The following is a 114,009-nucleotide window of genomic DNA, read 5'->3' as shown; positions in this document are numbered from 1 at the left end:
GCCGCCAGGCCTGCGACGGTGAGGGCAGCCGGGATGCCGAGGATCAAAAAGACGCTTTCGAAGGGCAGGTTGAGCGCCATCATCTCAGCGCCGGCAAAGGCGCTGAGGATCGCGCCGATCCGCCCGACGCCGTGCATCCAGCTGGAGCCGGTCGCCCGCGCCTGCGTGGGGTAGTAACGGGCGGAGAGGGCGTTCATGCCCGTATTGGCGCCGTTCAGGCAGGCGCCGCTGATAAACGCCAGCATACAGAGCAAGGCAAAGCTGCCCGCGGCGTAGCCCATCGCCATGGTAAACAGGCCGCCGACGGCGTAGATCATTCCCAGCGCGCGATGGGGATTGATGCGGTCCATCAGCCAGCCGGCAAACAGCGAGCCGAGTGTGCCTCCCGCCTGGTAGATCGCCGTCATCACGGCCGCCTGGCTGACGGTAAGCCCGACCTCCTTAACCAGCGTTGGCAGCCAGCTGCCGAGAATATAGACCAGGAACAGCCCCATAAAATAGACCAGCCATAGCATCAACGAGCCAAAGCAGTACTGGCGGGAGAGCACAATGCGCATCGCGTTGCCGGCCGCCGGCTGCGCTGGCAGGATAAACGTCACGTTGTCGCTGATTTGTCCGGGATAAAGACGATTAAGGATGGCGCGAATGCGCGCCGCTGGCGCTTGTTTGATCACCAGAAAACGAACTGATTCCGGCAGCCGCCAGATAAGCAGGGGGGCAAACAGCAGCGGCAGAATGCCGCCGAGCGCCATCAGCGAGTGCCAGCCAAACTGCGGGATCAGCCATGAGGCGGTGAATCCTCCGGCCGCCGCGCCGAAGGTGAAGCCGCAGAAGATGACGGTAATAATAAATGAGCGCTGGCGTTCCGGAGCGTATTCCGACACCAGCGTCCCGATGTTCGGCATCGCGGCGCCCAGTCCAAGGCCGGTCATAAAGCGGAAGAACATCATCTGCTCAATGTTGTGCGAGAAGGCGGTGGCGATGGTCCAGAAGCCGAAGAAGAAGACGCTGTTGATGATGATCTTTTTGCGTCCCAGCCAGTCGGCGAGCGGGCCAGAGAAAATAGCGCCCAGCGCGAGGCCGATCAGGGCGGCGCTGATCACCAGGCCCAGCTGGTGGTTGCTTACCCCCCACTCCAGCTTCAGCGTCGGGGCGATAAAGCCCATGATCGCGATATCAAACCCATCGAGAGCGATAACGCAAAAGCCGAGAAAAATAATCTGCTTTTGAAAGCGGCTCAGCGGGTTACGGTTAATAAACTCTCTGACATCCAGGCGTTGAGTCTGTGTCATAGCGGATTCCTTATGCGCAGGAGCGCAGGTAGGGCTGCGCGGCAGTGAACAGTAATTGCGCCCGCTGGAGGGGCGGCAGGGCGCCCTGCTCGCCGTCGAGCGGCACCTCGAGGGAGACCGGCAGCATCGCCGGCAGAGCCGACATCAGACCGTGCAGATCCAAACCGCCTTCCCCCGGCACGTTGCGCGCTGAGCGGGCCTGGCGGATGAGCTCCTGCTCGCTTTCCGGCCGCTGCGCCGCGCCATCGCAGAGCTGCATATAGTTCAGATGATGCGCGGACAGGCTGGAGAGGGCGGCGAGCGATTCTCCCGCGCGCCAGAAATGAAGGGCGTCCACCAGGATGCCAATATCCTCCCGCCCGCTGGCGGCGATCAGCGCCTGCGCATCGGCGATCGTGCGCAGCTGGGTCCAGGGCATTGGCTCAAGGTTCATGGTCAGGCCAAACGGGCGGCCGGCCGCGGCGAGAGTGGCCAGGTTGTCGGCGCTGCGCTGCAGGTTGTCGTCATTCCCGGCGACTAACACCTGCCCGGCGCCAAGCCGCGCGGCGGTCTCCATAAAGCGCTGCAGCCGATCGTCGAGGGTAAACCCCGGGCTCAGGCGGACGATCTCCACGTCCGAGACGCGGATGCCGGTTTCCATCAGCGCGGCCAGGGTCGCGCGGACGGCGGGGGTATCGCCCAGCATATCGTAGTCCGGGTCGGCGGGGGTGGCGGGCAGCAGCCGCAGACCCACGTGGGTAAAACCGGTTCTGGCCGCTATCCGCACCTGTTCGGGGGGAGAGACATCGAGCAGGCTCAGCGCGGCGAGCGATAGGGTACGCATGTTCATAAATGGCTCCGGTTCAGTTGCAGGTGAAGTTAGCCAGGGTTATTGCCGTCCCTGGTTGTTATTGCTCTGTTTTTATTGTGTTTTCAGCCAGTTTTTTGCCCACCAGGTAGCCGAAGGTCATCGCCGGCCCGAGGGTGATCCCTCCGCTGGGGTAATAGCCGCGCATCACGCTCGACATGTCGTTGCCGATGGCGAACAGGCCCGGTATCGGCTGCTGCTGCCCGTCCAGCACCCGAGCGTGTTCGTCGGTTTGCAATCCGCTGAAGGTGCCCAGCGAGCCGGGCAGAATGCGCACCGCGTAGAACGGCCCTTCGCGCAGCGGTCCGAGCGTCACCTGATGGTCACCCTGCGCGCGGTTATAGGCCGATGCGCCGCGGTGAAAATCGACGTCTTCACCGGTGCTGGCGAAGTGATTAAAGCGTTCAACGGTTTCCGCCAGCGCATCGGTATCGATGGCGCAAAGTTTCGCCAGCTCGGCCAGGGTGTTTCCTCGCAGCAGATAGCCGGTACGCAGCCAGGCGGTAGGGGTGAACGGAAAGGGCCTGGCGTGGCCCAGGCCATAGCGGCGCAGCGCGCGCCGATCGGCCAGCAGCCAGGCCTGCGGCGTGTCGCCCACGGGCGTCGCCGCCAGCAGGGCGGCGATAAAGTCGTGATAGGAGTCGGCCTCGTTAACAAAGCGTTGGCCGTTAGGCAGGACGGCGATCACCCCGGGCTTGGCTCGCTCCACCAGATGGGGAAACATCAGCTGCTGGCCGCTGGCGAGGGTGACGCGGGACACCGGCGCCCAGGCCAGCGGGTGGCGCAGGCGGGTATCGAACTGGCCGCCGACGGATTCGCCAAGGCGGATCCCCTCGCCCTGATTGTCAGGCGGCGCGGCGGAGAAATGGCCGTAGCCCTCCGCGGCGTGAGGCACCACCTGCGCCAGGCGCTGCCGATCGTGGGGAAAACCGCCGCAGGCCAGCACCACGGCACCCGCTTCGACGTGCATCTCCCCGTCATCGCTGCGCAGCACCGCGCCGGACACGCCCTGCGGCCCCTGCAGCAGCCGAACCGCAGGCGCATTGAGTTGAAAGCGCACTCCGGCGTCGAGGGCGGATCGCAGCAGACGGGCGACCAGCGCATTGCCATTGACCAGATGCTGCCCCCGTCCGGCGCGCAGCCGCTGCCAGCCGTGGCGCAGCAGGCGGCGGGCGGCATACAGCGCGGAGCGCGGCGAGCGGGTGGCGTTAAAAAAATGCGCCATGTCCGCGCCGCCGGCGATGCCCATCCCGGCCAGGCTGATGGTCTCCAGCGGCGGGCGCAGTCGGTGGAGCCAGTCGCCGAGCAGGCGGCCATCGTAGGGCTGAGCGGTCACCGACCGCCCACCGTTCGCCGCGCCCGGCGACGCGTGAAAGTCCGGCATGGCGCTGCCCGACAGAAACTTCACCGCCGTCCGCTGATGAAAAAAATCCACCATTTCCGGCCCGTGACGGAGGAAAGTCTGCAGCCGTTCGTCGGCGGCTTCGCCCCCCATCTCATGCTGCAGATAGGTCAGCGGAGCATCGGCCGCTTCGTCGATGCCCTCCGCCCGCGCCAGCGGGTTGCGGGGGATCCACAGCCAGCCGCCGGACCAGGCGCTGGTTCCGCCGAGCACTGACGCCTTCTCCGCCACCATGACGCTGGCGCCGTGCATTGCCGCGGTGACCGCGGCAGAGAGTCCCGCCGCGCCGGAGCCGACCACCAGCATATCCACCTTCACAGGCCCGCTCATGATGGACTCCTTACTGCAATGGTGAAAAAGCAGTGGGGCGCATCAGCACCGACTCGAGGCGCTCCACGGCGGCCAGTTCGCGATTTTTCCGCGAGAAGGTCTGCCAGCGCTCGTCCTGGGCCATCCGCGCGCGGCGTACCAGGCGATCGTCCAGGCTTTCGTAAGCCCAGATGTGCACTACCTGATTGACCACGCCGATCTCGGTAAAAAAGAAGCCGATCAGTTTGCCGAGATGGTCAGTTTGCACCGCCAGGGCATCGCTCTGGTACAGCGCCAGCCAGTCGGCCATTTTCAGCGGATTGATGGTGTAGGTGCGTTTTTCATAGATCATGATGTTTTCCTGATTAGTGGGTGGCGGGTTGCGCCAGATGGCAGGCGGCGAGGTAGCCAAACGTCAGCCCCGGGCCAAGGGTGATGCCGGGACCCGGGTAGGTGCCGGCCATCAGCGAATCCATGTCGTTTCCCACCGCGTACAGCCCCGCGATAGGCTTTCCTTCGGCGTTGACGACCTGGGCATCGGCGGTGGTGACCAGACCCCGGGAAGTCCCCAGATCGCCGGTATAGAGTTTGATGGCATAGAACGGCGCGCTGAGCAGGGGAGCGTTGCAGGCGTCAGGGTGATGGCCCGGATCGCCCATCGCCCGGTTATAGCTGTTGCCGCCTTTGGCAAACTCACGGTCCACGCCCTGCGCGGCGTCACGATTGTAGCGGGCGACCGTCTCGCTCAGGGTGTGGGCATCCAGCCCAAGCTGCTGCGCCAGCGCGGCCAGGGTGTCGGCTTTGTGCAGATAGCCGGCGGCGATCAGGGCGTCATTGTTCACCGGCGCCGGGCGCGCCAGCCCGAGGCCGTAACGCTTCATCGCCTGAGCGTCGCACAGTAAAAAGCAGGGGGCATTCTCCGCAGCATGCTGCATCGCGCTGGCAAAATGGTGATAGGAGCTGGACTCATTAACGAAGCGTACCGCCCGCTGATTGACGGCAATCACGCCCGGCTTGGCCCGGTCGGTCACCAGGTGGGGGAAGCGCTCCTCGCTGCCGTCGGCCCGGGTCAGCACCGATACCGGCGCCCAGAAAAAGTTGGATGCCCGATCGGCTCCCTCGCGAGCGTTAAGCGCCGCCGCGAGACGCAGCGCGGCGCCATCATTGGCCGGCGGCGACATGGTGAAGTGCTCTCGGGTGTCAGGCCGATAGCGCGCCGCCAGCGCGCCAGCGGCAAAACCGCCTGCGGCCAGCACCACCCCGCGCCGGGCGTGCAGCGTCTCTCTTTGCCCCTGACACTCAATCTCTACCCCGGTGACCGCGCCTTGCGCTTCGCACAGCGCCAGAACATTGACATTCAGCCGCAGGCTCATGCCTTTACGCAGCGCCGTGGTCGCCATGCGGGCAATCAGCGCATTACCCATCGCCAGGCGGGTGCCGCGAGGGTATGTCACCCGGTCGCGGGCGTAGCGCAGCAGCAGTCGGGTGCAATGGGCCAGGGAGCGCAGCGAGCGACGCATATCGAGAAAATGTTGAATGTCGACGCGGTTGACCATCATTCCGCCAAACAGCAGCATCCCCGGCGGCGGCGAGCGCAGGTCGCGAAACGCGTCACCCAGTTCACGGCCGTCATACTCCACCACCTCCAGCGCCCGACCGACGTCGACGGCGCCGGGCTCATCCGGATAGTAATCAGGTGAGAGTGGGCGCAGGCTATATTTCACCGCCCCCTCGCGCTCCAGAAAGGCGAGGGCCTCTCGCCCGGCGCTGACAAACGCCTCGGCGATATCTTCGCGGTAGTGGGCCTCGCCGATAATGGTTCGCAGATAGGTTTTGATCGCTTCGGCGCTACCGCTTTTGCCCTCGGCGCGCGCCTGGTCAGTATCATGCAGCCACACGGCGCCGCCAGAGATGGCCGAGGTGCCGCCGAACTGACCGGCTTTCTCCAGCATCAGCACCGACAGCCCTTTGCAGCTGGCGGTGACCGCGGCGGCAAAGCCAGCGGCGCCGCTGCCGATGACGATCACGTCCCAGCTCTTCATGCCGCCGCTCCCTGCGCCGGCGGGATGGCGCCGATAAACTGGCCCATCAGCGTCATCTGCGCCAGCGCCATTTCCGGCCCGGTCTGTACCCGGCAGCCGCGGGCGGCGGCGAAGGTGAGCAACGGCGTCATCACCGGGGCGGTGACAACGTCAGCCACGTGGGTGGCGCTGTCGAGGGTCTCCAGCAGCGCCTGCGGCAGGGGCAGCGCATCAAATCCGGCCATGCCGGCCGGCGAGCCGTTGACCAGCAGATCGACGCCGTGCAGGGTGTCCGGCAGCGCGCTCAGTCGCACCGCCGGAAAGGCTTCAGCCAGAAGATCGTGCAGGCGTTGCCGGGTGGCGGGGTTTTGATCGTGCAGAGCCAGCTGACGGAGCCCCGCCTCGCACAATCCCCAGGCGATGGCGCTGCCGACGCCGCCGCAACCGGAGAGCAACGCCTGCTTACCCGCCGGCTGAAAACCCTGTGCCTCGGCGGCGAGCAGAAAGCCGACGCCGTCCAGCATATCGCCCTGTAACCGGCCATCCGCCAGCTTGCGGATCACATTGATGGCGTTGAGTCGGCGGGCGCGCGGCGTAAGCTCGTCGACCAGCGCGGCGGCGCGTTGTTTATGCGGCACCGTCACCAGCACGCCGCTCATGTTCTGCCAGCCGCGCAGGGCGTTGAGGTAGGCGGCCACCGCGTCCGGGGCGATATCCACCGGGATCATGACGCTGTCCATGTGCTGTTCGGCAAAGTAGCGGTTGAAGTTATCCGGTGATTTCACCTGGGCAATCGGATGACCAATCACGGCGACAACCTGGGTAGTTCCACTGACCATTGCAAACCTCATTTGTTAAATGAATGTTGTGAAAGTATTTCAGTGGAAGCTGGGAGCGACAACGCAGAATTCGGACATGTCGGTTGTTAATCGCACGATCGCTGCGATAATCGCAGGAAATCGATAATGATGTTGCAAAAATGTGAGCGAATATGCAAAACACCATTCATCCTCGCGATCTGATCGTCGGTTTACAAAAAGGGTTGGCGCTCATCCAGCTTTTTTCTAAAACCTGCCCAAAGCTCACCGTCGCTCAGGCGGCGAAAATGAGCGGCCTGACGCAAAGCGCGGCACGACGTTTTCTGTTGACGCTGCTGCATGAGCGCTATTTGCAAACCGATGGGCGCTATTACTGGCTTACCCCGAAGACGCTGCGGCTTGGTCAGGCCTACGTCGATTCGGCGCAGTTTCCCCGCATGGTGCGGCCGATTGTCGAATACATCGCCAGCCGGACCGAGGAGCACGCCTCGGTGGGGGTGGTGGATGAAGATGAACTGGTCTATATCGCCCGCAGCCGTCATACGCCATTTAACTCCACGTCGGTTCGGCTTGGGGAGCGGGTGCCCATCTTTTGTACCGCCGGGGGGCGGTTATGGCTGGCTTCGTTGCCGGAAGCAGAGTGTGAAGCGGTTCTACAGCGCATTACCCGGGAACAACGCACGCCCTATACGGTGACCGACGTCGCGTCGTTGATGGAGAAGATTGCCCAGGTGCGGCGTCAGGGGTATGCCACTATCGAGCAGGAGTTTGAGATTGGTATGCTGGTGCTGGCGGTACCGTTAACCGACAGGGAAGGGACCTGGTGGGGAGCGTTAAGTCTGACCAGTCATCAATCACGGACTTCGCTGGACGCGTTATGCCGCGACCACCTTGATCTGCTCTATAGCGCGCAGGCGATGCTGGTGGGTTAAACAGGGCAGCCGATGCGCTGCCCTCGGCGAGACGTCGTTTAGGCTGACGCTTTGTTGAGGAAGCTGCTCCAGTCGCTGGCGGCGTTATCGACAAAGGTGTTCCAGCTGGTGCCGGCGGTATTGACGAAGCTACCCCAGTTTTCCTTACCGGTGGTCACAAAGGTTTCCCAGTTTGTCTGACCGGTCAGGAAGGAACCAAACGCCATCGCGCTGTCGCCAACGAATGAGGCGAAGGCGGTACCGGAGGTGAGGACAAACGAGGTGAAGCCGACGGCAGAGTTGGCGACAAAGCTGGCGAAGCCGTTGGCCGCGCCGAACAGGTTAAAGCCGCCGGAGATGTACTCCATTTCGTTCAGTGTTAATTCTTTCATTGCGATTCCTTGTAGTGAATATTTCCCAAACGGGTGTAAACCCGAGGCGAAAAGTAGCATCGCGGGCGCGTGCGGCGCGAGCGATACCCGGTTAGCACAAGCTCATTTTTTCCTCATTTTTTGGGCGTGAGATAGCGAAACCGGTGCGGGGGAGGGGAGGGGAAGTATGAAATGAGAAAGGAACCAATTTGAAACAGAAAAGAAAAAGCCCCGTAAAAACGGGGCTTTATATCGTACTGGAGAGCGAGATTATCTCACGTAAGCCAGCAGGCTATGTGAATCCGGCACCATAAAGTCAACGGACATCATCACGGACAGCGCAGTGATGGCGACGATGGAAAAGACGAACAGCTTGCGCGCCCAGACTTTGTCATCTGCCACTTTGTAGCCACGCAGCGCCATGCCCAGCCACCAGACGCTGACCGCTGCCGCCACGACCAGGTATTTATACCCGGCGTAGCCGCCCAGCGAGAGCATCAGGGTCGCAACGGCAAAGGCGACGATGTACAGCGTAATATGGTTTTTGGCGACCGAAATGCCTTTCACCACCGGCAGCACCGGAATATTCGCCGCCTGATAATCCTTAAAGCGGAAAATCGCGATGGCGTAGGAGTGAGGCATCTGCCACAGGCTAAAGATAGCCAGCAGGATCGCCGCACCGCTGTCGAAATCACCGGTGACCGCGCAGTAGCCAATCACCGGCGGCGCGGCGCCGGAGAGTGAGCCAATCAGCGTGCCGTAGACAGAGTGACGTTTCATGTACAGGCTGTAGACGCCGACATAAACCACGAACCCCATCACCCCCAGCCAGCAGGCCAGCGGATTTGCGCCGAACCACAGCAGCATAAAGCCAGCAATACCCAGCAAGGTGGCGTACACCAGCGAAGCTTCTGGCGAGATCAGCCCTTTGACCAGCACCCGGTTTTTCGTCCGTTCCATCTTACGATCGATGTCCCGGTCGATGTAGTTGTTGAATACACAACCCGAGGCGACCACCAGGGATACTCCAAGGAGCGTCCAGACGAACAGCGGATAGTCGATGTGGCCTTTGGAGGCCAGCAGGAAACCGCCGATCACGGAGATCAGGTTGCCAAAAATAATGCCTGGTTTCGTAACTTGCAGGTATTGCTTAAACATACTCGCCGCTCTTAGTGCATCATCATGTTGTAGTTCAGGTTCCACATAATCCAGATGGAGCCGACAACCACGATCGCAATGATGATTACGGTGAAGATAAATGCGGTCAGGTTCCAGCCTTCATCGGACTTGCTGTTCATATGCAGGAAGTACACGAGGTGTACCACGATCTGCACCACAGCGGTCACCAGAATGGTGCCAAGGATAACCGCATGCGAGGCGGAGCCACTCATCACCATGGCGAACGGAATGACCGTCAGGATGATGGACAGGATAAATCCTGTCATGTAGCTCTTCACGCTGCCGTGAGAAGCGCCGCTATGATCGGTAGAATGACTCATTACATCGCCCCCATCAGATAGACAACCGAGAACACGCAGATCCACACGACGTCCAGGAAGTGCCAGAACAGGCTCAGGCACAGGATACGCGTGCGGTTAGTGCTGGTCAGGCCACGACGTGAAACCTGGAACATCAGCACCGCCATCCAGATAAGGCCAGAGGTCACGTGCAGACCGTGGGTGCCGACCAGCGCGAAGAACGCGGACAGGAAGCCACTACGATCCGGACCAAAGCCTTCCATGATCAGGTGATGGAATTCATAGATTTCCATCCCGATAAATCCGGCGCCAAACAGCCAGGTCAACGCCAGCCAGGAAACCACCTGGCTCTTGTTGTTTTTGTACATGGCGATAGCCGCCATGCCGTAGGTGATGGAGCTGAACAGCAGCAGTGCGGTTTCAACCAGAACGAACGGCAGTTCGAAAATATCTTTGCCAGTCGGTCCGCCGGCCGTGCCGTTCACCAGAACGGCATAGGTAGCAAACAGCGTAGCGAAGATAATGCAGTCGCTCATCAGGTAGATCCAGAAACCGAATACCTTCATCGGTCCTGTATCATGGTGCCCGTGTTCATGCGCGTGGGCAGTATGCGCAAGAGTATCAGTTGCCATTTTTCAGCCCTGCTTTGTTAATCTCATCGAAATGCTGTTTTTCCAGTTTTTCGACTTCTGCAACCGGTACGTAGTAATCCACGTCCTCGTCAAAGCTCTTAATAATCCAGGTCGCTACGATGCCGATGAAGCTGGCGATCGCCATCCACCAGATATGCCAGATCATGGCGAAACCAAATACCGTCGCGAAGGCGGCAATGACGATGCCGGCGCCGCTGTTTTTCGGCATATGAATTTCTTCATAGTGAGCAGGCTGTTTGTACGCTTCACCTTTCTCTTTCATTTCCCAGAAGGCGTCACGCTCGTGAACCTGAGGAACGATAGCGAAGTTGTAGAACGGCGGTGGAGAAGAGGTTGCCCACTCCAGCGTACGGCCACCCCACGGGTCACCGGTCAGGTCACGGTTCTGATCGCGGTCGCGAATAGAGACGTAGAACTGAATCAGCTGGCACAGGATACCGCAGGCGATCAGCGCCGCACCGCAAGCTGCAACAACCAGCATCGGGTGGAACTGCGGATCGATCTGCTGGCTCAGACGACGGGTCATCCCCATGAAGCCCAGCACGTACAGCGGCATAAATGCTACGAAGAAGCCGATGATCCAGAACCAGAAAGCGCGTTTGCCCCAGGTTTCGTTCAGGGTGAAGCCAAAGGCTTTCGGCCACCAGTAGGTCAGACCTGCGAAGCAACCGAATACCACGCCGCCGATGATAACGTTATGGAAGTGCGCGATCAGGAACAGGCTGTTGTGCAGAACGAAGTCCGCGCCCGGTACCGCCAGCAGCACGCCGGTCATCCCACCTACGGAGAAGGTCACGATAAAGCCGATAGTCCACATCATCGCCGAGTTGAAGACGATGCGACCCTGATACATGGTGAACAGCCAGTTGAAGATCTTAACCCCGGTCGGGATCGCGATAATCATGGTGGTAATACCGAAGAAGGCGTTTACGTTCGCGCCGGCACCCATGGTGAAGAAGTGGTGCAGCCAAACGATGAACGACAGAACGGTAATACAGACGGTTGCCCACACCAAAGAGGTGTAACCGAACAGACGCTTACGCGAGAAGGTCGCGGCGATTTCGGAGAAGACCCCGAACACCGGCAGAACCAGGATGTACACTTCCGGGTGACCCCAGGCCCAAATCAGGTTGATGTACATCATCATGTTGCCACCCATATCGTTGGTAAAGAAATGGGTGCCCAGGTAACGATCCAGGGTCAGCAGCGCGATGGTGACGGTCAGAATTGGGAAAGAGGCGATAATCAGGATGTTAGCGCACAGAGATGCCCAGGAGAATACCGGCATCTTGAACATGGTCATGCCCGGGGCGCGCATCTTGATAATGGTCACGAAGAAGTTAATACCGGTCAGGGTAGTACCGATACCGGAGAGCTGCAGCGCCCAAATCCAGTAGTCGACCCCTACGCCAGGACTGTACTCAATTCCCGACAGCGGCGGATAGGCCAGCCAACCGGTCTGCGCGAACTCACCGACGCCCAGAGACAGGTTAACCAGAATCACGCCCACAACGGTGAACCAGAAGCTCAGGTTGTTGAGGAACGGGAAGGCTACGTCGCGTGCGCCGAGCTGAAGCGGAACCACCAGGTTCATCAGACCGATAACGAACGGCATCGCCACGAAGAAGATCATGATAACGCCGTGGGCGGTAAAGATCTGATCGTAGTGATGAGGCGGCAGGAAGCCTGCTTCCCCGGCCGAGGCCAGCACCTGCTGGCTACGCATCATGATGGCGTCAGCAAAGCCACGCAGCAGCATGACGATTGCCACGATAACGTACATGATACCGAGACGTTTGTGGTCGACAGAGGTCAGCCACTCGTTCCATAGGTAGGACCACTTACCGAAGTAAGTGATGGCCGCCAGAAGCGCCAGTCCCCCAATGATAATCGCAGCCACCGTTACCACGATAATAGGTTCGTGGTAGGGCACTGCATCCAGTGTAAGTTTTCCGAACATCGTTTTCTTCCTCGGCCCCTTAGTGAGCGGTTTCCGCGTGGCTCATGTCCATGCCTTCCATCCCGTCGTGAGCGGCATGCTCGCCTTCAGGTTTGGACATGTTCATGCTCTCGTGAGACATGAATTTGTTCACAACATCTTTGAACAGATCCGGCTTCACGTTAGAGAAGTATTCCACTTTGTTATATTCGCTAGGCACAGCCACTTTCTCGAACGCGGCCATAGAGTCCATAGCGTTCGGAGACTGTTTCGCTTTTTCAACCCACTGATCGAAAGTTGCACGATCCGGGGTAGCAATCGCTTTGAACTTCATACCAGAGAAGCCCGGGCCACTGTAGCTAGCGGAGATACCGTCATAAGTACCAGCTTCGTCAGCAATGAGGTGCAGCTGAGTCTGCATCCCGGCCATTGCGTAGATCTGGCTGCCTAAGCGCGGAATAAAGAACGAGTTCATCACCGAGTTAGAGGTCACTTTGAAGTGTACCGGTACGTTCGCCGGGAAGGCGATTTCGTTAACGGTAGCAATACCCTGTTCCGGATAGATAAAGAACCATTTCCAGTCCATCGATACGACTTCGATGGTGATTGGTTTCTCGTCATGGACAAGCGGTTTGCTTGGCTCCAGTGCGTGAGTGGTTTTCCAGGTCAGAACGGCCAGGAACAGGATGATCAGAATAGGTACCGTCCAGACCACAGCTTCCACTTTATTGGAGTGTGACCAGTTCGGGCTATACTTCGCATCTTTATTGCTCGCGCGATACTTCCAGGCAAATCCTACTGCCATCAAGACGGCGGGAATAACGACAATCATCATCAGGCCGAAGGCCGTCAGAATCAAAGAGCGTTGCTCCAGTCCAATCTGTCCTTTTGGGTCAAGGAGTGCAGAATCACAACCACTGAGTAATACAGTACCTGCGATTAATGACATCCATCCCAAACTTTTATTGTATTTCCTGAGTCTCATTGAACGACCTCAATTCCACGGGATCTGGTGGCGTTTAAAGTGTACGGGCATTTTACGGTAAGGTTGCATTACTGTAAACATGATTGGATCTCTGTCAGTTCTGTGTTAGCGGCTTCTGCTTGCTTTGTCACATATGTTACGTAGTGTTACGTAATCGCTTGCAAAGCCTGATTTTCGTGGGATCGATAACGAAAGGGATAAGAAAAGGAGTGCTTAGCGGCGAATGGGCATAACCACCCAAAAATTAGAACAATTGTTTAACATTTAATTATCAAATAAAAGACATTGTGGAAACGTAAAATAAAATCGGCTTAGCTGAATCGGTTAAATTATTTAAAGAATCGAATAAAAACTGTCAATAATTTCCAGAAAACAAAAACGCACAAAACAACAAATAGCGCGGCGGGCAATATAAAAGCGTTAATAAGCCGTTATAATTACGTTTCGTAATTACAACGGCTAATAATGATGCAGCGTCCTTAAATCAGGTGGGTTTTACGCAGCGCCAGGTAGTCGAGCAGGCCGCCGAGCAAAATACCGCCAACGGCCGTCAGCGCGGCAACCTCCAGCAGGCCGGACAGGAAGCTGAACGACGTATAATCCAGCGCGTTGAGGATCAGCAGACCCAGCCATACCGCCAGCAGCAGGCAGCCCAGCGTCAGGATCCCCAGCGCCAGCGCATAGGCCTGCGGATATTCGCTACGCGGTATAAAGCTTGCCGTGCGTTGGGTATGCTCGAGCGTTTGCCGGCACAGCAGCAGCAGCGCGATCCCCGGCACCGCCGCGACCACAGAGAAGAGATAGAAGGTGGACCAGCCGTGGGCCTCGACGAACCAGCCGGCGATCGGCCCGACGTACACGCGGCCAACCGCGGACAGCGCCGAGAGCAGCGCGAACTGGGTGGCGGAGAACGACTTGTTGCACAGCGTCATCAGCAGCGCCACAAACGCCGCCGTGCCCATTCCCCCGCACAGGTTCTCAAAGAATACCGCGGTCGCCATGGAATAGAGGTGCTTATCGGTAATCGACAGCAGCCAGTAGCCGGCGTTGGAGACCCCCTGCAGCAGACCGAAGATCAGCAGCGCCCGGAACAGCGTCAGCCGCTGCATCAGTACGCCGCCGTACAGGGCGCCGAGAATGGTGGCGAACAGGCCTAAGGTTTTGTTCACCATCCCCACTTCACCGGCGTCAAAACCGACGCCGCGGATGAGAAAGGTGGTGGTCAGGCTCATGGCAAACGCATCGCCAAGCTTATAAAGAACGATGAGCAACAGAATAAGCCAGGCGTTGTTACGGCCGAAAAAATCACGCAACGGCGCAACCACCGCCTGCTCCAGCGATCGGGGAACCGGGATGACGTCGCTCGGCTCGTGCGCCAGCAGCGTGGCGATGATGCAGGGCACCAGCAGCGCCGCCATCAGCCAGTACATCCCCTGCCAGCCGAGATAGCGGTCGGCGAGCCACAGGGCCAGACCGCCGGAGACCAGCATCCCGAGGCGATAGCCCAGCACGCTGATCGCGGCGCCGGCGCCGCGCTCTTCCGCCGGCAGAACGTCGGTTTTCCAGGCGTCAAAGACAATATCCTGCGACGCTGAACAAAAAGCGATCACTACCGCCAGCGCCGCCATCCAGCGCAGCTGGGAGACGGGTTCAAGAAAGCCCATCGCCGCGATGGCCAACAGGAGCAGGATCTGGGTGGTGACCAGCCAGCCGCGACGTCGGCCGAGAAACGGCGGCGTGTAGCGGTCCATCAGCGGGGACCAGAGAAATTTAAAGACATAGGCCTGGCCGACCAGCGAGAAAAAACCGATCGTTTTCAGATCGATATTTTCCACCGTCATCCAGGCCTGCAGGGTACCGGAGGTGAGGGCCAGCGGCAGACCGGAGGCGAAGCCGAGGATCAGCAAAATCGCTGATTTAGGCTGCTGAAAAATGCGTAAGTAGTGACTGGACATAGCATAAAGCACGAACCCGGCGGAGGCCGGGTTCGTGGTGGCATTAACGCGCGTTTTGCTTGATGAAATCGTGAATGCTGGTGTCCTGCGCCATATCGGCGATGGTATCGGTCAGGACGCTGTTAACGGCATCAGCGATGTTTTTGTTCGAGGCCTGGAAGGCGCCTTCAACCGAGTAGCTGGCGCGGTAGTTTTTGGTCATCTTCGTGCCGTTTGCCGCGGTGGCGATGATGGCGATATCGGCTTTGGTGGCGATGTTGTAGCGCACGTTGCCCTGGGAGACGTCAGCGTAAAGTTTGTTGACGATGATCTGCAGATCGACTGCGCCGTTCGGGCCAATCATATAGCCGCGCGCGGTCATTTGTTTCTCCAGCACTTCCTGCAGCAGGAAGCGCAGGTCGCGGGAGGCGGTGAGGGTGACCTGTTGGTTGTCGCGCGTCACTTTCGCCAGCGCCTGGTCCGGACGCTGGTCGGCGCCGTTGATGCTGACGGTCACGCCCATCAGGCTCGGATCCTGCTGCGGCAGCGTGATTTTCGGCGATACTTCAATGGTGGTCGGCGGCGTGGCGCATCCTGCCAGCATAAACATGGCGACCAACGGGAAAAGGATCTTCTTAAGCATGTTCAGGTCTCAACGCATGGTGTTGTTATAAGGAAAATTACCGCCATCATAGCATTGCCAACGGCAAGGGGAAGTGGCAACGCGTGTAAATCCATCGCCCTGGCGGTTTTCTGAGCGCCCCGCTACGGTTAATCGCTCTTTCCCCGGCGGATCTGGCGACCAGAGCCAGTAAACGTGATACTTTTGAATGAAAATATCAGAACAATGCTAATTTTTTGTTGTTTTCTCCTAATGGAAGCGGTAAAAGCGGCTAACATTTAAAAGGAGTGGCGGCATCTCAGCGTTGTCGGAGGAGAAAATTCATGATGATACGTGAACAGATCGAAGCAAAACTTAGAGCAGCGTTCGACCCGATGTATCTCGAAGTCGTGGATGAAAGTTATCGTCACAACGTCCCTGCGGGCTCTGAAAGTCATTTTAAAGTGGTGTTAGTGAGCGATCGCTTCACTGGCGAGCGTTTCCTTAATCGCCACCGTATGATCTACGGCACGCTAACCGAGGAGCTGTCGAATACGGTGCACGCCCTGGCGTTGCACACCTACACGATTAAAGAATGGGAAGCGCTACAGGATACGGTTTTCGCCTCGCCGCCGTGCCGCGGCGCGGGGAGCATCGCCTAGAAATCCCATTTGCAACCGCTGGCGCTTTTCCAGTATGTTGCTTGCAGATTTAGCAAAAACGGCCTACGGGCCGTTTTGTTTTGCCTGGAAAATGCGCAAAGTCAGCGCTTTTGCGGACAAAATTGAGCGGGAAATGTGAAAAATGCCGCAGCACCAGGCGACAACCGTTCTCGACTCACAAAAGTGATGCCGCTATAATGCCGCGTCTTATATATGAATGTCTTCGGGATGATTCTGACGACAGGGAATGTGTTTCTGATTTGAAGAGGGCATCCCGGTTCTGCGAAGCCACCTACACGCGCTTCCAGAGTTGACCGAGCACTGTGATTTTTTTGAGGTAACAAGATGCAAGTTTCAGTTGAAACCACTCAGGGCCTTGGGCGCCGTGTAACGATTACTATCGCCGCTGACAGCATCGAGAATGCTGTCAAAAGCGAGCTGGTCAACGTAGCGAAAAAAGTTCGCATTGACGGCTTCCGTAAAGGTAAAGTGCCGATGAATGTTGTTGCTCAGCGTTATGGCGCATCCGTTCGCCAGGACGTGCTGGGCGACCTGATGAGCCGTCATTTCGTTGACGCGATCATCAAAGAAAAAATCAATCCGGCCGGCGCGCCGAACTACGTTCCGGGCGAATACAAACTGGGCGAAGACTTCACCTACGCGGTAGAGTTCGAAGTGTACCCGGAAGTTGAACTGCAGGGTCTGGAAGCGATCGAAGTAGAAAAACCGGTTGTTGAAGTGACCGACGCTGACGTTGACACCATGCTGGAAACCCTGCGCAAGCAGCAGGCCACCTGGAAAGACAAAGAAGGCGCAGTTGACGCTGAAGATCGCGTAACCATCGACTTCACCGGTTCCGTAGACGGCGAAGAGTTCGAAGGCGGCAAAGCGTCTGACTTCGTACTGGCGATGGGTCAGGGTCGTATGATCCCGGGCTTCGAAGACGGTATCAAAGGCCACAAAGCGGGTGACGAGTTCACCATCGACGTGACCTTCCCGGAAGAGTACCACGCTGAAAACCTGAAAGGTAAAGCGGCTAAGTTCGTTATCAACCTGAAGAAAGTTGAAGAACGTGAACTGCCGGAGCTGACCGAAGAATTCATCAAACGTTTCGGCGTGGAAGATGGTTCCGTCGCTGGCCTGCGCGCTGAAGTGCGTAAAAACATGGAACGCGAGCTGAAAGGCGCTGTGCGTAACCGCGTGAAGTCTCAGGCTATCGAAGGTCTGGTTAAAGCTAACGAAATCGACGTTCCGGCGGCCCTGATCGACAGCGAAATCGACGTGCTGCGTCGCCAGGCTGCTCAGCGTTTCGGTGGCAACGAGAAACAGGCTCTGGAACTGCCGCGCGAGCTGTTCGAAGAGCAGGCTAAACGCCGCGTAGTGGTTGGCCTGCTGCTGGGCGAAGTGATTCGCACCAACGAGCTGAAAGCTGACGAAGAGCGCGTGAAAGGCCTGATCGAAGAGATGGCTTCTGCTTACGAAGATCCGTCAGAAGTGGTTGAGTTCTACAGCAAGAACAAAGAGCTGATGGACAACATGCGCAACGTGGCGCTGGAAGAGCAGGCTGTTGAAGCCGTGCTGGCGAAAGCCAAAGTGTCTGAAAAAGCCACTTCCTTCAACGAACTGATGAACCAGCAGGCGTAATTTCGCCGCGATGGTTTAAGGTTCGGGCAAAAACCCGTTGCCGAAAGGCGGCGGGTTTTTTTTTAGGATAATGCCAGCCTCAGGCACGGTGCTAAAACGCATTTACCATGATAGCGTTACAGCAAAAGCTTGTTATGCTTGAAATATGGCAACGCCATCCCCATTACCGGGGGAGGCAACTGCATCCGCAATTGCACGCGTGTTGAAGAGGCGGTGACGCGTTCAGCGGATAGAAACTGTGGCTGATAATCCGTCCGTAAGGTTACAATCAGTGCAGCAGGTATTTTAAAATTACTCCAGGAGACGGAAATGTCATACAGTGGCGAACGAGACAACTTTGCACCCCATATGGCCCTGGTGCCGATGGTCATTGAACAGACCTCACGCGGTGAACGTTCTTTTGATATCTACTCCCGTCTGCTTAAGGAACGCGTCATTTTTCTGACCGGCCAGGTCGAAGACCACATGGCAAACCTGATCGTGGCGCAGATGCTGTTTCTGGAAGCGGAAAACCCGGAAAAAGACATTTACCTGTACATTAACTCTCCGGGCGGGGTGATCACCGCCGGGATGTCGATCTATGACACCATGCAGTTCATCAAGCCGGACGTCAGCACCATCTGTATGGGACAGGCCGCGTCCATGGGCGCGTTCCTGTTGACCGCCGGGGCGAAGGGCAAGCGTTTCTGCCTGCCGAACTCCCGCGTGATGATCCACCAGCCGCTGGGCGGCTATCAGGGGCAGGCGACGGATATTGAGATCCACGCCCGTGAAATCCTGAAGGTGAAAGGACGCATGAATGAGCTGATGGCGCATCATACCGGCCAGTCTCTTGAGCAGATTGAGCGTGACACCGAGCGCGACCGCTTCCTCTCTGCTGCGGAAGCCGTGGAGTACGGACTGGTCGACTCTATTTTGACCCATCGTAATTGATGCCCGAGGCGCAAGGGTGCCGCTTTACGCTGCATCCTTCTCGCCACGTCTGCTAAGCGGTTGGCATTTTTCCGGAGGCTTGCCGGGCAGGCAGGCGGCCGGTAGCTTCGCTACCGCCTCGATGTAGCGCGAAGGATTTTGTGTATATACTAATGAAGGGCGGCACAACGCTATATGGCGGCTTGCGCCTGAGAATGGCATTTGCGTCGTCGTGTGCGGCACAAAGAACTTAAAAAGAGGTTTGGACTCATGACAGATAAACGCAAAGATGGATCGGGCAAATTGTTGTATTGCTCTTTTTGCGGCAAAAGCCAGCATGAAGTGCGTAAGCTGATCGCCGGGCCATCCGTGTATATCTGCGACGAATGCGTTGATTTATGTAACGACATCATTCGCGAAGAGATTAAAGAAGTTGCGCCGCACCGCGAGCGCAGCGCGCTGCCGACGCCGCACGAGATTCGCCACCACCTTGATGACTATGTCATCGGTCAGGAACAGGCGAAAAAAGTGTTGGCGGTCGCGGTATACAACCACTACAAACGTCTGCGCAATGGCGATACCAGCAATGGCGTAGAGCTGGGTAAAAGTAACATTCTGCTGATCGGGCCGACCGGCTCCGGTAAAACGCTGCTGGCGGAAACGCTGGCGCGCCTGCTGGATGTGCCGTTTACCATGGCGGACGCCACCACCCTGACCGAAGCCGGTTATGTGGGTGAGGACGTCGAAAATATCATTCAGAAACTGCTGCAGAAGTGCGACTACGACGTGCAGAAAGCGCAGCGCGGTATCGTCTATATCGACGAAATCGACAAAATTTCGCGTAAATCCGACAACCCGTCGATTACCCGCGACGTCTCCGGCGAAGGCGTGCAGCAGGCGCTGCTGAAGCTTATCGAAGGCACCGTCGCCGCCGTTCCGCCGCAGGGCGGGCGTAAACACCCGCAGCAGGAGTTCCTGCAGGTTGATACCTCCAAGATCCTGTTTATCTGCGGCGGCGCGTTTGCCGGTCTGGATAAAGTGATTTCCCACCGTGTGGAAACCGGCTCCGGCATTGGTTTTGGCGCGACGGTTAAAGCGAAGTCCGACAAAGCGAGCGAAGGCGAACTGCTGGCCCAGGTCGAGCCGGAAGATCTGATCAAGTTTGGTTTGATTCCGGAATTCATTGGCCGTCTGCCGGTAGTGGCAACCCTGAACGAGCTGAGCGAAGAAGCGCTGATCCAGATCCTGAAAGAGCCGAAAAACGCCCTGACCAAGCAGTATCAGGCGCTGTTTAGCCTGGAAGGCGCAGAGCTTGAATTCCGCGACGAAGCGCTGGATGCCATCGCCAAGAAAGCGATGGCGCGTAAAACCGGCGCCCGTGGCCTGCGTTCCATTGTGGAAGCGGCGCTGCTGGACACCATGTATGACCTGCCTTCGATGGAAGATGTCGAAAAAGTGGTCATTGATGAGTCGGTTATCGCCGGGCAGAGCAAACCGTTGCTGATCTACGGCAAACCGGAAGCTCAGCAGGCATCTGGCGAATAATTAGCCATTTCACTCAAGCAGTTAACAAAAAGGGGGGATTTTATCTCCCCTTTTATTTTTCCTGCATTCCCGCCGTTGAATGTGTGGAATACATCCCCATATACTGGATTACATATTAACGACGATGCAGTGGAGTGTGGCGTCGTCGGCTACCTGGCGGACTTTAAACTAAGAGAGAGCTCTATGAATCCTGAGCGTTCTGAACGCATTGAAATCCCCGTATTGCCGTTGCGCGATGTGGTGGTTTATCCGCACATGGTCATACCCCTGTTCGTAGGGCGGGAAAAATCTATCCGTTGCCTCGAAGCGGCCATGGACCATGATAAAAAAATCATGCTGGTTGCGCAGAAAGAAGCGTCGACGGATGAGCCGGGTGTAAACGATCTTTTCACCGTTGGAACCGTGGCGTCTATTTTGCAGATGCTGAAGCTGCCGGACGGCACCGTGAAGGTGCTGGTCGAAGGGCTACAGCGTGCACGCATTTCTGCGCTGTCTGATAATGGCGAACATTTCTCGGCGAAAGCGGAGTATCTCGACTCGCCGGCGATTGACGAACGTGAGCAGGAAGTGCTGGTTCGTACCGCTATCAGCCAGTTTGAAGGCTACATCAAGCTGAATAAAAAGATCCCACCGGAAGTGCTGACGTCGCTGAACAGCATCGACGATCCGGCGCGCCTGGCGGATACCATCGCGGCGCATATGCCGCTGAAGCTGGCGGACAAGCAGTCCGTGCTGGAGATGTCCGACGTCAACGAACGTCTGGAATATCTGATGGCGATGATGGAATCGGAAATCGATCTGCTGCAGGTTGAGAAGCGCATTCGCAACCGCGTCAAAAAGCAGATGGAGAAATCCCAGCGCGAGTACTATCTGAACGAGCAAATGAAAGCGATTCAGAAAGAACTCGGCGAGATGGACGACGCCCCGGACGAAAACGAAGCGCTGAAGCGCAAGATCGACGCGGCGAAAATGCCGAAAGAGGCGAAAGAGAAAACCGAAGCGGAACTGCAGAAGCTGAAGATGATGTCGCCGATGTCTGCGGAAGCGACCGTCGTGCGTGGCTACATCGACTGGATGGTGCAGGTGCCGTGGAATGCGCGCAGTAAGGTCAAAAAAGACCTGCGTCAGGCCCAGGAGATCCTCGATACCGATCACTATGGTCTGGAGCGCGTGAAGGACCGCATCCTTGAGTATCTCGCGGTGCAGAGCCGGGTGAACAAAATCAAGGGGCCGATCCTCTGCCTGGTGGGACCGCCGGGGGTAGGTAAAACCTCATTGGGTCAATCTATCGCCAAAGCGACCGGCCGGAAATACGTCCGCATGGCGCTGGGCGGCGTGCGCGATGAAGCGGAAATTCGCGGTCATCGTCGGACCTATATTGGCTCGATGCCGGGCAAACTGATCCAGAAAATGGCGAAAGTGGGGGTGAAAAACCCGCTGTTCCTGCTGGATGAGATCGACAAAATGTCTTCCGACATGCGCGGCGACCCGGCTTCCGCGTTGCTTGAGGTGCTGGATCCGGAACAGAACGTGGCCTTTAACGACCACTATCTGGAAGTGGATTACGATCTCAGCGACGTGATGTTCGTGGCGACGTCCAACTCCATGAACATTCCGGCGCCGCTGCTGGACCGTATGGAAGTAATTCGCCTCTCGGGTTACACCGAAGATGAAAAACTGAACATCGCCAAGCGTCACCTGCTGCCGAAGCAGATCGAACGCAACGCGCTGAAGAAAGGCGAACTGACCGTCGACGATAGCGCCATTATCGGCATTATTCGTTACTACACCCGTGAAGCGGGCGTTCGTAGCCTGGAGCGTGAAATCTCCAAGCTGTGCCGTAAGGCCGTTAAGCAGCTGTTGCTGGATAAAACGCTGAAACACATCGAAATTAACGGTGAGAATCTGCATGATTATCTCGGCGTGCAGCGCTTCGACTATGGCCGCGCCGATAGTGAGAACCGCGTCGGTCAGGTGACCGGTCTGGCGTGGACGGAAGTGGGCGGCGATCTGCTGACCATCGAAACCGCCTGCGTACCGGGTAAAGGCAAACTGACCTACACCGGCTCGCTGGGCGAGGTGATGCAGGAGTCGATTCAGGCTGCGCTGACCGTGGTACGTTCGCGGGCGGACAAGCTGGGCATTAACGCCGACTTCTACGAGAAGCGTGATATTCACGTCCACGTACCGGAAGGGGCGACGCCGAAGGATGGTCCGAGCGCGGGTATCGCCATGTGTACGGCGCTGGTCTCCTGCCTGACCGGCAACCCGGTTCGCGCCGATGTGGCGATGACCGGGGAGATTACGCTGCGTGGTCAGGTGCTGCCGATCGGCGGTCTGAAGGAAAAACTGCTGGCGGCGCATCGCGGCGGTATTAAGACTGTTCTGATTCCTGATGAGAACAAACGCGACCTTGAAGAAATTCCGGATAACGTTATCGCCGATTTGGATATCCATCCGGTGAAACGAATCGAGGAAGTTCTGACACTTGCGCTGCAGAACGAACCGTTCGGCATGCAGGTTGTGACCGCGAAATAGTGATTCTGCGCAAATTGCGCTAATAAAAATAGGGCTGGTAAGTCATTTCGGACTTGCCAGCCTTTTTTTGTGTAGCTAACTTAGATCGCTGGCAGGGGGGTCATCGACAACTGCTGTTGTAAGGGCATGACAGTCCTGATATAACTGCTGCGCGGTCGCACTATGAAGGACTCTGGTGCGATATAAATTATAAAGAGAGGAAGAGAACAGTGAATAAATCTCAACTGATTGACAAAATTGCTGCGGGTGCGGACATTTCTAAAGCTGCAGCTGGACGTGCGTTAGATGCTTTAATCGCTTCTGTTACTGAATCTCTGCAGGCTGGGGATGACGTTGCGCTGGTAGGTTTCGGTACCTTTGCTGTTAAAGAACGTGCCGCCCGTACTGGTCGCAACCCACAAACAGGTAAAGAAATTACTATCGCTGCCGCAAAAGTGCCGGGCTTCCGTGCTGGTAAAGCGCTGAAAGACGCGGTGAACTGATCGGCTTTCCCGTCAGGGAATGTGACGAAGTACAAGGGCGCATCGTGAGATGTGCCTTTTTTATTGCCTTTTCAGACCACTTTATGTGTGTTTATCGCCACTTGTGGGCTGACAATCACCCTGTTTTCTTGTCAAAATACGTCCTCACGCGCGGCGGCCATCACGTGCTATGCTGCGCGAGCTAAAGTCATCTACAGCGGAGCGTTGTTACACCATGATGGACAACCTACGCACGGCCGCCAACAGCGTCGTGCTCAAGATTATTTTCGGTATCATTATCGTCTCGTTCATTTTGACCGGGGTGAGTGGTTACCTGATTGGCGGTGGCAAAAACTATGCCGCAAAAGTGAATGGCCAGGAGATTGGCCGTGGGCAGTTTGAAAACGCCGTCGCCAGCGAACGTAACCGTATGCAGCAGCAGCTTGGCGACCAGTTCTCCGAGCTGGCGGCGAACGAAAACTACATGAAAACCATGCGCCAGCAGGTGCTGAACCGCCTGATCGATGAGTCGCTTCTGGATCAGTATGCCCGCGAGCTGGGCCTCAGCATCAGCGATGAGCAGGTGAAGCAGGCGATCTTCCAGACCCAGGCGTTCCAGACGAACGGTAAGTTCGACAACCAGCGTTTCAGCGGTATTGTCGCCCAGATGGGAATGACCACCGATCAGTACGCCCAGGCGCTGCGTAACCAGCTGACCACGCAGCAGCTGATTAACGCCATTGCGGGTACCGACTTCATGCTGCCGGGTGAGTCCGATCAGCTGGCGGCGCTGGTGTCTCAGCAGCGTGTCGTCCGCGAAGCGACCATCAACGTCAACGCCCTGGCGGCAAAACAGACCGCCAGCGATGAGGAAATCAACGCTTTCTGGCAGCAGAATCAGGCCCGTTTTATGGCGCCGGAGCAGTTCCGCGTGAGCTACATCAAGATGGATGCCGCCAGCATGCAGGAAAACGCCTCTGACGAAGAAATCCAGTCATGGTATGACCAGCATAAAGATCAGTTCACTCAGCCGCAGCGTAATCGCTACAGCGTGATTCAGACTAAAACTGAAGCCGACGCGAAAGCGGTGCTGGCCGAGCTGCAAAAAGGCGCTGATTTCGCCACGCTGGCAAAAGAAAAATCGACCGATATTATTTCTGCCCGCAACGGCGGCGATATGGGGTGGATGGAAGATGCCTCTACCGTGCCTGAGCTGAAAGAGGCCGGCCTGAAAGAGAAAGGCCAGCTCTCCGGGGTGATCAAATCCTCGGTTGGCTTCCTGGTGGCCCGTCTGGACGACGTCCAGCCGGCGCAGGTCAAACCGCTGGCTGACGTGCGCAATGACATTGCGGCGAAAGTGAAGCAGGAGAAAGCGCTGGATGCTTACTATGCGCTGCAGCAGAAGGTGAGCGATGCGGCCAGCAACGATAATGAATCGCTGGCGGGCGCGGCGCAGGTCGCCGGAGTGCAGGTGGTGGAAACCGGCTGGTTTGGCCGCGATAACCTGCCGGAAGAGCTGAACTTTAAACCGGTCGCTGACGCTATCTTCAACGGCGGTCTGGTCGGTGTGAACGGCGCGCCGGGCAGCAACTCTGACATCATTACCGTTGATGGCGATCGCGCCTTTGTTCTGCGTATCAGCGAGCACAAAGCCGAGGCGGTGAAACCGCTGGCCGAAGTGAAGGCGCAGGTCAGCGATATCGTTAAGCACAATAAAGCTGAACAGCAGGCGAAGCTGGATGCCGATAAGCTGCTGGCGGCGCTGAAAGACGGAAAAGGCGATGAGGCGATGAAGGCGGCTGGCCTGAGCTTTGGCGCGCCGCAGACGCTTTCCCGTACCGGCCAGGATCCGCTGAGCCAGCTGGCATTCACTCTGCCGCTGCCGCAGCAGGGCAAACCGGTCTATGGCGTTGGCAGCAACATGCAAGGCGATGTGGTGCTGGTGGCGCTGGATGAAGTGAAAGCAGGCAGCATGCCGGAAGAGCAGAAGAAGGCTATGGTTCAGGGGATTACCCAGAACAATGCCCAAATCGCTTTCGAAGCGCTGATGAGCAACCTGCGCAAGGCGGCGAAAATTAAGCTGGGCGACAGCATCGACCAGCAGCAGTAATTTCGCGTCGTTTCGCAAAAATACGCAACACCATGTAATCCTCAGGGGCCGCTTTCGCGGCCCTTTCCATTTCTGTGATTTGCCTTTTGTCGTCCATCCGCACTGACGCTATCGTAGCCTTGCTGTCTACACACAAGGAGATATCAGCATGAAATATGGAATAAAAGCACTGATGGCCGCGGGCGTTCTGGTTTTCGCGGTAGGCGCACAGGGTGCGCTGGCCGCCCCCGCCAGCGGCAAAGCGGTGGTAACCAAAGAGCATGTCCCGGCGTCCTCTTCGGCGAAAGCGAAAGCGGAACCCGGCGAGGCCGACAACGGGGCGACCAAAGTCAGCATTAACCACGCCAGCGCCGAGCAGCTGGCGCAGGCTCTGAATGGCGTGGGGTTGAAAAAAGCCCAGGCGATTGTCAGCTACCGTGAGGAGTACGGGCCGTTTAAAACCCTTGATGACCTGAAGCAGGTCCCGGGGATGGGCAGTGCGCTGGTGGAGCGGAATTTAGCCCATCTAACGCTGTAAATTTTATGCCAGCGCTTGCACAGCGGTGATTTTTTGCCAGGATAAAGAGGTTGCATTAAGTGGTGTGACCTCTTACCTCACAAACAACAATAACAGAAAGGCATTGATGCTATGCAAACACAAATTAAAGTTCGCGGCTATCATCTGGACGTCTACCAGCATGTGAATAACGCACGCTACCTGGAGTTCCTTGAGGAGGCCCGCTGGGATGGTCTGGAAAATAGCCCGGCGTTTCAGTGGATGACCGAGAAAAACATCGCCTTCGTGGTGGTGAATATTAATATCAACTACCGCCGTCCGGCGGTCCTGGGCGATGTGCTGACGGTGAGCAGCAAACTGGAGCAACTCAACGGCAAAAGCGGCACGCTCAGCCAGGTGGTCACCCTCAACCCCAATGGCGAGGTGGTGGCCGATGCGCTGATCACCTTCGTCTGTATTGATTTGAAAACCCAGAAGGCGCTGCCGCTGGAAGGGGAACTGCGAGAGAAACTCGACCAGATGAACTTGCGCTGACAACCGTCGCGTGCGTGCCGGGCGGTGGCGCGCCTCGACCTCCGGAAGGTGATCAACCCCTTGCCCCGGTATGCGTAGCGCCACCGGGGAATTTGGACTGAAGCTTCGGGCAGATACCTCTTCGGAGGCTATGCCTGTGTCAAGCCGGTTTTTTGCTTCATCACCGCCATTACCCCGGTCTTATCGGCCAGATACTGGTTGAGCCCGTTAGCGCGCAGGTTGCAGGCGGCGCACTGGCCGCAGCCATCGCCCTTAATGCCGTTGTAGCAGGTGAGGGTTTCCCGGCGCACCAGATCCAGCTGACCCCAGTAGTCGGCCAGCGCCCAGGTCTCGGCTTTGTTCAGCCACATCAGCGGGGTTTCAAAGCGAATGTCTTTCGCCATCCCAAGGCTGACGGCGTGGTGCAGCGCTTTGACAAACTCATCGCGGCAGTCCGGGTAGCCGGAGAAATCGGTCTCGCACACGCCGGTGATGATAGCGTCGGCTTTTACCTGATAGGCGTAGATTGCCGTCAGGGTTAAAAACAGAATATTGCGCCCCGGGACAAAAGTATTGGGAATGCCCTCGGCATCAGGCTGATAGTCCGGTACCGGAATGTTATCGCGGGTCAGGCTGCTGACCGCCAGTTCATTGAGCAGGGTAACGTCCAGCACTTTATGCGCGACGGCGCCAAGTTTCAGGGCGAGTTCGCGCGCAACGTCGATTTCCGCGCGGTGGCGTTGGCCATAATCAAAAGTGACGCAATGCACTTCATCATACTGTTGCAGAGCCTGCACCAGACAGGTGGTTGAATCTTGTCCTCCGCTGAAGACAACTACGGCGCGTTTCATGGCAATTCCTGACTTAATGAGTAAAGGCGATATGGTAGCGCCAGACGCCCGCCACCACCAGCTCTCTCACGTCGACGCCGGCAGCCAGGCGCTGGCGAAGTCGAACCAGCCGCGGGCGTTGAGGCGCAAGCCATTGACACCCGGCGGGGCGCTGATCCGATAGTTGTATTTAAACAGCGGCGTCATGATGGCGTCTTCCATGAGGTTGTTGAATACGTTGCGCAGCGCATCGTTGCGGCTGCGGGCTTCCGGCTGCGCCTGTACCGCGTCTAATGTCGCCTGCAGATGGGCATATTGCGCCCCGGTCAGCAAATTGGGCCACAGCATATCGCAGCGCAGCCACTGCTCCAGGGCATACTCTGGCGCTTCGCCGATCAGGCGGTCGCCCATCATCAGGTCGGCCTGCCCCAGATGCTGGCAGCCCTCCCAGTTTTTGGCGTCATGAAACAGAAGCGTCAGCTCGCAGCCCAGCACAGCCAGCCGCTGTCTCAGCTGTTCGGCCATGGCGTGGAGTTCGACCGGCAGATGGTAGAGCAGCGTGAGCCTGGCCGGCAGCGGCACCGCGCTGTTTTCCGGCCCCTGCGGGATGGACCATCCCGGCAACACCTCATGGCTTGGCGTAATCAGATCCTCGTCGAGCGGCAGCGTTTCCAGCAACGATGAGCGGTGAATTATCGATACCAGCCGCTGGGCCTGCGCTTTGCTAAGCCGAGGGCTGTGACGCAGGGTCAGATAGCAGAAGCCAAGACTGATGCTGTTGCTGACCTGACGCAGGTTATGGAGCTCTTCGCGATCGCCAATCGTGATCTGCACCGGGTGGCGGCAGCTGGTCCCGAGATCGCGATCGAAGAGCTGGGGGGTGATCCAGTACTCCACCGCCTGGATCAGCGGATGCCGCAGATGGTAGCGGGGATGGTTCTCCAGGCGGACGAGTTCCGGACTAAACCGCTTCAGGCGGAACGGTCCGCAGCCGATGGCCGGATCGTCAGGATGGGCCAGCACGCTGCAATAGCTGGCGAGGCGGAACGGCAGCCAGTAGTCAGGGCGATGCAGCGTGATGGTGAGGCACTGGGCGTGAGTGACATCGATGCGGCTGATACTGGCGAAGAGGGTCCGCAAGGCGGGCAGATCCAGCAGCAGCAGTAAGCGCTGCCGCAGCTGTGCGGTTTCCACCGCATCGCCGTTGTGCCAGCACAGCGTGGAGCGGATATAAAACTGCCAGCGCAGGCCGTCAGGGGAGACCTGCCAGTGGTGCGCCAGATCGCCGATCGGCATAGTGTCGCCTTCGTCGAAGCGCGTCAGCCCGGCATAGATCTGCCCGGCCAAATGCTGCTCGGCGCGTCCGGGCAGAAAGCCGGGGCGTAGCGGCTCCAGCGGGCGATAGTATGGAATACGCAGCGTCGGGGTATTATTTTGCCACTGACCGCCCAGAAAGGGGTGGAGCAGGGCTTTCAGCTCCACCGGGGCCAGCTGCGCCAGCTCCAGCGCGTTTTGCTGCTGACCTTTATGCAGCGCCAGCTCCATCATCTCATTGCGCAGACGTTCCGGCGTTTTATAAAAAGAGAGCAGTCCGCGCTTACCGCGCCCGGAGCGGGCCTGCCAGCTTAACCATCCGGCCTCTTGCGCCTGACGCAGCAGGGTACGGACATGGCGTTCGCTGCAAAAACAGCGTTCCGCCAGTTCGCCGACGGTGACCTGCTGCGGCGCCCCGGCTGAGGGTTGCCACAGCCGCTGGTACTGATTTAAACGGTGTAAGAGTCGCATAAGCGCTGTCGTCCACCGGGCCGTAATAAACCCGGAACAATTTATATTATCTATTCACTATTACTTCCGTATATCCCAGGTGATACTGCAGCACAAGCGAAGCCCATCACACATTGGGGAAAACACCATGGCAAAACTGGCAGCATTTGATATGGACGGCACCTTGCTGATGCCGGACCATCGTCTCGGAGAAAAGACGCTCACCGCGCTTAAACGGCTGCGGGAACGCGATATCACCCTGACGTTCGCCACCGGCCGCCATGCGCTGGAGATGCACCATGTGATGGGTGAGTTTTCCCTGGACGCCTTTCTGATCACGGGCAACGGGACGCGCATCCACTCGCTGGAAGGGGAGGAGCTGTACCGTCAGGATCTCAATCCCGAGGTAGCGGAAGAAGTGCTGCATAGTCGATGGGATACCCGGGCCAGCATGCACGTGTTTAATGACGGCGGTTGGTTCACCGGCCAGGCAAGGCCTGAGCTTCTGAAGGCGCATGTCTTTAGCGGGTTTCGCTATCAACTGTGCGATCCGAAACGTATGTCGGCGCATCATGTCACCAAGATCTGCTTCTGCGGCGATCATGACGATCTGCGCCGACTGCGGATCCAACTGAATGAGGCGCTGGGCCAGCGCGCGTTTCTCTGCTTCTCGGCGATGGACTGTCTGGAAGTGCTGCCGGTTGGCTGCAATAAAGGCGCGGCGCTGGCGAGGCTGAGCCAGCACCTGGGCCTCACCCTACAGGAGTGCATGGCCTTCGGCGATGCGATGAACGATCGCGAGATGCTTCGCAGCGTCGGGCGGGGGTTCATCATGGGCAACGCGATGCCGCAGCTGAAAGCCGAGCTGCCGCATCTCCCGGTTATCGGCGACTGCCGGCATCAGGCGGTCTCCCATTTTTTAACGCATTGGCTGGATAATCCTGATCTTCCTTATTCCCCCGAATAGAGAGACCCTTCCAGCAAGCCAGATAGCATTTTATCTGGCTTTTTTTATGTTCTGCCGACCAGCCGGGCGAGCTCCGCCTGCCAGGGGGCGATATCGCCGATGTTGGCCGCCACCCACTGTGGGTTGTAATAGCTTTCCAGATAACGCTCGCCGCTGTCGCACAGCAGGGTCACGAGAGAACCCGTGCGTCCTTCCTCGCGCATCCGCGCGGCCAGCTGCAGCACCCCCCACATATTGGTCCCGGTCGAGGCGCCGACTTTTCGTCCAAGCTGCGTTTCCAGCCACAAAGCAGTGGCCACGCTCGCCGCATCCGGCACGCGCAGCATCTCATCGACAACGTCGGGAATAAATGATGGCTCGACGCGCGGGCGGCCGATGCCTTCAATTTTGCTGCCGACCGGGCTGCGCAGGCTGGCGTCGCGAGTCTGCCAGTAATCGAGGAACACCGAATTTTGCGGGTCGACAACCATCAGCTGCGTCTCGTAGCCCTGGCTGCGAATATAGCGGCCAATGGTCGCTGAGGTGCCGCCGGTGCCGGCGCTCATTACGATCCACGATGGCTGCGGGTGCGGCTCATGGCTCATCTGGCGGAAAATACTGTCGGCGATATTGTTATTGCCGCGCCAGTCGGTGGCCCGCTCGGCGAAGGTAAACTGATCCATATAGTGACCGTTCAGCTCGTGCGCCAGCGTTTCGGAAGCCGCGTAAATTTCGCAGGCGTTCTGCACAAAATGGCAGCGTCCGCCGTAGAACTCGATCTGTTCGATTTTGCGTCTGGCGGTGCAGGAGGGCATCACGGCGATAAACGGCAGCCCCAGCAGGCGGGCGAAATAGGCTTCAGAAACCGCGGTCGAACCCGAAGACGATTCGATAATCGTGGTGCCTTCTTTGATCCAGCCGTTGCACAGGCCATAGAGAAACAGCGACCGCGCCAGACGGTGTTTGAGGCTACCGGTCGGATGCGTACTTTCATCCTTCAGATAAATCGGGATCCCGGGAAAACCAGGCAGCGCCAGGCGAATCAGGTGTGTATCGGCGGAACGCTGATAGTCGGCGTTAATTTCACTAATGGCGTGTTTTACCCAGGCGCTATTCATCTCGGATTCCTGTTTGTCATTTTGTGCCCAGCTTAGCGGATTGTGCGGGAAAAATTGTTGCTATTTAGCCTTTCAATTACAATTGCGGGAGTAAATTATTCTCTCTGGTGGCCTTATGTTAGATAAAATTGACCGTAAGCTGCTGGCGCTGCTGCAGGAAGATTGCACCCTCTCTTTGCAGGCGCTGGCTGATGCCGTTAATCTGACCACGACCCCTTGCTGGAAACGCCTGAAACGACTCGAGGATGAGGGTATTCTCCGCGGGCGCGTCGCCTTACTCGATGCGGAAAAGGTGGGGCTGGGGCTGACGGCGTTTGTCCTGATCAAGACCCAACATCACAGCAGCGACTGGTATTGCCATTTTGTGAGCGAAGTGACGCAGATGGCTGAAGTGCTCGGCTTCTGGCGGATGGCGGGGGAGTATGATTATCTGCTGCGGGTGCAGGTGGCCGATATGAAGCGCTATGACGACTTTTATAAACGTTTGGTGAACAGCGTGCCGGGGCTGTCGGATGTCACTTCGAGTTTTGCCATGGAACAGATAAAATACACCACCGCCTTGCCTGTCGAATAACGGTATTGCGCCGTAACCCATAACAAAATCAGGATCTTACTGCTTGCGATTATTTGCACAACTCAGCTGGTATTTCCGCCGGGAGTGGCGCCGCTATCTTGGCGCCATTGCCCTGCTGGCCATTATTGCCGTCCTGCAGCTTGTTCCGCCGAAGGTGGTGGGCATTGTGGTCGACGGCGTGACGCAACAACATTACACCGCGGAGAAGGTGTGGATGTGGATCGGCGCGCTGGTGCTGATCGCGGTGATGGTTTACCTGCTGCGCTATGTCTGGCGCGTGCTGCTGTTCGGCGCCTCTTACCAGCTGGCGGTTGAACTGCGGGAAGACTTTTACCGGCAGCTGAGCCGCCAGCATCCGGCGTTCTATTTGCGCCATCGCACCGGGGATCTGATCGCCCGCGCCACCAACGACGTGGACCGGGTGGTGTTTGCCGCCGGTGAAGGGGTGTTAACCCTGGTGGATTCCCTGGTGATGGGCTGTGCGGTGTTGATTGTGATGTCGACGCAGATTAGCTGGCAGCTCACTCTGCTGGCGCTGCTGCCGATGCCGCTGATGGCCCTGGCGATCAAACGCAACGGCGATGCCCTTCACGAACGTTTTCGCGTTGCCCAGGCGGCCTTTTCCAGCCTCAACGATCGCACGCAGGAGAGTCTGACCAGCATCCGCATGATTAAGGCGTTCGGGCTGGAGGATCGCCAGTCGGCGCAGTTTGCCGCCGATGCGGCCGATACCGGAGCGAAAAATATGCGCGTGGCGCGCATTGACGCTCGCTTCGACCCTACTATCTATATCGCCATCGGGGCGGCGAATCTGCTGGCCATCGGCGGCGGCAGCTGGATGGTGATCCACGGTAGCCTGACGCTGGGTCAGCTCACCAGCTTTGTGATGTACCTTGGTCTGATGATCTGGCCGATGCTGGCGCTGGCGTGGATGTTTAACATCGTGGAGCGCGGTAGCGCGGCCTATGGTCGTATTCGCACCATGCTCGAAGAGGCGCCGGCGGTGGACGACGGGACCGAGACGGTACCGGCTGGCCGCGGCGTCCTGCAGGTCGCTATCCGCGATTTCATCTATCCGCAGGCGAGCAAGCCTTCGCTGGAACAGGTTAATTTTACCCTGCAGCCGGGGCAAATGCTGGGCATCTGCGGGCCGACGGGCGCTGGCAAAAGCACCATTCTGGCCCTGCTGCAGCGCCATTTTGACGTCACCAGCGGCGAGATCCGCTTTCACGATCTGCCGCTACCGCGTCTGCAGCTCGACAGCTGGCGCGAGCGGCTGGCGGTGGTCAATCAGACGCCGTTTTTATTCTCCGATACCGTCGCCAATAATATCGCGCTGGGAAAACCGGACGCGACGCCGGAACAGATTGAGCGGGTGGCGCGGCTGGCCAGCGTGCATGACGACATTCTGCGTCTGCCCCAGGGGTACGATACCGAAGTGGGCGAGCGCGGCGTGATGCTCTCCGGCGGCCAGAAACAGCGCATCTCGATTGCCCGCGCCCTGCTGCTGGAGGCCGAAATTCTGATCCTTGATGATGCTTTATCCGCGGTGGATGGCCGCACCGAACACCAGATCCTGCATAACCTGCGCCAGTGGGGAGAGGGGCGGACGGTGATCATCAGCGCCCACCGCCTGTCGGCGCTGACTGAGGCCAGCGAAATCCTGGTGCTGCAGCATGGGCATGTCGCCCAGCGCGGCCGCCATGAGGCGCTGGCGGTGCAGCCCGGCTGGTACCGCGACATGTACCGGTATCAGCAGCTGGAAGCCGCGCTCGACGAGGTTCCCCTGGAGCAAGAGGAGGCCCTGGATGCGTAGCTTTACCGAACTCTGGCCGACGCTTAGACGCCTGCTGGCCTATGGTTCACCGTGGCGTAAGCCGCTGGCCATCGCGGTGGCGATGATGTGGATCGCGGCGGCGGCGGAGGTGAGCGGCCCGCTGCTTATCAGCTATTTCATCGACAATATGGTGGCGAAACAGACTCTGCCGCTGAAGCTGGTGGCAGGCCTGGCGGCAGCCTATATCGGTCTGCAGCTGCTGGCGGCGCTACTGCATTATAACCAGTCGCTGCTGTTTAACCGCGCCGCGGTCGGCGTGGTCCAGCAGTTACGCAGCGATGTGATGGATGCCGCCCTGCATCAGCCGCTCAGCGAGTTTGATACTCAGCCGGTCGGGCAGCTGATCTCACGCGTGACCAACGATACCGAAGTCATTCGTGACCTGTATGTGACGGTAGTGGCGACGGTGCTCCGCAGCGCGGCGCTGATTGGCGCGATGCTGGTGGCGATGTTTAGCCTCGACTGGCGGATGGCGCTGGTGGCGATCGCGATTTTCCCGGCGGTGCTGATCGTGATGATCATTTATCAGCGCTATAGCACGCCGATCGTGCGCCGGGTGCGCGCCTGGCTTGCCGACATCAACGATGGCTTTAACGAAGTGATCAACGGCATGGGGGTTATCCAGCAGTTCCGCCAGCAGGCGCGCTTTGGCGAACGGATGCGCGAGGCCAGCTACGCCCACTACCTGGCGCGGATGCAGACGCTGCGCCTGGACGGTTTTCTGCTGCGTCCGCTGCTGAGCCTCTTTTCCTCGCTGGTGCTGTGCGGGCTGCTGATGCTGTTCGGCTTTAGCGCGGCGGGCACGATTGAGGTCGGGGTGCTGTACGCGTTTATCAGCTATCTCGGACGCCTCAACGAGCCGCTCATTGAGCTGACCACCCAGCAGTCGATGCTGCAGCAGGCGGTGGTCGCCGGCGAACGCGTTTTCGAATTGATGGACCGTCCGCGCCAGGCGTGGGGCGCCGATGACGCGCCGCTGAGCAGCGGTCGGGTGGAAATCGACCATCTCTCCTTTGCCTACCGCGGGGATCGTCTGGTCCTCCAGGATATCACGCTGGATATACCTTCCCGCAGTTTTGTGGCGCTGGTCGGGCATACCGGCAGTGGGAAGAGTACCCTCGCCAGTCTGATGATGGGCTATTACCCGTTAACCCACGGGGAGATCCGCATCGATGGCCGGCCGCTCTCTTCTCTCAGCCACAGCGCGTTGCGTCGGGGCATCGCGATGGTGCAACAGGATCCGGTGGTGCTGGCGGATACCTTCTACGCCAACGTCGCGCTGGGCCGGGACATCAGCGAAACACAGGTCTGGGAAGCGCTGGAGGCGGTGCAGCTGGCGGCGGTGGCGCGCAGCATGCGCGACGGCCTGTACACCCAGCTGGGCGAGCAGGGCAATAATCTCTCCGTCGGACAGAAGCAGCTGCTGGCGCTGGCGCGCGTGCTGGTGGAGACCCCGCAGGTTCTGATTCTGGATGAGGCGACGGCGAACATCGACTCCGGCACCGAGCAGGCGATCCAGCAGGCGCTGGCGAAGGTTCGCCAGCATACCACTCTGGTGGTCATTGCCCATCGCCTGTCGACCATCGTTGAGGCGGATACCATTCTGGTCCTGCATCGCGGTCAGGCCGTCGAGCGGGGCAACCATCAGCAACTGCTGGCGGCGAAAGGCCGCTACTGGCAGATGTATCAGCTACAGCTGGCTGGTGAAGAGCTGGCGGCCAGCGCCAGAGAAGAGTCGCTCAGCGCCTGATGCACCACCAGCAGGCAGCGAAGGCGGGTCGGCCTGTCGTGGTGCAAAAACGTTACATCAAATGCACCGCCGTGGTGCATTTTTGCTCGTTAAACGCCTTTACGCAGGCTAATGCCTGACCTCTCGCCTGTTTTTTGCCATCAAAGGGCCGCTCAGCGGCCTTTTTTCATTTCTGGCATAGCCCTTGCTTTATATCCATCGTGTTAGCTGCGGCCATTACCGAATACTGACTGGAGGGGACTTATGAAGCTGGTTACCGTGGTAATCAAACCATTCAAACTGGAAGACGTGCGTGAAGCCTTGTCTTCCATCGGCATTCAGGGCCTGACGGTCACTGAAGTCAAAGGATTTGGCCGTCAGAAAGGTCATGCGGAGCTCTACCGCGGCGCCGAGTATAGCGTCAACTTTCTGCCAAAAGTGAAGATTGATGTGGCGATCGCCGACGATCAGCTGGATGAAGTTATCGATGTCATCAGCAAAGCGGCTTACACCGGAAAAATTGGCGACGGCAAAATTTTTGTCGCTGAATTGCAGCGCGTCATTCGCATCCGTACCGGCGAAGCTGACGAAGCGGCACTGTAATTTCCAGACCACACAGTGATGGGGAACGAAACAATGAAAATGGCAACAATGAAATCGGGTCTGGGGGCGTTAGCCCTTCTTCCGGGGCTGGCGATGGCCGCGCCTGCGGTGGCGGACAAAGCCGATAATGCGTTTATGATGATTTGCACCGCGCTGGTTCTGTTTATGACTATCCCGGGGATTGCGCTGTTTTACGGCGGGCTGATCCGCGGTAAGAACGTTCTTTCCATGCTAACGCAGGTGATTGTCACCTTTGGCCTCGTCTGCGTACTGTGGGTCATTTATGGCTATACCCTGGCCTTCGGCACCGGCGGCAGCTTCTTCGGCAGCTTTGACTGGGTAATGCTGAAAAATATTGAACTGAAAGCGCTGATGGGCACCTTCTATCAGTATATCCACGTCGCCTTCCAGGGCTCGTTCGCCTGCATCACCGTCGGGCTGATCGTCGGCGCGCTGGCTGAACGTATCCGTTTCTCCGCGGTGCTGATTTTCGTGGTGGTGTGGATGACGCTCTCCTACGTGCCGATTGCGCATATGGTCTGGGGCGGCGGTCTGCTGGCGACCCATGGCGCGCTGGATTTCGCCGGCGGCACTGTTGTGCACATCAACGCCGCGGTCGCCGGGCTGGTGGGCGCCTATATGATGGGCAAACGCGTGGGCTTCGGCAAAGAAGCGTTCAAACCGCATAACCTGCCGATGGTGTTCACCGGCACCGCTATCCTCTATGTGGGCTGGTTCGGCTTCAACGCCGGCTCTGCCAGCGCAGCGAATGAAATCGCGGCCCTGGCGTTCGTTAACACCGTCGTGGCGACCGCCGCGGCTATCCTGGCGTGGACCTTTGGCGAATGGGCTCTGCGCGGCAAACCTTCACTGCTGGGCGCCTGCTCCGGGGCAATTGCTGGTCTGGTTGGCGTTACGCCGGCGTGTGGTTATATCGGTGTCGGCGGCGCGCTGATCGTCGGTATCGCCTCTGGCCTGGCGGGCATCTGGGGCGTGACTGCGCTGAAACGCTGGCTGCGTGTGGATGACCCTTGCGACGTCTTCGGCGTCCACGGCGTCTGCGGCATCGTCGGCTGCATCCTGACCGGTATCTTCGCGGCGACGTCTCTGGGCGGCGTCGGTTATGCGGAAGGCGTCACCATGGGCCATCAGCTGCTGGTGCAGCTGGAAAGTATCGGCATTACCGTGGTCTGGTCCGGCGTCGTCGCTTTCATCGGCTACAAAGTGGCGGATATGACCGTAGGGCTGCGCGTACCGGAAGAGCAGGAGCGCGAAGGGCTGGACGTCAACAGCCATGGCGAAAACGCCTACAACGCCTGACAGAAAACCCTTCTCCATGTAGCAAAAAGCCTCCCGTCAGGGAGGCTTTTTTTATGCGTTGCGGTTGCGCATCACCCCTTCCTGGACCGTTGAGGCAACCAGCGTGCCATCCTGCGTGTAAAACTCGCCGCGAACGAAGCCGCGGGCGCTGGAGGCCGAGGTGCTTTCAACGCTGTACAGCAGCCACTCATTGATATTAAACGGCCGATGGAACCACATTGAGTGGTCGATGGTGGCGACCTGCATGCCGGGCTCAAGGAAACCAACGCCGTGCGGCTGCAGCGCCACCGGCAGGAAGTTAAAGTCCGAGGCATAGCCCAGCAGATACTGATGAATGCGCAGATCGTCGGGAACGGCGCCGTTGGCGCGCAGCCAGACCTGGCGCGCCGGCTCGGCGATATGGCCTTTCATCGGGTTATGAAATTCCACCGGTCGGATCTCCAGTGGCTTATCGCAGAGGAATTTGTCTTTCACCTGCGGCGGCAGGAGATGCGCCAGCTTGCGGGCGATGTCGGTTTCCGAAGGCAGTCCGTCAGGGGAGGGGGCGGCCGGCATCGCTTTCTGATGCTCATAGCCGTGCTCTGGCGCCTGGAAGGAGGCGGTCATATAGAAGATCGGCTTCCCGTTCTGGATGGCGGCGACCCGGCGGGCGCTAAAGCTGTTGCCGTCGCGCAGGACCTCCACATCGTAGACGATCGGTTTTTGACTGTCGCCGGGGCGCAGAAAGTAGCTGTGAAACGAATGCACCAGACGTTCAACGGGCACGGTCTCTTTTGCGGCATACAGCGCCTGGCCCACCACCTGGCCGCCAAAAACCTGGCGCAATCCCAGGTCTTCGCTCTGTCCACGGAACAACCCTTCCTCAATTTTTTCCAGATCTAATAATGCCAGCAGGTTAGAGAGTGCCTGACTCATACTTATCCTCAATTAACAATGGCGGCGCCGTGCGCGTAATGTGGCAAAGTATAACCTGGAATCGCAAGTGGTCCGATGGGTGTAATAATCTGAATAACAACCGGTCAACAGGAAGAAATCTGAGATCTGTGCCACACTTATTGACGACACGAAAGTTCCTGCCGGCGAAGCGGCGGAACATCCTCCTGGGTATAAAGGGATGATAAGGAGAACATCATGAAATTTGCCTATATGTTTAGTGCCTTAGCCGTCGCCGCGACGCTGACCGCCTGTGCTAATCACCACTCCACCAGTTCTTCCGCTCAGGCAGCCGCACCCGACCCTTACGGTATTGCGACGCTGAGCGTGGCGCAGCAGCAGCCGAGCGTCACGGGGACGATTAATATCCGCCAGAGAATCGCATTACCGCCGGATGCGGTGCTGACGGTGACCCTGTCGGATGCTTCTCTGGCAGATGCGCCAGCCCGCGTATTGTCGCAAAAAGCGGTGCGTACCGAAGGCAAGCAGGCGCCATTTAACTTTGCCCTGCCTTACAACCCGGCAGATATTCAACCGAACGCCCGCATTCTGTTGAGTGCAGCGATTACGGTTAATGGCCAGCTGATGTTCATTACCGATACCGTGCAGACGGTGATCAATCAGGGGGGCACCCATGCCGACCTGACGCTGGTTCCGGTTCAGCAGACCGCCGTACCTGTCGCACAGTAAGCTCGATGAGCCCCCGGATGGGGGCTTTTTTTGGTCTTCAGTAAACCCAGCGATAGTGCTGGAGATCGATATGGCCGCTGCCGGAGACCTGTACCCCTTCGGCCAGCAATGCCTGACGCTGCCGCTGCAGATCGGGGCCGGTGAGGGAGATATCGCCATGGCGATTGACCACCCGATGCCAGGGCAGAGTGGACCCTTCCGGCAGACGCTTCAGCACACCGCCCACCTGGCGCGCCGCGCGCGGAGAACCGGCCAGCCTGGCGACATCGCCATAGGTCGTGACATACCCTTCCGGTATTGACGCCACAATGTGCCAGACACGTTGGGGAAATGTATCGAGCGGATCCATATTTAGTCCTGTTACCCGAAAAACGCCAGCATAAGCGCTGATCTGCAGGCTGTACAGCCTGCAGATCAGGCGGGCTGTTCGACGGTGAACGTCAGGGCCAGGCCGAGGATCTGCATGCCATGGACATTGTCGGAAGGTGAACTGGCGATGAGGCTCTCCAGGAATTTTAACCGCTGCGAGGTGGCGTTGATGATCAGCTTCGCGCGCAGGCCCGGCATGGTCAGCGACGAGATGGGGTAGACCACCCGACCGCTGATGTAGACCGGTAGCTTGCGCAGTTCCACCTGACGCAGCACGCCGACGGTGGAATAGAGCAGCGCCAGCGGCGTGACCGCCCGCACCGGCGCCTGACTGATAGTCACGAAGTTGAGCATTTTTTCAGGGCGCAGATAATTCACCCCCTGAAAGGCGATGGTCATCCCTTCAATGGCGGGCAAAGGCAGAGTGATGGTCTGTGGTGATGAGTCAGTCATTCGATTACCGTAGAGACAATGCGCTGATGATAAAAGAGAACATAAGGTGGATAAGTATGGTGGATATCCCGGCAGTGTGCTGAGCGCACGCTCTCACTCTCACAGATTGAGCGTGAGTGACTGGTTTTATTCGCGTTATTGCGCAATAAACCAGCAGGCAGTCGGGGCGCGCTTGCAATTCACCAGGTCAGCAGGGATAATGCGCCAGCGCGTTGGGTAACAACGCTCTCAATGGGGGCTCTGTTGGTTCTCCCGCAACGCTACTCTGTTTACCAGGTCAGGTCCGGAAGGAAGCAGCCAGAGCAGACGACGTGTGTGCCGGGATGTAGCTGGCAGGGCCCCCACCCATTTCGCCCTCATGATATATCCCTTATATTTTCCCGGTCTTTATTCCTGCTATATTTAATACCTGATACAGATCACATATTATTTTTTGTTGCTAAAACAACCCGTTTTTATTCCATAATATTGACTTGTCATAAATCTGAAATGCTACTGCAATATTAATGTCATTTTCGTGTCATAAATAAAGCGCATCTTATTGCTGGGAATTTGTTGCCAGATCCATGCTATAAAATATATCTCTGGATCAGCATGTTAACTTCGTGTATTAATTATGATGATTTTATTGCACGGGAAGCGTAGCTATGACCACAGTGGTTTTGAATGTAAAAATTGACGCTGAGTTAAAAGAGAAGTTGCGTCATTATGCGGAAGTGAATAACGAGAACCTGGGTACGGCAACGGAAAAGCTGCTGCAGCTGGCTTTTCAGCTGGAGGCATCAGCAGGTGAGGCGGGGGTGACGGAAGAGGACATTGACAGCCAGCATACCGAAGAGGAAGCGACGCCATTAACCCCTAAAGAAATCAAAGCATTAAGAAAACTTCTGAAGAAGAAAAAATGAAACAACAATTCTCTACAGCCAGCAACTATAGCGAAGCCTGCGATATGTTGCGCTCAGGATACGTAAAACACGTTCGCCTGAACTGGAATATCGGTAGTGATGAGTTCTTTCGCATTGCCTCCGACTGGTGTGACACCGGCGCTAAAATTAAAAAAGATGAAGATGGCTTTATTATTTCCCTGAAAGGGTTTCCTATTCCGCGCCAGCATTAATGAAATTGCCTTATTTCCGTCACCGGGTTGCCATAACCAGATGGCAGGATACTCAGGCAATTTTATAAAAACATCTCATATACCTCATGGATGACGGACTTTTGACGGGCTGAAGCCAGCCCGTCGATATTTTCTTATATTATTTTCCGCAAACGCGTATTTTCCCGCTGTTCTGCAAGGCTATGCCACAATGGTTGTAGCGTGGAGAAGGCCTGGCGCAATGCTTCGTCCGGCAAGGTAAACGGCAGACGTAAATAGCGATCGAACGCGCCCTCCAGACCAAACCGCGTCCCGGTGCCGATATGGATCCCCTGGCTTTCCGCCCGCGCAGAGAACAGGGTGGCCAGCATGTCAGGGAGTTCCACCCAAAAAGAGAGTCCGCCTTCCGGTGGCGTAAAGCGCCAGCGGGGAAAATACTCTTTCATCAGCACTTCGCACATGTCCCGGCGCGCCTGCAGCATCTCCCGTCGCGGCGGTAGCAGCGTGGCGGCGTTTGCCAGCAGCCAGCTGCAGGCCAACTGCTCCAGCAGCGGCGTACCCAGGTCCAGAGAGTCGCGGGCCTGAATCAGCGAGGCGATCGTTCGCGCGCTGGCGCGGATCCAGCCGATGCGCAGTCCCCCCCAGAAACTTTTCCCGGCCGAACCGATAGTGATCACCGCGGCGTCGGGATTAAAGCAGGCCAGCGGCGGCGGGGGCGGGGCGTTATACCAGAGGTCGACCATGGTCTCATCGATCACCAGCGTTGTTCGCGTCCTGGCCGCGATGTCCGCGACCCGCTGGCGGGTAGGGGCATCCATACAGCGCCCGGTAGGGTTGTGAAAATCCGGCATCAGCCATGCCAGACGCGGCGCGGTCTGCGCAATGGTCGCCGCTAATCCATCGCAGTCCCATCCCTGCTGGGGGAGTGCGACCCCGACGGGCCGGCAGGAGGCGCCCTGAATGGCGCTGATGGCCATTGGATAGGTCGGGGCGTCAATGACCACCCGGTCACCGGGGCCGGTGAACAGACGCAGGATCAGCGCGAAGGCGCTGAGCGCGCCGTTGACCACCATCACTTCATCGGGCCGCGTCGGCAGGCCACGTTCGCTGTATCGCCGGGCAATCGCTTCCCGCAGCACCGGGAGCCCCTGCTGATCGTAGCCGGTCTGGGTGAGATAGGGCGGCAGCAGGGTCATGGCGTGCTGGAAGGCCTGATGGACCTCCGGACCGGCGCTGAGGGCAGCGGTAGAGAGATTGATCGTCGAGGGGGTCGCAGAGGGCGGCGGCAGATCGGCAGGGCGTTCCGGCAGGACAATGCGCGACCCGCTCCCCTGGCGGCTATGGAGAAACCCCTCCTCCCGCAGCTGGCCGAGGGCGCTGGCGATGGTCGTCCGGCTGACGTTGAGGGCTGCCGCCAGCTCGCGCTCGCCGGGCAGGCGCGTCTGTAGCGTCAGACGGCCATCGAGGATCAGCAGGCGGAGCGCTTCCGCCAGCTGGCGCCATAGCGGTGTGCGGGAACTGGACTCCTGCCAGTTGCCAAGCAGGCGTACCAGGGACTGTGTTCCAAAGCGTCGGGCTGACATAGCGATCCACTTTTCCAAAACTGGCCATTAATTATCAGTCCATTTTTGCTGATGATGAGGGCATTCGCAATGATGTTGAGGAAAAAATATGCTTCGTCGCCTGCTGCAGTTATATATCGGTCTGGTGCTCTACGGCGTGTCCACGGCGCTCTTCGTGCATGCTAATCTCGGCGCCGATCCGTGGGACGTTTTTCATCTTGGGGTGGCTAAACAGCTGGGGATCAGTTTCGGGACCGTGATTATCCTGACCGGCGCCGCGGTGCTGCTGCTATGGATCCCGATTCGGCAGATGCCGGGGCTCGGCACGGTGAGTAATGTTATCGTGCTGGGGCTGGCGGCGGACGCCACGCTGGCCGTCCTGCCTCCGCTGGAGTCGCTGGTGGCGCGCAGTGCGCTGCTGGTGGTGGCGATTGTGATGAACGCTATCGCCACCGGGATGTACATTGGCGCGGGCTTTGGCCCGGGTCCGCGCGATGGCCTGATGACCGGCCTGCACGCTCGCACCGGCTGGTCATTGCGCGGTATCCGTACGGCGATCGAGCTCTCCGTGCTGCTGATTGGCTGTCTGCTGGGGGGCAAGTTTGGCGTCGGAACCGTCATTTACGCGCTGTCGATTGGGCCGCTGATCCAGCTGTGCCTGCCGTGGTTCAGCCAGCCCGTCCGCCGCCGGGCAGTCAGCACTCCCCGGGAGAGCGTCTCCTGAAGGGAACCCGCGCCCTCGTCGTCAAGAAGAGGGCGCATTGTGGTTTACAGGCCGCTCAGGCCATGAAGCATCATGTAGATCCCTACCACAATAATCAGTAAGCCTGAGATCCAGGGCGCTTTGCGCGAGATGTCGTTAAGCCACGGCCAGCGGCGGGTGGCATGTTTCATGCTCAGGGCGGCGATAGCCCCGGAAGCCACCAGCGTCAGCGCCAGACCGACGCTAAAGCCCAGTACCAGCGTGGCGCCCAGCGAGAATTTCTTCAGCTGTAAACAGATAAGCAGTACGGTAATGGACGCCGGGCAGGGGATCAGCCCGCCGGTCAGGCCAAACATCACAATCTGCCCGGTCGTCACCTGGCGGCCATCGAAGCGCCGGTTAATCTCCTGAGCATGGGCCCGCTGATGCGCGTCCTGCCACTCCTCCGCCACCAGCGGCGCGCCAGGGGAGTGAGAATGATGGTGGTCATGATGTTCATGATGATGATGGTCATGGTCGTGCCCGTGCTGAGGATGATGGTGGTGGGCGTGGGGCCGCGATTCGCGCCAGGTGCGCCAGAGCATCCAGCAGGCAATCAACACAATGACAATCCCCGAGATCAGCTGAAACCAGGGCTCAGAAGTCTGGGCGTTCCAGCCGCGGCCAAACCACAGGCCGGCCATGGCGATCAGCCAGACCACCGCGGTATGCGAGACCGTCGCCGCCAGCCCTAACAGAACCGCCTGCTTTAAGGTTCCCCGTACCGCCACGATAAAGGCGGCCATCATCGTTTTTGAGTGGCCGGGTTCGAGGCCGTGCAGCGCGCCGAGCAGTATCGCGCTGGGAATAAACAGCCAGGCATTGCCCTGCTGCAGAAGGGAAGTGAAATCGTTCATATCGGGATCCTTGCCAAAAGTGGCTCTATGCTACTCCCCCCCAGTAGTAAAATACTACCCCCCAGTAGAAAAAGAGGCTGATAAAAGGGATCATGCTATGCTGGCAAGCGTTGCCGGCGTCGAAGGTCGGGCAATGACGGCAGAATAAAACGGTGGATCGCGCAATGTCACACACAGTGAGAGACAAAAAGAAGTTACTGACCCGGCTGAAGAAAATTCAGGGGCAGAGTACCGCATTAGAGAAAATGCTTAATCGCGAGCATGAGTGCGCTGAGGTGCTACAGCAGCTGGCGGCGATCCGCGGCGCGGTCAATGGCATGATGCTGCAGGTTATCCAGGGGCATTTGACCGACCATGTGGTGAAAGAGCCAGATGAGACGCAGCGTGAAGCGGATCTGGAGACGGTGATGCAGGTGATTAAATCCTATCTGAAGTAGCCTCCGGCAGAGGGCGGCGAAGAGGCTGCGCCCGCTGACCTTCTGCGCAGGCTGCCTGCCGCTTAATGCGCATGGAGATTATCTTCCGCCCACTGAATAAATGACTCTTTTGGCAGCGCTTTGCTGTACAGCCACCCCTGGGCGTACTGAACGCCATGCTGTCGCAGCCAGTCGCGCTGGCTTTCGGTTTCCACCCCTTCGGCGACGGTGGTCAGATTGAGCGCCTTGGCCATTTCAATAATGTGCGGCGTCAGCGGCCGGTACTCGAGGGTATCGACAAAGGATTTATCGATTTTCAGCGTGTCGACGTCCAGTTTTTGCAGATAGCTCAGACTGGAGTAGCCGGTACCGAAATCGTCAATCGAGATCCGATGGCCAGCCTGACGGTAGTGAGCGATCACCGGCATGGTGGTCTCCGGGTCGACAAACCCGCGCTCGGTGATCTCAAGGATGATCTGTTCGGCGGCGATCCCCCAGTGCTGCAGCTGATCGTGTAACAGCATGGGCAGGGTGGGAGAGCGTAAGTCATCCACCGACAGGTTGATGGAGATATGCACTTCCGGCCGCTGCCTCAGCCAGGGGCCCAGATCGGCGAAAATTTTCCTGACGATATCTTCCGTCAGCTGGGTGATCAGTCCGGTCTGCTCGGCCAGGGGAATAAAGATATCCGGCGATAAATAGGTACCGTCGGGTTGCTGCCAGCGCGCCAGCGCTTCGGCTCCGGCGATTTTCCCGTCCTGCAATGAAATAATCGGCTGATAGTGAACCTGAATCGCTTGGGAATGGAGGGCGTCCAGCATACTGTTACGCGGTGAACGCAGGTGTCTCAGCAGGCGCAGCAGCAGCCAGGTGGCAAGCAGGCTGGTGAAGATGCCGGCCGGGAGCCAGAAGATCAACTGCTGCCGTATGTGCTGCTGCAGGGGCAGGGTGGATGACCAGGTCACAATGCCGGATCCCAGCTCGGGAATGCGCTGGATCCGGTAGACCGTATTATCCAGGGTAAGCATATTCAGGTGCGGGTCTTTAATCCGTTGCCAGGCCTTCGCCGGCAGCGGCTGGCTGCTGATCACCATTTTCAGATGGTCCAAACCAAACAGCATGCTATGGATCTTCTCCTCGCTGACGGGCGCCACATCAATGAAGGAGATGGGATCGATCATTACCATATGCTGCTGGCTGGCCATGGCCGTCATCTGGTGATTGAGGCCAAGATCGTTAATCGAGGTCAGCCAGGTGCGATAGCCGTCGGAGGCAATGTGGTCCGGTGGCGGGAAAGTCACCGCGACGCTATGGTCTTCCAGGGAGGAGCATTGCGGCACGGAATCCTGCAGCCAGAGCACTTCCTGAACGTAGCGGTGGGTATAGGCGATCCGGCGGAGGGTGAGCAGATGTTCAGGGCTACAGGACGAGGCTGTATGTGCATCGGCCTCCCGCAGCGCTTCCCGGGCCTGATCGGCGACCTGCAGCGTGCGGACGACGATGCGGTTGGAATAATCATCCAGTTCACGATAGAACTGCATTTTGGCCTGCCGCGCCGCCTGCCAGATGCTGAGCGAGATGGGCAGGATGATGGCCAGTATCAGCACCCCTGTAAACAGCGCCATCAGATGCCGGGTCCTCATGCCTGTGTCCTTATCGTTCGCCGGGTGTCATCAGTATATGCGAAAGATAAACCGGGCGCAGTGGGAGAAATCGCGCTGTGCGGGGAAAAAAACCGGCATCACAATAGCCTGCGATGCCGGGAGAGAAGGATGATTCCGATGCAGCAGAATAAAAATGAGGGTGTGAATGCCGGGCAGGATGTATTCCGGCATTCAGTCGCAGCATACGCTGCGCAGATGACAGCAATATGTTGGCTTAGTGCGCGTCTGGCGCCGTGATATCGGCGCTGATGCGCAGATCGTTCTCATCAAACACCATGCAGAAGCGGTCATCGAAGGCCAGATTAATCTTCTGCCACGGGCGGAAATGGACGTCGCCGGGCAGCAGAACCTTGACGTTATCGTGACCATAGCACTGGCCGAACAGGTAGGTATTGTTGCCCAGACGTTCCACCACTTCACATTGAAACTCCACCACGGTACCGGTGGAGACTTCAGGCGTGAGGTGCTCTGGCCGGATCCCCAGCGTTACCGCGGCGCCGGGGTTAAGCGGTTGGGTGGCAACGTTCAGGGTGAGCTGATGGTCCTGGGCGAGGGTGACCGTTAAACGCTCTGGCTGCCAGTCGCTGACGGTGGCGGGTAAAAAGTTCATCTTTGGCGAGCCGATAAAACCGGCGACGAATTTGTTGACCGGATTGTAGTAAAGCGCCATCGGCGAACCCATTTGTTCAACCTTTCCGTAGTTCATGACCACGATTTTATCAGCGAGAGTCATCGCCTCCACCTGATCGTGCGTGACATACACCATGGTGGTCTTCAGCTCCTGGTGCAGGCGGGCAATATGCAGGCGCATATCGACGCGCAGTTCCGCGTCGAGGTTAGAAAGCGGCTCATCGAACATAAACACCCGGGGATTACGCACGATAGCGCGGCCAATGGCCACGCGCTGCCGCTGGCCGCCGGAGAGCTGCTTCGGTTTACGGTCCAGCAGGTGAGAGAGCTGCAGCGTTTTGGCCACCATTTCCACCTGGCGACGGATCTCCGCTTTCGGCACTTTATTCACCTTCAGCCCGTAGCCCATATTCTCCGCCACCGTCATGTGCGGGTAGAGCGCATAGGACTGAAAAACCATCGCCACGCCGCGGCGGGCGGGGACCACATCGTTCATCACCTCATCGCCGATCAGCACCTCCCCGTCGCTAACCTCTTCCAGCCCGGCAATCATACGTAACAGCGTCGATTTTCCACAGCCGGAAGGGCCGACGAAGACCGCAAACTCGCCATCTTCAATATCGAGATTGACCTGGTGCAGCGTCACCGTGCTGCCGAACCTTTTGGTGACATTCCTCAGTCGTATATTGGACATCCACATTCCCCGAAGTGAGTAGCCGTTGTTTGCCGTTGGCGTGTCGCTGAGTTGAGTGAAATTGTATTACGTGTAACAAAACAGCGTGACGATATTCAACAGCGCTAAAATCATGTCCTGACTATAACTTCCGCGGATTTTGCGCCATACAGCGGCGTTTCATTTCTGCAAGGATGATCACACAACTGGCAGCTTATGGTAGTTTTATCCCTAATCAAAGCGTAGCGTATAACAAAAGCGAATCAGCGTCTGTTTTCTATGTAACAACGCAGTTTGAAATGATTTTTTTTCTAGCTGACAGACGTAATTCAAATAAAAACCATTAAATTGTTATACCTTCACATGAGGTTGATAATGAAAAAGAACACGCTTGCTGCACTGATCCTTACCACCCTCGCGGCGGGGCAACTTACCAGCCTGCAGGCGCATGCCGCCGGGCAGCTCAACGTTTGGGAAGACATTAAAAAATCCACTGGCATCAAAACCGCGGTCAGCGATTTTGAGAAGCAGTACAACGTGAAGGTCAATCTGCAGGAGATGCCTTATGCCCAGCAGCTGGAAAAGCTGCGCCTCGACGGCCCGGCGGGCATTGGGCCGGACGTGCTGGTGATCCCGAATGACCAGCTCGGCGGCGCCGTCGTTCAGGGGCTTCTCTCGCCGCTCAACGTCGAGCAGGCGAAACAGGATGCCTTTACGCCAGCCTCTATCAATGCCTTCCGCATGGACAACGCGCTGTACGGCATCCCGAAAGCGGTGGAAACCCTGGTGCTTATCTACAACAAGGACCTGATCGACAAGCCGCTGGACAGCCTGCAGGCCTGGCTGGACTACTCGAAGACCCAGCGCGAGCAGAACAAATACGGCCTGCTGGCGAAGTTTGATCAGATCTACTACAGCTGGGGAGCCATTGGCCCGATGGGCGGCTATATCTTCGCGAAGAACGACGGCGGCGGTTTCAACCCGCAGCAGGTGGGGCTCAATACTCCCGGCGCTGTGGAAGCCGTGACCTTCCTGAAAAAATTCTATGCCGAGAAGGCTTTCCCTGCAGGGATCCTCGGCGATAACGGGCTGAACGCCATTGATTCGCTGTTTACCGAGAAAAAAGCGGCGGCGGTGATCAACGGCCCCTGGGCCTTCCAGCCGTATGAAGCCGCCGGTATCAACTATGGCGTGGTGCCGCTGCCGACCCTGCCGGACGGCAAGCCGATGAGCTCCTTCCTCGGCGTTAAGGGCTACGTGGTATCGACCTGGAGTAAAGACAAGGCGCTGGCGCAACAGTTTATCGAGTTCATCAACCAGCCGCAGTATGTAAAAGCCCGCTATGTCGCCACCGGCGAAATCCCGCCGCTGAAGGCGATGATTGACGACCCGGTGATTAAAAATGACGAAAAGGCCAGCGCCGTCGCCGTACAGTCGGCGCGGGCGATGGCCATGCCGGGCATTCCGGAGATGGGGGAAGTGTGGGGGCCGGCTAATGCCGCGCTTGAACTGAGCCTCACCGGCAAGCAGGCGCCGCAGGCCGCGCTCGATAACGCGGTGAAACAGATCAAGATGCAGATCGAAGCGATGCAGGCCAGCAATCAGTAATTTACCGTCACGTGAAGTCACCGAGCGGGAGGGGGACCTCCCGTTTGTAGAAGGAGTCGAGTGTGAGCATCCATTCCAGCGAAAATTATAGCGACGCGCGCGGGCCCGGGCGCCATGCGTGGTGCGGCCTGCTGCTGGCAATCGTGCCGGGTTTCGGTCAGTTTTATCATCGCCAGTGGCTGAAGGGGCTGGTCTTCCTGGTGTTGTTGAGCAGCTTTCTGGGTATTTTTTATGACTTCCTGCGCGAGGGGCTGTGGGGGCTCTATACCCTGGGTGAAGAGGTGCCCCGGGATAACTCTATCTTCCTGTTAGCGGAGGGGATTATCAGCGCGCTGATCGTCGCTTTTGGCGTGCTGATCTATTTTCTCTCGCTGCGGGACGCGTGGCTGAACGGCAAAAAACGCGATGAGGGGGTCGCGCTGAACAGCGTGCGTAAGCAGTACCAGATGCTGCTGAGCGATGGCTTCCCGTACCTGATGATCACGCCAGGCTTTATTCTGCTGGTCTTTGTGGTGATCTTTCCCATTCTGTTTGGTTTCGCCATCGCCTTCACCAACTATAACCTGTACCACACGCCGCCGGCGAAGCTGGTGGACTGGGTGGGCCTGAAAAACTTCGTCAATATTTTCACCCTCTCCATCTGGCGCTCCACCTTCCTGGATGTGCTGCAGTGGACCGTGGTGTGGACGCTGCTGGCGACCACCCTGCAGTGTACGGTGGGCGTGCTGTTGGCGATTCTGGTGAACCAAAAAGATCTGCGCTTTAAGCCGCTGATCCGCACTATCTTTATTTTGCCGTGGGCGGTGCCGGGGTTTGTCACCATCCTCGTCTTTGCCGGGATGTTCAATGACTCCTTCGGGGTGATTAACAACGCGATCCTGTCATTCTTCGGCATCAGTCCAAAGGCATGGCTGACCGACCCGTTCTGGACCAAAACCGCGCTGATCATGATGCAGACCTGGCTTGGCTTCCCGTTTGTCTTTGCCATGACCACCGGCGTGCTGCAGGCGATCCCGGACGATCTGTATGAAGCGGCGACGATGGACGGCGCCAGCGCCTTTACCCGCCTGCGCACCATCACCCTGCCGCTGGTGCTGTACGCGATCGCGCCGATCATCATCACCCAGTACACCTTCAACTTTAATAATTTCAACATCATTTATCTGTTTAACAACGGCGGCCCTGCAGTGGCGGGATCTAACGCCGGCGGGACGGATATTCTGGTGTCGTGGATCTATAAGCTGACGATGTCCTCGTCGCAGTACGCCATCGCGGCGACCATCACTATCCTGCTGTCGATCTTCGTCGTCGGCCTGGCGCTGTGGCAGTTCCGCGCCACCAAATCCTTCAAAAATGACGACATGGCGTAAGGGAAGCAACATGGCTCAATCACCCAGTATTAAACGCGAAAAGTGGATCCGACTCTCTCTCACCTGGCTGGTGGTTATCCTGGTCTCGGTGGTGATTATCTATCCGCTGGTCTGGACCGTCGGGGCGTCGCTGAACGCCGGCAATAGCCTGCTGAGTACCTCGATCATTCCGGAAAATCTGTCGTTCCAGCACTATGCCGATCTGTTCAATGGCAATGTGAATTACCTTACCTGGTACTGGAACTCGATGAAAATCAGCTTCCTGACCATGGTGCTGACCCTGATTAGCGTCAGCTTTACCGCCTACGCCTTCTCCCGCTTCCGCTTTAAAGGGCGGCAGAACGGGCTGATGCTGTTCCTGCTGCTGCAGATGATCCCGCAGTTTTCCGCGCTGATTGCCATCTTTGTGCTGTCGCAACTGCTTGGCCTGATTAACAGCCATCTGGCGCTGGTGCTGATCTACGTCGGGGGAATGATCCCGATGAACACCTGGCTGATGAAGGGGTATCTCGACGCGATCCCCAAAGATCTGGATGAGTCCGCCCGCATGGACGGCGCCAGCAGCTTTCGCATCTTTATCGAGATCATCATGCCGTTGTCGAGGCCGATCCTCGCGGTGGTGGCGCTGTTCTCCTTCACCGGCCCGCTGGGGGATTTCATCCTCTCCAGCACCATCCTGCGTACCCCGGATAAATACACCCTGCCTATCGGTCTGTATAACCTGGTGGCGCAAAAAATGGGGGCCAGCTACACCACCTACGCGGCGGGGGCGGTGCTGATTGCCGTGCCGGTCGCGATCCTCTATCTGGCGTTACAAAAATACTTCGTCTCCGGCCTGACCTCGGGCAGTACTAAAGGATAAGCACATGAAAAGATTTACACCCGCATGGCTTGCGGTTTGTCTGGCATGCAGTTTTTCCCCCCCTTCGCTGGCGGCGGACGCGCTTGAAACCCGCGCCTTTCAGGGCATGCCGGCGGACTTTATTAAAGGCGCGGATATCTCCACGCTGCTGGATGCTGAAAAGCACGGGGCGACCTTCTACGACCAGAATAACCGGCGTAAGGATCCGATCGCCATTCTGAAAGAGAACGGCGTCAACTATGTTCGCCTCCGCCTGTGGGTGGATCCGCAATCGGCAAGCGGCGAGGGCTATGGCGGCGGGAATAACGATCTGGCCACGACCCTGGCGCTGGCGAAACGCGCGAAAGCCCAGGGAATGAAGCTGCTGCTCGACTTTCATTACAGCGATTTCTGGACCGATCCCGGCAAGCAGTTCAAACCGAAGGCCTGGGAAAAGATGGATTACCCGCAGCTGAAAACGGCGATTCATGACTATACCCGGGATACCATCGCCCGCTTTAAGCAGGCGGGCGTCCTGCCGGATATGGTGCAGATCGGCAATGAGATCAATGGCGGTATGCTGTGGCCGGAAGGGAAAAGCTGGGGGCAGGGGGGCGGAGAGTTCGACCGGCTGGCTGGTCTGCTGAACGCGGCCATTGATGGCCTGAAGGCGAACCTGCACAACGGCGAGCAGGTGAAAATCATGCTGCATCTGGCTGAAGGGACCAAAAACGATACCTTCCGCTGGTGGTTTGACGAAATAGAGAAACGCCATGTGCCGTATGACGTGATCGGTTTGTCGATGTACACCTACTGGAACGGGCCGATCAGCGCCCTGAAGGCCAATATGGATGACATCAGCAAACGCTATAACAAAGACGTTATTGTCGTCGAGGCGGCCTATGCCTATACCCTGGCCAATTGCGATAACGCGGAAAATAGTTTCCAGGCCAAAGAGGAAAAGGACGGGGGATATCCCGCCAGCGTGCAGGGACAATATCGCTATATCCACGATCTGATGCAGGCGGTCATCGATGTTCCCGACCAGCGCGGCAAAGGGATTTTTTACTGGGAGCCCACGTGGATTGCCGTTCCGGGAAATACCTGGGCCACCCCGGCGGGGATGAAATATATCCATGACGAATGGAAAGAGGGCAATGCGCGTGAAAATCAGGCGCTATTTGATTGCCAGGGAAAAGTATTGCCGTCGGTAAAAGTATTTAATTAATTTTTTGTCGTTCTTTTCAGGAAGTTTATTATGAATAAATTTGCACCTTTACATCCAAAGGTTAATACGCTGCTGCATGGCGCAGATTATAACCCGGAACAATGGGAGAATGACCCCGATATTATTGATAAAGACATTGCCATGATGCAGCAGGCAAAATGTAATGTGATGTCGGTGGGAATATTTAGCTGGGCGAAACTTGAGCCGCGCGAAGGGGTATTTGATTTCGCCTGGCTGGATACTATCCTCGATAAACTGTATGCCGCCGGCATACATGTTTTTCTGGCCACGCCGAGCGGCGCGCGTCCGGCGTGGATGTCACAGCGCTATCCGCAGGTTCTGCGGGTGGGGCGCGATCGGGTGCCAGCCCTGCACGGCGGCCGTCACAACCACTGTATTTCATCGCCGGTGTATCGTGAGAAGACCCTTAAAATCAATACCCTGTTGGCGGAGCGCTATTCTGCGCACCCGGCGGTGCTGGGCTGGCATATTTCCAATGAATATGGCGGCGAATGTCATTGCGAGCGCTGCCAGACTCGCTTTCGCGACTGGCTGAAGGCGCGGTACCAGACCCTGGAGAATCTCAACCAGGCCTGGTGGAGCACTTTCTGGAGCCATACCTACAGCGACTGGTCGCAGATTGAATCGCCTGCGCCGCAGGGCGAGGTGTCGATCCACGGCCTGAATCTGGACTGGCATCGCTTTAATACCGCCCAGGTGACCGATTTCTGCCGCCATGAAATCGCCCCGCTGAAGGCGGCGAATGCCGCCCTGCCGGTGACCACCAACTTTATGGAGTATTTTTACGATTACGACTACTGGCAGCTGGCGGAGGTGCTGGACTTTATCTCCTGGGACAGCTATCCGATGTGGCACCGCGACAAAGACGAAACCGCGCTGGCCTGCTATACCGCGATGTATCACGACATGATGCGCAGCCTGAAGGGCGGCCAGCCGTTTGTGCTGATGGAGTCCACGCCGGGCGCCACCAACTGGCAGCCGACCAGCAAACTGAAGAAACCGGGGATGCATATTCTCTCTTCGCTGCAGGCGGTGGCGCATGGCGCCGACTCGGTGCAGTATTTCCAGTGGCGCAAGAGCCGTGGTTCGGTTGAGAAATTCCACGGCGCGGTGGTCGACCACGTTGGGCATATTGATACCCGCATTGGCCGTGAAGTCAGCCAGCTCGGCGAGATCCTCAGCAAGCTGCCGGCGGTGAGGGGGTGTCGCACCGAGGCGAAAGTGGCGATTATCTTCGACCAGCAGAACCGCTGGGCGCTTGATGACGCCCAGGGGCCGCGCAATCTGGGTATGGAGTATGAGAAGACGGTCAATGAGCACTACCGTCCGTTCTGGGAGCAGGGCATCGCCGTCGATGTGATTGACGCCGACGCTGATTTAACGCCGTACCGGCTGGTGATCGCCCCGATGTTATACATGGTGCGCGACGGCTTTGCCGGGCGGGCGGAGGCGTTCGTCGCCAGCGGCGGCCATCTGGTGACTACCTACTGGACCGGCATCGTCAACGAGTCCGATCTCTGTTATCTCGGCGGCTTCCCGGGCCCGCTGCGCAATCTTCTGGGCATCTGGGCGGAGGAGATCGATTGTCTGAATGACGGCGAGTTTAATCTGGTGCAGGGCCTGGCCGGGAATCAGTGCGGTCTTCAGGGCCCCTATCAGGTGCGCCATCTCTGTGAACTGATCCATACCGAAAGCGCGCAGACGCTGGCCACCTACCGGGATGATTTTTATGCCGGAAGGCCAGCGGTGACGGTGAACGGCTTCGGGAAAGGTAAAGCCTGGCATGTGGCCTCCCGCAACGATTTGGCCTTCCAGTGCGACTTTTTTGCCGCCCTGAGCAAGGAGCTGGCGCTGCCGCGGGCGATCGCGTCGGATTTACCGCCCGGAGTGGTGGCCACCGCGCGCACCGACGGTGAGAGTACGTTTGTCTTCCTGCAGAACTACAGCGCGCAAAGCCATACCCTGAGCCTGCCGCCAGGGTATCGGGATTGCCTGACCGACGCGGCGGTGGCGGACCCGCTGACCCTGTCAGCATGGGATTGCCGTATTCTCCGTCGCCACGCGTAATCCTTTTTCTCCACGCCTGCTCTGCCGAGCAGGCTTTTTTTTTATCTATTACCCTGGAGTTTATGATGGTGAGTTTAAAATCTTTCCTGCACTATTTCTCGCCTGCGCGTCCGGCACAGCCGTTAAGCGAAGCGGAAAAACAGCAAATCGAGGCGCTGATTCAGGCCTTCGGCGGTGAAGCGAATATTACCCAAGTGGACGCCTGTATTACCCGTCTGCGGGTAACGGTTCGTCATCTGGCGGCCGTGGACTCTGACGCATTACAGCAGCAGGGCGCGCTGGGCGTCATTATTCTTGGTCAGCAGGTTCATGCTATTTTCGGTAAGCAGTCCGATGCGCTACGTCAATTGCTGGATGACCATTTTGCCGCGCGGAAATAAATAAAACGGGATAACCTGAAAACAGGTTATCCCGAAAATAAGACAAAGACAGCAGTGGCAATAATGATTACCGGAGGGTAATTAATGACCTTAGCGTTGGAGATATCAATAACGTATTTTTCTTACCAGAGCGATATTACCACCAGGCCTCAACCTGCACGCCGAAATTCCAGGTATTATTCGCCGTCTGGTCTTCAAATGGTTTACCATCTTCGGAATCATTCAGATACGACGCGAAAATACGTAATTCCGGACGTGACATAAAGTCCGGCCCGTCCGCCAGACCCAGCGCAATGGTATATTTCTCACCGGCCTGTTTGTAACTGGTGCCATTGTTGTAGCTGTCTTTCTGATAGAAACCGCCGACTTCGCCAATCAGGCGCACGTAGTCGGTGAACTGATACTGCCCGCGGGCGACCAGCGACAGCATCCGCGTTTTGTCGGTGTAGTCGGTAATATCATCCGCCGAGCCCCAGGTCAGAACGTGGTTGATGGAGAACTTCTCGGTAATGGGGATCAGACCGGTGTTAATCACGCGATAGCCGGTGGCGTCATTCACGTAGTTCCACATATCGTACCAGCCGCCGCCCTGGGAGACCATATTCTGCGCCAGCCCTTTGTTGGCATACTGCAGCACGGTTTTGTTATAGCCGCCCAGCATATCCTGACTGATTTCACCGGTTAGCATCACGCCATTTTCGGCATCGTACAGCCCGCCGTAGCTGTCCTGTTTTTTGGTGGTGTTCGGCATGGCGTAGTCGATGCCGAATTCGGTCCACGACCCGGACCACGGCTTCCATCCCGCATAGCGTAAATCGATATAGTTGATATTGACGTTGCTGTCGCCATCGACGCGATAGTCAACGTCGTTGGCATCGCCGCGGATCCACGCCAGCGAGACGGCGCCCGGGCCAAGGGTGTAGTTTTCCACCCCGGCCCCGGAGCCGGAAATGTTCCAGTATTTGGTATCGATGATGTGCAGATCGTGACGCTGATAGTAACGTTTGCCGCCCCAGATCACCGCATTCGGATCGCCCGGGATCAGCCCTTTGATCTGCAGATTCAGCTGACGTAAGCCGAACTGCGCGTCATCGTTCAACGTGGTTTCATTATCGTTAGAGCCATCGGAGACCATGCTGACCATGCTGTCGAGATAGAAACTGACATCATCTTTTTTGTAGACCTCGGAGCCCAATTCCAGTTCGCCATAGGTATCCGATTCGTTCCCCAACCGGCCCAGCTTGTTCTTTTGCCATTCCGCTTCGCTACCGTCGCCGGAGACCCCAACCCCGGCGCGCAAATAGCCATGAAAATCAACGGTCGGGATCGCAGCGGTAGCCGCAAAGGCGGAAGGGGTGATTAGCGCAGCGGCTAATGCTGTGGAAAGGGCGCGCAGTGTCGTATTCATCTCTATCCTCTTATTGTTTTGTATTACGTTCACATAACTGATGTCATAAAATGCCTAAATGTAACTTCAGGCAAACGAGATATGATTATTGTGTGACTAAGTGCAAATAATAACGCTGTTTTTTGTTGTGATGAGTGAGGTGATTCACAATTGACCTGGTTGTGAACGTAATACTTTTTGTGGTCTAATTTTGCGGTGAGAAGTGGCGGTGAGCGTTTTTTCAAATGGCCCCTGTTACAATCATGGGATAACAACATAAGGAACCGGACCATGAAGTCTAAAAGCGCTACTCTGGAAGACGTCGCACGTCATGCGGGTGTCTCTTACCAGACCGTGTCCAGGGTACTCAACAAATCTGCCAATGTATCCGAAGCGACGCGCCGCAAGGTGGAGAAATCGATAGAGGCTCTACGCTATGTGCCCAACCGGCTGGCGCAGCAGCTGGTGGGGAAGGAGAGCCAGACGGTGGGGCTGGTGACGATTTCGCTGGCCTGGCATGCCCCCTCCCAGGTGGCGGCGGCGGTAAAACGCTATGCCAACCTGGAAGGTTACCAGGTCCTGATTTCGATGATCGATGAGAGCGTCAACCAAAGCATCCAGGATTCCATCAATGAGCTGAAGTCTCAGCGGGTGGATAAGGTCATTATCAACGTGCCGCTGGAGACCGAACAGGCGCAGAAAATCGCCGCTGACAACGATGATATCGTCTGCCTGTTTCTCGATGTTGATCCCTACAGCTCTGTGTTTAACGTTTCGTTTAACCCGGCGGACGGCACCCGGGCCAGCGTCAAATATCTCTACGAGATGGGGCATCGGGAGATCGCGCTGCTGGCGGGGCCGGACAGCTCCGTATCGGCCAAACTGCGGCTGAAAAGCTGGCTGGAGACCCTGGATGGCTACGGTCTGAAGCCGGTGACCGTCCTGCACGGCAACTGGGATGCGCAAAGCGGCTACGCCGGCGCGCTGCAGATGCTGCGTGAAACGCCGAACTTCAGCGCTGTGCTGGTGGGCAATGACCAGATGGCGCTGGGGGTGCTCAGCGCCTTCCATCAGCATCAGGTGGCGGTGCCGGGAGAGAAATCGGTGATTGGCTATGACGATACCTATGAAAGCTCCTTTTTCTATCCGGCATTGAGTACGGTATCGCTGGACCTCGACCTGCAGGGTAAAGAGGCGGTGCGGCGGATCCTCGCCAGTACCAGCGGCGCGGCGCATACCTCATCCATCCTGCCGGCGCGCCTGGTGATTCGCCACTCCAGCGGCGCCAGAGTCGAGCAGGGGAAAGATCTGCAGGCCATCGCGGAGCAACTTCGCGCAATCGCTCACCGTCTGGCGCCCTGAAGCCAAAGGCGAGGAAACTCGCCTCTTTGTTATTACCCCTGCTATAACCATGGTTGATCTTTGTCGTGGAACGGCGTAACTTCATTGTTATGTTATAACATAATGATGAGGTCATCATGAAAGCCCATATCCATCCTCCCTATCGCACGGTGGTGTTTCACGACACCAGCGCCAATGAATATTTTAAAGTTGGCTCAACCATCCGCACCGAACGCGTAATTGAGCTCGACGGTGAGACGTATCCGTATGTGACGATCGATGTCTCATCGAAATCGCATCCTTACTACACCGGCAAACAAAAAACGTTCGCCAGCGAGGGTAGCGCGGCCCGTTTCCGCCAGCGCTTCGGCGGCTTTATTGATGCAAAAAGGAAGGCATGATGCAGGTCGTTAACTCATTACGCAGCGCCAAACAGCGCCACCCGGATTGCCAGCTGGTCAAACGCAAAGGGCGGCTGTACGTGATCTGTAAGAGCAACCCCCGCTTTAAAGCGGTGCAGGGGCGCAAAAAACGTCGTTAACGGAAGCTTTCCAGGGGACGGCGCTGCTGGCCGTCGGCGGTAAAATTGTCGGCGGCCAGCCATTGGCGCATGGCGCTATCCAGCTCCGGCCATTCGCCATCAATCACAGAAAACCAGTCCGTGTCCCGGTTGTGTCCTTTGCTCACCAGCGCCTGACGAAAACGTCCTTCGTACTGAAATCCCAGTCGCCTTGCCGCCCGGCCTGACGGCGTATTGAGGCTATTGCATTTCCATTCATAGCGACGGTAGCCGAGCGTCCCGAAAACATACTGCATCAACAGCCAGTGCGCTTCGGTGGCCATAGCCGTTCGGCTCAGCAACGGAGAGAAATGGACATGCCCCACCTCGACCACGCCGTGGTTGGCATCGATGCGCATTAACGCCAGCGACCCGACCGCCGTCCCGCGCTGCTGGTCAACGACGGCGAAATGGATAGGATCGGTCAGCGTCGCAACCTGCGCCACCCAGGCGCTAAATTCAGCCAGACTGGTTTCCGGTTCGCGCAGCAGCCACGTCCAGCTGCGGGCGTCGGGCGCCAGCTGGTGGGCAGCAAACAGATCGCTGGCGTGGGCGAGGGTGAGCGGTTCGAGCCGACAGCGGCTGCCCTGAAGTACCTGCCGCGTTGGCCAGGGGCGGGGTTGCCAGTCGGGCAGCGCGGCGCCGAGCGCCTGTCCAAACTGATTGTATTCACACATTGCGGTTTCCTTATTGGGGATGTACAGGCAGCGTACGCGCTGGCTGGTTCCATAAAAAGTGCCACCAGAGTATGTTCTTATGGATCCACGAGGAGGTGACATGAACATACCGGACGATGCGTTTTATGGATTGGTGACGCAGGGGATGCGGCAGCGAACGGATGAAACCCTGCAGCGGGCCCTTTACCACACTTTGCGCCATGCCATCCTGCAGGGAACCCTGGCGGCCAGCTGCCGTTTGCCAGGATCGCGCGTGATTGCCGGTCGACTGCATCTGTCGCGCAATACGGTGAATGCCGCACTGGAGCAGCTGACGCTGGAAGGATACCTGACGCGAAGCCGTCAGGGGACGCAGGTTGTGCCGCTCGCCGCCAGCCGCCGGCAGGAGGTAAACGCGCCACCCGTTGTGCTGTCTGAGAGGCTGCAGGGGCTGCCAGCCGCTATGCGCCGTGACTCGCCGGCGCTGCCGTTTACGCCTGGCATGCCGGCGGTGAACTATTTCCCGCTGCCGCTGTGGCGGCGGTTAATGGATAAAGCATTGCGCGACGAGGGCAGCACGCTGCTGGGCTACGGTGAGGCCGCGGGCGATCCCCAACTGCGGGAGGCGATCGCTCGCCATCTGGCGCTCTCCCGGGGTATTCAGTGCGATATCCGGCAGATCGTCATCACCGAGGGGGCGCTGGAAGGGGTCAACTTATGCGCCTCGCTGTTGACCAACCCGGGCGACACCGTGTGGCAGGAAGAGCCGGGATACCTGGGCGCCAGGAGTGGTTTCCAGCGGGCGGGGCTGCAGGTCTGCGGGATGGCCGTCGATCATGAAGGGATGTGTATGGCCAACGGCGCGGCAGAGCCACCCCGGCTGATTTTCACCTCTCCCTCTCATCAGTATCCCCTTGGGAGCGTTATGAGCGCCGCGCGGCGTCTGGCGCTGGTGGAGTATGCCCATCGGCACGGCGCGTGGATTGTGGAGGATGACTACGACAGCGAGTTTCGCCACAGCGGAGAGCCGATCCCGGCGATGCTGGGAATGGTCCCGGATGCCCCGGTGGTCTATCTCGGCACCTTCAGCAAAACCCTTTTTCCGGCGCTGCGTATCGGTTTTATGGTAATGCCGCCCGCGCTGGCGGATGCCGCTCAGGAGGCCATTGGCGCGCTGCTGCGCGGGGGGCACCGCGCTGAACAGCGGGCGCTGGCCAGCTTTATCGAGAAGGGGCACTATGCGCGTCATCTGGCGGCGATGCGTCGTCTGTACCGCAAACGTCAGCAGCTGCTGCGCGAGGCGCTGGCGCAAAAGATCACCGTGCCGTGCGAAGTCCTTGGTGGGGAAGGGGGGCTCCATCTGACGCTGGCCATCGAGGGGATCGACGATCGCGCGATAGCGCAGCAGGCGCGTCAGTTTCAGCTGGCGCCCGCTGCGCTAAGTCATTTCTATCTCGACCCGCGGCGGGGGCGGAGCGGGCTGGTGCTGGGGTATGGCAATACTTCTGCTTCCCGCTATCCGCTGGCGCTGCGGACGCTGAATCGTCTTATTGCGCAGTACCGGCTCGGGTCAGCGTAAAGACATCGTAAAAGGAGAGATCGCCTTTGGTGTCGACCATTTTTTTAAGCTGCGCCTTCTGCTCGCTATCGACGTCCGGCGACTGCAGAATACGGTCGATCAGCTGTCGGGGGACAAAGCGGGTGTTGTACCATTCGCCGTTGTAACACACGCGAAAGTCGAGGACATCGATATCTTCGTAACGATAGCGTGGATAGACGTCAAAGAAGAAAAAAGCGTTGAACAGGATGAACAGCACCACCAACAACCAGACCGAATCCACCAGCGTTTCAGAGCGCAGCATCACCACCAGCGTCGCCAGAAACGCGGCATACATGGCAACAAACAGGCCCGGATGGTTACGGATAAAACTGATGCTAAAACGCGGGCGATTATCGCGTTTTTCCTGCACGTTCAGTTCGTCAATGGTGTGAGTAAGCAGGCGTTGTATTTCTGTCATCTTGGTCCCCGAATTCTGCAATAAGCCTGCCCCGTGCGCCCGGTGGCTCGGGCGTGGCAGGCTCAGCCTGAAGGCTATTTTATGTTGCAGTATTCTGCGGAGAAAGTAACAGATCAGTTACAGAAAAGCATAACAGTTACGCATTTGGCGGCGGAAGGCGCTTGATGATCTGCGCCGGGTTGCCGCCGACAACGGTACTGGCGGGGACGTCTTTAGTGACCACCGCTCCGGACGCGATGACCGCATTATCGCCAATGGTCACCCCGGGATTGATCACCGCCCGACCGCCAATCCACACATTGTGGCCAATGGTCACCGGTTTGCCATATTCCTGGCCGCTGTTTCGGGCCTCAGCATCCAGCGGATGGGTGGCGGTATAGATATGGACGCCCGGGGCCAGCATGCAGTTATCGCCAATATGGATAGGACAGACGTCCAGCATCACGCAGTCAAAATTGGCGTAAAAACCGGCGCCGAGAAAGATATTGTAGCCGTAGTCGCAGCGAAAGCTTGGCTCGATATACGCATCGCCAGCGCGACCGAGCAGCTCGGCGAGAATACGCTGACGTTCTTCCTGCGCATCCGGGGCGGAATGATTGTAACGGTGCAGCAGCTGTCTGGCGCGCAGACGATCGGCGCGTAGCGTTGGGTCGCCAGATAAATAGAGCTCACCGGCGATCATTTTGCGTTTTTCTTCACTCATTGGTCTTCCTTATACCTGACGTTCGATGGCCAAAGCAGTATAAAAAAGAAACCGGTTACAGGTTTGCTGTTGGCTAAATGATGTGATGACTATCACAAAGATACCCTGCTGAGGCTGGCGATTACCGTCCGGTCAGCAGACCGCGTCGGGCGCGGTAATTAGCGGATAAATTTCCAGACGGACGTCGGGATCTTATCGTACAGCTTATTCATGGTCAGTTCAGCCAGACGATGATCGGCGGCTGAGTAAAATACCGCCAGCTCATTATCAGAAAGTTCATATTTGTTTTTTTCAATGACGCGCTCCAGCGTGTCAATTGTCTGGCAACGGCGTAAGCGCATCAAATAGTCTGTTTTAGTTAATGGCTTATCAGACATAATTCCACCTTTTGATTGTAATAATCCTAACACGAAAGACTGGCCGGATTTTCCCGGCTGGCGTTGACAAAACAACGAAATAACCGATTACCGGATTTTTTCCACTTTTGCAAATCCGTAGAGTTAATGCCGTAGTTACTGAACAACGTAAATGTATCGTCCAGATATTCGTCAACCTGAGCGATCAGCTTATTATCCTCAGCGTACTTAATTTTATAATTAAGGGCGAACGTGGCAATGTGCTCGATCAGTTCATTTAACTGGAGATTGACAGCCGATGTCGGGTCGTTGACCCAGCCATGGTTGCTCTCTTCCAGGTTTGCAAGGCAGTCATGATACAGCGTTTCGCAGAGAAAGCGTAGTTGTGCGATATCATGTCTTTTTGGCGAGTATTCGTCCATAACGCATCCCCTTTTGAGTGGTTTAAACGACGACTAACAAACACCGTTGTGGGATGAACACGACTAACTGACCTGACACTAACTGAGTAATCCTGCTGATTTAACTATAATCCACTCTCCAACAGATTTCATCGTGCTATTACGAAAAATTACAATTATCAGAGAGAAATTATCTTAAAAATAGACGAATTAAATTCTCCGACCCGGGCGCGCAGCCTGAAAAATAGAGATGTCTTATCAATCATTGGCTTAAGGCAGGCAGTCGTCGCGTTCAGAAACCGCCGGCCGTGATGATGATATTAGGATTATTCCTGGTAAATGAGCGTAAGAAGATCCTAAGGGCTAAACAGCGTGATAGATATAACCGGGAACATATCAATATATATTAAATGCAGCGCGAAAAATAAACAATGGCAATATGTGCCCTGTGGGTAATGATCAAAAAAAGGGCCGCAGTAGCGGCCCTTTGTTCATCAGTGCAGATTAATGATGCTCAACCTGATGGCTGTGCTCAATATCTTCCGATTTCTTACTAAAGCGGCGTCGAACCACCACAAAGAACACCGGCACGAAGAAGATTGCCAGGATCGTCGCGGTCACCATCCCGCCCATTACGCCTGTACCTACGGCGTTCTGCGCACCGGAGCCCGCTCCGGAGCTGATAACCAGCGGCATAACCCCAAGGATAAACGCCAGGGAGGTCATCAGGATTGGACGCAGACGCATACGTACCGCTTCAAGCGTCGCCTCAATCAGCCCTTTGCCCTCTTTCTCCATCAGGTCTTTGGCGAATTCAACGATCAGTATCGCGTTCTTCGCCGACAGGCCGATGGTGGTCAACAGGCCAACCTGGAAGTAAACGTCATTGGTTAAACCGCGGAAGGTGGCGGCTAACAGCGCGCCGACCACACCTAACGGTACGACCAGCATGACCGAGAACGGAATCGACCAGCTCTCATACAGCGCTGCCAGACACAGGAAGACGACAATCAGCGAGATGGCATACAGGGCAGGGGCCTGGTTACCGGACAGCCGCTCCTGATAAGACATCCCGGTCCAGTCGTAGCCAATACCCGACGGCAGTTTACCCGCCAGCTCTTCCATCAGGCTCATCGCCTCACCGGTACTCTTGCCTGGCGCTGCCTGGCCAAGAATTTCCATTGATGGCAGACCGTTGTAGCGTTCCAGACGCGGCGAACCGTATTCCCAACGCGAGGTGGAGAAGGCGGAGAACGGCACCATCTGGCCATCACTGCCGCGAACATACCACTTGCCGATGTCTTCCGGCAGCATACGGTATTTCGCTTCGGACATGATGTACACTTTCTTCACGCGGCCGCGGTCGATAAAGTCGTTGACATAGCTTCCGCCCCAGGCGGCGCCCAGCGTGGTGTTAATGTCGCTGATGGAGACGCCCAGCGCCTGGGCTTTTTCCTGATCGATATCGACTTTGAACTGCGGTGTATCTTCCAGACCGTTAGGACGCACGCCGGTCAGCACGTCAGGATGCTGCGCCACCATGCCAAACAGCTGGTTACGTGCCTGGGTCAGTTTTTCGTGTCCCAGGCCGCCCTGGTCAATCAGCTGGAAGTCAAAGCCGGTCGCGGTACCCAGTTCAACGATAGCCGGCAGGTTAAAGGCGAAGACCATCGCGTCTTTAATCTGCGAGAAGTAGCCCATCGCCCGACCGGTGATCGCTTCAACTTTGTTTTCGTCGCCTGGACGCTGACTCCAGTCTTTCAGCGAGACGAACGCGATACCGGTGTTCTGGCCGCGGCCGGCGAAGCCGAAGCCGTTAACCGCAAACACGGATTCCACGTTGTCCTTCTCTTTGGTGAGATAGTAATTCGTCATCTCATCCAGCACTTTCTGCGTGCGCTCCTGGGTGGCGCCGGCAGGCAGCTGGGCCATACTCAGGAACACCCCCTGGTCTTCGTCCGGCAGGAACGAGCTCGGCAGACGAACGAACAGCCACGCCATACCCACCACGATGATCAGATACAGCACCAGATAACGACCGGTGCTGCGCAAAATGTTGCCTACGCTGTCGGTGTAATGGTGCGTGCTCTTATCGAACATGCGGTTAAACCAGCCGAAGAAACCCGTGGTCGCGCCATGGCTGCCTTTCTGAATAGGCTTCAGCATCGTGGCGCACAGCGCCGGCGTCAGGATCAGCGCGACCAGTACCGATAGCGCCATCGCGGAAACGATGGTGATGGAGAACTGGCGATAGATGGCCCCGGTTGAGCCGCCGAAGAACGCCATCGGGATAAATACCGCCGACAGCACCATGGCGATACCTACCAGCGCGCCCTGAATCTGACCCATCGATTTACGCGTCGCTTCTTTCGGCGGCAGGCCTTCTTCGGCCATGACGCGCTCGACGTTCTCGACCACCACGATGGCGTCATCCACCAGCAGGCCGATGGCGAGCACCATCCCGAACATCGTCAGGGTGTTTATCGAGAAGCCAAACGCCGCCAGCACCGCGAAGGTCCCTAACAGGACCACCGGCACCGCGATGGTCGGGATCAGGGTGGCGCGGAAGTTCTGCAGGAACAGATACATCACCAGGAAGACCAGGATGATCGCTTCCACCAGCGTTTTAACCACTTCGTGAATAGAGATTTTCACGAACGGGGTGGTGTCATACGGGTAAACGATTTTCATCCCCGACGGGAAAAACGGCTCCATCTTCGCCAGTTCAGCGCGGATCGCGTTGGCGGTATCCAGCGCGTTCGCGCCGGTAGCCAGTTTAATACCCAGACCGGACGCAGGCTGGCCGTTATACTTCGCCACCACGTCATAGCTTTCGCCACCCAGTTCAATTTTGGCGACATCACGCAGACGAACCTGGGAACCATCCTGGTTCACCTTCAACAGGATGTTGCCAAACTCTTCCGTATTGGTCAGACGCGTCTGTGCGACGATGGAGGCGTTGAGCTGCTGGCCTTTCACCGGCGGCGTACCGCCTAACTGACCAGCGGCTACCTGGGCGTTCTGCGCTTTCAGCGCGCTGATCACGTCCACCGGCGTGAGCTGGAAGTTATTCAGTTTATTCGGATCCATCCAGATACGCATCGCGTACTGGGAACCGAACAGCTGAACGTCGCCGACGCCGCTGGTACGGCTGATCGGGTCCTTCATGTTGGCCGCCACGTAGTCCGAAATGTCGTCCTGGTTCATGGTGCCGTTGGTGTTAATGACGCCGACAACCATCAGGAAGCTGCTGGACGCTTTCTCAACGCTGATCCCTTGCTGCTGTACTTCTTGCGGCAGCAGAGGGGTGGCCAGGGCCAGCTTGTTCTGAACCTGAACCTGGGCGATGTCCGGATCGGTACCGGATTCGAAGGTCAGGGTGATGGTCGCCGTACCGGTGGAGTCGCCATTCGAGGACATGTACATCAGGTGATCGATACCGTTCATATTCTGTTCGATAACCTGAGTCACGGTGTTCTGCACGGTTTCGGCGTCAGCACCGGGGTACATGGCGGTAATGGAAATTGCTGGCGGCGCAATCGTCGGATATTGCGCCACCGGCAATTTGAGGATCGATAATCCCCCAGCCAGCATGATGATGATGGCGATCACCCATGCAAATATGGGGCGATCGATAAAGAAATTAGGCATGTCTTAACGGCTCCTGTTTAAGTTAAGACTTGGTTTGTTCTGATGGCGCGTTGCCTGCGGCTTGCTGTTTATCATCAGAAGCTACTTCCTGCGCTTTTACCTGCACGCCTGGTTTGATTTTTTGCAGGCCGGTGACGATAACGCGATCGCCGGATTTCAGACCGTCAGTGACCAGCCATTTATCGCCAATCGCTTGAGAAGCAGTGACCTGGCGGACTTCGACCTTATCGCCTTCACCTACTACCATGACGCTGGCGTCACCGCGCGGCGTACGGGTCACGCCCTGTTGCGGCACCAGCAGGGCGTCAGGGTTAACCCCTTCTTCCAGACGCGCGCGGACAAACATCCCCGGTAACAAGGTGTGATCCGGGTTGGGGAAAATGGCGCGCAGCGTGATAGAGCCGGTGGTCTGGTCGACGGTCACATCCGAGAACTCCAGGGTGCCGGACTGCGGATACTTAAGACCGTCGTTAGTCACCAGCTCCACTTTCGCTTTACCGTTTTCCTGTTTCAGACGGCCATCGGCCAGCTCCTGTTTCAGGCGCAGGAAATCATTGCTCGACTGGGTGACGTCAACATAGATCGGATCCAGCTGCTGAACGGTTGCCAGAGCGGTTGACTGACCATTCTGCACCAGCGCCCCTTCGGTCACCGCGGATTTACCAATGCGGCCGCTGATCGGCGAGGTGACTTTGGTGTAGGCCAGATTGATGCGCGCGGTTTCCACGGCCGCTTTCGCCGCGACCACGGCCGCATTGCTCTGCTGCGCCGTCGCGACGGCGGTATCGTAGTCTTGTTGACTGATATACTTAGTGCCTAACAGTTTCTGATAACGCTTGACCGTCAGTTGATCCATGTTTGCCGCCGCCTGGGCTTTTGCCAGGTCGCCTTTGGCGCTGTCATAGCTGGCCTGATAGGTGGCTGGATCGATCTGATACAGGGAGACGCCGGCCTGGATATCGCTACCTTCGACGAAGTTACGTTTCAAAATAATGCCACTGACCTGAGGGCGGACTTCCGCAATGCGATAGGCGCTGGTGCGGCCTGGCAGTTCGGTGGTCATTTGTAGAGGTGCGGATTTGAGCGTCACAATACCGACTTCCGGCATGTGCTGGGCTCCCTGTTGAGCCGGTTTATCGTCACATCCTGTTAGCGCTAAGCTGCCTGAGAGCATCAGAACGACCGCCAGAGGCGTTAACCCTCTGTTTTTGTTCATATGTAAACCTCGAGTGTCCAATTTCAAAATGTTCAGTGGCTCAAACAACCACAAACCCACTACAGTCTTTCTATTATGGTCGTGCTATGGTACATACATTCACAAATGTATGTAAACGTAACCTCTGTAAAGTCATTAACCTATGGCACGAAAAACCAAACAACAGGCACGTGAAACCCGGCAACTGATTCTGGATGTTGCTCTGCGTCTGTTTTCGCAGCAAGGCGTATCATCTACCTCGTTGGCAACAATTGCAAAAGCTGCGGGTGTAACGAGGGGGGCTATCTACTGGCATTTCAAGAATAAATCAGATTTATTCAACGAAATTTGGGAGCTGTCAGACGCCAGTATTAGCGATCTCGAAATTGAGTATCGGGCAAAATTCCCTAACGATCCACTCTCAGTTATCAGGGAGATACTAGTCTATGTTCTTGAAGCGACGGTGACAGAGGAGCGCCGTCGGTTGATGATGGAGATTATCTTCCATAAGTGTGAATTCGTCGGTGAAATGACCGTGGTGCAGCAGGCCCAGCGGCAGTTATCCCTGGCGAGCTACGAGCGCATCGAGCAGACCTTGAAAGAGTGCATCGCCGCGAAGCTGTTGCCCGCCAATTTACTCACCCGGCGAGCGGCGATTTTAATGCGCAGCTATCTTTCCGGCCTGATGGAGAACTGGCTGTTTGCCCCCGACTCGTTCGACCTGCATGCGGAGGCGCGCGACTATGTCGCCATCCTGCTGGAGATGTATCAGTTCTGCCCCACGCTGCGCGGCCCGGAGAACCTGCCAGCGTAAACGTCGCGCGCGGAGGGACGTGAATTTTTAGCGCCGTCCGCCGCTATTCGCCAGCGATGAGAAGTGCTATTCTTCGCGCTTGCGACGACCCCCGGTATTCTCCGGCATTTGCATTCATTCATATTAACTATGCTGCACACGATCTCCAGGCAACGCGCCACGTTCATCTTTACCATTATGCTGCTCTGTTTTATTGGCCTTTTCAGTCCAGTTCAGGGCCGCGCCGCGGACCTCCCTGACCGGGCGGAGGTGCAGAGTCAGCTCAATACCTTAAACAAGCAAAAAGAACTGACTCCGCAGGACAAACTGGTCCAGCAGGATTTGACCCAGACCCTGGAAACGCTGGATAAAATCGATCGCATCAAGAGCGAGACGACGCAGCTCCGCCAGCAGGTCGAGCAAGCCCCGGCGAAGCTGCGCCAGGCGGTGGACAGCCTTAACAATCTGAGCGATGTCCCGAACGACGACGCGACGCGCAAAACGCTGAGCACGCTCTCCCTGCGTCAGCTGGAATCGCGCGTCACCCAAACGCTGGACGATCTGCAGAATGCGCAAAACGATCTGGCGACCTACAACAGCCAGTTGGTTTCCCTGCAAACGCAGCCGGAACGCGTGCAAAATGCGATGTACAAAGCCTCCCAGCAGCTGCAGCAGATCCGCAATCGTCTGAATGGCACCTCGGTGGGGGATGAGACTCTGCGTCCGACCCAGCAGGTGCTGCTGCAGGCCCAGCAGGCGTTGCTTAACGCGCAGATCGAGCAGCAGCGCAAGAGCCTCGAAGGCAATACGGTGCTGCAGGATACCCTGCAGAAGCAGCGTGACTACGTCACCGCCTGGAGCAACCGGCTGGAGCATCAGCTGCAGCTGTTGCAGGAGGCGGTGAACAGCAAGCGGCTGACGCTGACTGAGAAAACCGCCCAGGAGGCGGTCACGCCCGACGAAACGGCGCGTATTCAGGCCAACCCGCTGGTCAAGCAGGAGCTGGATATCAACCACCAGCTGAGCGAGAAACTGATTCAGGCGACGGAGAACGGCAACCAGCTGGTGCAGCGCAATATTCAGGTGAAGAACTGGCTCGACCGCGCCCTGCAGTCTGAGCGGGATATTAAAGAGCAAATTTCCGTGCTCAAGGGCAGCCTGCTGCTGTCGCGCATTCTCTACCAGCAGCAGCAGACGCTGCCGTCGGCGGATGAGCTGCAGGATATGACCAATCGCATTGCCGATCTGCGGCTCGAACAGTTCGAGGTGAATCAGAAACGCGACGCGCTGTTCCAGAGCGATGCCTATGTCGCTAAGCTGGAAGAGGGGCACAGCGCTGAAGTAAACGATGAAGTGCACGCCGCGCTGCTGGAAGTGATCGACATGCGCCGGGAGCTGCTCGACCAGTTCAATAAACAGCTGGGGAATCAGCTGATGATGGCCATCAACCTGCAGATCAACCAGCAGCAGCTGATGAGCGTCTCGAGCAGCCTGAAAGAAATTCTGACCCAGCAAATTTTCTGGGTGAACAGCAATAAACCGATGGACTGGGAGTGGATTAAGGCCTTCCCGGAAGCGCTGAAAGGTCAGTTTAAGGCGATGAAAATCACCGTGAACTGGGAAAAAGCGTGGCCAGCGGTGTTTGTCGCTTTTCTTGCCGGATTACCGCTGCTGCTGATTGCCGGCCTGATCCGCTGGCGTTTGCAGTGGCTCAAGGATTATCAGGCAAAGCTTGCCTCCCAGGTAGGCCAGCTGCGCAATGATACCCAACTGCATACGCCGAAGGCGATCCTTATCGACCTGATCCGCGCCTTACCGGTGGTGCTGGTGATTCTGGCGATTGGCCTGATCTTACTCACCATGCAGCTCAATATCAGTGCTCTACTGTGGGCATACAGTAAAAAGCTGGCGATGTTCTGGCTGGTGTTTGGCCTGTGCTGGAAAGTGCTGGAAAAGAACGGCGTAGCGGTCAGCCACTTTAATATGCCGGCGCAATTGACCAGCCACTGGCGGCGGCAGATTGTTCGCGTCAGCCTGGCGCTGCTGCCGCTGAATTTCTGGTCGGTGATTTCCGAGCTGTCGCCGCTGAACCTGATGGACGACGTGCTGGGGCAGCTGGTGATTTTCTTCAACTTACTGCTGATAGCGGTGCTGGTCTGGCCGATGTGCCGGGAAAGCTGGCGCGATAAAGAGTCGCACAGCCTGCGCCTGCTGACGATCACTGTGCTGTCTATCGTTCCGGTGGCCCTGATGGTGCTAACGGCGACCGGCTACTTCTACACCACGCTGCGCCTGGCGGGACGCTGGATCGAGACCGTCTATCTGGTCATGATCTGGAACCTGCTGTACCAGACTGTGCTGCGCGGCCTGAGCGTGGCGGCGCGGCGCATCGCCTGGCGCCGGGCGCTGGCGCGCCGTCAGCATCTGGTGAAGGAAGGCGCGGAAGGCGCCGAGCCGCAGGAGGAGCCGACTATCGCCCTCGAGCAGGTCAACCAGCAGACGTTACGCATCACCATGCTGGTGATGATCGCGCTGTTCGCGGTCATGTTCTGGGCGATTTGGTCGGATTTGATCACCGTTTTCGCCTATCTCGACAGCATTACCCTCTGGCATTACAACGGCACCGAGGCAGGGGCCAGCGTGGTGCGCAGCGTCACGATGGGCAGCCTGCTGTTTGCCATTGTGGCGTCGATGGTTGCCTGGGCGCTGATCCGCAACCTGCCGGGGCTGCTGGAGGTGCTGGTCCTGTCGCGGCTCAACATGCGCCAGGGGACTTCCTACGCCATCACCACCATTCTTAACTATGCGATTATCGCCATCGGGGCGATGACGGTATTCGGGTCGCTGGGCGTCTCATGGGATAAACTGCAGTGGCTGGCGGCCGCGCTGTCGGTTGGTTTAGGTTTTGGTCTGCAGGAGATCTTCGGTAACTTCGTATCCGGCCTGATTATTCTGTTCGAACGTCCGGTGCGCATTGGGGATACGGTGACTATCGGCACCTTCTCCGGTACGGTAAGCAAAATCCGTATTCGCGCCACCACCATCACCGACTTCGATCGCAAAGAGGTGATCATCCCGAACAAGGCGTTCGTTACCGAGCGCTTGATCAACTGGTCGCTCTCCGACACCGTGACCCGCGTGGTGATCCGCCTCGGCGTCGCCTACGGTTCCGATCTGGATAAGGTGAAGGAGGTGCTCCTGAAGGTCGCGCACGATCATCCGAAAGTGATGCAGGAGCCAGCGCCAGCGGTCTTCTTCACCACCTTCGGGGCCAGTACCCTGGATCATGAACTGCGTCTGTATGTCCGTGAACTGCGCGATCGCAGCTACACGGTGGATGAGCTCAACCGCGCCATCGACCGTCTGTGCCGGGAGAATGACATCAACATTGCCTTTAACCAGCTGGAAGTCCATCTGCGAAATGAAAAGGGCGACGAGGTCACGGAAGTGAAGCGGGACGGAAAGGGTGACGATTTAGCTCCCTCCGTCGCGTCTTAACTGAAAAGGGGCGGCGCAAAGCCGCCCCTGCTGCATCAGGGCGTCAGCGCGGCGAGCTCTTCGTCGCTAAGCCCGGTGAGTTCCCGCACGATTTGACGTTCGAGGCCGCGCGCCAGCATTCTGGCGGCGATGCTGCGAGTGGCGGCTTCTCGACCTTCCTGCTCGCCCTCCTGCTGCCCCTGTTTACGGCCTTTCTCTTCCAGCCATTCGGCAATGGTCATCATCAGCTCCTTATGTCTGGGCGACTGCGCCGCCAGCGCGCGGATCAGCGCCCCCGGATGTTCCGTGGTACCCGCCTGCAACATATAGCGCAGCAGCGTATTTAACTGCGCTTCTGTCAGATAGCCTTGCGTCATCAGCGCAATCAGCGGCACCTGCAGCTCGGCCAGATCGCGATGGCGGATATGCTTTTGCAACAGCTCCAGCATGGCCATACGCCGATGACGGACGATCTGATTATCTGGCATAACGGTGAGGTCCACCAGCGGAAAATCACCGCTATAGAGCGCCTTCGCCAGCGCCGGTTCGGCGAATAGCTGTTGCCAGTTGCGGGGCCAGGGCCAGGGGCTGACCTTGCCGTGATAAAACAGAATTGGCACCACCAGCGGCAGCGTGTCGTGGCCAGCGTCCAGATGACGCTGCATGGCGGCCAGCGCGTAGCGCAGCAGGCGAAACGCCATCAGCTTGTCCGGGGTACTCTGGTGCTCAATCAGCGCGTAAACATAGCCCGGTCCGTGGCGGGTGCGCAGTGAGTAAAGGATATCGGAATAGCTGGCGCGCAGGTCCTCTTCAACAAAGCTACCGGAGACCAGCTGCAGTGAATCCAGCTCGCAAATTGCCAGAAACGGCGCGGGCAGATACAGCTGCAGGAAATCCTTCGCCACCGCCTGATGCATCAGCATCTGGCGAAAAACCGCATCGTGCGGGGTTTGACTGACCTTTTCCATCAATATTGCCTCCATCGGCGTCATGCGCAGAGGACCACTCTGCCAGCACGTCGTCGTGGGCAACATCTTACTTCTGCGGCGTTTGCGAGGCGCTTTCCGCGTTTTTTAACTTGTTTGCATAATCCCGCCTGACAATTTCCAGCGCGTCCAGCACCGTTTGCGCCGGGATCTGATGCGACTCCAGCAACATGATTAAATCGACGGCCAGTTTGACCTCATCGGGGGCTTTTTCCAGCGACATCGGACTCTCCTGTTAGCGCGTCAGCCGCGCCAGTACGTTTTCAATCTTGTCCAGCGCCTGTCGACAGCGCGCCAGCCGTCCGCTGTAGACCTCGACTTCGCTGGCCAGCCGCTGCTGCTCGTCAAGGCTGGTAGCCTGCGTCAGCTGGCGCTGGCGTTGGTCGCGCATCGCCAGCAGGCGGCGCTCATACTCCTGATGCTGCAGGCGACGGCGCTGCCAGCGGCTCAGCGTTGGCGAGGCATGGTCCCAACTGCGCAGCGACCAGGTGGCGGTTTCGCGACGCAGCGCGGCGATTTGCGCCGCCAGCCGCTCGGCGATCCAGGCTACCTGCGGCAGCTGCTGGCGCTCGACGGCCTGGCGGAGCTGGTTAAAGTTGTGTTGGGCTTCCGCCAGATAGGCCTGCATCAGCGTGCTGCGGGTGTGGAAGAGCTGGCGGTCAAAGCGCGGGCTGAGGGTCGCGTGCTCCGCCAGCGGCGCCACCAGCGCGGCCAGCTCGCTGAGCTGATTGTTCAGCGTTTGTAAAAGTTGAGCTGTTTTCACCCGCCCCCTCCATTTTCCATCAGCCAACTGTGCTACAGTAGCCGTATCTGTTGATAACGATTCGCATTATGCCACCTGTTATTTTAACCATTATCGGCTGGCTGGCGGTAGCGCTGGGTACGCTGGGTGTTTTCTTACCGTTGCTGCCGACGACGCCGTTTATTCTGCTCGCCGCCTGGTGCTTTGCCCGCTCATCGCCACGCTTTCACCAGTGGCTGCTGTATCGCTCATGGTTCGGCGGCTATCTTCGCCACTGGCAGCAGTACCGCGCCATGCCCCGCGGCGCCAAACCGCGCGCCATTGCCATGATCGTGGCGACTTTTGCTATTTCACTGTGGCTGGTTAAGCTTACGTGGGTGCGCATTATGCTGTTGGTCATTTTGGCCTGTCTGCTGATCTTTATGTGGCGCATTCCGGTGGTTGACGCAAAGCAACAAAAGCACTGATGCGCAATAATGCCTGTTGCAATTGTTGCTGACAGCCAGTAAATTCTGGCGTTTTCGAGCGCGGGTAAGCCTGGTCAAAGGTTAAACAAATGTTTCTTTGGCCCCTTTTGCACGCCCGTGGGTAATACCGTTTCAATCAGGCATACACTTATGACCGCAACTGCACAGCAGCTTGAATATCTGAAGAACAGCATCCAGAGTATCGAGGATTATCCAAAACCTGGCATTCTTTTCCGCGATGTCACCAGTTTACTGGAAGACCCGAAAGCTTACGCGCTCAGCATTGAACTGCTGACCGAGCGCTACAAAGACGCGGGAATTACCAAAGTGGTAGGGACTGAGGCGCGTGGCTTCCTTTTCGGCGCACCGGTTGCGCTGGCGCTGGGCGTGGGCTTTGTTCCGGTACGCAAGCCGCGTAAGTTGCCGCGTGAAACCATCGCTGAGAGCTATGAGCTGGAGTACGGCACCGATCAGCTGGAGATCCACGTTGACGCCATCAAACCGGGCGACAAAGTGCTGGTGGTGGACGATCTGCTGGCGACCGGCGGAACCATCGACGCGACGGTCAAACTGATCCGCCGTCTCGGCGGCGAAGTACAGGATGCCGCTTTCATTATCAATCTCTTCGATCTGGGCGGCGAACAGCGCCTGGAGAAGCTGGGGGTCCACTGCTACAGTCTGGTGCCGTTCCCGGGCCACTAAGCAAATCCCTCCACATAGCCTCGCCGATCGGGCGGGGCTGTGATAGCATGACCCCTTCGTGATTTCACCTTCCAGCGTTTCAGAGCCAGCCCATGAGTTATCAGGTCTTAGCCCGTAAATGGCGCCCACAAACCTTTGCTGACGTCGTCGGCCAGGAACATGTGCTGACCGCACTGGCGAACGGCTTGTCGTTAGGGCGCATTCATCACGCTTATCTCTTTTCCGGTACCCGCGGGGTCGGTAAGACTTCCATCGCCCGCCTGCTGGCGAAAGGGTTAAACTGTGAAACCGGCATCACCGCCACCCCCTGCGGCGTGTGCGATAACTGCCGGGAAATAGAACAGGGGCGCTTTGTCGATCTGATTGAGATTGACGCCGCCTCGCGAACCAAAGTCGAAGATACTCGCGACCTGCTGGATAACGTCCAGTACGCGCCGGCCCGCGGCCGCTTTAAGGTCTATCTCATCGACGAAGTCCATATGCTGTCGCGCCACAGCTTCAACGCGTTATTAAAGACGCTGGAGGAGCCGCCGGCGCACGTCAAATTCCTGCTGGCGACGACGGATCCGCAGAAGCTGCCGGTGACGATCTTATCCCGCTGCCTGCAGTTCCACCTGAAGGCGCTGGACGTTGAACAGATCCGCCATCAGCTGGAGCATATTCTTGGCGAAGAGCAGATTGCCTTCGAGCCCCGCGCGCTGCAGCTTCTGTCGCGCGCCGCCGACGGCAGCCTGCGTGATGCCTTAAGTCTGACCGATCAGGCTATTGCCAGTGGAGAAGGGCAACTGACGGCGGCGTCGGTGAGCGCCATGCTCGGCACCCTCGATGACGATCAGGCGCTGTCGCTGATTGAAGCCCTGGTCGCCGCCGATGGCGAGCGGGTCATGGCGGGCGTCAATGACGCCGCCGCGCGCGGCGTTGAATGGGAGGCGCTGCTGGTGGAGATGCAGAGCCTGCTGCACCGCATCGCCATGGTTCAGCTGTCCCCTTCGGCGCTGGGCGCCGACATGGCCGCGGTCGAAGTGCGAATGCGCGAACTGGCGCGCACCGTACCGCCGGGCGACGTTCAGCTCTACTACCAAACGCTGCTGATTGGCCGCAAAGAGCTGCCCTATGCCCCGGACCGGCGGATGGGCGTCGAAATGACGCTGCTGCGCGCCCTGGCGTTTCATCCGCGTAAGCCGCTGCCCGAGCCGGAGGTGCAGCCGGCACTGGCCGCCGCGCCCGCGCCGCGCCAGCCGGTTTCCCCCGCAGCGCCGCCGCCGCAGCCGTCGCAGAGTTTGCCGCCGACCACCAGCCAGGTGCTGGCGGCCCGCAGCCACCTGCAGCGCAGCCAGGGAGCAACCACCCCAAAAAAGAGTGAACCGGCAGCCGCTTCCCGCGCGCGGCCGGTGAATAACGCTGCGCTGGAGCGACTGAGTTCGATTACCGAGCGCGTCCAGGCTCGTCCGGCCGCGGCGGCGCTGGAGCAGGCCCCGGCGAAGAAAGAGGCCTATCGCTGGAAGGCGACGACGGTGGTTGAAGAGACCAAAGTCGAAGTCGCCACGCCTAAAGCGCTGAAAAAAGCGCTGGAGCATGAAAAAACGCCGGAGCTGGCGGCTAAACTTGCCGTTGAAGCGGTCGAGCGCGACAGCTGGGCGGCGGAAGTGAGCCAGCTGGCGGTACCGAAGCTGGTCGAGCAGGTGGCGCTCAACGCGTGGAAAGAGCAGGAGGGCAATCGCGTCCGTCTGCATCTGCGCCCCAGTCAGCGCCACCTCAATTCCGCCGGCGCGCAGCAAAAGCTGGCTGAAGCGCTGGGGGTGTTGTACGGTACGCCGGTTGAATTGACCATCGTGGAAGACGATAATCCCGCGATGCGCACGCCGCTGGAGTGGCGGCAGGCTATTTATGAAGAGAAGCTCGCGCAGGCGCGCGACGCGATTATTGCGGATAATAACATTCAGACCCTGCGTCGTTTCTTCGACGCCGATCTGGATGAAGAGAGTATCCGCCCCATTTGACTGCAAGTTTGACTTGCAGTCAGTACCTTTAATGATGACTGACTGAGAGAGAAGCCTATGTTTGGTGGAAAAGGCGGCCTGGGTAACCTGATGAAGCAGGCCCAGCAGATGCAAGACAAAATGCAGAAGATGCAGGAAGAGATCGCTCAGCTGGAAGTGACCGGCGAGTCCGGCGCGGGTCTGGTGAAAGTGACCATCAACGGCGCGCACAACTGCCGCCGCGTGGAGATCGACCCAAGCCTGCTGGAAGATGACAAAGAGATGCTGGAAGATCTGGTGGCTGCCGCGTTCAACGACGCCGCGCGCCGTATCGAAGAGACCCAGAAAGAGAAGATGGCTTCCGTCTCTGCCGGTATGCAGCTGCCGCCAGGCTTCAAGATGCCGTTCTGATGCAAACCAGCCCGCTGTTAACTCAGCTTATGGAAGCGCTGCGCTGTCTGCCGGGCGTCGGCCCGAAGTCCGCGCAGCGCATGGCGTTTACCCTGCTGCAGCGCGATCGCAGCGGCGGGATGCGTCTGGCGCAGGCGCTGACGCGTGCGATGTCGGAGATCGGCCACTGCGCCGATTGCCGCACCTTCACCGAGCAGGAGGTGTGCAATATCTGCAGCAACCCGCGTCGCCAGGAAAACGGCCAAATCTGCGTGGTGGAGAGTCCGGCGGACATCTACGCCATTGAGCAGACCGGGCAGTATTCCGGCCGCTACTTCGTGCTGATGGGGCACCTGTCGCCGCTCGACGGCATCGGGCCTGACGACATCGGGCTCGATCGCCTGGAACAACGGCTGGAGGCGGAGTCGATCACCGAGGTGATCCTTGCCACCAACCCGACCGTTGAGGGCGAGGCGACGGCCAACTACATCGCAGAGCTGTGCGCGCAGTATGGCGTCGACGCCAGCCGAATCGCCCACGGCGTGCCGGTGGGCGGCGAGCTGGAGATGGTCGACGGCACTACGCTGTCCCACTCGCTGGCCGGTCGCCACAAGATTACTTTCTGAACAAACGGAGGCGGCCATCGCCGCCTCCGCTTGAAAAATTTCCCCGCTGTCCCCATCTCCCACTCAACGGTTTTTTACCCATTTAAAATGGCATTGTTGAGGTTGAATCAGATGAAAGGACAAGAAACTCGTGGTTTTCAGTCAGAAGTAAAACAGCTTCTGCACCTGATGATCCATTCCCTCTATTCCAACAAAGAGATCTTTCTGCGTGAGCTGATTTCCAACGCCTCTGATGCGGCCGATAAGCTGCGTTTCCGCGCGCTGTCGCAGCCGGATTTGTATGAGGGAGACGGCGAGCTGCGCGTGCGGGTTTCGTTTGATAAAGACAACCGTACCCTGACCATCGCCGATAACGGTATCGGCATGAACCGGGAAGAGGTTATCGACCATCTCGGCACCATCGCCAAATCTGGCACCAAAGCGTTCCTGGAATCCATGGGTTCCGACCAGGCAAAAGATAGCCAGCTGATTGGCCAGTTCGGCGTCGGCTTCTATTCGGCCTTCATCGTGGCGGACAAAGTGACCGTGCGCACCCGTGCGGCAGGCGATAAACCTGAAAACGGCGTGTTCTGGGAATCCGCCGGCGAAGGGGAATATACCGTGGCCGACATCACCAAAGCCGATCGCGGGACCGAAATCACCCTGCATCTGCGCGAAGGTGAGGACGATTTCCTCAACGACTGGCGCGTGCGCTCCATCATCAGCAAGTATTCCGATCATATCGCGCTGCCGGTTGAGATTGAAAAACAGGAAGAGAAAGACGGCGAAACCGTTATCAGCTGGGAAAAAATCAACAAGGCGCAGGCCCTGTGGACCCGCAGCAAGTCTGAAGTTAACGACGACGAGTACAAAGAGTTCTACAAGCACATTGCCCATGACTACAGCGACCCGCTGACCTGGAGCCACAACCGCGTGGAAGGTAAGCAGGAGTACACCAGCCTGCTGTATATCCCGTCGCAGGCGCCTTGGGATATGTGGAACCGCGATCATAAACACGGCCTGAAGCTGTACGTCCAGCGCGTGTTCATTATGGACGACGCCGAGCAGTTTATGCCGAACTACCTGCGCTTCGTACGCGGCCTGATAGACTCCAACGATCTGCCGCTGAACGTCTCCCGTGAAATCCTGCAGGACAGCAGCGTGACCCGTAACCTGCGCACCGCGCTGACCAAACGCGCGCTGCAGATGCTGGATAAGCTGGCGAAAGACGACGCCGAAAAATATCAGACTTTCTGGAAACAGTTCGGCCTGGTGTTGAAAGAGGGCCCGGCGGAAGATCCGAGCAACCAGGAGGCGATCGCCAAACTGCTGCGCTTCGCGACCACCCATACCGACTCCTCCGCGCAGACCGTGTCGCTGGAAGAGTACGTCTCGCGTATGAAAGACGGTCAGGAGAAGATCTACTACATCACTGCCGACAGCTATGCGGCGGCGAAAAGCAGCCCACACCTCGAACTGCTGCGTAAGAAAGGGATCGAAGTGCTGCTGCTCTCCGATCGCATCGACGAGTGGATGATGAGCTACCTGACCGAATTCGACGGCAAAGCGTTCCAGTCTGTCGCTAAAGCCGACGAGTCGCTGGACAAACTGGCGGACGAAGTGGACGAGTCCACCAAAGAAGCCGAAAAAGCGCTGGAGCCGTTCGTTGAGCGTGTGAAAAACCTGCTTGGCGACCGGGTCAAAGAGGTGCGTCTGACCCATCGTCTGACCGACACCCCGGCGATTGTCACCACCGATGCCGACGAGATGAGCACCCAGATGGCGAAGCTGTTCGCGGCTGCGGGCCAGGCGGCGCCGGAAGTGAAATACATCTTCGAACTGAACCCGGCTCATCAGCTGGTGAAACGCGCAGCCGATACCCAGGATGACGCGCAGTTCGGCGAATGGGTGGAACTGCTGCTGGATCAGGCGCTGCTGGCCGAGCGCGGCACGCTGGAAGATCCGAACCAGTTTATCCGCCGTATGAACCAGCTGCTGGCTTCCTGACGCGAACCTGAACGAGTAGCCCGGCCGAGCGACGCGACGCCGGGAACGGGATAAATGCCCCGTCTGAGCGATTTGCTCCGGCGGGGCATTTCACATTGGATGGCATAAAATATCTCACCATTAACCGTTTCAGCCGCACCGCCTTCCTTGAGCCATCGCCGTTCTGGTGGTATGGTTTAGCGTTTTTGAAAAATTGAATCGACTTTTGAGGGGATTTTCGTAATGCGTATTATTCTGCTTGGCGCTCCGGGCGCGGGTAAAGGAACTCAGGCTCAGTTCATCATGGAGAAATACGGTATTCCGCAAATCTCCACCGGCGATATGCTGCGCGCTGCGGTAAAATCCGGCTCCGAGCTCGGTAAGCAAGCGAAAGACATCATGGACGCCGGCAAGCTGGTGACCGATGAGCTGGTTATCGCGCTGGTTAAAGAGCGTATCGCCCAGGAAGATTGCCGTAACGGCTTCCTGCTGGACGGCTTCCCGCGCACTATTCCGCAGGCTGACGCCATGAAAGAAGCGGGCATTACCGTTGATTACGTGCTGGAATTCGATGTGCCGGACGAACTGATCGTCGACCGCATCGTTGGCCGTCGCGTTCACGCGGCATCCGGTCGCGTATACCACATCAAATTTAATCCGCCGAAGGTGGAAGGCAAAGACGACGTGACCGGCGAAGAGCTGACCACCCGTAAAGACGACCAGGAAGAGACCGTGCGTAAGCGTCTGGTGGAATATCATCAGATGACGGCGCCGCTGATCGGCTACTACACCAAAGAAGCGCAGGCGGGCAACACCAAATACGCCAAAGTCGACGGCACCAAAGCGGTGGCTGACGTGCGCGCCGAACTGGAAAAAATCCTCGGCTGATAAAGCCTTTTCTCATCCTGCTGCGGCAGGATGAGAACTTCTCTCATTCCTACCTTTTGCTATGATTGGTTCCGTTTAGCGCCATTTCAGCTACAATTGGCTGCGATTCAAATGGTTAAGAGGCGGTAATGCATCAGACGAAAACAGGTATCTTGCTGGCCAATTTAGGCACTCCCGATGCGCCCACCCCCGGTGCGGTGAAGCGCTATCTGCGACAATTCCTCAGCGACAAACGGGTGGTGGATACGTCTCGTCTGCTATGGTGGCCGCTGCTGCGCGGCGTCATACTGCCGATTCGCTCTCCCCGCGTGGCTAAACTCTATCAGTCCGTCTGGATGGAAGAGGGGTCGCCGCTGATGGTATACAGCCGTCGTCAGCAGCAGGCGCTGGCCGCCAGACTGCCGGATACCCCGGTGGCGCTGGGCATGAGCTATGGATCGCCGTCGCTGGCCAGCGCGGTGGATGATTTACTGGCGCAGGGGGTGGGGCACATCGTAGTGCTGCCGCTGTATCCGCAATATTCCTGCTCGACGGTGGCTGCCGTCTGGGATGAGCTGGCGCGGATCCTCGCGAAGAAACGCGCCATTCCCGGTATCTCGTTTATTCGCGATTACGCCGGGCACCCGGACTATATCCATGCCCTGGCGGCCAGCGTGCGCGCCTCGTTTGCCGTTCATGGGGAACCGGATCTGCTGCTGCTCTCCTATCATGGGATCCCGCAGCGCTATGCCAATCAAGGGGATGATTATCCTCAGCGCTGTCGCGATACCACGCGGGAACTGGTCTCCGCGCTGGGGCTCCCGCCGGAGCGGGTGATGATGACCTTCCAGTCGCGCTTTGGTCGGGAACCCTGGCTGACGCCGTACACCGATGAGACGCTGAAGATGCTCGGCGAGAAAGGGACGAAGCATATTCAGGTGCTGTGCCCGGGGTTTGCCGCCGACTGTCTCGAAACGCTGGAAGAGATCGCCGTCCAGAACCGGGAAATATTCCTCGAAGCGGGCGGAAAGCAATATGAATACATTCCGGCGCTTAACGCGGACGCTGCGCATATTGAGATGATGGTCAACCTGACGGCGCCTTATCGCTGATCGCGCGCAGGGCGGGGAATATGCTACTATTTCCCGCTTGTTCCCTGTTATTTAAGCGCCACTATGAAATTTCCCGGTAAACGCAAATCCAAACACTATTTTCCCGTTAACGCCCGCGACCCGCTGCTGCAGCAAATTCAGCCGGAGAATGAATCCAGCGTCTCCTGGGTGGTGGGTATCGACCAGACGCTGGTGGATATCGAAGCGAAAGTGGATGAGGCGTTTATCGTGCGCTACGGCCTGAGCGCGGGCCACTCGCTGGTGATTGAAGATGACGTCGCTGAGGCGCTGTACCAGGAGCTGGTGCGCAATAATCTTATTACCCATCAGTTTGCCGGCGGCACGATCGGCAATACCATGCACAACTACTCGGTGCTGGCGGACGATCGCTCGGTGTTGCTTGGCGTCATGTGCAGCAATATCGAAATCGGCGGCTATGCCTATCGCTACCTGTGCAATACCTCCAGCCGTACCGATCTGAACTATCTGCAGGGCGTCGACGGCGCCATTGGCCGTTGCTTCACCCTGATCAGCGACAGCGGCGAGCGCACCTTCGCCATCAGCCCGGGACATATGAACAAGCTGCGCCCGGAAAGCATTCCGGAAGCGGTGATCGCCGGCGCCTCGGCGCTGGTGCTGACCTCCTACCTGGTACGCTGCAAGCCGGGCGAGCCGATGCCGGACGCGACGATGAAAGCTATCGAGTATGCCAAAAAGCATGATGTGCCGGTGGTGTTGACTCTTGGAACCAAATACGTGATTGCCGATAACCCGGCGTGGTGGCAGCAGTTCCTGCAGGAGCATGTCTCGATTCTGGCGATGAATGAAGAGGAAGGGGAAGCGCTGACCGGCTTTGCCGATCCGCTGTCGGCGGCGGATAAAGCGCTGGACTGGGTCGACCTGGTGCTGTGCACCGCCGGACCGGCGGGGCTGTATATGGCGGGCTTCACTGAAGAAGAGACGAAGCGTAAGACCCAGCATCCGCTGCTGCCGGGGGCGATCCCGGAATTTAACCAGTTCGAATTCAGTCGCGCGATGCGTCACCAGGACTGCGTCAATCCGCTGCGGATTTATTCGCACATTGCGCCGTATATGGGCGGCCCGGAGAAGATCATGAACACCAACGGCGCAGGGGACGGCGCGCTGGCGGCGCTGCTGCATGACATCACCGCCAATAACTACCATCGCAATAACGTCCCCAACTCCAGCAAACACAAATGCAAATGGCTGACCTACTCCTCTCTGGCGCAGGTGTGTAAATATGCCAACCGCGTGAGCTATCAGGTGCTGAACCAGCACTCGCCGCGCTTAACCCGCGGCCTGCCGGAACGTGAGGACAGCCTGGAAGAGGCGTACTGGGATCGGTAAGCGAGTCCCTCTCCCGACGGGAGAGGGCAGAACATCAGCCGGTGACCACTTCACCGGCGGGTGGCGTTTCCAGAAGCTGCAGCATGGCGCGGGCAATTTCCCGCTCGCCCATCACCACCTGATTGGCCCCACGGTCGATAATGTAATCCACTTCGTCATCATAATGGGCGCGGGCGATAATCTCGATATGCGGACATTTTTCCCGTGCGGAAGCGACAATCTCGCCGGCCTCATAGCCGTTGGGAATGGTCAGCAGCAGCCAGCGGGCGCAGTCGAGATGCGCCAGCTCCATGATCTCTTCATTGGCGGCATTGCCCAGCACCGCGCTGATCCCGCGCTCGCGTAGCTCATCCACGCGGGTGCGCGAGGTTTCAACCACCACCAGCGGGATCCCCTGGGCCATCAGCTTCTCGCCCAGCAGGCTGCCGACGCGGCCGAAACCGACCAGCAGCGCGTGGTTGCAGATATCGACCGGCACCTGCTTCTCGTCTTCCAGCACCTCTTCCAGGGTCTGCTCGTCGAGGGTTTCGGTTTTATCGAGATATTTCTCCAGCAGAGTGAACAGTACCGGGTTGAGCATAATCGAGATGATCGCTCCGGCCAGCACCAGGTTTTGCCCGGCCTGCGGCAGCAGGTTAAGCGCCATCCCCAGGCCGGCGAGAATAAAGGCAAATTCACCAATCTGCGCCAGGCTGGCGGCAATGGTCAATGCGGTACGCGGCGAGTGGCCAAACATACGCACGAGGAAAAAGGCGGCTGCGGATTTACCAAAGATAATGATCGCCAGCGTCGCCAGCACCGCCAGCGGCTGCTGGACCAGCACCATCGGGTCAAACAGCATGCCGACGGAGACAAAGAACAGCACCGCGAAGGCGTCGCGCAGCGGCAGGGTGTCATGGGCGGCGCGGTGGCTCAGCTCGGATTCGTTAAGCACCATACCGGCAAAGAAGGCGCCGAGGGCGAAGGAGACATCAAACAGCTCCACGGCGCCGAAGGCGATGCCCAGCGCCAGGGCCAGCACCGACAGGGTGAACAGCTCGCGCGAGCCGGTGGCCGCGCTGCGCGACATGATCCACGGCACCAGCCGACGGCCGACCAGCATCATAATGGCGATAAAGGCCACCACTTTGCCAATGGTGATCCCGAGGTCGAGGGCCAGGGAAGCGAAGCCGAGGTTGCCTTTCTCCGCCATACCGGCCACCGCCGGCAGCAGGACCAGCGTCAGGACCATCACCAGGTCTTCCACAATCAGCCAGCCGATGGCGATCTGCCCGCGCTGACTGTCAATCAGCTGTCGTTCCTCCAGGGCGCGCAGCAGCACCACGGTACTGGCGGTGGAGAGGCACAGACCAAAGACGATGCCGGTCATCAGCGACCAGCCAAGGGCGGCGGAGAGCGCCATACCCAACAGCGTCGCCACGGCTATCTGGGCGATGGCCCCGGGAATGGCGATCGACTTTACCGCCATCAGATCCTTGAGGGAGAAATGCAGGCCGACGCCGAACATCAGCAGGATCACGCCGAGCTCCGCCAGTTCCGGAGCCAGTTTGGTGTCAGCAACAAAGCCAGGGGTGAAAGGTCCGGACAGCACGCCCGCTAAGAGATATCCCACCAGAGGAGAAATACGTAGCTTATTGGCAATCATGCCGAGAATAAAGGCGAGCACGAGGCCGCCGACAATGGTGGTGATTAGCGGTGTTGCGTGGTGCATTCCGTCTCCTTTCCAGTGGTGAATCGGTCCATTTTGCTACCCTGTCCGCGTAATAGTTTATGACAAAAACGTTCACTTTGTTTATGAATAATTCTTGAATTGTGCAAAAAAATGCAATTGGCCGCTGAAAAGGCACAGAAGGAAAAATCGAGAGAGGAATGCGCGCATCAGGCCGATGGCGCAAGGGGTAACGGCGGCCAGCGTTACACTTTGGCCGCCGGATAATCAGGCTTTTTGCCGGTTATCAGGAAGAAATATCGTCAGGAATCCCAGCAGCGGCAGGAAGGCGCAGATTTTATATACCAGGTCGATGCTGGTATGGTCCGCCAGCAGGCCCAGCACCGCGGCGCCAAGGCCGCCCATACCAAAGGCGAAGCCGAAAAACAGGCCTGAAACCATGCCGATACGTCCCGGCAGCAGCTCCTGGGCATAGACCAGAATAGCGGAGAAGGCCGAGGCGAGGATAAAACCAATGATCACCGTTAAAATTCCGGTCCATTCAAGGCTGGCATAGGGTAAAACAAGGGTGAAAGGCGCCACGCCGAGGATAGAGCCCCAAATAACATATTTTCGTCCAATCTTATCGCCAACGGGCCCGCCAATCACCGTCCCGGCGGCCACCGCGAACAGGAAGGCAAACAGATGCAGCTGGGCGTTTTGCACCGATAAGCCGAACTTATGCATCAGATAAAAGGTGTAATAGCTGCTGATGCTCGCCATATAGAAGTATTTCGAGAAAATCAGCATCAGCAGAATACCTACCGCCAGAATCACCTTATTGCGCGGCAGCGGATTGACGATCGCCGGCTTCGGTTTGCCCTTATTCATCCGGTGCTGCGCGGCGTACCAGCGGCTGATTTGCGACAGCACGACGATAGCCAGCAGGGCGGCCAGCACGAACCAGGCGACGTTGCCTTTACCATACGGGGCGATGATCACCGCCGCCAGCAGCGGGCCAAGCGAACTGCCGAAGTTGCCGCCGACCTGGAACAGCGACTGGGCCAGGCCGTGACGGCCGCCGGAGGCCATCCGCGCCACGCGGGATGATTCCGGATGGAAAACCGAGGAGCCGGTACCCACCAGCGCGGCGGCCAGCAGCACCATACCGAAGCTACCGGCCAGCGCCAGCAGGATCAAACCGCAGAGGGTAAAGCACATGCCCACCGGCAGCGACCACGGCATCGATCGTTTATCGGTGATGTAGCCAATCACCGGCTGGAACAGCGATGAGGTGAGCTGGAAGGTGAGGGTGATCATCCCAATCTGCACGAAGGTAAGGGAGAACTCGGCCTGCAGCAGCGGGTAGATAGCGAGTATGAGCGACTGGATCATATCGTTAAGCAAATGGGACAGGCTGATCGCGCCTAAGATGCCAAACGAGGTGCGCGCTTTTTGCGGCGGCGCGTCGGTACTGGGTAAGGTCTGAGCGGATTGGTTGGTTGTCATAGGTTCACTTCAGCGAGTTCGATTTGTTGTAGAGAATGCAGGTTGTTACCCTAAATAATTCGAGTTGCAGGCAGGCGGCGACGCAGCGAATCCCCAGGAGCTTACTCTCGTAAGTGACTGGGGTGAGCGAGGACAAATTCGTCAGGAACGAATTTGAACGCAGTTCACTGCGCCCGTAAGGGCGAGGCCCAGGGATGGGCCGAGTTATTGCCAACGCACATGCAACTTGAAGTATGACGGGTAGAATTATTATCCGACTAACATACCTGCAGATAAGGTTTGAAGGAAGTCGCAATTCTGAAAACATATTTGTCAACGCGGCTAACTCGCTATACTTTCGGCACTTGGGATTAAGTCAGGGAGTGAAGCATGCATTATTTCAAACACAGCGTGGCGCTGGCGTTATTCGCCGCTTTATCGCTGGGCAGCCTGTCCGCGCAGGCCTATGAGCAGGATAAAACCTATAAAATTACCATCCTGCACACCAACGATCACCACGGCCATTTCTGGCGCAATGACTACGGCGAATATGGCCTGGCGGCGCAGAAAACGCTGGTGGACGGTATTCGTAAAGAGGTGGCGGCCGAAGGCGGTAGCGTTCTGCTGCTGTCCGGCGGGGATATCAATACCGGGGTGCCGGAGTCTGATTTACAGGATGCAGAGCCCGATTTTCGCGGCATGAACTTGATCGGCTACGACGCGATGGCGGTGGGGAACCATGAGTTTGATAATCCGCTGAGCGTGCTGCGCCAGCAGGAAAAGTGGGCGAAGTTCCCGTTCCTGTCGGCCAATATTTATCAGAAAAGCACCGGCGAACGGCTGTTCAAACCCTGGGCGCTGTTTAAACGCGGCGGGTTAAAAATCGCGGTAATTGGCTTAACCACTGACGATACGGCCAAGATTGGCAATCCGGAATATTTCACCGATATCGAATTCCGCAAACCGGCGGAAGAGGCGAAGCTGGTGATCCAGGAGCTGCAGCAGAATGAAAAGCCGGACGTGATCCTGGCCACCACCCATATGGGCCACTATGACAACGGCAACCACGGGTCTAACGCGCCGGGGGATGTCGAGATGGCACGCAGTTTACCCGCGGGCTCGCTGGCGATGATCGTCGGCGGTCACTCGCAGGATCCGGTGTGCATGGCGTCGGAAAATAAAAAACAGGTCGACTATGTGCCAGGGACGCCGTGCGCCCCGGATCGTCAGAACGGTATCTGGATCGTCCAGGCGCATGAGTGGGGCAAATACGTCGGCCGCGCCGATTTTGAGTTCCGCAACGGTGAGATGAAGCTGGTGCACTATCAGCTGATCCCGGTCAACCTGAAGAAAAAAGTGACATACGATAACGGCCAAAGCGAGCGGGTGCTGTATACGCCGCAGATCGCGGAGAACCCGCAGATGATGTCGCTGCTGACGCCGTTCCAGAACAAAGGTAAGGCGCAACTGCAGGTCAAGATCGGCAGCGTGAATGGTCATCTGGAGGGCGATCGTAGTAAAGTGCGCTTCGTACAGACCAATATGGGCCACCTGCTGCTGGCGGCGCAGATGGCGCGCAGTAACGCGGATTTCGCGGTGATGAGCGGCGGCGGGATCCGCGACTCCATCGAGGCGGGCGATATCACCTACAAGGATGTGATGAAGGTCCAGCCGTTCGGCAATGTGCTGACCTATGTCGATATGAGCGGCAAAGAGGTGGTGGATTACCTGACCGCCGTCGCGCAGATGAAGCCGGATTCCGGCGCCTATCCGCAGTTTGCGAACGTCAGCTTTGTGGCCAAAGACGGCAAGTTGAACGATCTGAAAATCAAAGGCGAACCGGTGGATCCGGCGAAGACCTACCGGATGGCGACGCTGAGCTTTAACGCCACCGGCGGCGATGGCTATCCGAACATCGCCGATAAACCCGGGTATGTGAATACCGGCTTTATCGATGCCGAAGTGCTGAAAGAGTATATTGAGAAGAACTCGCCGCTGGATGCCGCCGCCTATGAGCCGAAAGGCGAGGTGAGCTGGCAGTAACCCTGAGGGGAAGCCCGGATAAAGCGCGCTGCGTCGCTATCCGGGCGCTTTCCCGGTGGCGCTGCGCTTACCGGGCACGGGGCGCGTCATCAATCGCGGCGGGCGATATCGGCGAACTTCGCATCCAGCAGCTGCGCCAGATCGCTGGCCGCCAGCTCAATATCCAGCCCGCGTTTGCCGCCGGAAATGTAAATGGTGGCAAATTCCTGCGCCGGGGCGTCAATCACCGTCGGCAGGCGCTTCTTCTGCCCCAGCGGACTGATACCGCCCACCAGATAGCCGGTGATACGCTGCGCCACCATCGGGTCGGCCATGTCGACTTTCTTGGCGCCCAGCGCTTTCGCCACTTTCTTCAAATCCAGCTGCCCGGCGACCGGGGTGACGGCGACCGCCAGATGCTTCATATCGCCATTTACGGCGACCAGCAGGGTCTTGTATACCTGGTCGGCATTGAGGCCGAGCTTGCGCACCACTTCATCACCGAAGTTGGTCTCATTGGGATCGTGATCGTAACTGTGGATCTGAAAGGGGATTTTGTTTTTTTCGAGTAATTTAACGGCGGGAGTCATAGCTATCCTTCTTACCAACCGGTTTTGCGTGACGTCAGAATACGCCCGCAGGTTGTCTAAAAAATAGTACCATCTTGCGCAATAGTGTTGGCAGTGATGGTCACTTTGAGCGACAATCAGACGATCCGGGATGCAAATCCCGGGATAATAATAATGATGAAATTCCTCTTTGACGGGCCAATAGCAATATTGGCCATTTTTTTATGTCAGCATATCCGGCAGATTCCCTTCGCCATACAGATGCAGCGCGCCGACGGCGACCACGTAGCGGCCCGGCGGCAGGGCCAGCAGCGTCTCGCGCCAGGCGAGATTGCGCTGGTGCATCAGCACATCATATAAAGACTGGCTGAAGGTCGTCGGCAGCGATACCGCGCCGCGCGACGGCGGTTGCTCCAGCCACCAGCCGATCATGACCTGCAGTAAACGGGCGTTGGTGCGCCAGTGGGTCAGCGTATCCTCCAGCAGCGCCATTCCGCCATCGGGCAGGTCGCGCAGCAGCGCGATCTGGCTGTCGGCGCCTTCCAGCTCCATCACCGCTATGTTGCTCTCGCGGGCGGCCATCAGCAACTGATAATCGATACCGTAATCCGGCCGCAGCCCCAGCTTCTGCGCCTGGGTGGCCTGCAGAACCATCGCCACCTGCCACAGCGGCTGGCTGTCGAATAGCGCGACCGACAGGCCGAGTTCACCGGCTCGCGTCTGTAGCTCGCTCAGCTGCGCGTCGCTCAGGCGCTCCGCCAGAGGCGGATAAGCGGGGAGATGGCTAAACGGGGTTTCATTGCCGCTGATATCGGCCTCAACGATTAACGCATCGGCCTGGCGTATTTTTTTCAGCAGCTTCGCTGGCGGCGGCGCCATATCGCGGGTGCCCATATGGATGCTGCCGACGAGGTGCAGATAGCGTTCGCCGGGCAGGACGATATCCATCGCAGGCCAGGAATAAGACGAGCCGACGGCGGCTCGCCACAGCATTTTTATCCGGTTTAACAGGCCCATACGCGCTCCGAAGTGTGAGGCATTCATGCTAGCGCATATGGTGATACACGTCACCCTTCCGGCGGGCTTTTCTTGTCCCGGTAAAAAAGCGGGCGCCGACCCTGTCAGCGCCCGCTTTCCTGGACAGCGCTTACGCTTTTGGTTTAAAGCGCAGCAGGCGGTTAGCGTTACTCACCACGGTAATCGACGACAGCGCCATCGCCGCGCCGGCGACCACCGGATTGAGCAACGTGCCGGTCAGCGGCCAGAGGATCCCGGCGGCAATCGGGATGCCCAGCGAGTTGTAGACAAAGGCCCCCAGCAGGTTCTGCTTCATATTGCGTAAGGTCGCCTTCGAAATCGCCAGCGCATCGGCCACGCCGTGAAGACTATGGCGCATCAGGGTGATCGCCGCCGTTTCAATGGCGACATCGCTGCCGCCGCCCATGGCGATCCCGACATCCGCCTGCGCCAGCGCCGGGGCGTCGTTAATCCCATCGCCCACCATCGCCACTTTGTGCCCCTGGCTCTGCAGACGCTTAATGGCGTCGGCTTTACCGTCCGGCAGCACGCCGGCAATCACTTCATCAATGCCGGCTTCTTTGGCGATAGCATTCGCGGTAGTGGGGTTATCCCCGGTGAGCATCACCAGGCGGTAGCCCTGACGATGCAGGCGCGCCAGAGCGTCGACGCTGTCTTCGCGTAGCGGGTCACGGATGGCGAACAGCGCGGCCGCCTGACCATCTACCGCCAGCAGCACCGGCGTAGCCCCGCGCGAGGCCTGCGCCATCATCTCGCTTTCTATATCGCCGGTGGCGATATGTTGCTCGTTGAGCAGCGCCTGGTTACCGAGCAGCAGGCGATGGCCTTCCGCTTCGCCGCTGACGCCCAGGCCGCGCAGAGTGCGGAAGCCGCTCACTTCCGGCAACGGGCTGTCTCCGGTTTTATCAAGGATCGCTCGCGCCAGTGGATGGCTTGAACCCTGCTCGAGCGCGGCGGCAAGACGCAGCGCGGTCATCTCATCAACGCCAGCGAAAGTTTTCACCGCCACCACCTGCGGCTTGCCTTCGGTCAGGGTGCCGGTTTTATCGAACACCAGGGTGTCGAGTTCACTGGCGCGCTGCAGAGCATCGGCGTCGCGCACCAGTACGCCGTACTCCGCCGCCCGGCCAACGCCGGAGATAATCGACATCGGCGTCGCCAGGCCTAAGGCGCATGGACAGGCGATAATCAGTACCGTGGTGGCGATCACCAGGGTATAGACGATCTGCGGCGCCGGGCCGAAAAAGTACCAGATCGCAGCGCTAATCAGCGCAATGGCGACCACCGCCGGGACAAACACCGCGGAGATTTTATCCGCCAGCTGGCCGATCTCCGGCTTGCTGCTCTGCGCCTGGCGCACCATGCGGATAATACGTGCCAGCGTGGTCTGGCTGCCGACGGCGCTGGCGGTGAACAGCACGCTGCCGTCCTGCACTACGGTGCCGGCGTGAATGGCGTCGCCATCGCCTTTTTGCTGCGGTACCGGTTCGCCGGTGAGCATCGCTTCATCAAACCAGGCTTCCCCCTGGCTTATCACGCCGTCGACCGGGACGCGGTCGCCGGTCGTCAGGCGCAGCGTCATGCCGGCCTGAACTTCAGCGAGCGGCAGATCTTTCTCGCCCTCGGGCGTAACGACCCGCGCCGAAGGCGGCGTCAGGTCGAGCAGTTTTTCCAGCGCTTTTGAGGAGCGCTGGCGGGCGCGGGCCTCCAGCATATGGCCGAGGTTAATCAGGCCGATAATCATTGCGCTGGCTTCGTAATAGAGATGGCGGGCTTCCATCGGGAACCACTGTGGCCACAGGTTGACGCTCATCGAGTACAGCCAGGCGACGCCGGTACCGAGCGCCACCAGCGTATCCATGGTGGCGGTGCCGTTTTTCAGGCTTTTCCACGCGCTGCGGTAGAAGTGGCCGCCGGCGAAGACCATCACCGCCAGGGTGACGAGGCCGATGACCAGCCACAGCGAACGGTTGTCGTCGCTGACCATCATGTTATCGCCGATCATGCCCCAGACCATCACCGGCACGCCGACCAGCAGGGCGACAATCGCCTGCCAGCGAAAACGTTTCATGGTGGCGATGGCGGTTTCCTGCTGCCGTTCGCGGCGTTCCAGATCGTCCTCGATCGCCTCCGCGCCGTAGCCCGCTTTCTCCACCGCCTGCACTAATTCTGCGGCGGACGCACTGCCCATCACCAGCGCCGTGCGTTCCGCCAGGTTAACCCGCGCCTGTGAGACGCCCGGCACCGCGGCAAGCGCGTTCTGTACCCGGGAGACGCAGCTGGCGCAGCTCATGCCGTTGATCAGCAGCTGTTGACTGTCATCTTCGTCATGGGCTGCCGGAAGCTCAGGAGTGGCCGCTGTCAGTGCTTCCGACGGGATTGATGATTCTGCCAGCGGTTTAGCCTTTGGGTGGCTGAGCTCCGCGCCGTATCCGGCTTGTTTAACGGTTTCAATCAGCGCTTGTGCGCTGGCGCTGCCCGTCACATGGGCTTCAGTGAGGGTGACTTCCGCTTGCTCAACGTCAGGACGCTGCTCCAGACTCTCTTTCACGCGTTTAACGCAGTGGCCGCAGGAGAGGCCATCCAGCGTCAGGTCGATAGTGTTAGACATAAATAACTCCTGAATAATTTTCCGGTCAACGATTGACCAGAACCACTCTTTCATCGAGTATTAAGAAGGTTAAACCTTCCAGCAAGGGGAAGGTCAAGGAGAAAAAATGAATATCAGCGATGTGGCGAAAAAAACCGGCTTAACCAGCAAAGCGATTCGTTTTTATGAAGAGAAGGGGCTGGTGACGCCGCCGTTGCGGAGCGAAAACGGCTACCGCACCTACGGTCAGCAGCATCTCGATGAGCTGACGCTGCTGCGCCAGGCGCGGCAGGTGGGGTTTAATCTGGAAGAGTGCCGCGAGCTGGTGGCGCTATTCAACGACCCGTCACGGCACAGCGCCGATGTGAAAAAACGCACGCTGGAGAAAGTGGCGGATATCGAGAACCATATCCGCGAGCTGCAAAATATGCGCGCGCACCTGCTGGCGCTGGCTGAATCCTGCCCCGGCGACGACAGCGCGGAGTGCCCGATTATCGATAATCTTTCCGGCTGTTGTCATCGCAAGGCGCAGGCTTAACGAACAACGGGTCTGATCCGCAGCGTAATCCCTTCCACGGCGACCACTTCGACCTTGCTGCCCGCGGCGAGGTCCTCGTCAGCCATCACCGGCCAGGAGCTGTCGCCCACGCGCACGTGGCCGCGGCCGTTTACCAGGGGGGCATCCAGCGTCAGACGGCGGCCAATCAGCTGTAGCCCGCGCTGGTTGAGTTGAGCATCGGCAGGACGCTGCAGTTTGACGCGCTTGCGCAGCCACTTCGACCACAGCCACGCCGCCAGCAGAGTGAGGACGGCAAACAGCGTGCCTTGCCATTCCCAGCTCAGCGGCAGGAGCCAGGTCAGGGCGCCGGTCACCACGCCGGCGACGCCGCTCCATAGCAGGTATCCGCTGCCGCCCAGCATCTCGGCCGCCAGCAGCAGCCCGCCGAGGCTAAGCCAGAACAGATGGGGGTAGGCGAGGATCATGTCGATCATGATTTTTTCCGATCGCCAGCGCCTTCTTTGATCAGCTCGCTGATCCCGGCGATCGATCCCATCAGGCTGCTGGCATCCAGCGGCATCAGCACCACTTTACTGTTGTTGGCGGCGCCAATCTGCTGCAGCGCATCGGTGTATTTCTGCGCCACGAAGTAGTTGATCGCCTGAATATCGCCTGAGGCGATCGCCGAGGAGACCATCTGGGTGGCGCGGGCTTCCGCTTCAGCGGAACGCTCGCGGGCCTCCGCCTGCAGGAACGCGGACTGCCGCTCGCCCTCCGCCTTGAGGATCTGCGACTGCTTTTCCCCTTCCGCTTTCAGTATTTCCGCCTGACGCACCCCTTCGGCCTCGAGAATATAAGCGCGCTTGGTTCGTTCGGCTTTCATCTGGGCGTTCATCGAGGCGATAAGCTCCGCCGGTGGGCGAACGTCGCGAATTTCGACGCGGGTGATTTTCACCCCCCACGGGTTGGTGGCGTCGTCAACGATATGCAGCAGACGGGTGTTAATGCTGTCGCGCTGGGAGAGCATTTCGTCCAGCTCCATCGAGCCGAGCACGGTACGGATGTTGGTCATCGTCAGGTTGACGATCGCCTGCTCAAGATTGCTGACCTCGTAGGCGGCCTTTGGCGCGTCAACCACCTGAATAAAGCAAACGGCGTCGATAGTGACGTTGGCGTTATCCCGGGAGATCACCTCCTGTGACGGGATGTCGAGCACCTGCTCCATCATGTTCACTTTGCGGCCGATGCGGTCCATAAACGGCACGACTAAGCTTAATCCCGGCTGCAGCGTCTGGGTAAAACGCCCGAAGCGCTCCACCGTCCACTGGTAGCCCTGCGGGACGATTTTCACCGCCGCGGCCACAATGACCAGCGCGACGAAAATAAGGATAGGAATAAAAATCAGCATCAAAAACCTCCTGTCTTGTTGCCTGGTGGGGCGCTACAAGGAAATAGCGCATGTTTAAATTGAGTATATCTTTCTCCTCATCCTGGAGAAAGGAAAGTGGGGTAAACTAGCGGTGTTTCAGAAAATAATCAGGAAGACTCATGAAGGAAAATAACGCGCTTTTGCGTCTCGAGGATGTGGGATTTAAGACCGACGACGCAGTTATTTTACATAATATCAACCTTCAGCTCAGACCCGGGGAATTCAAGTTGATTACCGGGCCTTCCGGCTGCGGGAAAAGCACCTTGCTGAAAATTATCGCCTCGCTGCTCAGCCCGACCTCCGGACGTCTGTTTTTCGATGATGCCGATGTCGCGACGCTGTCGCCGGAAAGGTATCGCCAGCAGGTCTCTTATTGTGCGCAGACGCCGGCGCTGTTCGGGGATTCGGTTTACGATAACCTGATTTTTCCGTGGCAGATCCGTAATAAACAACCGGATCCGCAGGCGCTGGTGGCCGATCTGCAGCGCTTTGGTCTTGGCGAAAATATGCTGGAAAAATCGATTAACGAACTGTCGGGCGGTGAAAAGCAGCGCGTATCGCTGATTCGCAATTTACAATTTCTGCCGCGCGTGCTGCTGCTGGACGAAATTACCAGCGCGCTGGATGACAGTAATAAACAGAATGTGAATGACATTATTCATGGCTACGCGACGGAAAAACAGGTCGCTGTTCTATGGGTCACCCACGATCGCAATGAAATTTCGCATGCCGATGAAGTAATTACGCTGCAACCTGCCGGCGGAAACATGCAGGAGGCACAGCATGAACGGGCATAACATTACGAACGAATCGCTGGCGCTGTCGATGGTGCTGGTGCTGATCGCTATTCTGGTGAGCTATCGGGAAAAGCTGGCGCTGGAAAAAGATATTCTCTGGAGCATCTGCCGGGCGATCGTGCAGCTGATTATCGTCGGCTATGTGCTGAAATATATCTTTAACGTCAACCATGCGGTTCTGACGCTGTTGATGGTGCTGTTTATCTGCTTTAACGCGGCGTGGAATGCCAAAAAGCGCAGTAAATATATCGATAAGGCGTTTGTCTCGTCATTTATCGCCATCACCACCGGCGCCGGGCTGACGCTGGCGGTGCTGGTGTTCTCCGGCTCGATAGCCTTCGTGCCGATGCAGGTGATCCCGATTGCCGGGATGGTGGCCGGGAACGCCATGGTGGCGGTGGGGCTGTGCTACAACAATATGGGCCAGCGCTTCAGCAGCGAGCAGCAGCAGATTCAGGAGAAGCTCAGCCTCGGCGCGACGCCGAAGATGGCCTCGGCGCGGCTGATCCGCGACAGCATCCGCGCGTCATTGATTCCCACCGTCGATTCAGCGAAAACGGTCGGCCTGGTGAGTTTGCCAGGGATGATGTCGGGACTAATTTTTGCCGGTATTGACCCGGTGAAGGCGATTAAGTACCAGATCATGGTAACTTTTATGCTGCTGTCGACCGCCAGCCTGTCGACGATTATCGCCGGCTATCTGACCTACCGGAAGTTCTTCAACGCCCGCCATCAGCTGGTGGTGACGCAGCTGAAAAAACGCCCGTGAACGATCCCGGGTTGCTAAGGCTACGTTGCGCCTCGTTCGCATAGCCCGGATAAGCGCAGCGCTATCCGGGGCAGACAACGAATTAGTACAGCAGCGAATAGAGCTGACGGCGGTATTTGGCGGCCAGCGCATCGCCGGTACCGAGGGCGGCGAGGATCTCCTGCAGCATCTTGCGCGCCTGGCCGTCGCCGGCGCCTAAATCCTTCTGCAGATGGCTGAACAGCAGCGCCAGCGCTTCTTCGTTACGCCCGACCTGATGCAGCTGTAGCGCCAGCTGGGAGGCCAGCAGCGCATCCTCCGGATTCTGTTCCACCTGCTGCTGCAGCTGCTGGATTTCCGGCGTGTCGGCGGCCTGTTTGAGCAGCTCAATCTGCGCCACCAGACCCTGATAGTGGGTATCCTGATCCTGCAGCGGGATGGTTTTCAGCACGCTTTCCGCTTCATCGGAACGGTGCAGGGCAATCAGCGTTTCCGCCAGCAGCAGGCCAATCTGGCTCTCCTGATTCGACAGCTGCCAGGCTTCCTTCAGCAGCGGCAGGGCATCGGCGTATTTTTCTTCCTGCATCAGGGCCAGCGCCTGCTGAGCTTTCAGCTCCTCTTCGCGGGGCAGGACTTTATCCAGCAGGGCGCGGATCGCTTCTTCCGGCTGCGGGCCTTCAAAACCGTCCACCGGCTGGCCGTTCTGGAACAGATAAACCGTAGGGATGGCGCGCAGACCAAACTGTGAAGCGAGCATCTGCTCAGCGTCGCAATCGACCTTCGCCAGCGTAAACTGGCCATTGTATTGCGCGGCCAGACGCTCAAGAACCGGGGTCAGCTGTTCGCAGTGCTGGCTGCGGGCAGACCAGAAGTAAAACAGCACCGGGACGTTCATAGACTGCTGTAGCGTCTGCTGCAGGTTCGCTTCGCTAATGTTGACAATATTCTGTTCGGACATGGGCATTTCTCGTTAGTCGATTTCTGTTTTACATGGGGGCGGCATTCCGCGCTTCAACTCAGCCGTGGATAATTTTGTCCATCGCGCGAGCTGGCAGCAGGCGTTTGAGCAGCGCCACCGCGTGGGTGACCAGGGTGACCGGGTAGCGCAGCTTTGGCTTATCGCTGGTAAAAGCGTGGCGCACTTTTTCCACCACCGCTTCCGGCCCGAGGGTAAAACGGGCGGCGATGCCCGGGTTTTCAACGGGCTTGTCGCTTTGCGTCTGGTTGACGTTATCGGTAAAGCGGGTGCGGATCGGGCCCGGTTCAATCAGGCTGACCTGAATACCGCTGTGGCGCAGCTCCATGCGCAGCGCATCGGACCATGCCTCAAGGGCATATTTGCTGGCGGCGTAGGCCCCGCGGCCGGGGCTGGCGATAAGCCCCATCACCGAGGAGGTCATCACGATGCGCCCTTCGCCATGCGGGGTCATCGCCGGCAGCAGCAGCATGGTGAGCTGATGGGCGCCAAAAAAGTTGGCGGAAAACTGCTGTTCCATCTGCTGGCGGCTGATGGTGTTCAGCGGGCCATAGACGCCGTAACCGGCGTTATTGAACAAGCCGTAGAGACGATTATCGGTCAGCGCAATCACCTCCGCCGCCGCGCGCTCCACGCTCTGCGGGTCGTCCAGATCGAGCAAAATACCGGTTAGCCCCAGCTCCTGCATCCGCGCCACATCCTCCGCTTTGCGGCAGGCCGCCAGCACGCGAAAGCCCTGGCGGGTTAAATCCAGCGCGCTTTCCAGACCAATTCCGCTGGAACAGCCTGTCACTAAAACCGTTTTTTGCATAACTTTACCTGTCAGCGACCCCTGGCGTTCAGGAGTCATGATTAACTAAGGGAGCCAGCCGGTTCGCCATCCAGTCGGCGATAAACGGCTGCGCGTCGCGATTCGGGTGAATGCCGTCGTCCTGCATCCACTGGGGTTTCAGATACACCTCCTCCATAAAAAAGGGCAGGAGAGGAATAGCGAACTCTTTGGCCAGGGCCGGGTAAATCGCGCCGAAGGCTTCATTATAGCGGCGGCCATAGTTCGCCGGCAGGTGAATTTGCATCAGCAGCGGTTCGGCGTTGGCCGCTTTGATCGTCTGAATGATGGTGCGCAGCGTCTGCTCGGTCTGCTGCGGCGCAAAGCCGCGCAGCCCGTCGTTGCCGCCGAGCTCAACCAGCACCCAGCGCGGCTGATGCTGCTGAAGCAGCGCTGGCAGACGGGCCAGTCCCTGCTGAGAGGTATCGCCGCTGATGCTGGCGTTCACCACCGGCGTTTTCGCCTGCCACTTCTCATTGAGCAGCGCAGGCCACGCGGCGTTGGCCGCCATCCGATAGCCAGCGCTCAGGCTGTCGCCGAGGATCAGCAGCGTGTCCGCCGCCATCGCGCGGCAGGTAAACAGGAACAAAAACAGGAAAGGCACATGCCAGCGGAAAACATACTTGAAGTTCATCATCTTAAGAAGTCCGTCGGTCAGGGGGAGCATCAGCTCACCATCCTTACCGGAGTTGAGCTGGTTGTCAAACCGCGGCAGACCATCGCCCTGATCGGCGAGTCGGGCTCTGGTAAATCGACCCTGTTGGCGATCCTCGCCGGCCTGGACGATGGCAGCAGCGGGGAAGTATCGATGCTGGGCAAACCGCTGCATCGAATGGATGAGGAGGCGCGGGCGGCGCTGCGGGCGCAGCACGTCGGTTTTGTATTTCAGTCGTTTATGCTGATCCCAACGCTCAACGCCCTGGAGAACGTCGAGCTGCCGGCGCTGCTGCGCGGCGCCAGCGATAGCCAGAGCCGGGGCGATGCCCGGGCGCTGCTTGAGCAGCTGGGGCTTGGCAAACGCCTGCACCACCTGCCGGCGCAGCTCTCCGGCGGCGAACAGCAGCGGGTGGCGCTGGCCCGGGCCTTCAATGGGCGTCCGGCCATTCTGTTCGCCGATGAGCCCACCGGCAACCTCGATCGCCAGACCGGGGACAAAATTGCCGATCTGCTGTTCTCGCTTAATCGCGAACACGGCACCACCCTGATCCTCGTCACTCACGATCCGCTGCTGGCGGCGCGCTGCGACCGCCGTCTGCGCCTGGTGGATGGCCAGCTGCGGGAGGAAGCATGATTGCCCGCTGGTTCTGGCGCGAATGGCGCTCGCCGTCACTGCTGATCGTCTGGCTGGCGTTAAGCCTCGCCGTGGCCTGCGTGCTGGCCCTGGGGTCGATAAGCGATCGAATGGAGAAAGGTCTCAGCCAGCAAAGCCGTGAGTTTATGGCGGGCGACCGGACGCTGCGCAGTTCGCGCGAGGTGCCCGCTGAGTGGATCGCGCAAGCGCTGAAGTCAGGGCTGAGCGTCGGCGAACAGCTGAACTTCGCCACCATGACCTTTGCGGGCGATACGCCGCAGCTGGCGGACGTCAAGGCAGTGGATGACCGCTATCCGCTGTATGGCACTCTCGAGACGCAGCCGCCGGGGCTGAAGCCCCGGGCGGGCAGCGTCCTGCTGGCGCCAAGGCTGATGGCGCTGCTGAACCTGAAAACCGGCGATACGATTGACGTTGGCGACGCCACGCTGCGCATTGCCGGGGAAGTGATTCAGGAACCGGATGCGGGGTTTAACCCCTTCCAGATGGCGCCGCGGCTGATGATGAATATGGCCGACGTGGCAAAGACCGGCGCCGTACAGCCCGGCAGTCGCGTCGCATGGCGATATAAGTTCGCCGGCGACGCTGAACAGCTGGCCCGTTATGAGCAGTGGCTGCTGCCGAAACTCGGCCCGGAGCATCGCTGGATTGGTCTTGAACAGGACGACAGCGCACTGGGCAAATCCCTCGAACGCTCGCAGCAATTCCTGTTGTTATCCGCGCTGTTGACGCTGCTGCTGGCCGTCGCGGCGGTGGCCGTGGCGATGGGCCACTACTGCCGCAGCCGCTACGATCTGGTCGCCATACTCAAGACGCTGGGCGCCGGACGGGCGCAGCTGCGCAAGCTGATTGTCGGTCAGTGGCTGCTGCTGCTGGCGCTGTCGGTGATAACCGGCGGGGTGGCGGGGCTGGCGCTGGAGCGCCTGCTGCTGCTGGTGCTCAAACCGGTTCTTCCCGCCGCGCTCCCGCCGGCCAGCGGCTGGCCGTGGCTGTGGGCGGTGGGCGCGACCGGCGTGATTTCCCTGCTGGTGGGCCTGCGGCCGTATCGGCTGCTGCTGGCGACCCTGCCGCTGCGAGTGCTGCGCCAGGACGTGGTGGCCAGCGTCTGGCCGTTAAAAATCTGGATCCCGACGGTCAGCGCCGTGGTGGTGGGCCTGCTGGCGTGGCTGATGGGCGGCAGTCCGCTGCTGTGGTCAGTGCTGGCCGGGGCGGTGGTGCTGGCGTTGCTGTGCGGCCTGGTGGGCTGGGGATTGCTGTGGCTGCTCAAACGCCTGACGCTCAGAGCCTTGCCGCTGCGTCTGGCGGTGAATCGCCTGCTGCGCCAGCCGTGGTCGACCCTCAGCCAACTGGCGGCGTTTTCCCTGTCGTTTATGCTGCTGGCGCTCCTGCTGGTGCTGCGCGGCGATCTGCTCGACCGCTGGCAGCAGCAACTGCCCCCGGAGAGCCCGAACTACTTCCTGATCAATATCGCCCCTGAGCAGATAATGCCGGTGAAGACCTTCCTCGCCGAACATCAGACGCGGGCGGCGGAATTCTATCCGATCGTCCGGGCTCGTCTGACGCAGATCAACGGCCAGTCCACGGACGGGAATAAAGACGAAGCGCTGAATCGCGAGCTTAATCTCACCTGGAGCGAACAGCGTCCGGATCATAATCCGCTGGTGGCCGGCAGCTGGCCGCCGAAGCAGGGCGAGGTATCGATTGAGGAGGGGCTGGCGCAGCGATTGGGAGTGACAATCGGCGATACGGTGACCTTTACCGGCGATACGCAGGAGTTCAGCGCGAAGGTAAGCAGCATGCGCAAAGTCGACTGGGAGAGCCTGCGGCCAAACTTCTTCTTTATTTTCCCCACCGGGGCGCTGGACGGGCAGCCGCAGAGCTGGCTCACCAGCTTCCGCTGGGATAACGGTCCTGCGATGTTGACCCAGCTGAACCGCGAGTTTCCCACCGTCAGTCTGCTGGATATTGGCGCTATCCTGCGTCAGGTCGGCCAGGTGCTCTCCCAGGTCAGCCGGGCGCTGGAGGTGATGGTGGGCCTGGTGACGGCCTGCGGCGTGCTGCTGTTGCTGGCGCAGGTGCAGGTCGGTATGCGTCAGCGTCATCAGGAGCTGGTGGTCTGGCGCACGCTGGGGGCCGGGAAATCGCTGCTGCGCGCCACGCTGTGGGCGGAGTTTGCCCTGCTGGGGCTGGTCTCCGGCCTGGTGGCGGCGATAGGCGCTGAAGTGGCGCTGGCGATGCTGCAGACCAAAGTCTTTGATTTTCCCTGGGCGCCGGACTGGCGGCTGTGGGTGATGCTGCCGCTGACGGGAGCGGTGTTGTTATCCCTGTGCGGCGGCGGGCTGGGGCTGCGTTTATTAAAAGGGAAAGCGCTATTCCGTCAGTTTAGCCAGTAAGAATATTGCATGTTGATGATGCGCCGCCGTTTTTGGCGGCGCTTTTATTTTAAGCGCACAAATTGATAAACCATTGATTTTTAAGCGCACGAAACATTAAAAACCCAGCAACACGCTGTGCTGATTCGCGGTTAATATTCAACTGGAAAATATAAGGTTGCTTATTAATCAAGGAAAAACTATGGCACACACAATAAAAACGCTGGCGATCTCGATCGGCGCAGCATTAGCGTTAACGTCATTGGCTGCCCACGCGGAGATCACCCTGCTAAAACAGGATCCGCAGGCGGGGGATCCGTTAAGCCGGCTTAACTTTACCGTCGGCGGAAGTATCCGCCCGCAGTTCAATATGATGACCGGCGACGGGGATAAAGGCTCCTATAAGCGCAACGGTTTCGACGGCGGCACCCGCTTTCGTTTCGCCGCGGACTACTATCTGTTCGATGATATTAGCTGGATCAGCTACTACGAGCTGGGGGTGAATATTCCGGCGCTGTTCGACTGGGATAATCACTACGCGGAAGGGGCAAACAATACCACCCGCCGCATGCTGTATACCGGCCTGAAAAGCGATACCTGGGGGACGTTAACCTACGGTCAGCAAAACAGTATTTACTATGATGTGGTCGGGGTGAAAACCGATATCTGGGACTACGATATGATTGCCCAGGCGCCGGGCAACGGTATTAACGGCGATTACGATGGTTCTTATCGTTCCCGTAATATGCTGAAATATAAGAAAACCGTTGGCGATGTCGATCTTTACGGCTCCTATCTGTTCGAAGACAGCGAATACCTGCCGGGTAATGGTCTGCGCTATAAACGTAAAGGCGGCGGTTCTGTTGGCGCGGACTACCACATCATGAAGGATCTGACCTGGGGGACCGCGTGGAACTACACCCGCGCCGAAATGCGCAACCCGTCAAGTTCCGACAGCAAAACCTATGACCAGAACATCGTCGGTACCGCGCTGAGCTGGACCCCGGATAACTGGACTTTCTCCTTCGGCGGCGGCTGGTATCAGAACTTCCTCACTACCAAAAAAACCGATGTCCATAATTACTTCGCCGGCGACGCCTGGGGGATTGAATATTTTGCGGGCTATAAATTCCCGATCAATCAATATGCCGTTAAATCTATTCAGCCGTACTTTATGGGCGACCGTCTGGAATATGTGAACGGCCGTAACTACCAGCGTATTGATAACGGTCTGGGGATCAGCTTCCAGCTGGATTATGGTTTCCGCGTTGACTACGAGCACGTGTTTACCTCCAGCACCGACAACCTGGGCGATATGAACCTGGTGCGTCTGCGCTACGACTTCTAAGCGCTAACCATTCCCCGGTGACGCTGCGCTTACCGGGGCTACAGGTTCACCGCCGTCTGCGGACCCGTAGCCCGGCTAAGGCGTTTACGCCGCAAGCCGGGACAAGAGAGGGTGTGATTACTCCGCCAGCCAGGCGGCAACTTCCTGCCAGCTGCCGCGGAAAATAATTTTCTCCGCTTTTTTGCCGAGCTGGTAGCGGTACATCGGATCGTAATACTCATTCAGCAGGGGAACCAGCCAGCTGAAGTGCGCTTCGGTGTCGGCGGTTCGCTGCTGTTCAAGCAGCGCTTCATCAAGCCTGGCAGTGAGCTGAGCAAAACGCTGCAGTCCCAGGCGACGACGGATGGCGAACAGGCCGTGATGCAGATACTCGCCATATGCCTGCCAGCCTTTCTCTTCGCCATAGGCGGCGATAAAGTCGCGATACATGCGATCGAAATACTCCTCGCGCAGCCGTTCGAGGCGAACGTCAAACGGATCTTCCACCACCGCCAGCGGCGATTGCGCCATGCGGATGCGCAGGCACTCCGGCAGATGGTTGGCGCCGATCATGTGGCCTTCATCTTCCAGCACCCAGCGCGTCTGCTGTTCGGCTTTTTTGAGCAGGCTAACCGCCAGATGGTTTTCAAAGGTGGCCTGCGGATGCTGCGGCTGTAGCGTGCGGCCAAACGAAGAGCCGCGGTGGTGGGCATGGCCTTCCAGATCGATACCGTCCGGGCGCGAGCAGACCAGCTGGGTTTTGCCGTTGCCGGTGCAGCCGCCAATCAGCACGATCGGTCGCTGTACCAGCGCGTCGGTGGCCTGGATCGCCGCCTGGCGCAGCGCTTTATAGCCGCCGACGATCAGGGGGTAATCCACACCAGCTTCTTTCAGCCACTGCTGGACGATATGCGAGCGCTGGCCGCCGCGAGCGCAGCACAGGAAACCGTGCGGGTAACGGGCGCACGCTTCCAGCCAGGCCTGGATCCGGCTGGCGCGCATGTCGCCCTGGACCAGCTTATGGCCGAGCGCCAGCGCCGCTTCCGGCCCCTGGCGCTTGTAGCAGGTGCCGACCGCGGCGCGTTCTTCATCATTCATCAGCGGCAGGTTGATCGCCGCCGGCATCGCGCTTTGGCTAAACTCCACCGGGGCGCGCACGTCAATCAGTGGCGTATCGCTGGCGAGAATGGCGCGATAATCCGTCCCATTGGTCATGGGGTATCCTCTGAAGTCAAAACAGAAATGGGCTTTACAGCAAGGGGGGGATTGTACGCGCCTCAAGGTGTGCCGGGGAAGGGGATAGATCAAATCCCCGGCACGAAGGGCTTAGCTGAGCTGCGCCTGCGCCCAGACGATACCGCTGGCGTATTCCGCTGGCAGCAGCGGCTTCAACGCTTCCAGCGTCGCGCTCAGACGGTCTGTATCGCTGTCGGTCAGGTTCAGGTGGCCGACTTTACGACCCTGGCGCACTTCTTTATCGTACCAGTGCAGGTGGACCAGCGGCAGCTTCAGCCAGTCGTAATTGAGATCGGTGCCGATCAGGTTGATCATCACCGACGGGCTGTTAACCACCGGCGGCGGCAGAGGAAGGTCGGTCATCGCTCGCAGATGCAGCTCAAACTGGCTGATGGAGGCGCCATTTTGCGTCCAGTGGCCGCTGTTGTGTACGCGCGGCGCCAGCTCGTTGATCAGCAGCCCCTCGGCGGTGACGAAGCACTCCATCGCCATCACGCCGACGTAGTTCAGCTCGTTCATGATCGCCGTCAGCATGCTTTCCGCTTGCTCCTGCTGGCGGGCATTGGCCTGCGGGAAGGCGACGCTGGCGCGCAGAATACCGTCCTGATGCAGGTTGCGGGTCAGCGGGTAGAAGACGGTGCTGCCGTCCTGGGCGCGGGCGCCTACCAGCGACACTTCGCCGGAGAAGTTAATCCCCTGCTCGACGATGCACTCGCCGTAGTTATCGTCCGGTAGCTGATCGATCTCGTTTTCCCGCAGACGCCACTGGCCGCGGCCGTCGTAGCCGCCGACGCGACGCTTAACGATCGCCAGTTCGCCAAGGCGGGCAAACACCGCCGGCCACTCGCTTTTATCCGCCAGCAGCTGCCACGGGGCAGTGGCGAGGCCCAGCTTATCGAACAGCTGCTTTTGCGTCAGGCGATCGGCGATAATCGGGAAGACGTCGCGGTTGACGAACGCCGGGTGGCGGGCCAGCTCGCGGGTGAGAGCGGTTTCCGGCCAGCGTTCAATTTCTGCGGTGATGACGCTCTGCTGGAACGGCACCGCTTCCGGATCGGCTTCCAGCCCCACCGGCCAGACGGCGATACCCAGCGGCTCGCCGGCCTGGCGCAGCATACGGCCTAACTGGCCGTTACCGAGCACGCATACCTGTTTCATGCCGCACCCCGCGGGTCCGGGTTATCCAGCACTTCATCGGTTTGCGCCTGACGCCAGGCGCTCAGGCGCTGGTGGAGTTCAGCATCATGCTGGGCGAGGATCTGCGCGGCGAGCAGACCGGCGTTTGCAGCCCCGGCTTTGCCGATGGCCAGGGTACCGACCGGAATACCGCGCGGCATCTGCACAATGGAGTAGAGGCTGTCGACACCGCTTAAGGCCGCGCTCTGAACCGGTACGCCGAGCACCGGCACCAGGGTTTTCGCCGCAATCATGCCCGGCAGATGCGCCGCGCCGCCTGCCCCTGCAATAATCACCTGATAACCGTGGCTTTCGGCGCTTTCAGCGAAGCTGAACAGCTTATCGGGCGTGCGATGGGCGGAGACCACTTCGACATGGTACGGAACGTTCAGGGCATCAAGGATTTCTGCGGTAAACTGCATGGTAGCCCAGTCGCTTTTGGACCCCATCACGATGGCGATACGCGCCGAATTATTGCGGGAAGACATGCGTCTTAAAACTCCTGTGGGTGTGTTTCACACTGCTTTAGAGGCCACAGAGAATAGCATGAACTGCCGGCAAGGAAAACGGTTGCGTGCGCATGGTTAGCCGTCTTTTGTCTCGCTTATCGAGGACGGCGATCGCGGCTTATCGACACTTCTCTCATTCATGATACAGGTGATAAGCAGCACGAGCCCCCAGGGGAGCATCAGGGTGCCCATGATCAGTAAAAAGTTCTGTACTGACCGGCTCTCGTGAGGGCGGGTGCAGAGCAAATAAATGGCATAGAAATAGATGGCCCACGCCAGCAGGGCGCACCAGACAAACGTCAGCGTGTTGCCGAGAGCGACGCCGATTAAGGCGATATAGCTTATCCCTAACGGATTGAGGAGCGCGAGGATCATTCCCCAGATCAGCGGCGGGCTCCACTTTTTCCTGTTCATGCTCGTTCCTTGAGAGTGATGTCGAGGAAGACTAGCATGCGGAATGCCGGGAGGCGCATACCTCCGCCCAGGCAAAAGGCGGTTTCGGAATTATGCTCGCGCAGGAATTAGAACGGAAAGTGGATCAGTTCGACGTCGTCCGGCGTCACCTTGACCATCGATCCTTCGCTGTGCCAGGCGCCGAGCACCACGCGCCATGCGGGCTGGCCGTTGGCCTGCAGGTCATGGACCGCCGGGCGATGGGTATGGCCGTGGATCAGCCACTGCACGTGATGCCGCTCCATCGCGTCAACCACCGCCTGCGGATTCACATCCATAATTTCCATTGATTTGCTGCTGTTGGCGGCTTTGCTGTCGGCGCGCATGCGGGCGGCGATACGGCGGCGGATAAACAGCGGCAGGGCCAGGAACAGGCGCTGGATCCACGGGGTGTGGACTTTCGCGCGAAACGCCAGATAGCCCGGGTCATCGGTGCACAGCGTGTCGCCATGCATAATCAAGACTTCACGGCCATAGAGGTCCAGTCGCTCTTCTTCGGCGAGCAGGATCATCCCGCTCTGGCGGGCGAAGCGCTGGCCGACGAGAAAATCGCGGTTGCCGTGAATGAAGTAGCAGGGCACGCCGGCGTCGACGACGGCTTTGATTGCCGTAGCGATTTGCTGATGCAACGGGTTCGGATCGTCATCGCCGATCCATGCCTCGAACAGATCGCCAAGGATATACAGGGCGTCCGCCTGACGGGCTTCCCCCTGTAAAAAACGCAGAAAACCGGCGGTGATCGCCGGTTCTTCTGTTTGCAGGTGCAAATCTGCAATAAAAAGTGTCGCCACGAATTACTCGCTGACGGTGACGCTTTTGATGATCACATCGTCTTTCGGCACATCCTGGTGCATGCCGCTGCGGCCGGTGGCAACCGCTTTGATTTTATCAACCACGTCCATGCCTTCAACCACTTCCGCGAAGACGCAGTAGCCCCAGCCCTGCAGGCTTTCGCCGGAGAAGTTCAGGAAGTCGTTGTCAACCACGTTGATGAAGAACTGCGCGGTTGCAGAGTGCGGCGCCTGAGTACGGGCCATCGCCAGCGTGCCGCGGGTGTTTTTCAGACCGTTGTTCGCTTCGTTCTGAATCGGAGATTTGGTCGCTTTTTGTTTCATGCCAGGTTCAAAACCGCCGCCCTGAATCATGAAGCCGTTGATAACACGGTGGAAAATGGTGTTGTCGTAGAAACCTTCGCGGCAGTAGTCCAGGAAGTTTTTAACTGTTTCCGGCGCTTTGTCGTCAAACGTTTTGATTACGATATCGCCATGATTGGTGTGGAAAGTAACCATTTTTGCATCCTGTTCCGATGAGTGTGGTGCCAGCACCCGGTGTCGGGTGAGATATAGGGGGGTGTTATAGCATAACCGCGGGGGTCGATGCACCTTGCAATGTGTGCTGCGTCCTGTGTGAATTATGGGTATTATAGAGGCTTCATTACCCACACACGTCTACACGGAATCTTCGATGTTAAAAATTTTTAATACACTGACGCGCCAGAAAGAGGAATTTAAACCTATCCATGCCGGGGAAGTCGGCATGTACGTGTGTGGTATTACCGTTTACGATCTCTGTCACATCGGCCATGGGCGTACCTTCGTCTCCTTTGACGTTGTGGCGCGTTATCTGCGTTTTCTCGGCTATAAGCTGAAGTACGTGCGCAATATCACCGATATCGATGACAAAATCATTAAGCGCGCTAATGAAAACGGCGAAAGCTTTGTCGCGCTGGTCGATCGGATGATCGCCGAAATGCACAAGGATTTTGACGCCCTGAATATTTTGCGTCCCGACAGCGAGCCGCGCGCGACGCATCATATTGCGGAAATCATCGAGATTACCGAGCAGCTGATCGCCAAAGGCCATGCCTATGTGGCGGATAACGGCGACGTGATGTTCGATGTGCCGACGGACCCGAACTACGGTTTGCTGTCGCGTCAGGATCTCGATCAGCTGCAGGCGGGGGCGCGCGTCGACGTGGTTGACGTCAAGCGTAACCCGATGGACTTCGTTCTGTGGAAGATGTCGAAAGAGGGCGAGCCAAGCTGGCCGTCGCCGTGGGGCGCGGGCCGTCCGGGCTGGCATATCGAGTGCTCGGCGATGAACTGCAAACAGCTGGGCAACCATTTTGACATCCACGGCGGCGGTTCCGATCTGATGTTCCCGCATCACGAAAACGAAATCGCTCAGTCCACCTGCGCCCATGACGGCGAGTACGTTAACTACTGGATGCACTCCGGCATGGTGATGGTCGACCGCGAGAAGATGTCGAAATCGCTGGGCAACTTCTTTACCGTCCGCGACGTGCTGAAGTATTACGATGCGGAGACGATTCGCTACTTCCTGATGTCCGGCCACTATCGCAGCCAGCTGAACTACAGCGAAGAGAACCTCAAGCAGGCGCGCTCGGCGCTGGAGCGTCTGTACACCGCGCTGCGCGGGACCGACAAATCCGTCGACGCGGCGGGCGGCGAAGCCTTCGAAGCACGCTTTATCGAGGCGATGGACGATGACTTCAACACCCCGGAAGCCTACTCGGTGCTGTTCGATATGGCGCGCGAAGTAAACCGCCTGAAAACCGAGGACGCGGCCGCGGCGAACGCCATGGCGGCCCACCTGCGTAAGCTTGCGTCGGTGCTGGGGCTGCTGGAGCAGGAGCCGGACGCCTTCCTGCAGAGCGGCGCGCAGGCTGACGACGCGGAAGTGGCGGAAATTGAATCGCTTATCCAGCAGCGTCTGGACGCGCGTAAAGCGAAAGACTGGGCGGCGGCGGATGCGGCGCGCGATCGTCTTAACGAGATGGGGATCGTGCTGGAAGATGGCCCGCAGGGCACCACCTGGCGCCGGAAGTAAGTCATAAAAAAACGCCCGCTTAAGCGGGCGTTTTCCTTTTCGCGGTTAGGCCGTGACGGTTACGCTCTGGCCTTCAAAGCTCACCGTCTGACCGGCGACGATTTTGCAGCGTTTGCGGGTTTCCACCGCGCCGTCGACTTTTACCAGCCCGTCGGCGATGGCGATCTTCGCCTGGGCGCCGCTTTCGCTCCAGCCTTCCAGCTTCAGCAGATCGCACAGCTCAACGTGCGGGTGTTTTCCTAAGGAAAATGTCGCCATCTCAGGCCTCCTCAACGTCGTGGTACTCTTCGCACGCCTGCAGCGTGTTCTGAATCAGGGTGGCGACGGTCATCGGGCCAACGCCGCCGGGCACCGGGGTGATGTAGGATGCGCGTTCAGCGGCATCTTCATACACCACGTCGCCGACCACTTTGCCGCTTTCCAGACGGTTAATGCCGACATCGACCACAATCGCCCCTTCTTTGATCCATTCGCCAGGAATAAAGCCCGGTTTACCCACCGCGACGATCAGCAGGTCGGCGTTTTCGACATGATGGCGCAGGTTTTTGGTAAAGCGGTGGGTGACGGTGGTGGTGCAGCCGGCCAGCAGCAGCTCCATGCTCATCGGGCGGCCGACGATATTGGACGCGCCAATGACCACCGCATTCAGGCCGTAGGTGTCGATATTGTAGCGCTCCAGCAGCGTCACGATACCGCGCGGGGTGCACGGACGCAGGCGCGGCGCCCGCTGGCACAGGCGGCCAACGTTGTAAGGATGGAAGCCGTCGACGTCTTTATCCGGCGCGATGCGCTCGAGAACTTTGACGTTATCGATCCCTGCCGGCAGGGGCAGCTGAACCAGAATACCGTCGATGGTCTTATCGGCATTCAGGGTGTCGATAAGCTCCAGCAGCTCGGCTTCGCTGGTGGTTTCCGGGAGATCGTAAGAGCGGGAGACGAAGCCCACTTCTTCACATGCTTTGCGCTTGCTGCCGACATAAATCTGCGAGGCCGGGTTGCTGCCGACCAGCACGACGGCCAGCCCAGGGGCGCGTTTTCCGGCCGCAACGCGAGCCTTCACTTTTTCCGCAACCTCAGAGCGTACCTGCTGCGCAATCGTTTTACCGTCAATAATTTTTGCTGCCATCAGAGAGAGGATTCCATCTGTATCTTTACGAAAGGGGGATGAGGATATTTTGTCAGAAGCCGGCCTCGCTGTCAGTCCTCGTTTGCTGTTTTATCCTGTCTGGGGAAAATTTAGCCGGTTTTGACCCTTTTCATTGCATGGTTATTGGTGTATTGCGCCTGGCCACTCAGTCGATTTACTGGCGTAAGAGCCCCGGTGGTATGCTTCTTGTACAGTTGGCGGAGGATATTTCGCCAGCGTCGTATAAGCCCCGCAGTTTCCTGGCAAAATGGATTGACTCAACCGACGTGGACCGTATAATTCCAGGCGTTTCACTCCGCGAAGCACTCGCTTCTCAGGGCGCCCTTAGCTCAGCTGGATAGAGCAACGGCCTTCTAAGCCGTAGGTCACAGGTTCGAATCCTGTAGGGCGTGCCATACTCACTTCTCTTAACATCTCCTGAAGTCTACTCAACCCAGCATACAAGCGGTATTCTCCAATATTTCATTATCTCAACGTCTACTATGGTCTATTGAAATCCACATTCATGTGGGGGTACATTTGGGGGTAGATTCCTGTTCAATGAAATGAGATACCCCCAAGTGAAGCTTACAGCCCGCCAGGTCGATACATCTAAAGCGAAGGACAAACCCTATAAACTGTCTGATGGCGGTGGTCTTTACCTCTTGGTGAACCCCAACGGCGCTCGATACTGGCGGCTGAAGTACCGGGTCACCGGTAAAGAAAAATCGTTGGCTTTAGGTGTATACCCTGACGTCTCGCTGGCCGATGCACGTCAAAAACGAGCAGAGGCTAAAAAAGTACTGGCTGCTGGTGGTGACCCGGGGCAGGAAAAGCAGGAAAAAAAACATGCTAGGGCGATGGCCGTATCAAACAGCTTTGAGAGACTGGCGCTGGAATGGCATGAACATAAATCGATGAACTGGTCAGCAGGCTATGCCAGCGACATCCTGGAGTATCTGAGAAAAGATATTTTTCCTTATATTGGCTCTCGGTCGATCACTGATATTAAGCCCGTTGATATGTTGGCTGTTCTTCGCAAGATGGAACAACGTGGAGTACTTGATAAGCTCAAAAAGACACGTCAAGCCTGCCGGCAGATCTTCACCTATGCTGTCATCACCGGCAGAGCAGAACATAATCCCGTGGTCGATCTCGCCAGTACTCTAAAAGCACCAAAGCAAAAACACTTCCCTCATTTATCGGTTGAACAAATACCTGACTTTCTGCGAGCTTTGAACGACTATAGCGGCAGCGTGGTGACTCGAAATGCTACCCGCCTGCTTATGCTTACTGGGCTCAGGACAATTGAGCTCCGTGCTTCTGAATGGGTTGATATCGACTTCGATAAGGGGATCTGGAATATCCCTGCAGAGCGAATGAAGATGCGGCGGCCACATCTCGTTCCTATCTCAACTCAGGTTCGCGAACTGCTTGAAGAAATCCACCAGCTTACCTGGCGAGGGAAGTATATTTTCCCGGGACGGAATGATGCCGGTAAGCCAATGAGTGAGGCCAGCATCAACCAGGTGATTAAACGAATCGGCTATGACGGTAAAGCGACTGGTCACGGCTTCCGGCACACTATGAGCACCATACTCCATGAACAGGGCTATAACACCGCCTGGATTGAAACGCAGTTGGCCCACGTCGATAAGAACTCAATCCGCGGCACATACAACCACGCTCAGTATCTGGACGGCCGGCGGGAAATGCTCCAGTGGTATGCCGACTATATGCAGGCGCTGGAGAATGGTGAAAATGTGGTGCATGGCTCGTTCGGGAAACGTGCCTGACTGGATGCATAGACAGTATATAAAGACGATAGTAGACTTGTGTAGACGAACAAACAATAGGCTATGTCTAGGCTGATCCCCGAAAATCTGCACACCTCTGCGGATTGGCATAGCCGCCAAAATCAGAGGGCGCGAGGTGGCGTATGCCTATTGTCGAAAATCTTCCTGACTTATCCCACTGGAAAACAGTTCAAGAGTTCAGTATCTCCCAAGCTGCTTTATTACTGGCTGGAATTGATCCATTTGATTTTGATGAAGGAAAAGAACTTGATCAAGTAAGGGCTTGCAACCATGAACGTTGGAAACAAGCATGGGGAATGTGTTCGGGGATTTTAACGGCTATTAGGCGTGGGATATTAACACCGATACTCTGCTATTCAGAGCAAATAGTAGAAAACTGGAATGGGCCTGATTATATTGAATATACACCGGTTAAACCAACTGACAGAAATTGCGAAATTTCAAAGAGTAAAACTATTATAACAAGAGACTCATTGTATGCATGGATTGAGAATGAGAATGTCGATTTTGTGCGTAAGCCAGCGCCAAACAAAGTAATTTCTATGAATTACGAGATAATTTCTCCTCAACATGTCATAGATGTTGCTCCAGAGCCAGCCAGTGGCGACATTCTATTGCTTCCTAAGTATGAGCATCAGAGTGAAGGTTTGGAGTTTGTCCAAGATGCCATAAAGGAACTTTGGTCAACATATGATGTAGATGATCCACAGACGGCACCAACTAAAAAAGAAGTAATTGACTACTTAACTGAAAGGGGGGCTGGTAAAAATATGGCGGAGGCGGTGAACCTTGTTCTGCGTCCTGTCTGTCTGCAGGGTATAGGTAGGCGGGCAAAAAAATCAAAATAATCAATATCATATCGTGTGCTCACCATTTGTGGCTAATGGTGGGTACTCTACCTGATTATCCTTGCTATTGGTCATTTTAAGCATGTGTTACATAGCTATCATTAGTGCCCACTGATACTTTAGTTTCTTCTCAAATAGAGGGCATCCCACAAAATGGTGCCTATCTATATTATGCTGATTTTTAATGTAACTATCTCGTAAACCGCAATAGACGTTACGAGGTAAATATGCCCAAATCATTAATCCGATTCTCTGAGGTTCAGAAACGCACTGGCTACAGTAAGGCGTGGTTGTATCGTCTTATGAGCGAACAGCGTTTTCCCGCCGCAATTAAAATTGGCTCGCGCTCGATCGCATTCATTGAAAGCGAAATTGACGAGTGGATTAATCAGCGCATTGCCGAATCGCGTGGTGAGGTAGTGTAATGAAAAAGAAAAACCGCCCCGAAAAGCAGGCGGCTAACTCAGATATTCGCACCTCTGATATTACGCCGACCACCAGCCCTGTACAAGTACCTAAGCGTACCCCAAAAAAGCATCGTGCCCGCGTTTATATGTTGCGTACCGGCTTTGAGGGATGGACAGAAAACGATATTCTGCGTTACTGCCGCCTTTCGTCTGGCAGGAACTACGCTAGTGAAATTGAGCGTCGACTTAATATTCAGTTAGAACGTATCGACGAAAAGAACCCTGACGGCATCGGCTCACACCTCCGTTACCGCTTTACCGGGCGCGGTGACGTTCTAAAAGTTATTCAACTGGTAAACAGTAATGCTGCCGCTGGTGGTTACTATGGCCTTTCTAAGCAGGATATCGCCGACATTCTGAATCTCTACCCGGACAACCTTACCGCCGCATAAAGGAGCTGACAAAATGAGAATCGAAAAAAGCAGATTTAATTCTGAGGCCGCCCCTCAACCTGACGTTAACTCTGGTGTAATTAACGGTAATGACTTTGCCGCTATCGTTCCCGTTATTTCCGGTCAAATTGGCGGGCGCGAAACTAATATTGCTAGCGCCAGAGCACTGCATAAAGCGCTGGGTGTGGGGCGAGACTTCACCACCTGGATTAAAGGGCGCATTAGTCAGTATGGTTTTGCCGCTGGTGTGGATTACATCACCGTTGAAAATTTGAGCTCACCCGTTTCGGGGAGCGCAAAATTTCGCCAGCAAATTGAGCATGATTATCTTCTCTCGCTGGATATGGCTAAAGAAGTGGCAATGGTTGAGCGTAACGAGCAGGGGCGAGCTGTGCGCAGGTACTTCATCCAGTGCGAGGAGGCGTTACAGCTGAGTGCGCCGGAAATCGCCGCGAAGTACCGCCGCCAGCTTAAGGCCCGTATTGGTGCCGCCAACCTCTTCAAGCCGATGTGTGCCGCTCTGGATGCTGCCCGAGCAGAACAGGGGAAAGAGACGCGAGCCCGGCACTACAGCAATGAAAGCAACATGATCGCCCGTATTGTGCTGGGTGGCATGACCGCTAAGCAGTGGGCGCAGGTGAACGGTATCGACGGCGAACCGCGCGATAGCATGAGCGCCGCCCAACTGGAACACCTCTGCTACCTGGAGGGTACAAACATCACGCTGATCGATATGGGCATGGAGTACGGCCAGCGTAAAGCGGAATTAACCCGCCTCTCTCAGCGTTGGCTGGCTAAACGTCTGGGGGCTAACGATGAATAAGCCCACCAGCACACCGCTGCCAAACCACTCCTATCGCGACGCTCACGGCCAGATGGTGAGCGTAACCGCTGTAGCGCATAACCGCGTGACGTTCTATCGCGAGGGCTATCAGTTCCCATGCGTACAGCCCATTGAGCGCTTCATGAAGGAGTACACGGAGGTGAAGC

General features: G+C 57.9%; 111 protein-coding genes, 1 tRNA gene, 1 other RNA gene and 1 other annotated feature (2 of these 114 running past the window's edge). Of the genes, 59 read left to right on the top strand and 54 right to left on the bottom strand.

All coding sequences use genetic code 11. The features are described 5' to 3' along the window. The 6 genes in view from L2I46_RS04035 to L2I46_RS04010 are tightly spaced (at most 58 nt apart) and all read right to left on the bottom strand, a layout consistent with a single transcriptional unit that may run on beyond the window. A protein-coding gene (locus tag L2I46_RS04035) for an MFS transporter (protein WP_121936313.1) crosses the window boundary here: on the bottom strand, positions 1–1,292 show its 5' portion. 70 nt of this gene lie to the left of the window's left edge; only the first 1,292 of its 1,362 coding nucleotides appear in the window; it begins with the start codon at positions 1,290–1,292; its stop codon lies beyond the left edge, outside the window. Positions 1,293–1,302: 10 nt separating this feature from the next. Further along, positions 1,303–2,121: a sugar phosphate isomerase/epimerase family protein gene (locus L2I46_RS04030; protein WP_236947561.1), complete on the bottom strand. Its 819-nt coding sequence runs from the start codon at positions 2,119–2,121 to the stop codon at positions 1,303–1,305. Positions 2,122–2,179: 58 nt separating this feature from the next. After that, the gene (locus L2I46_RS04025) at positions 2,180–3,871 is read right to left on the bottom strand and encodes an FAD-dependent oxidoreductase (RefSeq protein ID WP_101862447.1); all 1,692 of its coding nucleotides are present in this window, start codon (positions 3,869–3,871) and stop codon (positions 2,180–2,182) included. A 10-nt stretch (positions 3,872–3,881) separates the two neighbouring features. Continuing rightward, on the bottom strand, positions 3,882–4,202 hold the full coding sequence (locus L2I46_RS04020; protein ID WP_004204812.1) for an NIPSNAP family protein: 321 nt from the start codon (positions 4,200–4,202) through the stop codon (positions 3,882–3,884). Positions 4,203–4,215: 13 nt separating this feature from the next. Next, on the bottom strand, positions 4,216–5,892 hold the full coding sequence (locus L2I46_RS04015) for an FAD-dependent oxidoreductase (RefSeq protein WP_236947560.1): 1,677 nt from the start codon (positions 5,890–5,892) through the stop codon (positions 4,216–4,218). Beyond that, positions 5,889–6,710, bottom strand: coding sequence for a shikimate dehydrogenase family protein (locus L2I46_RS04010; RefSeq protein ID WP_044521259.1), 822 nt, complete (start codon positions 6,708–6,710; stop codon positions 5,889–5,891). The genes L2I46_RS04015 and L2I46_RS04010 overlap by 4 nt, the downstream gene beginning before the upstream one ends. A 152-nt stretch (positions 6,711–6,862) precedes the next feature. Between L2I46_RS04010 and L2I46_RS04005 the strand changes: the two genes are divergently transcribed. Then, the gene (locus L2I46_RS04005; RefSeq protein ID WP_023288610.1) at positions 6,863–7,621 is read left to right on the top strand and encodes an IclR family transcriptional regulator domain-containing protein; all 759 of its coding nucleotides are present in this window, start codon (positions 6,863–6,865) and stop codon (positions 7,619–7,621) included. A 38-nt stretch (positions 7,622–7,659) separates the two neighbouring features. Here L2I46_RS04005 and L2I46_RS04000 read toward each other — a convergent pair whose 3' ends face one another. From L2I46_RS04000 to L2I46_RS03965, 8 genes are all read right to left on the bottom strand, one after another. Continuing rightward, a complete protein-coding gene (locus L2I46_RS04000) occupies positions 7,660–7,992 on the bottom strand; it encodes a hypothetical protein (protein ID WP_023288611.1) in 333 nt (110 codons plus the stop codon). A 249-nt stretch (positions 7,993–8,241) separates the two neighbouring features. Continuing rightward, positions 8,242–9,129, bottom strand: coding sequence for a heme o synthase (cyoE, locus tag L2I46_RS03995; RefSeq protein WP_002891629.1), 888 nt, complete (start codon positions 9,127–9,129; stop codon positions 8,242–8,244). An 11-nt stretch (positions 9,130–9,140) separates the two neighbouring features. After that, a complete protein-coding gene (locus tag L2I46_RS03990) occupies positions 9,141–9,470 on the bottom strand; it encodes a cytochrome o ubiquinol oxidase subunit IV (RefSeq protein WP_002891634.1) in 330 nt (109 codons plus the stop codon). Next, on the bottom strand, positions 9,470–10,081 hold the full coding sequence (locus L2I46_RS03985; protein WP_002891635.1) for a cytochrome o ubiquinol oxidase subunit III: 612 nt from the start codon (positions 10,079–10,081) through the stop codon (positions 9,470–9,472). The genes L2I46_RS03990 and L2I46_RS03985 overlap by 1 nt, the downstream gene beginning before the upstream one ends. Further along, on the bottom strand, positions 10,071–12,062 hold the full coding sequence (gene cyoB / locus L2I46_RS03980; protein ID WP_004204804.1) for a cytochrome o ubiquinol oxidase subunit I: 1,992 nt from the start codon (positions 12,060–12,062) through the stop codon (positions 10,071–10,073). The genes L2I46_RS03985 and cyoB overlap by 11 nt, the downstream gene beginning before the upstream one ends. Before the next feature lie 19 nt (positions 12,063–12,081). Continuing rightward, positions 12,082–13,026 carry a cytochrome o ubiquinol oxidase subunit II gene (gene cyoA / locus L2I46_RS03975; protein ID WP_004204802.1) on the bottom strand — a complete coding sequence of 315 codons (945 nt, stop codon included), beginning with the start codon at positions 13,024–13,026 and terminating at the stop codon, positions 12,082–12,084. 479 nt (positions 13,027–13,505) lie between these two features. Next, the gene (gene ampG, locus L2I46_RS03970; RefSeq protein ID WP_085551210.1) at positions 13,506–14,981 is read right to left on the bottom strand and encodes a muropeptide MFS transporter AmpG; all 1,476 of its coding nucleotides are present in this window, start codon (positions 14,979–14,981) and stop codon (positions 13,506–13,508) included. A 43-nt stretch (positions 14,982–15,024) separates the two neighbouring features. Beyond that, on the bottom strand, positions 15,025–15,603 hold the full coding sequence (locus tag L2I46_RS03965; protein ID WP_004204800.1) for a lipoprotein: 579 nt from the start codon (positions 15,601–15,603) through the stop codon (positions 15,025–15,027). A gap of 302 nt (positions 15,604–15,905) precedes the next feature. On the opposite strand from L2I46_RS03965, the gene bolA reads away from it, so the two are divergent. The 9 genes from bolA (at position 15,906) to L2I46_RS03920 (ending at position 26,463) form a co-directional block, all read left to right on the top strand. Then, positions 15,906–16,223, top strand: coding sequence for a transcriptional regulator BolA (bolA, locus tag L2I46_RS03960; RefSeq protein ID WP_002891649.1), 318 nt, complete (start codon positions 15,906–15,908; stop codon positions 16,221–16,223). A 345-nt stretch (positions 16,224–16,568) separates the two neighbouring features. Beyond that, the gene (tig, locus tag L2I46_RS03955; RefSeq protein WP_023288613.1) at positions 16,569–17,867 is read left to right on the top strand and encodes a trigger factor; all 1,299 of its coding nucleotides are present in this window, start codon (positions 16,569–16,571) and stop codon (positions 17,865–17,867) included. A gap of 309 nt (positions 17,868–18,176) precedes the next feature. Beyond that, positions 18,177–18,800: an ATP-dependent Clp endopeptidase proteolytic subunit ClpP gene (gene clpP, locus L2I46_RS03950; protein ID WP_002891804.1), complete on the top strand. Its 624-nt coding sequence runs from the start codon at positions 18,177–18,179 to the stop codon at positions 18,798–18,800. Positions 18,801–19,049: 249 nt separating this feature from the next. Continuing rightward, positions 19,050–20,324 carry an ATP-dependent protease ATP-binding subunit ClpX gene (gene clpX, locus L2I46_RS03945; RefSeq protein ID WP_002891807.1) on the top strand — a complete coding sequence of 425 codons (1,275 nt, stop codon included), beginning with the start codon at positions 19,050–19,052 and terminating at the stop codon, positions 20,322–20,324. 183 nt (positions 20,325–20,507) lie between these two features. Continuing rightward, a complete protein-coding gene (gene lon, locus L2I46_RS03940) occupies positions 20,508–22,862 on the top strand; it encodes an endopeptidase La (RefSeq protein WP_023288614.1) in 2,355 nt (784 codons plus the stop codon). 209 nt (positions 22,863–23,071) lie between these two features. Next, positions 23,072–23,344, top strand: a complete 273-nt coding sequence (hupB, locus tag L2I46_RS03935) for a nucleoid-associated protein HU-beta (protein WP_002444653.1) — start codon at positions 23,072–23,074, stop codon at positions 23,342–23,344. 214 nt (positions 23,345–23,558) lie between these two features. Then, a complete protein-coding gene (ppiD, locus tag L2I46_RS03930) occupies positions 23,559–25,433 on the top strand; it encodes a peptidylprolyl isomerase (RefSeq protein WP_032453854.1) in 1,875 nt (624 codons plus the stop codon). A gap of 148 nt (positions 25,434–25,581) precedes the next feature. Continuing rightward, a complete protein-coding gene (locus L2I46_RS03925) occupies positions 25,582–25,950 on the top strand; it encodes a helix-hairpin-helix domain-containing protein (RefSeq protein WP_023288616.1) in 369 nt (122 codons plus the stop codon). 111 nt (positions 25,951–26,061) lie between these two features. Beyond that, positions 26,062–26,463, top strand: a complete 402-nt coding sequence (locus L2I46_RS03920) for a YbgC/FadM family acyl-CoA thioesterase (protein WP_023288617.1) — start codon at positions 26,062–26,064, stop codon at positions 26,461–26,463. A gap of 128 nt (positions 26,464–26,591) precedes the next feature. Here the strand turns inward: L2I46_RS03920 and queC are convergent, their stop codons facing one another. Together queC and L2I46_RS03910 are read right to left on the bottom strand one after the other, a co-directional pair. Continuing rightward, a complete protein-coding gene (queC, locus tag L2I46_RS03915; protein WP_085551208.1) occupies positions 26,592–27,293 on the bottom strand; it encodes a 7-cyano-7-deazaguanine synthase QueC in 702 nt (233 codons plus the stop codon). Positions 27,294–27,359: 66 nt separating this feature from the next. Then, positions 27,360–29,057 (bottom strand): SgrR family transcriptional regulator, encoded by a 1,698-nt coding sequence (locus L2I46_RS03910; protein WP_048296861.1) that lies wholly within the window; start codon positions 29,055–29,057, stop codon positions 27,360–27,362. Positions 29,058–29,184: 127 nt separating this feature from the next. Here L2I46_RS03910 and cof point away from each other — a divergent pair, with 127 nt between their 5' ends. Further along, complete coding sequence (gene cof, locus L2I46_RS03905) at positions 29,185–30,003, top strand: HMP-PP phosphatase (RefSeq protein ID WP_044521268.1); 819 nt, start codon at positions 29,185–29,187, stop codon at positions 30,001–30,003. A 44-nt stretch (positions 30,004–30,047) separates the two neighbouring features. Here the strand turns inward: cof and L2I46_RS03900 are convergent, their stop codons facing one another. Then, positions 30,048–31,100, bottom strand: a complete 1,053-nt coding sequence (locus tag L2I46_RS03900) for a PLP-dependent cysteine synthase family protein (protein ID WP_048334176.1) — start codon at positions 31,098–31,100, stop codon at positions 30,048–30,050. A gap of 115 nt (positions 31,101–31,215) precedes the next feature. Between L2I46_RS03900 and L2I46_RS03895 the strand changes: the two genes are divergently transcribed. The 5 genes from L2I46_RS03895 (at position 31,216) to amtB (ending at position 37,163) form a co-directional block, all read left to right on the top strand. Continuing rightward, the gene (locus tag L2I46_RS03895; protein ID WP_004204786.1) at positions 31,216–31,674 is read left to right on the top strand and encodes an Lrp/AsnC family transcriptional regulator; all 459 of its coding nucleotides are present in this window, start codon (positions 31,216–31,218) and stop codon (positions 31,672–31,674) included. 43 nt (positions 31,675–31,717) lie between these two features. Continuing rightward, positions 31,718–33,490, top strand: coding sequence for a SmdA family multidrug ABC transporter permease/ATP-binding protein (locus tag L2I46_RS03890; RefSeq protein WP_236947559.1), 1,773 nt, complete (start codon positions 31,718–31,720; stop codon positions 33,488–33,490). Beyond that, a complete protein-coding gene (locus L2I46_RS03885) occupies positions 33,483–35,261 on the top strand; it encodes a SmdB family multidrug efflux ABC transporter permease/ATP-binding protein (protein ID WP_032453858.1) in 1,779 nt (592 codons plus the stop codon). Before L2I46_RS03890 ends, L2I46_RS03885 begins: the two co-directional genes overlap by 8 nt. 243 nt (positions 35,262–35,504) lie before the next feature. Continuing rightward, positions 35,505–35,843, top strand: a complete 339-nt coding sequence (gene glnK / locus L2I46_RS03880; RefSeq protein WP_002891893.1) for a P-II family nitrogen regulator — start codon at positions 35,505–35,507, stop codon at positions 35,841–35,843. 33 nt (positions 35,844–35,876) lie between these two features. After that, positions 35,877–37,163: an ammonium transporter AmtB gene (amtB, locus tag L2I46_RS03875; RefSeq protein ID WP_004204781.1), complete on the top strand. Its 1,287-nt coding sequence runs from the start codon at positions 35,877–35,879 to the stop codon at positions 37,161–37,163. Between the two features lie 51 nt (positions 37,164–37,214). On the opposite strand, the gene tesB is transcribed toward amtB, so the two are convergent. Then, positions 37,215–38,078 (bottom strand): acyl-CoA thioesterase II, encoded by an 864-nt coding sequence (gene tesB / locus L2I46_RS03870; protein ID WP_023288624.1) that lies wholly within the window; start codon positions 38,076–38,078, stop codon positions 37,215–37,217. 216 nt (positions 38,079–38,294) lie between these two features. Here tesB and L2I46_RS03865 point away from each other — a divergent pair, with 216 nt between their 5' ends. Beyond that, a complete protein-coding gene (locus L2I46_RS03865; RefSeq protein ID WP_023288625.1) occupies positions 38,295–38,786 on the top strand; it encodes a YbaY family lipoprotein in 492 nt (163 codons plus the stop codon). 37 nt (positions 38,787–38,823) lie between these two features. Here L2I46_RS03865 and L2I46_RS03860 read toward each other — a convergent pair whose 3' ends face one another. Further along, a complete protein-coding gene (locus tag L2I46_RS03860) occupies positions 38,824–39,135 on the bottom strand; it encodes an MGMT family protein (RefSeq protein WP_023288626.1) in 312 nt (103 codons plus the stop codon). 65 nt (positions 39,136–39,200) lie between these two features. Continuing rightward, on the bottom strand, positions 39,201–39,608 hold the full coding sequence (locus L2I46_RS03855; protein WP_032453860.1) for a hypothetical protein: 408 nt from the start codon (positions 39,606–39,608) through the stop codon (positions 39,201–39,203). A 241-nt stretch (positions 39,609–39,849) separates the two neighbouring features. Here L2I46_RS03855 and ffs point away from each other — a divergent pair. From ffs to L2I46_RS03840, 3 genes are all read left to right on the top strand, one after another. Continuing rightward, an RNA gene (gene ffs / locus L2I46_RS03850) (signal recognition particle sRNA small type) lies at positions 39,850–39,946 on the top strand. A gap of 309 nt (positions 39,947–40,255) precedes the next feature. Further along, on the top strand, positions 40,256–40,513 hold the full coding sequence (locus L2I46_RS03845) for a hypothetical protein (protein ID WP_023288627.1): 258 nt from the start codon (positions 40,256–40,258) through the stop codon (positions 40,511–40,513). Next, positions 40,510–40,725, top strand: a complete 216-nt coding sequence (locus L2I46_RS03840) for a hypothetical protein (RefSeq protein WP_004142688.1) — start codon at positions 40,510–40,512, stop codon at positions 40,723–40,725. The genes L2I46_RS03845 and L2I46_RS03840 overlap by 4 nt, the downstream gene beginning before the upstream one ends. A gap of 134 nt (positions 40,726–40,859) precedes the next feature. On the opposite strand, the gene yczR is transcribed toward L2I46_RS03840, so the two are convergent. Next, the gene (gene yczR, locus L2I46_RS03835; RefSeq protein WP_032453861.1) at positions 40,860–42,287 is read right to left on the bottom strand and encodes a MocR-like transcription factor YczR; all 1,428 of its coding nucleotides are present in this window, start codon (positions 42,285–42,287) and stop codon (positions 40,860–40,862) included. Between the two features lie 88 nt (positions 42,288–42,375). Between yczR and yczE the strand changes: the two genes are divergently transcribed. Beyond that, the gene (yczE, locus tag L2I46_RS03830) at positions 42,376–42,990 is read left to right on the top strand and encodes a membrane protein YczE (protein ID WP_032453862.1); all 615 of its coding nucleotides are present in this window, start codon (positions 42,376–42,378) and stop codon (positions 42,988–42,990) included. A gap of 44 nt (positions 42,991–43,034) precedes the next feature. On the opposite strand, the gene L2I46_RS03825 is transcribed toward yczE, so the two are convergent. Beyond that, positions 43,035–43,865 carry a nickel/cobalt efflux protein RcnA gene (locus tag L2I46_RS03825; RefSeq protein WP_236947558.1) on the bottom strand — a complete coding sequence of 277 codons (831 nt, stop codon included), beginning with the start codon at positions 43,863–43,865 and terminating at the stop codon, positions 43,035–43,037. A 164-nt stretch (positions 43,866–44,029) separates the two neighbouring features. Between L2I46_RS03825 and L2I46_RS03820 the strand changes: the two genes are divergently transcribed. After that, on the top strand, positions 44,030–44,302 hold the full coding sequence (locus L2I46_RS03820; RefSeq protein WP_004204767.1) for a metal-sensing transcriptional repressor: 273 nt from the start codon (positions 44,030–44,032) through the stop codon (positions 44,300–44,302). Between the two features lie 62 nt (positions 44,303–44,364). Here L2I46_RS03820 and L2I46_RS03815 read toward each other — a convergent pair whose 3' ends face one another. Both L2I46_RS03815 and L2I46_RS03810 read right to left on the bottom strand, forming a co-directional pair. Beyond that, complete coding sequence (locus L2I46_RS03815) at positions 44,365–45,924, bottom strand: EAL domain-containing protein (protein WP_032453864.1); 1,560 nt, start codon at positions 45,922–45,924, stop codon at positions 44,365–44,367. Between the two features lie 235 nt (positions 45,925–46,159). After that, positions 46,160–47,269: an ABC transporter ATP-binding protein gene (locus L2I46_RS03810; protein ID WP_023288632.1), complete on the bottom strand. Its 1,110-nt coding sequence runs from the start codon at positions 47,267–47,269 to the stop codon at positions 46,160–46,162. Positions 47,270–47,623: 354 nt separating this feature from the next. On the opposite strand from L2I46_RS03810, the gene L2I46_RS03805 reads away from it, so the two are divergent. The 6 genes from L2I46_RS03805 to L2I46_RS03780 all read left to right on the top strand — a co-directional run bounded on the left by L2I46_RS03805 (position 47,624) and on the right by L2I46_RS03780 (position 54,763). Continuing rightward, complete coding sequence (locus L2I46_RS03805; protein ID WP_017898899.1) at positions 47,624–48,856, top strand: maltodextrin ABC transporter substrate-binding protein; 1,233 nt, start codon at positions 47,624–47,626, stop codon at positions 48,854–48,856. A gap of 62 nt (positions 48,857–48,918) precedes the next feature. Next, positions 48,919–50,226, top strand: coding sequence for a carbohydrate ABC transporter permease (locus L2I46_RS03800; protein ID WP_032453927.1), 1,308 nt, complete (start codon positions 48,919–48,921; stop codon positions 50,224–50,226). A 10-nt stretch (positions 50,227–50,236) separates the two neighbouring features. Beyond that, the gene (locus L2I46_RS03795; protein ID WP_004204761.1) at positions 50,237–51,088 is read left to right on the top strand and encodes a sugar ABC transporter permease; all 852 of its coding nucleotides are present in this window, start codon (positions 50,237–50,239) and stop codon (positions 51,086–51,088) included. 4 nt (positions 51,089–51,092) lie between these two features. Beyond that, positions 51,093–52,295: a glycoside hydrolase family 53 protein gene (locus L2I46_RS03790; protein WP_032453928.1), complete on the top strand. Its 1,203-nt coding sequence runs from the start codon at positions 51,093–51,095 to the stop codon at positions 52,293–52,295. 30 nt (positions 52,296–52,325) lie between these two features. Then, positions 52,326–54,383, top strand: coding sequence for a beta-galactosidase (locus L2I46_RS03785; protein ID WP_236947557.1), 2,058 nt, complete (start codon positions 52,326–52,328; stop codon positions 54,381–54,383). 65 nt (positions 54,384–54,448) lie between these two features. Continuing rightward, complete coding sequence (locus L2I46_RS03780) at positions 54,449–54,763, top strand: glucose PTS transporter subunit EIIB (RefSeq protein WP_023288637.1); 315 nt, start codon at positions 54,449–54,451, stop codon at positions 54,761–54,763. 136 nt (positions 54,764–54,899) lie between these two features. On the opposite strand, the gene L2I46_RS03775 is transcribed toward L2I46_RS03780, so the two are convergent. Further along, a complete protein-coding gene (locus tag L2I46_RS03775) occupies positions 54,900–56,171 on the bottom strand; it encodes a maltoporin (protein WP_023288638.1) in 1,272 nt (423 codons plus the stop codon). Between the two features lie 270 nt (positions 56,172–56,441). On the opposite strand from L2I46_RS03775, the gene L2I46_RS03770 reads away from it, so the two are divergent. From L2I46_RS03770 to ykgO, 3 genes are all read left to right on the top strand, one after another. Beyond that, complete coding sequence (locus tag L2I46_RS03770; protein ID WP_023288639.1) at positions 56,442–57,512, top strand: LacI family DNA-binding transcriptional regulator; 1,071 nt, start codon at positions 56,442–56,444, stop codon at positions 57,510–57,512. Between the two features lie 116 nt (positions 57,513–57,628). Then, positions 57,629–57,892 carry a type B 50S ribosomal protein L31 gene (locus L2I46_RS03765; RefSeq protein ID WP_004204754.1) on the top strand — a complete coding sequence of 88 codons (264 nt, stop codon included), beginning with the start codon at positions 57,629–57,631 and terminating at the stop codon, positions 57,890–57,892. Continuing rightward, positions 57,892–58,032 carry a type B 50S ribosomal protein L36 gene (gene ykgO, locus L2I46_RS03760; RefSeq protein WP_002892018.1) on the top strand — a complete coding sequence of 47 codons (141 nt, stop codon included), beginning with the start codon at positions 57,892–57,894 and terminating at the stop codon, positions 58,030–58,032. The genes L2I46_RS03765 and ykgO overlap by 1 nt, the downstream gene beginning before the upstream one ends. Here the strand turns inward: ykgO and L2I46_RS03755 are convergent. Beyond that, positions 58,029–58,727 (bottom strand): GNAT family N-acetyltransferase, encoded by a 699-nt coding sequence (locus tag L2I46_RS03755; protein WP_032453932.1) that lies wholly within the window; start codon positions 58,725–58,727, stop codon positions 58,029–58,031. The genes ykgO and L2I46_RS03755 overlap by 4 nt on opposite strands. 100 nt (positions 58,728–58,827) lie before the next feature. Here L2I46_RS03755 and pdxR point away from each other — a divergent pair, with 100 nt between their 5' ends. Continuing rightward, positions 58,828–60,285 carry a MocR-like pyridoxine biosynthesis transcription factor PdxR gene (gene pdxR / locus L2I46_RS03750; protein WP_236947556.1) on the top strand — a complete coding sequence of 486 codons (1,458 nt, stop codon included), beginning with the start codon at positions 58,828–58,830 and terminating at the stop codon, positions 60,283–60,285. On the opposite strand, the gene L2I46_RS03745 is transcribed toward pdxR, so the two are convergent. Next, the gene (locus tag L2I46_RS03745) at positions 60,254–60,724 is read right to left on the bottom strand and encodes a YlaC family protein (protein ID WP_023288642.1); all 471 of its coding nucleotides are present in this window, start codon (positions 60,722–60,724) and stop codon (positions 60,254–60,256) included. The two genes, pdxR and L2I46_RS03745, sit on opposite strands and share 32 nt — an antisense overlap. A 33-nt stretch (positions 60,725–60,757) precedes the next feature. On the opposite strand from L2I46_RS03745, the gene L2I46_RS03740 reads away from it, so the two are divergent. Further along, a complete protein-coding gene (locus L2I46_RS03740) occupies positions 60,758–60,889 on the top strand; it encodes a hypothetical protein (RefSeq protein WP_032428629.1) in 132 nt (43 codons plus the stop codon). On the opposite strand, the gene maa is transcribed toward L2I46_RS03740, so the two are convergent. The 5 genes from maa to acrA all read right to left on the bottom strand — a co-directional run bounded on the left by maa (position 60,861) and on the right by acrA (position 67,051). Next, a complete protein-coding gene (gene maa, locus L2I46_RS03735; protein ID WP_023288643.1) occupies positions 60,861–61,427 on the bottom strand; it encodes a maltose O-acetyltransferase in 567 nt (188 codons plus the stop codon). The genes L2I46_RS03740 and maa overlap by 29 nt on opposite strands. A 158-nt stretch (positions 61,428–61,585) precedes the next feature. After that, a complete protein-coding gene (locus L2I46_RS03730) occupies positions 61,586–61,804 on the bottom strand; it encodes an HHA domain-containing protein (RefSeq protein WP_002892050.1) in 219 nt (72 codons plus the stop codon). Between the two features lie 26 nt (positions 61,805–61,830). Then, complete coding sequence (gene tomB / locus L2I46_RS03725; RefSeq protein ID WP_002892066.1) at positions 61,831–62,205, bottom strand: Hha toxicity modulator TomB; 375 nt, start codon at positions 62,203–62,205, stop codon at positions 61,831–61,833. A gap of 483 nt (positions 62,206–62,688) precedes the next feature. Then, a complete protein-coding gene (gene acrB / locus L2I46_RS03720) occupies positions 62,689–65,835 on the bottom strand; it encodes a multidrug efflux RND transporter permease subunit AcrB (protein ID WP_023288644.1) in 3,147 nt (1,048 codons plus the stop codon). A 22-nt stretch (positions 65,836–65,857) separates the two neighbouring features. Then, positions 65,858–67,051, bottom strand: a complete 1,194-nt coding sequence (gene acrA, locus L2I46_RS03715) for a multidrug efflux RND transporter periplasmic adaptor subunit AcrA (RefSeq protein ID WP_023288645.1) — start codon at positions 67,049–67,051, stop codon at positions 65,858–65,860. Positions 67,052–67,193: 142 nt separating this feature from the next. Here acrA and acrR point away from each other — a divergent pair, with 142 nt between their 5' ends. Both acrR and mscK read left to right on the top strand, forming a co-directional pair. Beyond that, positions 67,194–67,844 (top strand): multidrug efflux transporter transcriptional repressor AcrR, encoded by a 651-nt coding sequence (gene acrR / locus L2I46_RS03710; protein WP_236947555.1) that lies wholly within the window; start codon positions 67,194–67,196, stop codon positions 67,842–67,844. Positions 67,845–67,973: 129 nt separating this feature from the next. Next, positions 67,974–71,321 (top strand): mechanosensitive channel MscK, encoded by a 3,348-nt coding sequence (gene mscK, locus L2I46_RS03705; RefSeq protein ID WP_117132765.1) that lies wholly within the window; start codon positions 67,974–67,976, stop codon positions 71,319–71,321. 35 nt (positions 71,322–71,356) lie between these two features. Here mscK and L2I46_RS03700 read toward each other — a convergent pair whose 3' ends face one another. The 3 genes from L2I46_RS03700 to priC all read right to left on the bottom strand — a co-directional run bounded on the left by L2I46_RS03700 (position 71,357) and on the right by priC (position 73,049). After that, positions 71,357–72,268: an Rpn family recombination-promoting nuclease/putative transposase gene (locus L2I46_RS03700; protein WP_044521300.1), complete on the bottom strand. Its 912-nt coding sequence runs from the start codon at positions 72,266–72,268 to the stop codon at positions 71,357–71,359. 67 nt (positions 72,269–72,335) lie between these two features. Next, positions 72,336–72,509, bottom strand: coding sequence for a pleiotropic regulatory protein RsmS (gene rsmS / locus L2I46_RS03695; protein WP_044521303.1), 174 nt, complete (start codon positions 72,507–72,509; stop codon positions 72,336–72,338). A 12-nt stretch (positions 72,510–72,521) separates the two neighbouring features. Continuing rightward, the gene (gene priC, locus L2I46_RS03690; RefSeq protein WP_065805424.1) at positions 72,522–73,049 is read right to left on the bottom strand and encodes a primosomal replication protein N''; all 528 of its coding nucleotides are present in this window, start codon (positions 73,047–73,049) and stop codon (positions 72,522–72,524) included. Positions 73,050–73,117: 68 nt separating this feature from the next. On the opposite strand from priC, the gene L2I46_RS03685 reads away from it, so the two are divergent. From L2I46_RS03685 to L2I46_RS03645, 9 genes are all read left to right on the top strand, one after another. Beyond that, positions 73,118–73,495, top strand: a complete 378-nt coding sequence (locus L2I46_RS03685; RefSeq protein WP_004204740.1) for a DUF454 family protein — start codon at positions 73,118–73,120, stop codon at positions 73,493–73,495. A gap of 150 nt (positions 73,496–73,645) precedes the next feature. After that, the gene (apt, locus tag L2I46_RS03680; RefSeq protein WP_023288650.1) at positions 73,646–74,197 is read left to right on the top strand and encodes an adenine phosphoribosyltransferase; all 552 of its coding nucleotides are present in this window, start codon (positions 73,646–73,648) and stop codon (positions 74,195–74,197) included. A 92-nt stretch (positions 74,198–74,289) separates the two neighbouring features. Continuing rightward, complete coding sequence (gene dnaX / locus L2I46_RS03675; RefSeq protein WP_102003963.1) at positions 74,290–76,197, top strand: DNA polymerase III subunit gamma/tau; 1,908 nt, start codon at positions 74,290–74,292, stop codon at positions 76,195–76,197. Next, positions 75,530–75,594: a sequence feature (DnaX frameshifting element), on the top strand. It overlaps the preceding gene by 65 nt. Positions 76,198–76,254: 57 nt before the next feature. Beyond that, entirely contained in the window at positions 76,255–76,587 is a 333-nt protein-coding gene (locus tag L2I46_RS03670; protein ID WP_008805448.1) for a YbaB/EbfC family nucleoid-associated protein, read from the top strand. After that, on the top strand, positions 76,587–77,192 hold the full coding sequence (gene recR, locus L2I46_RS03665) for a recombination mediator RecR (protein ID WP_002892177.1): 606 nt from the start codon (positions 76,587–76,589) through the stop codon (positions 77,190–77,192). Before L2I46_RS03670 ends, recR begins: the two co-directional genes overlap by 1 nt. A 111-nt stretch (positions 77,193–77,303) precedes the next feature. Continuing rightward, positions 77,304–79,178: a molecular chaperone HtpG gene (htpG, locus tag L2I46_RS03660; protein ID WP_023288652.1), complete on the top strand. Its 1,875-nt coding sequence runs from the start codon at positions 77,304–77,306 to the stop codon at positions 79,176–79,178. 222 nt (positions 79,179–79,400) lie between these two features. Then, complete coding sequence (adk, locus tag L2I46_RS03655; RefSeq protein WP_002892184.1) at positions 79,401–80,045, top strand: adenylate kinase; 645 nt, start codon at positions 79,401–79,403, stop codon at positions 80,043–80,045. 128 nt (positions 80,046–80,173) lie between these two features. Further along, the gene (gene hemH, locus L2I46_RS03650) at positions 80,174–81,136 is read left to right on the top strand and encodes a ferrochelatase (protein WP_023288653.1); all 963 of its coding nucleotides are present in this window, start codon (positions 80,174–80,176) and stop codon (positions 81,134–81,136) included. A 63-nt stretch (positions 81,137–81,199) separates the two neighbouring features. Next, complete coding sequence (locus L2I46_RS03645; protein WP_236947554.1) at positions 81,200–82,504, top strand: inosine/guanosine kinase; 1,305 nt, start codon at positions 81,200–81,202, stop codon at positions 82,502–82,504. Positions 82,505–82,538: 34 nt separating this feature from the next. Here L2I46_RS03645 and ybaL read toward each other — a convergent pair whose 3' ends face one another. After that, entirely contained in the window at positions 82,539–84,215 is a 1,677-nt protein-coding gene (gene ybaL / locus L2I46_RS03640; protein WP_023288655.1) for a YbaL family putative K(+) efflux transporter, read from the bottom strand. A 225-nt stretch (positions 84,216–84,440) separates the two neighbouring features. Further along, positions 84,441–85,661 carry an MFS transporter gene (locus L2I46_RS03635; protein ID WP_023288656.1) on the bottom strand — a complete coding sequence of 407 codons (1,221 nt, stop codon included), beginning with the start codon at positions 85,659–85,661 and terminating at the stop codon, positions 84,441–84,443. 369 nt (positions 85,662–86,030) lie between these two features. Here L2I46_RS03635 and ushA point away from each other — a divergent pair, with 369 nt between their 5' ends. After that, on the top strand, positions 86,031–87,683 hold the full coding sequence (gene ushA, locus L2I46_RS03630; protein ID WP_032734896.1) for a bifunctional UDP-sugar hydrolase/5'-nucleotidase UshA: 1,653 nt from the start codon (positions 86,031–86,033) through the stop codon (positions 87,681–87,683). A gap of 89 nt (positions 87,684–87,772) precedes the next feature. Here the strand turns inward: ushA and ybaK are convergent, their stop codons facing one another. From ybaK to copA, 3 genes are all read right to left on the bottom strand, one after another. After that, the gene (gene ybaK / locus L2I46_RS03625) at positions 87,773–88,252 is read right to left on the bottom strand and encodes a Cys-tRNA(Pro)/Cys-tRNA(Cys) deacylase YbaK (protein WP_004204728.1); all 480 of its coding nucleotides are present in this window, start codon (positions 88,250–88,252) and stop codon (positions 87,773–87,775) included. 201 nt (positions 88,253–88,453) lie between these two features. After that, on the bottom strand, positions 88,454–89,248 hold the full coding sequence (locus L2I46_RS03620) for a TraB/GumN family protein (protein ID WP_023288658.1): 795 nt from the start codon (positions 89,246–89,248) through the stop codon (positions 88,454–88,456). 130 nt (positions 89,249–89,378) lie between these two features. Continuing rightward, positions 89,379–91,880 carry a copper-exporting P-type ATPase CopA gene (gene copA, locus L2I46_RS03615; RefSeq protein WP_032454213.1) on the bottom strand — a complete coding sequence of 834 codons (2,502 nt, stop codon included), beginning with the start codon at positions 91,878–91,880 and terminating at the stop codon, positions 89,379–89,381. Positions 91,881–91,986: 106 nt separating this feature from the next. Here copA and cueR point away from each other — a divergent pair, with 106 nt between their 5' ends. Beyond that, a complete protein-coding gene (cueR, locus tag L2I46_RS03610) occupies positions 91,987–92,397 on the top strand; it encodes a Cu(I)-responsive transcriptional regulator (protein WP_004204725.1) in 411 nt (136 codons plus the stop codon). Here the strand turns inward: cueR and L2I46_RS03605 are convergent. Both L2I46_RS03605 and L2I46_RS03600 read right to left on the bottom strand, forming a co-directional pair. Beyond that, a complete protein-coding gene (locus L2I46_RS03605) occupies positions 92,394–92,852 on the bottom strand; it encodes an NfeD family protein (protein ID WP_236947553.1) in 459 nt (152 codons plus the stop codon). The genes cueR and L2I46_RS03605 overlap by 4 nt on opposite strands. Further along, a complete protein-coding gene (locus L2I46_RS03600) occupies positions 92,849–93,766 on the bottom strand; it encodes an SPFH domain-containing protein (RefSeq protein ID WP_004204723.1) in 918 nt (305 codons plus the stop codon). The genes L2I46_RS03605 and L2I46_RS03600 overlap by 4 nt, the downstream gene beginning before the upstream one ends. Positions 93,767–93,906: 140 nt before the next feature. Here L2I46_RS03600 and fetA point away from each other — a divergent pair, with 140 nt between their 5' ends. Then, positions 93,907–94,584, top strand: coding sequence for an iron efflux ABC transporter ATP-binding subunit FetA (fetA, locus tag L2I46_RS03595; protein ID WP_023288661.1), 678 nt, complete (start codon positions 93,907–93,909; stop codon positions 94,582–94,584). Beyond that, entirely contained in the window at positions 94,571–95,353 is a 783-nt protein-coding gene (gene fetB, locus L2I46_RS03590) for an iron efflux ABC transporter permease subunit FetB (protein ID WP_004204721.1), read from the top strand. The genes fetA and fetB overlap by 14 nt, the downstream gene beginning before the upstream one ends. 82 nt (positions 95,354–95,435) lie before the next feature. Here the strand turns inward: fetB and L2I46_RS03585 are convergent, their stop codons facing one another. The 3 genes from L2I46_RS03585 to tesA are packed head-to-tail and all read right to left on the bottom strand — an operon-like array spanning position 95,436 to position 97,771. Further along, positions 95,436–96,290: a co-chaperone YbbN gene (locus tag L2I46_RS03585; protein ID WP_023288662.1), complete on the bottom strand. Its 855-nt coding sequence runs from the start codon at positions 96,288–96,290 to the stop codon at positions 95,436–95,438. Positions 96,291–96,348: 58 nt separating this feature from the next. Next, positions 96,349–97,158 (bottom strand): SDR family oxidoreductase, encoded by an 810-nt coding sequence (locus tag L2I46_RS03580; protein WP_009484702.1) that lies wholly within the window; start codon positions 97,156–97,158, stop codon positions 96,349–96,351. Then, a complete protein-coding gene (tesA, locus tag L2I46_RS03575; protein WP_065805436.1) occupies positions 97,148–97,771 on the bottom strand; it encodes a multifunctional acyl-CoA thioesterase I/protease I/lysophospholipase L1 in 624 nt (207 codons plus the stop codon). Before tesA ends, L2I46_RS03580 begins: the two co-directional genes overlap by 11 nt. Between tesA and ybbA the strand changes: the two genes are divergently transcribed. Beyond that, a complete protein-coding gene (ybbA, locus tag L2I46_RS03570; protein ID WP_032454210.1) occupies positions 97,742–98,428 on the top strand; it encodes a putative ABC transporter ATP-binding protein YbbA in 687 nt (228 codons plus the stop codon). The genes tesA and ybbA overlap by 30 nt on opposite strands. Continuing rightward, a complete protein-coding gene (gene ybbP / locus L2I46_RS03565) occupies positions 98,425–100,839 on the top strand; it encodes a putative ABC transporter permease subunit YbbP (protein ID WP_236947552.1) in 2,415 nt (804 codons plus the stop codon). The genes ybbA and ybbP overlap by 4 nt, the downstream gene beginning before the upstream one ends. On the opposite strand, the gene L2I46_RS03560 is transcribed toward ybbP, so the two are convergent. Next, positions 100,816–100,929, bottom strand: a complete 114-nt coding sequence (locus tag L2I46_RS03560) for a hypothetical protein (RefSeq protein WP_044521321.1) — start codon at positions 100,927–100,929, stop codon at positions 100,816–100,818. The two genes, ybbP and L2I46_RS03560, sit on opposite strands and share 24 nt — an antisense overlap. A 91-nt stretch (positions 100,930–101,020) precedes the next feature. Here L2I46_RS03560 and L2I46_RS03555 point away from each other — a divergent pair, with 91 nt between their 5' ends. Beyond that, entirely contained in the window at positions 101,021–102,166 is a 1,146-nt protein-coding gene (locus L2I46_RS03555; RefSeq protein ID WP_236947551.1) for a porin, read from the top strand. A gap of 117 nt (positions 102,167–102,283) precedes the next feature. On the opposite strand, the gene mnmH is transcribed toward L2I46_RS03555, so the two are convergent. From mnmH to ppiB, 6 genes are all read right to left on the bottom strand, one after another. Beyond that, a complete protein-coding gene (gene mnmH, locus L2I46_RS03550) occupies positions 102,284–103,360 on the bottom strand; it encodes a tRNA 2-selenouridine(34) synthase MnmH (RefSeq protein ID WP_102003766.1) in 1,077 nt (358 codons plus the stop codon). Positions 103,361–103,471: 111 nt separating this feature from the next. Continuing rightward, positions 103,472–104,539, bottom strand: coding sequence for a 5-(carboxyamino)imidazole ribonucleotide synthase (gene purK / locus L2I46_RS03545; protein WP_023288669.1), 1,068 nt, complete (start codon positions 104,537–104,539; stop codon positions 103,472–103,474). Beyond that, positions 104,536–105,045, bottom strand: coding sequence for a 5-(carboxyamino)imidazole ribonucleotide mutase (gene purE, locus L2I46_RS03540; RefSeq protein ID WP_004151322.1), 510 nt, complete (start codon positions 105,043–105,045; stop codon positions 104,536–104,538). The genes purK and purE overlap by 4 nt, the downstream gene beginning before the upstream one ends. Before the next feature lie 96 nt (positions 105,046–105,141). Next, positions 105,142–105,480, bottom strand: a complete 339-nt coding sequence (locus tag L2I46_RS03535; protein WP_236947550.1) for a hypothetical protein — start codon at positions 105,478–105,480, stop codon at positions 105,142–105,144. A gap of 107 nt (positions 105,481–105,587) precedes the next feature. Further along, positions 105,588–106,310, bottom strand: a complete 723-nt coding sequence (lpxH, locus tag L2I46_RS03530) for a UDP-2,3-diacylglucosamine diphosphatase (protein ID WP_087827747.1) — start codon at positions 106,308–106,310, stop codon at positions 105,588–105,590. Between the two features lie 3 nt (positions 106,311–106,313). Beyond that, positions 106,314–106,808, bottom strand: coding sequence for a peptidylprolyl isomerase B (ppiB, locus tag L2I46_RS03525; RefSeq protein WP_004151319.1), 495 nt, complete (start codon positions 106,806–106,808; stop codon positions 106,314–106,316). A gap of 175 nt (positions 106,809–106,983) precedes the next feature. Between ppiB and cysS the strand changes: the two genes are divergently transcribed. Further along, entirely contained in the window at positions 106,984–108,369 is a 1,386-nt protein-coding gene (gene cysS, locus L2I46_RS03520; protein WP_004204706.1) for a cysteine--tRNA ligase, read from the top strand. A 45-nt stretch (positions 108,370–108,414) separates the two neighbouring features. Here cysS and ybcJ read toward each other — a convergent pair whose 3' ends face one another. Both ybcJ and folD read right to left on the bottom strand, forming a co-directional pair. Next, positions 108,415–108,627 carry a ribosome-associated protein YbcJ gene (gene ybcJ, locus L2I46_RS03515; protein ID WP_004143016.1) on the bottom strand — a complete coding sequence of 71 codons (213 nt, stop codon included), beginning with the start codon at positions 108,625–108,627 and terminating at the stop codon, positions 108,415–108,417. A 1-nt stretch (position 108,628) separates the two neighbouring features. Beyond that, positions 108,629–109,495 carry a bifunctional methylenetetrahydrofolate dehydrogenase/methenyltetrahydrofolate cyclohydrolase FolD gene (folD, locus tag L2I46_RS03510; protein WP_004143017.1) on the bottom strand — a complete coding sequence of 289 codons (867 nt, stop codon included), beginning with the start codon at positions 109,493–109,495 and terminating at the stop codon, positions 108,629–108,631. Between the two features lie 339 nt (positions 109,496–109,834). Here folD and L2I46_RS03505 point away from each other — a divergent pair. The 7 genes from L2I46_RS03505 to L2I46_RS03475 form a co-directional block, all read left to right on the top strand. Then, positions 109,835–109,911: transfer RNA gene (locus L2I46_RS03505), tRNA-Arg, on the top strand. Between the two features lie 165 nt (positions 109,912–110,076). Beyond that, entirely contained in the window at positions 110,077–111,291 is a 1,215-nt protein-coding gene (locus L2I46_RS03500) for a tyrosine-type recombinase/integrase (protein ID WP_004202336.1), read from the top strand. Positions 111,292–111,434: 143 nt separating this feature from the next. Beyond that, entirely contained in the window at positions 111,435–112,160 is a 726-nt protein-coding gene (locus L2I46_RS03495) for a hypothetical protein (RefSeq protein ID WP_096833630.1), read from the top strand. Between the two features lie 227 nt (positions 112,161–112,387). Beyond that, a complete protein-coding gene (locus tag L2I46_RS03490) occupies positions 112,388–112,585 on the top strand; it encodes a helix-turn-helix transcriptional regulator (protein ID WP_022064554.1) in 198 nt (65 codons plus the stop codon). Further along, positions 112,585–113,019, top strand: coding sequence for a hypothetical protein (locus L2I46_RS03485; RefSeq protein ID WP_004202341.1), 435 nt, complete (start codon positions 112,585–112,587; stop codon positions 113,017–113,019). The genes L2I46_RS03490 and L2I46_RS03485 overlap by 1 nt, the downstream gene beginning before the upstream one ends. A gap of 13 nt (positions 113,020–113,032) precedes the next feature. Continuing rightward, the gene (locus tag L2I46_RS03480; protein ID WP_004202342.1) at positions 113,033–113,842 is read left to right on the top strand and encodes an antA/AntB antirepressor family protein; all 810 of its coding nucleotides are present in this window, start codon (positions 113,033–113,035) and stop codon (positions 113,840–113,842) included. Next, on the top strand, positions 113,835–114,009 hold the 5' portion of the coding sequence (locus tag L2I46_RS03475; protein WP_004202343.1) for a DUF4222 domain-containing protein. It continues 5 nt past the right edge of the window; only the first 175 of its 180 coding nucleotides appear in the window; the start codon lies at positions 113,835–113,837; its stop codon lies beyond the right edge, outside the window. Before L2I46_RS03480 ends, L2I46_RS03475 begins: the two co-directional genes overlap by 8 nt.

Source organism: Klebsiella sp. 2019SCSN059 (assembly GCF_021739525.1).
GTDB classification, from domain to species: domain Bacteria; phylum Pseudomonadota; class Gammaproteobacteria; order Enterobacterales; family Enterobacteriaceae; genus Klebsiella; species Klebsiella quasipneumoniae.
Note: the sequence above shows the minus strand (reverse complement) of the source record. Positions and strands in the feature narration are given on the sequence as shown.

Coding starts and splice junctions, on each gene's coding strand:
- cysS (WP_004204706.1), top strand. CDS start 106,984: ATGTTAAAAATTTTTAATACACTGACGCGCCAGAAAGAGGAATTTAAA.
- L2I46_RS03585 (WP_023288662.1), bottom strand. CDS start 96,290: ATGTCCGAACAGAATATTGTCAACATTAGCGAAGCGAACCTGCAGCAG.
- L2I46_RS03700 (WP_044521300.1), bottom strand. CDS start 72,268: ATGGAAAAGGTCAGTCAAACCCCGCACGATGCGGTTTTTCGCCAGATG.
- L2I46_RS03745 (WP_023288642.1), bottom strand. CDS start 60,724: ATGACAGAAATACAACGCCTGCTTACTCACACCATTGACGAACTGAAC.
- ushA (WP_032734896.1), top strand. CDS start 86,031: ATGCATTATTTCAAACACAGCGTGGCGCTGGCGTTATTCGCCGCTTTA.
- L2I46_RS03605 (WP_236947553.1), bottom strand. CDS start 92,852: ATGATCGACATGATCCTCGCCTACCCCCATCTGTTCTGGCTTAGCCTC.
- rsmS (WP_044521303.1), bottom strand. CDS start 72,509: ATGTCGCTGGAAAAAGCCCCCGATGAGGTCAAACTGGCCGTCGATTTA.
- ybbP (WP_236947552.1), top strand. CDS start 98,425: ATGATTGCCCGCTGGTTCTGGCGCGAATGGCGCTCGCCGTCACTGCTG.
- queC (WP_085551208.1), bottom strand. CDS start 27,293: ATGAAACGCGCCGTAGTTGTCTTCAGCGGAGGACAAGATTCAACCACC.
- dnaX (WP_102003963.1), top strand. CDS start 74,290: ATGAGTTATCAGGTCTTAGCCCGTAAATGGCGCCCACAAACCTTTGCT.
- L2I46_RS03840 (WP_004142688.1), top strand. CDS start 40,510: ATGAAACAACAATTCTCTACAGCCAGCAACTATAGCGAAGCCTGCGAT.
- L2I46_RS03685 (WP_004204740.1), top strand. CDS start 73,118: ATGCCACCTGTTATTTTAACCATTATCGGCTGGCTGGCGGTAGCGCTG.
- mnmH (WP_102003766.1), bottom strand. CDS start 103,360: ATGACCAATGGGACGGATTATCGCGCCATTCTCGCCAGCGATACGCCA.
- L2I46_RS03990 (WP_002891634.1), bottom strand. CDS start 9,470: ATGAGTCATTCTACCGATCATAGCGGCGCTTCTCACGGCAGCGTGAAG.
- L2I46_RS04020 (WP_004204812.1), bottom strand. CDS start 4,202: ATGATCTATGAAAAACGCACCTACACCATCAATCCGCTGAAAATGGCC.
- L2I46_RS03555 (WP_236947551.1), top strand. CDS start 101,021: ATGGCACACACAATAAAAACGCTGGCGATCTCGATCGGCGCAGCATTA.
- pdxR (WP_236947556.1), top strand. CDS start 58,828: ATGAACATACCGGACGATGCGTTTTATGGATTGGTGACGCAGGGGATG.
- cyoA (WP_004204802.1), bottom strand. CDS start 13,026: ATGAGACTCAGGAAATACAATAAAAGTTTGGGATGGATGTCATTAATC.
- tig (WP_023288613.1), top strand. CDS start 16,569: ATGCAAGTTTCAGTTGAAACCACTCAGGGCCTTGGGCGCCGTGTAACG.
- L2I46_RS03925 (WP_023288616.1), top strand. CDS start 25,582: ATGAAATATGGAATAAAAGCACTGATGGCCGCGGGCGTTCTGGTTTTC.
- L2I46_RS03985 (WP_002891635.1), bottom strand. CDS start 10,081: ATGGCAACTGATACTCTTGCGCATACTGCCCACGCGCATGAACACGGG.
- L2I46_RS03860 (WP_023288626.1), bottom strand. CDS start 39,135: ATGGATCCGCTCGATACATTTCCCCAACGTGTCTGGCACATTGTGGCG.
- lon (WP_023288614.1), top strand. CDS start 20,508: ATGAATCCTGAGCGTTCTGAACGCATTGAAATCCCCGTATTGCCGTTG.
- L2I46_RS03785 (WP_236947557.1), top strand. CDS start 52,326: ATGAATAAATTTGCACCTTTACATCCAAAGGTTAATACGCTGCTGCAT.
- L2I46_RS03635 (WP_023288656.1), bottom strand. CDS start 85,661: ATGACAACCAACCAATCCGCTCAGACCTTACCCAGTACCGACGCGCCG.
- ykgO (WP_002892018.1), top strand. CDS start 57,892: ATGCAGGTCGTTAACTCATTACGCAGCGCCAAACAGCGCCACCCGGAT.
- recR (WP_002892177.1), top strand. CDS start 76,587: ATGCAAACCAGCCCGCTGTTAACTCAGCTTATGGAAGCGCTGCGCTGT.
- L2I46_RS03670 (WP_008805448.1), top strand. CDS start 76,255: ATGTTTGGTGGAAAAGGCGGCCTGGGTAACCTGATGAAGCAGGCCCAG.
- purK (WP_023288669.1), bottom strand. CDS start 104,539: ATGAAACAGGTATGCGTGCTCGGTAACGGCCAGTTAGGCCGTATGCTG.
- L2I46_RS04000 (WP_023288611.1), bottom strand. CDS start 7,992: ATGAAAGAATTAACACTGAACGAAATGGAGTACATCTCCGGCGGCTTT.
- yczR (WP_032453861.1), bottom strand. CDS start 42,287: ATGTCAGCCCGACGCTTTGGAACACAGTCCCTGGTACGCCTGCTTGGC.
- L2I46_RS03790 (WP_032453928.1), top strand. CDS start 51,093: ATGAAAAGATTTACACCCGCATGGCTTGCGGTTTGTCTGGCATGCAGT.
- ppiB (WP_004151319.1), bottom strand. CDS start 106,808: ATGGTTACTTTCCACACCAATCATGGCGATATCGTAATCAAAACGTTT.
- L2I46_RS03795 (WP_004204761.1), top strand. CDS start 50,237: ATGGCTCAATCACCCAGTATTAAACGCGAAAAGTGGATCCGACTCTCT.
- L2I46_RS03485 (WP_004202341.1), top strand. CDS start 112,585: ATGAAAAAGAAAAACCGCCCCGAAAAGCAGGCGGCTAACTCAGATATT.
- apt (WP_023288650.1), top strand. CDS start 73,646: ATGACCGCAACTGCACAGCAGCTTGAATATCTGAAGAACAGCATCCAG.
- L2I46_RS03910 (WP_048296861.1), bottom strand. CDS start 29,057: ATGCGACTCTTACACCGTTTAAATCAGTACCAGCGGCTGTGGCAACCC.
- L2I46_RS03495 (WP_096833630.1), top strand. CDS start 111,435: ATGCCTATTGTCGAAAATCTTCCTGACTTATCCCACTGGAAAACAGTT.
- bolA (WP_002891649.1), top strand. CDS start 15,906: ATGATGATACGTGAACAGATCGAAGCAAAACTTAGAGCAGCGTTCGAC.
- cueR (WP_004204725.1), top strand. CDS start 91,987: ATGAATATCAGCGATGTGGCGAAAAAAACCGGCTTAACCAGCAAAGCG.
- cof (WP_044521268.1), top strand. CDS start 29,185: ATGGCAAAACTGGCAGCATTTGATATGGACGGCACCTTGCTGATGCCG.
- L2I46_RS04005 (WP_023288610.1), top strand. CDS start 6,863: ATGCAAAACACCATTCATCCTCGCGATCTGATCGTCGGTTTACAAAAA.
- L2I46_RS03535 (WP_236947550.1), bottom strand. CDS start 105,480: ATGAACAGGAAAAAGTGGAGCCCGCCGCTGATCTGGGGAATGATCCTC.
- yczE (WP_032453862.1), top strand. CDS start 42,376: ATGCTTCGTCGCCTGCTGCAGTTATATATCGGTCTGGTGCTCTACGGC.
- L2I46_RS03825 (WP_236947558.1), bottom strand. CDS start 43,865: ATGAACGATTTCACTTCCCTTCTGCAGCAGGGCAATGCCTGGCTGTTT.
- ybbA (WP_032454210.1), top strand. CDS start 97,742: ATGCCAGCGGAAAACATACTTGAAGTTCATCATCTTAAGAAGTCCGTC.
- L2I46_RS03810 (WP_023288632.1), bottom strand. CDS start 47,269: ATGTCCAATATACGACTGAGGAATGTCACCAAAAGGTTCGGCAGCACG.
- L2I46_RS04025 (WP_101862447.1), bottom strand. CDS start 3,871: ATGAGCGGGCCTGTGAAGGTGGATATGCTGGTGGTCGGCTCCGGCGCG.
- L2I46_RS03820 (WP_004204767.1), top strand. CDS start 44,030: ATGTCACACACAGTGAGAGACAAAAAGAAGTTACTGACCCGGCTGAAG.
- L2I46_RS03770 (WP_023288639.1), top strand. CDS start 56,442: ATGAAGTCTAAAAGCGCTACTCTGGAAGACGTCGCACGTCATGCGGGT.
- ybaK (WP_004204728.1), bottom strand. CDS start 88,252: ATGACTCCCGCCGTTAAATTACTCGAAAAAAACAAAATCCCCTTTCAG.
- L2I46_RS03855 (WP_032453860.1), bottom strand. CDS start 39,608: ATGACTGACTCATCACCACAGACCATCACTCTGCCTTTGCCCGCCATT.
- fetB (WP_004204721.1), top strand. CDS start 94,571: ATGAACGGGCATAACATTACGAACGAATCGCTGGCGCTGTCGATGGTG.
- tomB (WP_002892066.1), bottom strand. CDS start 62,205: ATGGACGAATACTCGCCAAAAAGACATGATATCGCACAACTACGCTTT.
- ppiD (WP_032453854.1), top strand. CDS start 23,559: ATGATGGACAACCTACGCACGGCCGCCAACAGCGTCGTGCTCAAGATT.
- copA (WP_032454213.1), bottom strand. CDS start 91,880: ATGTCTAACACTATCGACCTGACGCTGGATGGCCTCTCCTGCGGCCAC.
- L2I46_RS03580 (WP_009484702.1), bottom strand. CDS start 97,158: ATGACTCCTGAACGCCAGGGGTCGCTGACAGGTAAAGTTATGCAAAAA.
- L2I46_RS03600 (WP_004204723.1), bottom strand. CDS start 93,766: ATGCTGATTTTTATTCCTATCCTTATTTTCGTCGCGCTGGTCATTGTG.
- L2I46_RS03885 (WP_032453858.1), top strand. CDS start 33,483: ATGCGTAGCTTTACCGAACTCTGGCCGACGCTTAGACGCCTGCTGGCC.
- glnK (WP_002891893.1), top strand. CDS start 35,505: ATGAAGCTGGTTACCGTGGTAATCAAACCATTCAAACTGGAAGACGTG.
- acrB (WP_023288644.1), bottom strand. CDS start 65,835: ATGCCTAATTTCTTTATCGATCGCCCCATATTTGCATGGGTGATCGCC.
- L2I46_RS03765 (WP_004204754.1), top strand. CDS start 57,629: ATGAAAGCCCATATCCATCCTCCCTATCGCACGGTGGTGTTTCACGAC.
- L2I46_RS03815 (WP_032453864.1), bottom strand. CDS start 45,924: ATGAGGACCCGGCATCTGATGGCGCTGTTTACAGGGGTGCTGATACTG.
- tesB (WP_023288624.1), bottom strand. CDS start 38,078: ATGAGTCAGGCACTCTCTAACCTGCTGGCATTATTAGATCTGGAAAAA.
- L2I46_RS03865 (WP_023288625.1), top strand. CDS start 38,295: ATGAAATTTGCCTATATGTTTAGTGCCTTAGCCGTCGCCGCGACGCTG.
- L2I46_RS04015 (WP_236947560.1), bottom strand. CDS start 5,892: ATGAAGAGCTGGGACGTGATCGTCATCGGCAGCGGCGCCGCTGGCTTT.
- cyoB (WP_004204804.1), bottom strand. CDS start 12,062: ATGTTCGGAAAACTTACACTGGATGCAGTGCCCTACCACGAACCTATT.
- L2I46_RS03480 (WP_004202342.1), top strand. CDS start 113,033: ATGAGAATCGAAAAAAGCAGATTTAATTCTGAGGCCGCCCCTCAACCT.
- acrA (WP_023288645.1), bottom strand. CDS start 67,051: ATGAACAAAAACAGAGGGTTAACGCCTCTGGCGGTCGTTCTGATGCTC.
- L2I46_RS04030 (WP_236947561.1), bottom strand. CDS start 2,121: ATGAACATGCGTACCCTATCGCTCGCCGCGCTGAGCCTGCTCGATGTC.
- folD (WP_004143017.1), bottom strand. CDS start 109,495: ATGGCAGCAAAAATTATTGACGGTAAAACGATTGCGCAGCAGGTACGC.
- L2I46_RS03755 (WP_032453932.1), bottom strand. CDS start 58,727: ATGTGTGAATACAATCAGTTTGGACAGGCGCTCGGCGCCGCGCTGCCC.
- mscK (WP_117132765.1), top strand. CDS start 67,974: ATGCTGCACACGATCTCCAGGCAACGCGCCACGTTCATCTTTACCATT.
- cyoE (WP_002891629.1), bottom strand. CDS start 9,129: ATGTTTAAGCAATACCTGCAAGTTACGAAACCAGGCATTATTTTTGGC.
- purE (WP_004151322.1), bottom strand. CDS start 105,045: ATGTCTTCCCGCAATAATTCGGCGCGTATCGCCATCGTGATGGGGTCC.
- hemH (WP_023288653.1), top strand. CDS start 80,174: ATGCATCAGACGAAAACAGGTATCTTGCTGGCCAATTTAGGCACTCCC.
- L2I46_RS03920 (WP_023288617.1), top strand. CDS start 26,062: ATGCAAACACAAATTAAAGTTCGCGGCTATCATCTGGACGTCTACCAG.
- htpG (WP_023288652.1), top strand. CDS start 77,304: ATGAAAGGACAAGAAACTCGTGGTTTTCAGTCAGAAGTAAAACAGCTT.
- L2I46_RS03490 (WP_022064554.1), top strand. CDS start 112,388: ATGCCCAAATCATTAATCCGATTCTCTGAGGTTCAGAAACGCACTGGC.
- acrR (WP_236947555.1), top strand. CDS start 67,194: ATGGCACGAAAAACCAAACAACAGGCACGTGAAACCCGGCAACTGATT.
- ampG (WP_085551210.1), bottom strand. CDS start 14,981: ATGTCCAGTCACTACTTACGCATTTTTCAGCAGCCTAAATCAGCGATT.
- L2I46_RS03805 (WP_017898899.1), top strand. CDS start 47,624: ATGAAAAAGAACACGCTTGCTGCACTGATCCTTACCACCCTCGCGGCG.
- L2I46_RS03900 (WP_048334176.1), bottom strand. CDS start 31,100: ATGAATAGCGCCTGGGTAAAACACGCCATTAGTGAAATTAACGCCGAC.
- L2I46_RS03730 (WP_002892050.1), bottom strand. CDS start 61,804: ATGTCTGATAAGCCATTAACTAAAACAGACTATTTGATGCGCTTACGC.
- L2I46_RS03965 (WP_004204800.1), bottom strand. CDS start 15,603: ATGCTTAAGAAGATCCTTTTCCCGTTGGTCGCCATGTTTATGCTGGCA.
- amtB (WP_004204781.1), top strand. CDS start 35,877: ATGAAAATGGCAACAATGAAATCGGGTCTGGGGGCGTTAGCCCTTCTT.
- tesA (WP_065805436.1), bottom strand. CDS start 97,771: ATGAACTTCAAGTATGTTTTCCGCTGGCATGTGCCTTTCCTGTTTTTG.
- maa (WP_023288643.1), bottom strand. CDS start 61,427: ATGAGTGAAGAAAAACGCAAAATGATCGCCGGTGAGCTCTATTTATCT.
- clpX (WP_002891807.1), top strand. CDS start 19,050: ATGACAGATAAACGCAAAGATGGATCGGGCAAATTGTTGTATTGCTCT.
- fetA (WP_023288661.1), top strand. CDS start 93,907: ATGAAGGAAAATAACGCGCTTTTGCGTCTCGAGGATGTGGGATTTAAG.
- L2I46_RS03845 (WP_023288627.1), top strand. CDS start 40,256: ATGACCACAGTGGTTTTGAATGTAAAAATTGACGCTGAGTTAAAAGAG.
- ybaL (WP_023288655.1), bottom strand. CDS start 84,215: ATGCACCACGCAACACCGCTAATCACCACCATTGTCGGCGGCCTCGTG.
- L2I46_RS04010 (WP_044521259.1), bottom strand. CDS start 6,710: ATGGTCAGTGGAACTACCCAGGTTGTCGCCGTGATTGGTCATCCGATT.
- L2I46_RS03645 (WP_236947554.1), top strand. CDS start 81,200: ATGAAATTTCCCGGTAAACGCAAATCCAAACACTATTTTCCCGTTAAC.
- L2I46_RS03775 (WP_023288638.1), bottom strand. CDS start 56,171: ATGAATACGACACTGCGCGCCCTTTCCACAGCATTAGCCGCTGCGCTA.
- ybcJ (WP_004143016.1), bottom strand. CDS start 108,627: ATGGCGACATTTTCCTTAGGAAAACACCCGCACGTTGAGCTGTGCGAT.
- clpP (WP_002891804.1), top strand. CDS start 18,177: ATGTCATACAGTGGCGAACGAGACAACTTTGCACCCCATATGGCCCTG.
- L2I46_RS03895 (WP_004204786.1), top strand. CDS start 31,216: ATGTTAGATAAAATTGACCGTAAGCTGCTGGCGCTGCTGCAGGAAGAT.
- adk (WP_002892184.1), top strand. CDS start 79,401: ATGCGTATTATTCTGCTTGGCGCTCCGGGCGCGGGTAAAGGAACTCAG.
- L2I46_RS03780 (WP_023288637.1), top strand. CDS start 54,449: ATGGTGAGTTTAAAATCTTTCCTGCACTATTTCTCGCCTGCGCGTCCG.
- L2I46_RS03620 (WP_023288658.1), bottom strand. CDS start 89,248: ATGGGCCTGTTAAACCGGATAAAAATGCTGTGGCGAGCCGCCGTCGGC.